This window comes from Streptomyces sp. V4I23, from assembly GCF_030817975.1.
In the GTDB taxonomy this organism is placed as follows: domain Bacteria; phylum Actinomycetota; class Actinomycetes; order Streptomycetales; family Streptomycetaceae; genus Streptomyces.
On record NZ_JAUSZW010000004.1, the window covers coordinates 4616590 to 4731932 of the forward strand.

Below are 115343 nucleotides of genomic sequence, written 5' to 3' on the forward strand. Positions count from 1 at the left end.
TGTGATGGTGGTGAGCGGACCCGTTGTCCGGAGCAGGTGTGGACATCATGGGCAAAGCACAGCAGAACGGTCCGCTCGCTGATGGCCGGACGCGCGCGCCCGCCGATCCGGTCATTCCGTCATCTGTTGAGGCCCCCACTCACCCCCCTGTCCACCAAAACGGGCTCATCTGCGCAAACCGCCCTAGCGTGGCTTCGTGACCGAGCCGCCAGATGCCCCCGCCGTACCGGCGAAGCCGTCGGTGCCCCCGTCCGAGCCGCCGCCCGTGCCGCCGGTGCCTCCCGCACCGCCCTGGCGCGGCGACGGCGCCGGGCAGCCGCGCTCCGCTGCCGGCGGTTCGCCGAGACGTCACCCGAGCGCGCCGCGCTGCTCGACTGCCCCGGGGCGACGACCGCGGGCACGGGGGAGAAGCCATGAGCGAGGCGAATCAGGGAGCAGGCTCGCCGGACCTGAACCATGCGGGAGACTCGCCGCACGCGAATGATCCGCCCGGCGCGGCTGACGGCTCTTCCGGGACCGGTCCCGCCGGCCGGGCCGATGCGTCCGGCCCGTCCAGGCCGCCCGGCCCGCCCGCGCGGCTCGCGCCGGCGAGCACCGTCGTCGTGGGGCAGCTGTGGGGCCTGAGCGTGGTCGTCAACGAGTGGATGAAGAACGAGTGGATGAAGGGGGAGACGGGCACCGCCTGGGGTGTGGGCCTCCTGGCCCTGTCGTACGTCGTGGTCCTCGCGCTCTGGTCGCTGGACCCCGGAGACCGTTGACCGCAGGGGCCCCGGCCGCCTTACCCTGGAGGTATGAGCACCGCCCCCGCCCCCGGACCGCGAGATGCGAAGAAGCCCGGCCGGCAGCACTCCAAGCCGGAGCTGATCTTCGACGATCCGATGGACCAGCAATCCTCGGACGATACGGACCGCGGGTGGGGTGAGCGGCCTCAGGTCAGCGGTGACAGCGCCGCCGATCTCGCGCGCTTCCTCGACGAGAAGCCGCCCCACCACATCTGAGCCCTCGGGGCTCGCGGTTCCTGCCGTGTGGCTCGCGGTTCCCGCGGTGTCTAGCCGCGGTCGCCGGGTGCCGTAGCCCCCGCCGGGCCCCCGGTGTCCCCACCGCGCTGGGCGACAAGAGCGTCGCGGATCTCCATCAGGACCTCCAGCTCCGTCACCTCCAGCGTCTCGTGCACGCCTTCCTTCGCCTTGCGCTGCGCCTCGCGGCGTGCGAGGTACTTCGCCATGGGCAGCACCATCAGGAAGTACACGACGGCCGCGGTGATCAGGAACTGCAGGGTGGCGCCGAGCACCGATCCCCACATGATCTGGATGCCCTGCATCTCGCCGTCGACGACCTGGCAGGGGGCCTTCAGGCAGGAGCTGTAGGAGTCCAGGTTCTTCGTGCCGAACGCTCCGACGAGCGGGTTGATCACGCCCTTCACCACAGCGTTGACGATGTTGGTGAACGCGGCACCGATGACGACGGCGACCGCGAGGTCGATCACATTGCCACGCATCAGGAAGGCCTTGAAGCCTTCGAGCAGGCTCGGCTTCTTCTCGCTCACGAATGAGCCTCTTTTCACATGTGCGGTCGAGGGGGACAGTTGCGCAACTTACGGCAGCCCCCGGCTGTCCTGTCCAATCCGCACTCGCCGACAGGCGACCTGGCGACACGTCGGTACGAGTCGGCGTATCGAGCGTCAGCACACCGTCACCGCCAGTCGGGACGTCGCCCCGGCTCCGGCCAGCGTGGCGGCGGTGGTCCGTGGAACGGACAGTACGATCAACGCGCCGCCGCCGACGGGGTCCTCGCCCGCTCGCGGGATCGCGGCAACCCGGACTCCGGAGGCCACGATCTTCGCCGGCGAGGCCGCACCCGGCGGCGCATCGGCGGCTGCGATCACATCGACCCGGTCTCCCGGCCGCAGCAGCCGGACCGTCGCCGCGTCGGCGATCCGCACGGGAGCCGACACCAGAACGTCACCAGGACGGCTCTCACGCGCCGGAGCAGCGGCCGCCAAGGCCCCCGTGCCCGGGCTCGCTTGGCCATGCGGCCCCGACCCGCCGCCCGGATCGTCCGGGCCACGCGCGCCCGAAGCGGCCAGCGCCGCGGCCGTCACCGCCAGCCCGGCGGCCATCGCACGCCGCTGCCTGCGCAGCGCCCGCCGCAGCCGACGGCTGCCACCGCGCACCCGCAGCGGCGCGAACTGCGGCACACCCAGGGGCTCCGGAGCCGGTGACGACGCCATGGAGAATCCCGCCGGGACGGTGAACCGGTCGGCCGCCGGGAGGATGAACGGAACGGTCGGCGGAGCGGTCACCGGACCCGACGGGCCGGCCGGCGAGTCCGGTGACGCGTCCGGTGAAGGCGGCGCGGACGACACCCGCGCCGAGGCGGCGGAAGTGGCCGACGGCGTCGCGGAGCCGGCGAGGGAGTCGGGACCGGAAGTGTCGTCTGCGTCGGTGAGCGAGCCGGGAGCGGAGGCGGAGCCGGGGGAGGAGGAACCGGGACCGGAAGAGGAGTCCAGGTCGGTGAGCGAGCCGGGACCGGAGGAGGAAGAGGAGCCGGGACCGGAAGAGGAGTACAGCGACATGCCGAGCACCGCCTGTCATGAGGCATGGACCGGGCCTGCTGCCCGTGTCCGACCGCTCCTCACGATCCACTTTCCGGCCCCACCCCGCCGAAGCCTGTGGACAGCCCCCGGCTTGTGGACAACTCGGCAACCCCTGAGGGTGATTACGGCAGTTCGATGCCCGGATCGACCCCCGCCAGCGCGTTCCCGCACGTGCAGTTGCGGTCTTCGTTCGCCGGCAGCGCGGCCACCGCGTCGAACAGCACGGTCCGCAGCCGGTCCACATTGGCGGCGAACACCTTCAGGACCTCTTCGTGGGAGACGCCCTCGCCCGCTTCCGCCCCCGCGTCCAGGTCCGTGACGAGGGTCATCGACGTGTAGCAGAGCTCCAGCTCACGGGCCAGCACCGCCTCGGGGTGCCCGGTCATGCCGACCACCGACCAGCCCATCGCGGCGTGCCAGCGCGATTCGGCACGGGTCGAGAAGCGCGGCCCCTCGACGACCACCAGCGTGCCGCCGTCCACCGGCTCCCAGTCGCGTGCGCGCGCCGCCTCCAGGGCCGCCTTGCGCCCCCGCGGGCAGTACGGGTCGGCGGGCGAGACGTGCACGACGTTCGGCACCTCACCGGACGGCAGGGGCAGCCCGTCGAAGTACGTCTGGGCCCGGGACTTCGTGCGGTCCACGAACTGGTCGGGCACGAGCAGGATGCCCGGGCCGTACTCCGGCCGCAGGCCGCCCACGGCGCACGGTCCGAGCACCTGGCGCACGCCCACCGACCGCAGCGCCCAGAGGTTGGCCCGGTAGTTGATGCGGTGCGGCGGCAGGTGGTGGCCGCGTCCGTGGCGGGGCAGGAAGGCCACCTTGCGGCCGGCGATCTCGCCGAGGAACAGCGAGTCGCTGGGAGCGCCGTAGGGGGTGTCGACCTGGATCTCGGTGACGTCGTCCAGGAAGGAGTAGAAGCCGGAGCCGCCGATCACGCCGATCTCGGCGCGGGCGGAGCCGGAGCCGTCAGGAGAACCGGAACCGCTGTCGGAGCCTGCGTTCGGGTGCGCGTTGGTCGCCATGGCGATCACAGTAGCCGGACGCGGAAACGCCAAGAACCCCACCGTGGCCACTGCCACGGCGGGGTCCGCGCATCGTGAGGATCAGGCGGCGGAGCCGGAGGCGCTCGAGGCGCTCGTCGAGGAGGACGAAGCGGAGCTCGACGACGAGGTCGTGGTCGAGGACGACTTGGACTCGGACGACTTCGACTCGGACGACTTCGAGCTCGACGAGGCAGGCGAGCTGCTCGACGACGAGCCACGGCTGTCGTTGCGGTAGAAGCCGGAGCCCTTGAAGACGATGCCGACCGCCGAGAACACCTTCTTGAGGCGTCCGTCGCAGCTCGGGCATACGGTCAGGGCGTCATCGGTGAACTTCTGCACCGCCTCGAGGCCCTCGCCGCATTCGGTGCACTGGTACTGGTAGGTCGGCACTTGTCTTCCTCCTGGCACTCTCACTCGATGAGTGCTAACGACGATCCATAGTGACGTATTCCGCTGGATCAGTCCACCGTCACCGGCACTCGGTGACCGATCCCACGTGCGGCCACCCGCCCGCCCGCCGTCGGCGCGAGGCGCGACCGCAGTGCCAGCAGGGTGGCCAGCGCCAGTCCCGTGGCCACGAGCGGGACGACGAATCCGGCGCTCGCGCCGTAGCCGTCGGCAAGCCGTCCGGCCACTGTCACGGCCGCCGCCTGCCCGAGCGCCACCGCGCCCGTCAGCCAGGTGAAGGCCTCGGTGCGGGCGGACGCGGGCACCAGCGACTCGACCAGCGTGTAGCCGCTGATCAGGGCCGGTGCGATGAACAGGCCGACGACCAGGCCGAGCGTGCCGAGCAGGGCCACGGAGTGCACCGTCCACAGGAGGGACGCGGCGACCGTGAGCGCCGCGTAGCCGACGACGAGCCGGCGGCGCGGTCCGCTCTTCCAGGCGACGGCTCCCACGGTGATGCCGGCCAGCATGTTGCCCGCGGCGAAGAGACCGTAGAGCAGACCGTTCATGCCCGGCTGCCCGATCTCCTCGGTGAAGGCGGTCAGCGAGACCTGCATGCCGCCGAAGACCGCGCCGATGCCCAGGAACGCGACGGCGAGCACCCGCACGCCGGGTACGGAGAGCGCGGACGTGCGCTCCGCACGTATCTCGGCGCTCTGGTGGCCGTGAGCAGGCTGGGTGCGGCGCTGGGCCGCGAACAGCAGGCCGCCCGCCAGCGTGAGCGCCGCCTCGGCGATCAGGCCGGCGGCGGGGTGCACGCCCGTGCACAGGGCGGTGGCGAGGACCGGGCCGACCACGAAGGTGAACTCGTCCGTCACCGACTCGAAGGCGGCGGCGGTCTGCATCAGGGGCGAGCCCTGGAGCCGGGCGGCCCAGCGGGCCCGCACCATCGGTCCGATCTGCGGCACCGACGCGCCGGTGGGCACCGCGGCGGCGAACAGGGCCCACAGCGGAGCACCCGCGAGGGCCAGTGCCGTCAGCGAGACGACGGAGACGGTGTGCACCAGGACCCCGGGCAGCAGGACCGCGCGCTGGCCGAAGCGGTCGGCGAGCTTTCCGCTCTGCGGGGCGAACAGCGCCATGGAGACGCCGGTGACGGCGGCGACGGCACCGGCGGTGCCGTAGGAACCGGTCGTGTGCTGGACGAGCAGGACGATGCCGATCGTGAGCATCGCGAAGGGCTGCCGTGCAGCGAAACCGGGGAGCAGGAACGTCCAGACTCCGGGGGTGCGGAGCAGCTGTCCGTAACCAGGACGCCTGCCAGAAGCGACCGTGGACGCCACGGCCCCTTGCCTTTCTGCCGCCTGGTAGCGCTCCCCTGGGTGTCGGGAGCCGCCGAGAGCTGTCCTCTTGCGCGGAACTGCGGTAGATACCGGGGTCCGCTCGGGGGACGCCGCGGCCGCCATACGGTCGCGCCAGCTCTGCGTCAGGCAGAGTTGGTCGATCAGTGTGCCTTCATGGTACAGGGATTCCTGCCATGACCACCTGGGAAATGGCAGAGATCACCCTGTCTATTCCTGGGTTTGAACAGCTCCTGGCCGCGAAAGGCTGCGCAGTCGACGGTCCACCGTCACCTGGAGCCGCCTCCGGTGCCCAGCCAGCCGGCCAGCTTTCCGCCCTGGCTGACGGCCCTGAGCCGCCGCTCCGCGGCGTCCCTGACCGGATCGGTGGCCACGACCAGCAGCTCGTCGCCGTGCCGCAGCACGGTCGACGGCAGCGGCACGAAGGTCTTGCCCTCGCGCACGACGAGGGTGACCGCCGAGCCGGAGGGCAGCCGCAGCTCGGCGACCTCCACGCCGTGGATCTTGGAGCTGTCCGGGATGGCCACCGACAGCAGATGCCCGCGCAGCCGCTCCAGCGGGGCCGACTCGACGCCGAGATCGGCGGCCTCGGAGGGGTCGCCGAGCCGCAGTGCCCTCGCCAGCCACGGCAGCGTCGGGCCCTGGACCAGGGTGTAGACGACGACCAGCACGAAGACGATGTTGAAGATCCGGTCGTTGCCCTCGACGCCGGAGACCATGGGGATCGTCGCGAAAATGATGGGCACGGCGCCGCGGAGGCCGGCCCAGGACATCAGCACCTGCTCCTGCCACGGGATGCGGAACGGCATGAGGCTGACGAGGACTCCCACCGGGCGGGCGAGCACCGTCAGCATCAGGCCGACCACCACCGCGGGCCAGAAGTCCCGCAGCAGCTCGTGCGGCGTCACGAGCAGTCCCAGCAGAACGAACATGCCGATCTGCGCGATCCAGCCGAGGCCCTCGGCGAAGCCGCGGTTCGCGGGCGCGTGGGGCAGCTTGGAGTTGCCGAGGATCATGGAAGCGAGATAGACGGCGAGGAAGCCGCTGCCATGCGCCATGGCGCCGGCCGCGTAGGCGACCACGGCGATGGCCATGACGGCGATGGGGTACAGGCCGGACGCGGGCAGTGCGACGTGTCGCAGCCCGAAAGCGCCGAGCCAGCCGACGGCCAGTCCGACGAGCGCGCCGATCGCCAGTTCCAGCGCGATCTTCCCGACGAGGGTGTACCAGTGGTCGATCGGGCCGGCCGAGGAGAAGGCCACGACCAGAATGACGACCGGGGCGTCGTTGAAGCCGGACTCGGCTTCCAGGGCGCCTGTCACCCGGGCCGGAAGCGGCACCTTGCGCAGGACGGAGAAGACCGCCGCCGCGTCCGTGGAGGACACGACCGCTCCGATGATCAGCGCCTGTCGCCATTCCAGGCCGACGAGGTAGTGAGCGGCCGTGGCCGTGATGCCCACGCTCACCGCGACGCCGACCGTCGACAGCGCAGCGGCCGCGGGCAGCGCGGGTTTGATCTCCTTCCACTTGGTGCCGAGGCCACCTTCGGCCAGGATCACCACAAGTGCGGCATAACCGATCACCTGCGTCAGTTCGGCGTCGTCGAAGTGGACGTCGAGCAGGCCGTCCTGGCCAATCGCGATCCCGATCCCGAGATACAGCAACAGGCTGGGCAGCCCGCTGCGGGACGAGATGCGCACCGCCGCGACGGCGATGAGCAGGACGAGCGAGCAGATGAGCAGGAGTTCGTTGAGCTGGTGGACAGTCAGTGGCCGATCCTTCCCCTCGCGCCCTCATGCCGGGATCTTCGTACCGGCGGCGACACTTCGTTACCTTACCTAATCTTTAACGTTTCCTTGATGGCGCGATGATCTGTTTGTCCGACTGCGAGGACGGCCTTGTGGATACCGCGTCTGGGCCGGTGGGGCGCTGCGCCTAGAGTTGCCTCAGCATTCCCAGGACCACCCTGCCCCTCGAAGGACAGCGATGCCCGCCAACACAACCGCCTCTTCCCCCAAGAAGAAGAAGGGGCGACGCGCCCGACTGCTCGTGCTCGTCCTGGTGCTGGCGCTCGTCGCGGGTGTCGGTTACGGGGCCTACTGGAGCGTCAGCACGGTTCGCGCCTCGTTCCCCACCACCAACGGCACGATCGAACTCGCGGGCCTCGGCGGCCAGGTCGAGGTCAAGCGCGACGACAACGGCATTCCGCAGATCTATGCGGACAGCGACGAGGACCTGTTCCGCGCCCAGGGCTTCGTCCAGGCGCAGGACCGCTTCTGGGAGATGGACGTCCGCCGGCACATGACGGCAGGCCGGCTCTCCGAGATGTTCGGTTCGGGGCAGGTCGAGACGGACGCCTTCCTGCGCACGCTCGGCTGGCGCAGGGTGGCACAGCAGGAGTACGACACCAAGCTCTCGCCCGAGACGAAGAAGTACCTCCAGGCGTACGCGGACGGTGTCAACGCGTACCTCAAGGGCCGCTCGGCCGAGGAGCTGTCTGTCGAGTACGCGGCCCTGGCCTTCACCAACGACTACAAGCCCGAGCCGTGGACGCCGGTCGACTCCGTGGCCTGGCTCAAGGCGATGGCCTGGGACCTGCGCGGCAACATGCAGGAGGAGATCGACCGCTCGCTGCTCACCAGCCGGCTCAGCGAGAAGCAGATCCGCGACCTGTACCCGCCGTACCCCTACGACCGCAACGAGCCGATAGTGCGGCGGGGCGGGATCGACCCGGCCACCGGCAAGTACGACCCCGCCGCCAAGCCCTCCGGCTCGGCGGGCGACGCTGCGGCGGGCAGCGGTTCCGACGGGAGCGGTGCAGCGCTCGGCGGCGCGGGCAGCGCGGCCGGAACCGGCCAGGGGCTGAACTCCCAGCTGGGCGCGCTCTCCGACACGCTCGACGCGATCCCCGCACTGCTCGGCCCCAGCGGCAACGGCATCGGCTCCAACTCCTGGGTCGTCTCCGGGGCCTATACGACGACCGGCAAGCCCCTGCTGGCCAATGACCCGCACCTCGCGCCTCAGCTGCCGTCCCTCTGGTACCAGATGGGCCTGCACTGCCGCACGGTCTCCGAGCGGTGTTCCTTCGACGTCGCCGGCTACACCTTCTCCGGCATGCCGGGCGTGATAATCGGCCACAACCAGGACATCGCCTGGGGCTTCACCAACCTCGGCGCCGACGTGACCGACCTCTACCTGGAGAAGCTCAGCGGGGACAACTATCTCGCCGGCGGCCGGGAGAAGAAGCTGACCACCCGCACGGAGGTCATCAAGGTCGCCGGCGGCGCCGACAAGACGATCAGGGTCCGTTCCACGGAGCACGGCCCGCTGGTCTCCGACCGCAGCGACGAACTGGCGAAGGTCGGCGAGCGGGCTCCGGTGTCCAACGCCGCACCCGACCGCGGCACCGGTTACGCGGTCTCCCTGCAGTGGACGGCCCTGCAGCCCGGCAAGTCGATGGACGCCGTCTTCGAGCTCAACCAGGCCAAGGACTTCACGTCCTTCCGCCGCGCCGCCCGCGACTTCGAGGTGCCCTCGCAGAACCTGGTCTACGCCGACACCAAGGGCAACATCGGCTACCAGGCCCCGGGCAAGATCCCGCTGCGCGCCGAGGGCGACGGCACGACGCCCGCGCCCGGCTGGGACCCGAAGTACAAGTGGGACGGCTACATCGCCTTCGACGAGCTGCCCTACGAGTACAACCCGGACCGCGGATACATCGTCACCGCGAACCAGGCGGTCGTCGACGCGAAGAAGTACCCGTACCTGATCACCGAGGACTACGGCTACGGCGCCCGGAGCCAGCGGATCAACGATCTCATCGAGTCGAAGATCCGGGGCGGCGGCAAGGTCTCCACCGAAGACATGCGCACCATGCAGATGGACAACAGCAGCGAGATCGCCAAGCTGCTGACGCCTTACCTGCTGAAGATCGACGTCTCCGACCCGTACGTCCGCGAGGCGCAGAAGCTGCTGGAGGGCTGGGACTACACCCAGGAACCGGACTCCGGTGCCGCCGCGTACTTCAACGCCGTATGGCGCAACGTGCTCAAGCTGGCGTTCGGCAACAAGCTCCCCAAGGAGCTCCGGGTCGAGGGCGAGTGCCTGAACGTGCGGCCCGCCGACAGCACCGCGCCGGACGACGACCTGACCGAGCGGGTGCGCGAATGCGGCCAGCGGGACGGCGACTCCGCGCAGCCCGACGGCGGCGACCGCTGGTACGAGGTGGTGCGCCGGCTGCTCAAGGAGGAGGACAACGAGTGGTGGCGCACGCCGGAGACGCGTACGGACGAGGCGACCGACACCCGTGACGGGCTCCTCGCCCGCGCCATGGAGGACGCCCGCTGGGAGCTGACCGCGGAGCTCGGCAAGGACGCCTCCAGCTGGACCTGGGGCCGACTGCACCAGCTGACGCTGAGGAACCAGACGCTGGGCACCGAGGGACCGGGCTTCCTGCAGTTCGTGCTCAACCGGGGCCCGTGGAACCTGGGCGGCGGCGAGGCCGCGGTCAACGCCACCGGCTGGAACGCGGCAGGCGGCTACGGCGTCGTGTGGGCCCCGTCGATGCGGATGGTCGTCACCGTCGGCGAGTGGGACAAGTCCCGCTGGATCAATCTGACCGGGGCGTCGGGCCACGCGTACAGCGCCCACTACACCGACCAGACCGACAAGTGGGCCGAGGGCGAGCTGCTCGACTGGGTCTACGGCGCCCAGGCGGTGGACGCCGCGACCGTCGACACGCTCAAGCTCGTCCCGCCGGGCGGGCAGGCCCAGTGAAGCGGCGCACCCCCTGAGGCGTGACCACGGCGTGGACGGGGTGGTCGTGCGGTTCCACCGGGACCCGCGCGACCACCTCGTTCGCGTAGAGGAGCACGACGAGGGCGGGGTCGGCGTCGGCCGCGGTGAGCCGGGCCAGTACGCGGTCGTACGAGCCGCCGCCGCGGCCCAGCCGCATGCCCTCGGCGTCGACGGCGAGCCCTGGCAGCAGCACGGCGTCGGCGCCGACGACGGCCGAAGGGCCCAGCCGCTCGCCGTCCGGCTCCAGCAGACCGCGTCCGGCGGGCACCAGGTGTCCGGGGCCGCGGTAGACGCCCCAGTCGAGGTCGTTGTCCGGAAGGAGGACCGGAAGCAGGACCCTCGTGCCGCGCGCGAGCAGGGCGTCGAGCAGCGCACGCGTGCCGGGCTCGCGCCCGACGGAGACGTATGCGGCGACGGTGCCGGCCTGGGCCAGCTCGGGCAGCAGCAGAGCATGCCGGGCGAGAGCGGCCGCCGCCTCGCTCGCGTCGTCGGCGGACAGAAGTCGTCGCGCCCCGAGGAGTTCGGCGCGAAGCACGGTCTTTCCGGACATTTCGTTGCCCATTGGTCGCCTGTAAACCTCTCGTATGCGCCTCTATGAGGATGAAGTTAACCGGAGCATCATCTTCCGCCCATATTCAGCGGATATGGTGCTCCGCATGACTCAGTCGCACTCCAGGATCAGCAAGGCTGTCATCCCCGCCGCAGGCCTCGGCACCCGGTTCCTGCCTGCCACGAAAGCCACTCCCAAAGAGATGCTGCCTGTGGTCGACAAGCCCGCGATCCAGTACGTCGTCGAGGAGGCGGTCTCGGCCGGCCTCTCCGACGTCCTGATGATCACGGGTCGCAACAAGCGTCCCCTCGAGGACCACTTCGACCGCAACTATGAGCTGGAGGAGGCGCTCTCCCGCAAGGGCGACGCCGGACGCCTCGCGCGGGTTCAGGAGTCGAGCGACCTCGCCACCATGCACTACGTGCGCCAGGGCGACCCGCGCGGGCTCGGTCACGCCGTCCTGTGCGCCGAGCCGCACGTCGGGGACCAGGCGTTCGCCGTCCTCCTCGGCGACGACCTGATCGACCCGCGCGACCCGCTGCTCGCGCGCATGATCGAGATCCAGGAGCGCGAGGGCGGCAGCGTCGTCGCGCTGATGGAGGTCGACCCGGCGCAGATCCACATGTACGGCTGCGCCGCGGTGAAGCCCACCGGTGACAGCGACGTCGTGAAGATCACGGACCTGGTCGAGAAGCCCGACCCCGCCGAGGCCCCCAGCAATCTCGCGATCATCGGCCGTTACGTCCTCGACCCCGCGATCTTCGGGATACTGCGTGAGACCGAGCCGGGCCGCGGCGGCGAGATCCAGCTCACCGACGGCATCCAGAAGCTCGCCGAGGCCGAGCTGTCCGTGGACGAGGCGGGACGCTCCGGCGGCCCGGTGCACGGGGTGATCTTCAAGGGCCGCCGCTATGACACAGGCGACCGTGGCGACTATCTGCGTGCCATTGTCAGACTCGCGTGCGAACGTGAAGACCTGGGCCCGGAGTTCCGGGACTGGCTTCGCAGTTTTGTGACCGAGGAGATGTAGGACCGTGAGCAGCACGATCTGGTCGGTTGACGACCACCTGGAGGACATCCTCGCCGCGATCCGGCCGCTCGACCCGATCGAGCTCCAGCTGCCGGACGCGCAGGGCTGTGTCCTGGTCGAGGACGTCACCGTCCCGGTCGCGCTGCCCCCCTTCGACAACAGCTCCATGGACGGCTACGCGGTCCGGGTCGCCGATGTGGCGGGTGCGAGCGAGGAGTTCCCCGCCGTGCTCACCGTCATCGGCGACGTGGCGGCCGGCAGCGGCGAGCTTCCCACCGTCGGCCCCGGCCAGGCCGCGCGCATCATGACCGGCGCGCCCCTGCCGCCCGGAGCCGAGGCCGTCGTCCCCGTCGAGTGGACCGACGGCGGCGCCGGAGGCGGGGCCGCGAGCACAATGCGCCCGGCCGGTGAGGCCCCCGAGGGCGCGAGCGGCGAGGTCCGGGTGCACCGGCCCGCCCAGGAGGGCGCCCATGTGCGGGCCTGCGGCAGCGATGTGCAGGCGGGCGATCTCGCGCTCGCCGCGGGCACGGTGCTCGGCCCGCCGCAGATCGGTCTGCTCGCCGCGATCGGCCGCGGCACGGTGCGGGTGCGGCCCCGCCCGCGCGTGGTCGTCCTGTCGACCGGCAGCGAACTGGTCCAGCCCGGCGAGAAGTTGGCCGAGGGGCAGATCTACGACTCCAACAGCTTCGCCCTGGCGGCCGCCGCCCGTGACGCCGGCGCGATCTCCTACCGGGTCGGCGCGGTCACCGACGACGCCGAGACGCTGCGCGCCACCATCGAGGACCAGCTGATCCGCGCCGACCTGCTGGTGACCACGGGCGGTGTGAGCGTCGGCGCGTACGACGTGGTCAAGGAGGCGCTCGCCTCGGTCGGCGACGAGGACGTGCCCGGCAGCGGGATCGACTTCCGCAAGCTCGCGATGCAGCCGGGCAAGCCGCAGGGCTTCGGTTCCATCGGCCGCGACCACACGCCTCTGCTGGCCCTGCCCGGCAATCCGGTGTCCAGCTACGTGTCCTTCGAGCTGTTCGTCCGGCCCGCGATCCGCACACTGATGGGCATGCCGGACGTGCACCGCCCGAAGGCCAGAGCCGCACTCAAGGCGGACAAGGCGCTGTCGTCCCCGGCCGGCAAGCGACAGTTCCTGCGGGGGACGTACGACGCCGGAGCGGGCAGCGTCACCCCGGTCGGGGGCTCCGGCTCCCACCTGATCGCGGCCCTCGCGCAGGCCGACTGCCTGATCGTCGTCCCGGAGACCGACACCTCCGTGGAGCCCGGCGCCGAGGTCGACGTGGTCCTCCTGGGGTGAGAGGCGCTGCGTGGCGGTAGCGTGTCTGCGCACACAAGGCCCTGAGGGGACCGGACCGGGAGCGCCGCAGCAGATGAGTACGCAAGGCAGGCTGACGCACATCGACGAGGCGGGGGCCGCCCGCATGGTGGACGTCTCCCAGAAGGAAGTGACCGCCCGCACCGCGCGGGCGACCGGGCGCGTCCTCGTATCGCGGCAGGTCGTGGAGCTGCTGCGCGGCGAGGGCGTCCCGAAGGGCGACGCGCTCGCCACGGCCAGGATCGCCGGGATCATGGGCGCGAAGCGCACGCCCGACCTGATTCCGCTCTGTCACCCGCTCGCCGTCTCGGGCGTGAAGCTGGACCTGTCGGTCACCGACGACGCGGTCGAGATCGCGGCCACCGTGAAGACGACGGACCGCACGGGCGTGGAGATGGAGGCCCTCACCGCCGTCTCCGTCGCCGCGCTCACCGTCGTGGACATGGTGAAGGCGGTCGACAAGGCGGCCATGATCACGGACATCCGCGTCGAGGAGAAGACGGGCGGCAAGTCCGGCGACTGGACACGCGAGGGAGCACAGTCATGACCACCGCCGCCCACGCCACCGCGCCGTACCGGGCCCTGGTCGTCACCGCATCCAACCGCGCCTCCGCCGGGGTGTACGAGGACAAGGGCGGCCCGCTGATCGCCGAGAGGCTCACCGTCCTCGGCTTCGCTGTCGACGGCCCCCGCGTGGTGCCCGACGGCGACCCGGTCGGCGAGGTGCTGCGCGCGGGGGTGGAGGACGGCTACGACGTCATCCTCACCACCGGCGGTACCGGCATCTCGCCCACCGACCTCACACCCGACGTGACACGCGCGCTGCTCGACCACGAGGTCCCCGGCATCCCGGAGGCCATCCGGGCGTACGGGCGGGACAAGGTGCCCACCGCCGTGCTCTCGCGCGGTGTCGCCGGTGTCGCCGGCCACACCCTGATCGTCAACCTGCCGGGCTCCACCGGAGGAGTGCGCGACGGGCTGGCGGTGCTGGAGGGGGTCCTGCGCCACGCCGTGGACCAGATCCGCGGCGGGGACCATCCACGTCCGGCGGACCAGTCGTCACCGACGTCATGAACGTGACCTGGCCCGTGGTCCTCGCGGACGGCGATGTCGTCCTGCGCCCCATAAAGATGCGCGACCAGCGGAACTGGCGCGAGGTCAACCGCCGCAACCGCGACTGGCTGCGTCCCTGGGAAGCGACGATCCCGCCGCCTGCCCCGGGCGGCCCGGTCACGCAGCGCCCGACCTACCGTCAGATGGTCCGCCACCTACGGGCGGAGGCGAACGCGGGCCGGATACTGCCGTTCGTCATCGAGTACCGCGGGCGTCTCGTAGGGCAGTTGACCGTCGCCGGGATCACCTGGGGCTCCATGTGCTCGGGCCATGTCGGGTACTGGGTCGACCGGGACGTCGCGGGCCGCGGCGTGATGCCCACGGCGGTGGCTCTCGCCGTGGACCACTGCTTCCGTACGGTCGGGCTGCACCGGATGGAAGTGTGCATCCGGCCCGAGAACGCGCCCAGCCGCCGGGTCGTGGAGAAACTCGGATTCCGCGAGGAGGGGCTGCGGCCCCGCTATCTCCACATCGACGGTGCGTGGCGTGACCATCTTGTCTTCGCGCTGACGGTCGAGGAAGTCCCGGAGGGACTTCTGACCCGCTGGCACCAGGCACGACCTGGATCGGCACCCGGAGCACCCGGAACGGCATCCGGGACGGCACAGGAAATAAAATAAGTGTTCGAAATTGATCGCCGCCCGATGGTCACGGAACGCGAACTGGTCTGAGTAATCACAAAAAAAGTCGGTGATATCAGCCAGATCGTGCGACACACCGGGCCAATTGGCGGATGCCCTTGCGCGAATCCCTCTACGGTGTGATGCGTGAGCAGCAGCGGCCTCATCTACGCAGTCATCGTCGGGGCCTGGGCCGCCTACTTGGTGCCGATGTGGCTCCGCAGGCAGGACGAGCTCAACGAAGCCCGTCCCACGGAACGCTTCTCCACCGCCATCCGGCTGTTGTCCGGCCGGGCGGGGATGGAGCGCCGGTACGCCAAGGAGCTGCGGGAACGCGCCGCAGAGGGGCCCGAGCGCGACGTGGACCCGGATGCCGCCACGGACCGGCTGAGTTCTGTGGACGTCCGGGCCTTCGCCGCGCCCCGAACCGAAGTGCGCCAGGAAGCGTCGTCCGGCACGACCTCGGACGCCGACCCTCCGGGCCGTCCGCCGGCCCGGCGCCCGGCCCCGGGGCAGCGGCAGAGCCGCGCCGCCGTCGAGCGGGCCCGGCGCAGCAAGGTACTGGCCCGCCGCAGACGGACGACGTCGGTCCTGTTCGTCGCCTTCACCGCCGGTGCGGTGGTCGCGGCGGTCGGCGGACTCGGCTTCCTGTGGGCGCCGGGCGTCCCGGCCGTCCTGCTGAGCATCTACATCGTGCATCTGCGGACCCAGGAGCGGCGGCGCTTCGCGTACGTCATGGACCGCAGGCAGGCCGAGGCCGCGGCACAGCGGCTGCGGGAGAACCGGCCGCGCCGCCACCAGCCGCCCGCCGGCGCGCCGGAGCCCGACGAGGAGCCCGCGGCGCACGCCGAGCCGGAGCCGGCGCCGAGGCTCTCCCCGCAGGAGGCCGGGCGCCGGGCGCTGGTCGAGCAGACCGACCACGCCGAGTGGGTGGATCAGCAGCGCCAGCGCGGCCCGGCGACCGGCGACAGCTGGGACCCCGTTCCCGTGCCGCTGCCGACGTACGTCACCGCGCCCGTCGCCCCGCGTGCGTCGAGCGGTGTGGATGTCAGCGATCCGGAGACGTGGAGCGCGGCCCGCTCCTCGGCCGCGGAGCCGACGACCCCGGCCGCGCCGGCACCGACCGCGGAGCCGTCGGCGGGCCGGCGGTCTCCCCAGCCGCGCCGCTCCCGTGACCGCGGCCGCACGCCGCTCTTCGATCAGTACGCGGACGAGGACCGGCCGCGCGCGGCCAACGAGTGACGCCGCCCCGGCGGCATCCGTGACCAGGGCGGAACGGATTTCCAAGCACCCCGATCGGGATGCTAGAGTTTCACTCGTTGCAAGGGCCTGTGGCGCAGTCTGGTAGCGCACCTCGTTCGCATCGAGGGGGTCTGGGGTTCAAATCCCCACAGGTCCACCGCAGGGCCGTTCTTGAGACAGCTCCAGAACGGTTCACGAGATCCCGTCCGATCACTTCGATCGGACGGGATCTCGTCGTTTCGGCGCTTGGCGGGAGGTCTGGGTGCCGATTGCGGGGCGGTGTGGCGAGCGTGCTGCGCGTGCTTGCCTGTCTCTGGGCATGGGGAAGCACGCCGATCGCGGTGATCAGCGTGCTTCGGCGATGTGGGGTTGTTCCGCGTGGGCTCGGTCAACGGGCGGACGGCGGTGGCGGGCGTCCCGTGAGCAGGGCATGCGTCATATCGGGATCGGCGGGTGGTGGGAGGGGGCCGCTGGCGTCGAAGTCGGCGCTGGTGAGTTCGTCGGGGCCGTCGCGTTCTGCGAGCCAGGTTTCCAGGACGGCCACGTTGGCGACCGTGAGCATGCCGGCGAGGAGAAGCGCCTGGGTGACTTGCCCGGGGGCGAGCCGGTGTTGGGGGTTGGCAATGTCGAGTTTCCCGCTCTTGAAGCGCCCGTTGGCGCCTTCGTTGTGGCTGCGGATGGGCCGGTAGGCGTTGATCCAGGACGTGTGCAGGTAGTGGACGTCCTGGCGGTGCTTGGCCAGGCGCCAGTCGGCCGCCTCGGCGTCGGCGGGCACCGTGATGGAGCCCACGCAGCACACCTCGGGCAGCGTGTTCTTCGGTGGCGGTGCGAAGTGTTCGGCGTCGGGGATCTGGATGGTGGGGCGGGCCGCCGTGTGGGTGGTTCGGACCCGGGGTGTGCTGAGGTCGACGATCCGGGTGGGCATCGTGGCGGGGGTGCGGGGCCGCAGCCGGTCGGGGCGGGGACGTACGGTCGGTCAGGGCCCGGAGGAGCCACGCCCGCTGCCACCGAATCGCGCACGGCCCTGAGGCCCGAGGTCACGACGGTCGGCCGGACGTGCGTCTCTCGTACACTGTCACTCTCCGGCCGCGGACCTGCTCGTCGGCCACCGGTCGGAAGTACTCCCGAAGCGTGGAGATCTTGGTCCTGTCCCGCGCCGAACTCGCCGGCTTCGACGCGTCTTCTGCGTCGGTGACGAGAACGATGCGCTGCCGGGCGAGCATCTCGGTTCGGATACGCGCGGCATCCCACTCCACTCCCTTCAGCGTTCCGGAACGTCCCGGCGTCTCCTCCAGGGCGATGTCCTGCAGGCCCGTGAACGCGTGCGGGGAGACCAGCCTGGTGTCCCGCCGCGCTGCCGGGACGAACAGCACGGCGTCCCCGGACTTCTTCAACCGCTCCACCTGCGCCGCAGCTGCGAGAACGTCGTCCACGCGGCTCTGCGGCGAGCGCTTCGCGAGCGCCTGCGGAAGCAGGACGACCGAAGCGACGGCGACCGCGACGGGAAGGACCCAGCGCGCGGCGCTCCACGACCGCCGCTGCACCACTCCCACTAGCGCGCCAAGAAGGACACCGATCATCAGAGCCAAACCCAGCAGGCTGAACAGCACATACCGATCAACGAAAAGCGGCTTGAACAGTGAGAGCCCGACGAGACCGAGCTGCGGGACCGCGAGCAGGGGCAGCCCGACGGCCGCTGCCGAGAGCCGTCCCGCCCGGGGGTGGTCCAGCAGGGTCCCGACGCCGGCGATCGCAAGCAGGACCGCCGGCCCGATCAGCATGTGCCAGGTCAACGGCGGGATCCAGGACACCTGCCCGGACTGGGTACGGCTGAAGAGGATCAGTGGCATGACGCCTGCCGTTGCCGCCACGGATGCCGCGGTCCAACAAACCCACGTCCCACGCGTCGCTCGTGCCCACGCCAGGGTCGCCAGGTGCGCGGGCAGTATCAGCAACGAGAGCCAGTTCAGCAGGCCGCACACGAAGACCGTGCAGCCGTATGCGGTCCAGTACCCCCACCGGTTCCGTCCCCCCTGCAGCATCGCCACGAGCAGCAGCGTCGAGAGCCCGGCGCCCGCCGCCACCAGGGCGTACGGACGGCCCTCCTGAAGGTAGAACTGCACGGAGGGAAGCAGCCCGAACGCCATGCCTCCGCCCAGGCCCACCGGATTCCCGGAAAGCCGCCGACCGAGTTCCGCTACACATGCCGCTCCCGCCGCGACCGCCAGCACGGAGGGCAGTCGTAACACGGTGGTCGAAGGGCCGAAGCACTCGAACAGCGCGTGCATGAACAGGTAGTAGAGGGCGTGGACGACGTCGACGTGCTCCAGCATGTGCGTGATGTCGCCGGTGGACCGGAGGGCGACCTGCCAGGTTGCGGCCTCGTCCCGCCAGACACTGTCCTCCCGCGACAGCCCCCACAGGCCGAGCGCGACGGTCCACAGGAAAGGAATAAGCCAAACGGGAACACTGTGCTGAGAGCGGAGATCGGTGAATCTCGTCAAAGTCGGTCGCCCCCCGGCCAGCCAAATCCACGCAGTCGTTCGCAAGGTGTGGTGCTCGGCGTGAATCCGAATGACGGGCAGGCCGGCAGCGCGGTCGTGATCTTACCGGCAAGGATTGCCAGCCCCGAGCGAGGGGCCTCGCGGAACGGTCCAGCGGCGTCAACTTCCGTGCCTGAACGGGGCGGTGAGGTGGGGGACGGTGGTGGGTGCGGGCCGGGACTCCGCGCGGGGCAAACGATTTCACGCCAAGAGGGATTCGAGCTGGCGTAAGAGCGAGAGGTGCGACGTAAACGGATCCAAGAATTCCGGTGTCGACTTCGTAAGGCCGGACTGGAATGGCCGACTATGGCGTCGCTGTATGGCGGAAATGCGACGGTGATCCAGGTCACTTCAATCGGTGTTGACGACTTGTTGAGTCATTGGCAAAGATCTCATCTCGGCAAATTGATCACCACGTAAGGGGAAGCGTTCATGAAGAAGAGAAGTGCCCTGAAGGCCACGCTCGCCTCCGCGGCGCTGATTATGGGAGCGGCCGCTCCGGCGATGGCGATCACGGTGGACGTCGGCGGCGGCCGGTGGACCTACGACCAGGGCGCGAACAGCGCCTGGTCGAACTACTACCACTCGGCCAACAGGCACGCGTCCTCGGTAAAGATAGGCGCCAACATCTTCCGGAGCGGCTGCACTTCGGCCGGTAGCTGGTCGCTGGCGTCCGGCGGCAAGAACGGTGGTGCAATCAGCTGGTACTACGACCCCAGCTGCTGATTCCGCCCACGCTCAGATCGTGAGGGTGTGCAGCCGGTAGGTTTCGCTGAGTAAGCCGAGACTCCGGTCCGACGCGGCTGCGGGTGTGAGGTTCTGCTGCTCGCCCGCAGCCGCGTCACGCTGCTCTTTGTTCACCTGACATGCAGGACTCCCTGGAACTCCGAAATAAGATGGGCAATGCTGCAGCGAGGTATTAGGTTCGTTCACGTCGTCGTACTGGCTTTCTCCGCCCTCCTTGCCTTCCTCTTCATGCGAGGGCTCGACGAGAGCCGAGTTCTGGGAAGTGCCGCCCTGGTCGACGTGATCGACTCGGATGGCTCGGTGAGCTCCGCGCGCGTCGTGGACGTCGTCAAGTCGGTCGCGGCCGAGAGCCGAGTCGGTGTGGCCCGCGAGGTGCCGGATCTGAGGAACCCCGAGGGGCTCCGGCATCTGTACCTCGCTACGGGAGACCGTGGATCGGCGACGGGGGCGTGGCTGGACGAGGGTTACCCGTCCTTCAGTCGGAACGTCGAGACCCGTGTCCATTCCATATCCGAGATCGAACACCTCGATCCCCGCGGCGCTTACCACGTCTTCGGGCCGCCAGAATCCGTTGACGCCCTGGTCGGCGAGTTCGGCAAGCTCGGGCTCCGTGTGAACGTGGCCTACCCGCTGTCCTACGCGACGCTGGCGACCGACTACTCCGGCGATCCCCTGCCCTGGTCCCTGGGCGTCATGGCCCTTGCCGTTGTGACCCTGACCGGGGCGAGTGTGTTGCTCCGAGCGAAGACGTATGCCGTCCTTCGCCTGCAGGGCATGTCGTACACGGACATCCTGATGCGCGATCTGAGGCAGACAGCGGGCTTCTGGCTCGTCTCCTTCGGTGGCGTGGTGGCGGTGACGCTCAGTGCTCTCGGTCTCTACAACGGCTGCGCCAGACTCGGTCTGTTCGCCTCGATCGCCCTGGGAATCGCTGTCCCGCTGACCCTCCTCGTGCTCGGCTCCCACGCCGCAGTGCTCGCGCTCGTCTTCCGGGTCGGAATCCTTTCGTCCCTGAAGGGTGAACTGCCCTCGCGAGCGGCGACCATCAGCCTCTACGTGGTCCGCGTGCCGGCGCTCCTCCTCGCTCTGAGCATCGCGTTGAGCGTCGCCATGGCCGGCCAGAACGTTCTGAAGCGGCAAGAGAACCGCGACGTCTACCGAAGCGTGGGGGATGCCGTCTCGATTCGTCTCAGCGGTGCGTTCGCCACCCGACTTGACGAATTGGACCGAAAGGTGGGGCCGTGGCTCCGGGCGGCGGATGCGAGAGGCGAGATCGTCCTAGCCGGCCGAGGGGATCTCCAGATGACGGCACCGGATGCGAACCTGCCAGCGGGCGAGATCCTCATCGTCAACGAGACCTACGTCCGGGAGCAGCCGGTTCTCGACCAGGACGGCCGGCGTTACGTCCCCGCAGCAGGCGCCACGAGGACCTCGCAGCCCCGCCCCGTACGCGTGATCATTCCCGCGTCCTACGCCCCGCACACGGAAGCGATCACCAAGGCGGTCTCCAAGAAGCTCGACCCGGGGCTCAGCCGGAACATCCCCGTCGAGACGCTTGGCGCGAGGAATGGACAGCGACTCTTCGGGTACAACACCGGCGCCCTGGTTTACAGCTCGGCACACCCTGCGAACGAGGACAGATCGCTGATGCGCGATCCGATCGTGGTCGTGGTCCCGAACGGGTCGGACTTCCTCACCGATGACGCCTACGCCACCTTCGCAACTCAGGAAGGCGTCATTTTCCCCGACCCCGACGACGTCCTCAACGCCATCGCGTCGGAAGGGCTGCAGGACTATGTGTCGTCCGTCTCCCCGGTCGGGCAGCGGATCGCAACGGAGCTGAGGGACGCGGTCGGCGACTTCCGGCTGCAGATGTTCAACCTGGCCCTCGCGGTGGCGGTGCTCCTGGTCGCTGGGGTCGGAATCTGCATCATCTACACGAGGAAGAACGCCCAGGCCATCTTCGTGCGTCACATCAGTGGCTGGACGTTTGCCGCATCCCATCGCTTCATTCTTGCGGTGGAGGCGGCCATCGCGATCGTCTTCGCGGTACGGATTCCCATCGAGGTGTGGCAGCAGAACCGGGAGATCGCCGAGTTCACCGCGGCAGGCCTGCCGGCCCCCTTCCCTCCGTTGCGCGTCGAATTCGCGGAGCTGACTGTCATCGCTGGCCTTGCCGTGGTCGAACTCGCCGTGATCCTCCTCGCTCTGTCGGCGTTCCACAGCCGGATCGTGAAGGAAGGCGCATCCGAGGCGTGACTTCTCGAGAACCGAAGCAACCCCCATCCAGCCGGAGTGCACTTGTGATTGACGTCGAGGGACTGTCGAAGAGTTTCGGCGAGCGAACGCTGTGGCGCGATGTCAGCCTGACGGTCGGTCGTGGCGAAATGCTCGCCCTCATCGGTCCGAGCGGCTCCGGCAAGTCGACCCTCCTGAACTGCCTGGGGCTGCTCGACAGACCGAACGCCGGGGCCATTCGCCACGAGGGGAAAGACATCACACGTTTCGGCAGGCGCGAGGCCCGCCTGTTTCGCAGGGATGTTCTCGGCTACCTCTTCCAGGGGTACGCCCTCATCGAGAACGCCACCGTCGAGGAGAACTTGGAAGTGGCGGTGAAGCCGCGTCGTGCGCTCCGGGACAAGGCCGGCCCGTCCCTCGCGGAAGCACTGCAGCGCGTCGGGCTGGCTGGGCGGCACAAGGAGAGGGTCCACCGCCTCAGTGGTGGCGAGCAGCAGCGTGTGGCTCTCGCCCGTCTTATCGTCCAGCAGCCGACGCTCGTCCTCGCGGACGAACCGACCGCCGCTCTGGACCGTGACAACACCGGCATGGTTCTGGACTCGCTACGGGAAATGAGCCGAGCCGGGTGTGCAGTAGTGATCGCCACACATGACGAAACCGTCCGTGATGCCTGTGACAACGTGTTCGCCGTGGGAGCGCCGCTCGCGTCCAAGTGAGTCTGACAGTGGGAGAGACGTCGGTTGCCGGCGGGGTGGGAAACGATCTCTGCCGGCTTGGGAAGCGATCTTCGTACGCTTCTGGAATGCCTGGTCAGGGGTACTCGTGAACACCCCACCGCAGCTGAGAGCCCCGATCGGAGAGATCCGATCGGGGCTCTTCGGCGTTCCGGGGGAGCCCTTGGGGCCGTCGGTACGGCGGGTGTGGCGTATGTCTCTTCCGTCGCCGACAGCCCGGGGAGCGCCGCGGACTACCGGGGGTCGAGGCGGGGCGGGACCCAGGCCGCGTGGCGCAGGATCGCGCGGACCGTCGCGCCGGCCGGGGCCAGGCGCAGGGCCGCGTTGCGGGCGGCCACCGCGACGGGATGGGCCAGTTGCTCGCCCATGCGGCCCGCCCGGCGTGCGGCGCGTGCCACCGACTGGGCGCGCGGGCGGCGTTCGGCGTCGTAGCGGTGCAGGGCCGCGTCGATCGAGGGCTCCCCGGCCAGCGCGGCCGCGAGCGTGACCGCGTCCTCCAGCGCCTGGCAGTCGCCCTGGCCGAGATGAGGGGTCATGGCGTGGGCGGCGTCGCCGAGGAGGGCGACGCGGCCGGAGACGAACGACGGGAGCGGGGTGCGCAGTTCGGCGATGTCGTGGTGCAGTACCGCCTTCGGTGCGGTCGCGGCCAGCAGGGCCGGGATCGGGTCGTGCCAGTGCCCGAAGCGGCGGCGGACCTCGGCGAGCGGGTCGGGATAGCGGACGCCGGCAGGGGCGTTGAGGACGGCGTGCCACTCCACGCGGCCGTCCGCGAAGCGCAGGTGGCCGAACTCGGCTCCCCTGCCCCAGGTCAGCTCGAAGTCGCCGCCGACCTCGACGGGCCGTTCGGTGATGGCGCGCAGAACCGTGGAGCCGCTGTGCACGTGGCCGGGCGCCGTGGGGAAGAGCCGGCCGCGCAGCCTGCTGCCCACGCCGTCGGCGGCGACGACCAGGTCGGCCGCCAGTGTGGTGCCGCCGAAGGCGACACGCGGGCGGGCGGGGTCGGCGAGGTCGAGGGCGGTGACCTCGGCGCCGGTGACCAGGGCGCCCGGGGCGAGTGCCGCCCGCAGCACCGCGTGGAGGTCGCTGCGCGGGATGCCCGCGATCGGCGCGCCCAGGGCGCGTTCGAGGGCGGCGCCGTCCATCTCGGCCAGCAGGCCGCCGCGCGGCGTGCGGGTGCCGCCCGTGAGCTGGCGGGCCGATGCCGCGCGGACGGCGTCGCCGACGCCGAGCGCGTCGAGGGCGCGTATGCCGTTGGCCGCCAGCGAGATGCCGGCGCCCGCGTCGTCGAGCACGCGGGCACGCTCGACGACCGTGACGCCGAAGCCGACGCGCCGGAGTCCGATCGCGGCGGCGAGACCGCCGATCCCGCCGCCGACTACGCAGGACGGTCACGCTGCTGGCCTGCGTGGACGGGCTGGTCTTCGACCGGCTCGTGAACAGCGACCAGGAGGGGGGACTGGACCGGGAGGTCGGGGACCTGCTCGCGGTGGCGCTGGGGCGCACGGCCGCCGGAGGGTCGTGAGCCGGGGGCTGCCGGGCCCCGCGCGGCCGGACCGTGAGCCGGTCCGGCCGCGCGGGGCAGGGGCTCAGGAGACCTGTGCCTTGTCGTAGACCGCCTTGGCCTCGTTGCCGAAGTACGGGCCGAACATCCGGTTGGGCAGGAAGGTGTACCCGAAGCTGTTCACCGAGACCTGCAGGCCGGTGCCGGTCGCCTCGCTGAACGAGGTGAACCATGGACCGCCGCTGGAGCCTCCGGTCATGTTGCAGCCCAGGCTGTGGTCCTGCGAGAAGAGGAAGTCCTTCGAGCTGTTGCCGCTGCAGTGGATCAGCTTGCTGCCGTCGTACGGGGCGGCGGCGGGGAAGCCGAAGGCGTACATCGCCTTGTTGTAGCCGCCGTTGAACTGCAGGCCCTGCGCGCCGACGGTCTGCGCGAGCGTCCTGCCGTTCAGCGGGGCGACGACGGCCGCGCCGACGTCGTAGTTGATGTCCTCGCTCGCCGCCCACTGGTCGGTCGCCAGGGTCCTCGTCGCGCTCCATTGCCCGTACGGGGCCTGGCCGTTGTTGTACGCGGGGACGAAGACCCAGTTGGTGTGCCAGGAGCCCTGGTACTTCACGCAGTGGCCGGCGGTGATGACCGTGCTGCCGTTCTGGCTGGTGACCGAGTTGCCGGAACAGGACGCCGTACGGCCCTGGAAGGTGAAGAACACCCGGCCCGACGTCTTCACGACGGCGCCGCCGCCGGTCCAGGGACCACCGGGCTGCGGGAACGCGGTCGGCGCGATCACCGTCTTCTCGCCGCCGGGCTCGGGGGCCTTGAGCGAGCCGGGGACGGTGCGGATCAGGTCGAGCGGGGTGGCGGCGCGCATGCGCTCGGCGGTCCAGAAGCCGGTCGGCGCCTGCTTCGGGGCGAAGGAAGCCGGGGTGGAGGTGGAGGGAGGAGAGGGAACGGGGGCCGCGGCGGCGGAGGCGGCCGACAGGGCCCCGGCGAACAGGGCCGTGACGGCCAGCACGGCGCCGGCGATGGTGCGATGGCGTCTCACGCAGGTCTCCTTCTGCCATGCCCGCCCGGTGGCGCACGAGGGCGGGGTGGGGGACGAGGCGGTGCGGAAGGACGTGCGTGAGGCAGGGTGCCACGAAAGGCGCGGTTATGTCAGGAGCGCGTCAATGGTTTGGCCATGCACACGCTGCTCTCGTAGCAGCGGTAGTGGCCGAATTTCGCGCAGGGTTCGTAGCCGCTGGACCGGTAGAGCGCTATCGCCTCGGGCTGCATGTCGCCGGTCTCCAGGACCATGCGGATCCGGCCGGCGGCGCGGGCGTCCTCTTCCAGGGCGGCGAGGATGCGGCGGGCGAGGCCGAGCCCGCGGGCCTCGGGGACCACGTACATGCGCTTCAGCTCGGCGTCGCCGTCGGAGTACCCCATCGGGTTCTCGTCCTGGGTCCGCCAGCCACCGGTGGCCACGGGGCGCTCGTCGACGTCGTACGCGATGAGATACAGGCCACTCGGCCGCTCGAACATCGAGGCGTCGAGGGGGGTGGCGTCGCCCTCCCCGTCTCCGTAGCGCTCGATGTACTCGAGCTGCACCTGGTCGTTGAGTTTGACGGCGTCGGGGTGGTCGAACGCCATGGCTCTGAGCTGCATGCGGAAAAGCGTACGGGGGTGCGCACCGGAGCGGGTGCGGCGGCGGGATCGGTGCCGGTCCGCCGGCCGGGTCGGTAGGCTGCCGGAATGCTCACCGTGACCTCCGTGAATGTGAACGGGCTGCGCGCCGCCGCGAAGAAGGGCTTCGGCCCGTGGCTGGCGGGCTCCTCCGCCGACGTGGTCTGCCTCCAGGAGGTACGCGCAGAGGCCGGCCAGTTGCCGGCCGAGGTGCGCAGCCCCGAGGGGTGGTTCACGGTGCACGCCCCGGCCGCCGCGAAGGGACGCGCGGGGGTCGCGCTGTACACGCGGCGCGAGCCGGACGGGGTGCGGATCGGCTTCGGGTCGAGCGAGTTCGACGGCGCCGGCCGGTACGTGGAGGCCGACCTCCCCGGCGTCACCGTCGCGAGCCTGTACCTGCCCTCCGGTGAGGTGGGCACGGAGCGGCAGGACGAGAAGACGCGGTTCATGGACGAGTTCCTGCCGTACCTGAAGGAGCTGCGGGAACGGGCGGCCGCGGACGGCCGCGAGGTCGTGGTCTGCGGCGACTGGAACATCGCCCACCAGGAGGCCGACCTCAGGAACTGGAAGGGCAACCGGAAGAACTCGGGCTTCCTCCCAGAGGAGCGCGACTGGCTCACCCGGGTGTACGAGGAGGCCGGCTACGTGGACGTGGTGCGCGCCCTGCACCCCGGCCAGGAGGGCCCCTACTCGTGGTGGTCCTACCGCGGGCGGGCCTTCGACAACGACACGGGCTGGCGCATCGACCTCCAGGTGGCGACGCCCGGTCTCGCGCAGCGGGCCGTGAAGGCGTGGGTGGAGCGGGCCGCGACGCACGGCGAGCGCTGGAGCGACCACGCGCCGGTGAGCGCCGTCTACGAACTCTGAGCGGCGTCCGGGCGGCCGGGCTCGTCGTCCGGGCTGCCGGCGGGTGCCGGGTGCTCGCGGCTCTCGTGCTCCTCGCCCGGTGACGGCGTGCGCAGGCGCCGGTCCATCGCCATCGACAGCTCCGCGTCGACCACGCTCTTGGCCAGCGGGCGCAGGCGCTCCAGCTCGGACTCCGCGCTGTGCGCCGTGAGCATGTCGACGAACAGTTCCGCCAGAGCCTCCGCGTGCGTGCGGACCCGGCGGCCCGTCTCCAGGACCGCCGCGAGCGGCACGCCCTCCCGCACCAGCTCGGCCGAGACGTCCAGGAGCCTGCGGCTGATGTGGACGATCTCGTCGCCGTCGGTCGCCAGGTAGCCCAGCTCCAGCGCCTTGGCGAAGTTCTCCGGGGTGACCTCGCCCTCGAAGTAGTCGGCGAGGGCCTCCGGGGTGAGCCGGACCGGTGTCTCCTCGGTGGGTTCGCCCAGGCCGAGGACCTCGCCGACGTCCCGGCCGCTCTCGAACGCCGTGGCGAGGTCCGCGATGCCGTTGAGCGTGTGGCCGCGTTCCAGCAGTGCGGCGATCGTCCGCAGCCTGGCCAGGTGGTGTTCGTCGTACCAGGCGATGCGGCCCTCGCGGCGAGGCGGCTGGATCAGGCCGCGCTCGCGGTAGAAGCGCAGGGTGCGCACCGTGATGCCGGCCTCCTTGGCCAATTCCTCCATGCGGTACTCGCGTGCCTCAGTCACAGCAGAAGCCTATGTTGTACCGCCAGTAACTTGTGGGCCCCGACCCCTACCGCTCGGTATGCCGCTGCTCTACCCTCCCAACCATGCCAGTGATTGCTGGCAGTTTCTTTGCGGTACGGCGATCCGGGACGTTCAGCGGTTTCAGCGGGAGGCAGCGGCATGACCGAGCAGCACGAGCACGTACAAGTGGCGGTGATCGGATCCGGATTCGGTGGCCTCGGCGCCGCGGTCCGGCTGCGCCGCGAAGGCATCACCGACTTCGTCGTCCTGGAGCGCGCGGACTCGGTCGGCGGCACCTGGCGGGACAACGACTACCCGGGCTGTGCCTGCGACGTGCCCTCCCACCTCTACTCGTTCTCCTTCGCGCCCAACCCCGACTGGCCGCGTACCTTCTCCGGGCAGGAGCACATCCGTGCCTACCTGGAGCACGTCGCCGACACCTTCCGGCTCCGTTCCCATCTGCGCCTGAAGCACGAGGTGCTGATGATGCGCTGGGACGACGACGCCCTCCGGTGGGACATCGAGACCTCGCGGGGCCGGTTCACCGCGGACGTCGTCGTCTCCGCGAGCGGGCCGCTGTCCGACCCGAGGACGCCCGACATCCCCGGCCTGGACGGCTTCCCCGGCAAGGTCTTCCACTCGGCCCGCTGGGACCACGACTACGACCTCACCGGCAAGCGCGTGGCCATGATCGGGACCGGGGCGTCGGCGATCCAGATCGTGCCCGCGATCCAGCCCGAGGTGGGCCGGCTGACCCTGTTCCAGCGCACGCCCCCGTGGGTCATGCCGCGCATCGACCGCAGGATCTCCGGGGCCGAGCGCTGGCTGCACCGTCAGCTGCCGTTCACCGGGGCCGCGCGGCGCGGTCTGCTCTGGGGCATTCGGGAGCTCCAGGTCCAGGCGTTCACCAAGCGGCCGGGCGAGCTCGGGATCGTGGAGCGGCTGGCCAAGGCCAACATGGCCAAGGCGATCAAGGACCCGGCGCTGCGCGCCAAGCTGACGCCCTCGTACCGCATCGGCTGCAAGCGCATCCTGCTCTCCAGCACGTACTACCCGGCACTCGCGCAGCCCAATGTGGACGTCGTCGCGTCCGGGCTGACCGAGGTGCGCGGCTCGACCGTGGTCGCCGCGGACGGGACGGAGACCGAGGTCGACGCGATCATCTTCGGCACCGGGTTCCACGTCACCGACATGCCGATCGCCGAACGCGTCGTCGGCACCGAGGGGATCACGCTGGCGGAGGCGTGGAAGGACGGCATGGAATCGCTGCGCGGCGCCTCCGCGGCGGGCTTCCCCAACTTCATGACGATCATCGGCCCGAACACCGGGCTCGGGAACTCCTCCATGATCCTGATGATCGAGTCGCAGCTGAACTACATGGCCGACTACCTGCGCCAGCTCACCCTGCTCGGCGAGGGCAGCGTCCTCGCCGCCCGGCCCTCCGCCGTGCACGCCTGGAACCGGCGTGTGCAGGAACGGATGAAGCGCACCGTCTGGAACACCGGCGGCTGCACCAGCTGGTACCTCGACGCAGGCGGCCGCAACACCACCATCTGGCCGGGCACGACGACCGAGTTCCGCAGCGCGACGCGGCGGGTGGACCTCGCCGAGTACGAGGTGATCCGCGCCCGCAAGGTCCCGGCTCCCGCCGCTGCCGCTGCCGCGGACGCCCAGGTCGCGAAGGACGCGAAGGACGCGGAGGTCGTCGCATGAGCCGCCTGCTCCGCAACGCTCGGCGCACCGACGCGCCCCCGGTCGCCGACCGCGAACTGACCGCGCACTCCGCCGACGGCTCGCGCATCCACGTCGAGGTCCACGGCCGCGAGGACGCGCCGGCCGTGGTCCTCGCCCACGGCTGGACCTGCTCCACCCTCTTCTGGGCCGCCCAGATACGCGACCTCGCCGCGGACCACCGCGTCGTCGTCTACGACCAGCGCGGCCATGGCCGCACCCCGGCCGGGCCCGTCGGCACCGAGCGGCTCGCCGACGACCTGGAGGCCGTGCTCGCGGCCGCCCTCGCCCCGGGCGAGAGGGCCGTCGTCGCCGGACACTCCATGGGCGGCATGACGATCATGGCCGCGTCCCGGCGTCCCCGCTTCCGCGAGCACGCCGCCGCGGCGCTGCTGTGCAGCACCGGAGCCGCCCGGCTCACCGCCGAGTCGCTGGTCGTGCCGATGCGGCCCGGTCCGCTGCGCACCCGGCTCACGCACCTGATCCTCGGTGCGCGCGCCCCGCTCGGGCCGGTCACGCCGCTGTCCCGGCGCATCCTCAAGTACGCGACCATGGGCCCCGGTTCGTCGCCGGAGCGGGTCGACACGTGTGCCCGCATCGTCCATGCCTGTCCGCGGACGGCCCGCGTGGCGTGGTCGCACGTGCTCGGCGACCTCGACCTCGACGAGGGCGTACGGGCGCTGACCGTGCCGACCGTCGTGGTGGCGGGCACGGTGGACCGGCTCACGCCGCTGGTGCACGCCAAGCGGCTCGCCCTCGACCTGCCGCACTGCGTCGGGCTGGTGGAACTCGCGGGCATGGGGCACATGACACCGGTCGAGGCGCCCGAGGCGGTGACCGGGAAGATCCGCGAGCTGGCCGGCACGTACCTGACCACGAAGGAGGAGGTCGCATGAGCAGGAGCAGCCTGGAAGGGCAGGTCGCGGTCGTCACCGGCGCGGCGCGCGGCGTCGGAGAGCTGCTGGCCCGCAAGCTGTCGGCCCGCGGGGCGAAGGTCGCGCTCGTCGGCCTCGAACCGGACGAGCTGAAGCAGGTCGCGGCCCGCCTCCACACCGAGTGCGACCACTGGTACGCGGACGTCACCGACCACGAGGCCATGGCGCGGGTCGCGCAGGAGGTCAAGGAGCGCTTCGGCAAGGTCGACATCGTCGTCGCCAACGCCGGCGTGGCGGCGGGCGGTCCGTTCGTCGACTCCGACCCGGTGTCCTGGCGGCGCGTGATCGAGGTCAACCTGATCGGCAGCGCGGTGACGGGGCGGGCGTTCCTGCCGGTGCTGGTGGAGAGCCGCGGCTACTTCCTCCAGATCGCGTCGCTGGCGGCGATCACGCCGGCGCCGATGATGTCCGCGTACTGCGCGTCCAAGTCGGGCGTGGAGGCGTTCGCACACTGCCTGCGTGCCGAGGTCGGCCACCGGGGCGTGAAGGTCGGCGTCGGCTACCTGTCCTGGACGGACACGGACATGGTGCGCGGCGCGGACCAGGACGACGTGATGCGCGACCTGCGCAAGCGGCTGCCGTGGCCGGCGAACCGCACGTATCCCCTGGGTCCGGCGGTGGACCGCATCGTGGCCGGGATCGAGCGCCGCTCGGCACACGTGTACGCCCAGTGGTGGCTGCGGGGCATGCAGTCGGTGCGCGGCTACCTGCCGGCGGTCATCGGGACCGTCGGCCAGCGGGAGATGCGGCGGTTCGCGCCCAGGCTCGCCGACGTCTCGAAAGGCCTGGTGGGAGCGGGTGGAGCGGCGGACGAGTCGGCCCGCGCGGCGGGCGCCGTCACGAAGCCGGGGCGCCGCAGCTGATCGAAATGCGCGGTGTGTTCCTGCGTGCGAGGCTGGTCGAGGTCAGGGGGCGGCGGTCCCCTCGGGGGTGTGCCCGCCCCCGACCTCCTCATCCTTCCGGGAGTGACGTCTCATGGGTATGTCGGACCAGTCCAAGGAAAAGGCGCAGGAGAGCGCCGATCGGGCGCAGCAGAAGGCGCAGGGCGGCGGCCGGGGCGAGCGGCCGTCGAAGCGCGTGGGCCAGGACCGTGACAGGGAACCGCAGCGGGGGACGGGTCCCGACGACGCACGGGACGCGCAGGAGGCGATGCAGGAGGCCCTGGACCGGTTCAACCAGGACTACGACGCCTGACACGCCGCGTACACAAGAAGGCGCACCCGCTCCTCGCGGGTGCGCCTTCTTGTGTACGCCGGGGCGGCGGTCACCGCTCCCGCGGGGGCAGCGGCGGGCGGCGCAGGTCGGGTGCCGACGAGTAGTCCGGCGGGAGCGCCGCGGGCGCGGACTTCAGCATGTCCAGGGCCAGTTGGACCGCGTCGTCCATGTCGGTGTGGCGGCCCTCGGCCCAGTCCAGCGGGGTGCGCAGCGAGTTCAGGTCCGGTTCGACACCGTGGTTCTCGATGGACCAGCCGTACGCGTCGAACCACGCGGCGTTCATCGGCACCGTGATCACCGTGCCGTCGCCGAGCCGGTGCCGGCCCGTCATGCCCACCACGCCGCCCCAGGTGCGGCTGCCCACCACCGGCCCCAGGTTGAGGAGCTTGAACGCGGCGGTGATCATGTCACCGTCCGAGGACGTCGCCTCGTCGGCGATCGCGACGACCGGGCCGCGCGGCGCGTTCGAGGCGTACGAGACGGGCTCGGCGTTGCGGGTCAGGTCCCAGCCGAGGATCTTGCGGGTCAGCTTCTCGACCACCAGCTCGCTGATGTGGCCGCCCGCGTTGCCGCGCACGTCCACGATCAGCGCCGGACGCGAGACCTCCATGCGCAGGTCCCGGTTGAACTGCGCCCAGCCCGAGCCGCCCATGTCGGGGATGTGCAGGTAGCCGCACTTGCCGTCGCTCAGCTCGCGTACGACCTCCCGTCGTTTGGCCACCCAGTCCTGGTAGCGCAGCGGGCGTTCGTCGATCAGCGGAACGATCGCGACCCGGCGCGGATGCGCCTCGCCCTCCTCCGCGGCTTCCGCGGGCAGGAAGGTGAGTTCGACCGTGGTGCCGCCCGCCGCCGACAGCATCGGGTAGGGGCCCGCGACCGGGTCCACCGGCCGCCCGTCGACGTGGGTGAGGACCGCGCCCTCGCGGATGCCCGTACCGGCCAGCGGCGAACGGGCCTTGGAGTCGGACGAGTCGCCGGGCAGGATGCGCTTGACCACCCATCTGCCGTCGCGGCACACCAGGTTGGCGCCGAGAAGTCCCATCGCCCGCTGGTAGTGCGGCGGCCCCTCGTTGCGCCGTGCCGGGGTGACATAGGCGTGGGAGGTGCCCAGTTCGCCCAGCACCTCGCGGAGCAGGTCGGCGAACTCGTCGGGGGACGCGACCCGTTCGACCAGGGGGCGGTACTGCTCGAGGACCGCGTCCCAGTCGATGCCGCACATGTCCGGCTCCCAGAAGTAGTCCCGGATCAGCCGGCCCGCCTCCCCGTACGCCTGGCGCCACTCGGACGCCGGGTCCGCCTCGTGCAGGATGCGGCGCATGTCGAGATAGACCGTCGAGTCGCCGTCGCCGGTCTCCGTCGCGGGTACGGCCCGCAGCTCGCCCTCGTCGACGACCACCAGCCGGCTGCCGTCGCCGCTGACCGCGAACCAGTCGAGGTGGTCGACCAGTTCCGTCCTGCGCGCCTTGGACAGGTCGAAGTGCTCCAGCGTCGGACGCCCCGACACGTCGGCCGGGTTGGCGAACGTCTCGCCCAGCGCGCCGGAGATGGGCCAGCGCAGCCACACCAGGCCGCCGCCGCTCACCGGATGCAGCGCCGAGTACTTGGAGGCCGTGACCGGGAACGGCACGACCCGGTTCTCCAGGCCCTCGACCTCGACCATCGCCGTGTGGTCGCCGGAGTCCTCCAGCGGGTCGAGCCCGCCCGCGGCCGGCCGGCCCTCCGGTGTGAGCGCGAAGGGCGAGGGGGTGGCCGACGACAGCGGCACCAGGTAGGGGCGGCAGCCCAGCGGGAACGACAGGTCGCCGGTGTGTACGTCGTACACCGGGTCGAAGCCGCGCCAGGACAGGAAGGCGAGGTAGCGGCCGTCGCGCGTGAAGACCGGGTTCTCGTCCTCGAAGCGGCCGTTGGTGACGTCGACGATCGTGCGGGCCCCGGGTTCGGCGATGCGCGCCATCCTGATCTGGCGCAGCGAGCGGCCGATGCCGGGCTGCGACCAGGTCAGCCAGCCGCCGTCCGGCGAGAACGCCAGGTCCCGCACCGGCCCGTTGTCGGACCTGACCAGTTCGGTGACCTCACCCGTGCCCTCCTCCGACGCGTCGACCAGCAGCAGCCGGCCGTCGTGCGAGGCGACCGCGATCCGCTCCCCGTCCGGGTCCGGCGCCATCTCCAGCACACGCCCCAGCTCGCCCTGCGCCAGCCGCCGCGGCTCGCGGTCGCCGCTCGCGCGCGGCAGGTATGCGATCTCGAGGGCGTCGTCGCCTTCCGCGTCGGTGACGTAGGCGACCTGGCCGTTGCCGAGCATCGCCGGAATCCGCACCCGTACGCCCGGGGTGTCCACGATCGTGCGGGCGGGCCCGTCGCGGTGCGTGAGCCAGTACAGACTGCCGCGGACGCCCACCGCGCTCGCCCGGCCGGTCTCGTCGACGGACAGACCGTCCACGTTGCCCGCGGCCGGGACCTGGTACGTGCGCCGGCCGGCGCGCTGGCCCCCGAGCCGTACCTCCAGCTTGCGGGGGACGGAGTCCGGGGCGAGCGCGTCGACGATCCACAGGTCGCCGGCGCACTGGTAGACGATCCTGCGGCCGTCGCTGGAGGCGTGCCGGGCGTAGAACGCGTCGTGGTCGGTGTGGCGCTGCAGACCGGTCCCGTCGGGCAGGCACGAGTACAGGTTGCCGACGCCCTCGTGGTCCGAGAGGAACGCGATCCGGCCGCCCTCCTCCGGTGACCACCGGTCGGTTCCCGGCCCGCGGATGAACATCGGGCAGTCGAGGTGTCCGTCCAGGTCGGGCAGCAGCCGCTTGCCGTGGAGCCACAGCCGGCCGGTCGCCCCGCCCCGGTACCGCTTCCAGGCGGCGGGCTCGTGCGGGGGCTTGGCGGTGAGCAGCAGCGTGCGCCGCTCGCAGCCGGCGCCGCCGGCGTGGGACGGCCCGTCGGCCACGTCCGTGACGGCGATGTCGGCGACCGGGCCCCAGGGCAGGCGCCCGCCGGGCGCGCCGTCGGTGGGGACGCTGTAGGCCCAGGAGAAGTACGAGAAGGGCTGGCCGTGCGAGGACACGGCGAGGATCTGGCCGTCGGGCGTCCAGCCGCAGACCCGGGTGTCGGTCGAGCCCCAGTAGCTGAGCCGCCGTGCGGGGCCGCCGTCGACCGGCGCGAGATGGATCTCCGGATCGAGACTGCGCCAGTTCGTGTACGCGATGTGGCTGCCGTCGGGGGAGAAGCGGGGATGGCCGACTCTGGTCCGGTCGACGGTCAGCCGCCAGGCGCGGCCCGGCCGTTGACCCTCCGGGACGAGGGGCGCGACCCACAGGTCGTCCTCGGCCGCGAAGCACAGCAAGTCGTCGTGCAGGTGCGGGAAGCGGAGATACGCGGCGTCGTCACTCACCCCACCCATGCTTTCCGTGCCCGGGGGGCGCGGCAACTCGTGGAGCCGGACGATCGCGGTCCGGCGGGCGTGACCCAGCACACAAGCGAAACGGTTTCGTTTCGTTCGGCGCTCGGATATCTTCGATGTGTACGAAACAGTTTCGTTCGGCAGCGATCGAGGGAGGCCGACATGACGCGCAGCCGGCTCACCCCCGAGCGCGAGGCAGAGCTGTACGAAGCGGTGCTCGACCTGTTGCGCGAGGTCGGCTACGACGCCCTGACCATGGACGCCGTGGCCGGACGCACGCGGTCCAGCAAGGCCACGCTCTACCGCCAGTGGCGGAGCAAGCCCGAGCTGGTCGCCAGGGCGCTGAGGCACAGCAAGCCGGTGCACGTCGGCGACATCGACACCGGCACGCTGCGCGGCGACTTCCACGCGATGCTCGCCCGCACCGACGACTGCCGTATGGAGAAGGACTCCGCGCTGATGCGGGGTCTGGCCCAGGCGGTCCACTCCAACCCCGATCTGCACGAGGCCCTGCGCGAGCTGCTCATCGAGCCGGAGATCACCGGACTCGACGTGCTGCTGCGCCGGGCCGTGGACCGGGGCGAGATCAGGGCGGACAACCCCGCCCTGGGATACGTCCCGCACATGTTCCTCGGCGCTGTCGTCGCCCGGCAGCTCATCGAGGACCGCGCACCCGACCGGGCCTTCCTCACCGACTACCTCGACGCCGTGGTCTTCCCCGCCCTCGGCGCCTGACACGGCGGAGCCCCACTCCGCCGGCCTCCCCGGATCACCCGCACGATCCGCTCACCCCGCACCACCTGACGCGCGCCGCTCTCGTCGTCGGGCCGGCTCCCCTGCCCTGTTCACCTCACACACGGGAGTAGCCCTCGTGGCCACGTTCCTCTACACACTCGGACGGACCGCCTTCCGGCGCCGCCGTCTCGTCGCCCTGCTGTGGGTGGCCCTGCTCGTGCTCGCGGGCGCCGGCGCGGCCTCCGCGCCGACCGCCACGTCCTCGTCCTTCTCGATCCCGGGCACGGAGGCCCAGAAGGCCTTCGACCTGCTGGAGGAGCGCTTCCCCGGCGGCAGCGCCGACGGCGCCACCGCCCGGGTCGTCTTCAAGGCGCCCGACGGCGGGAAGATGACCGACGCCGGCCCCAGGGACGAGGTCGCGAAGGCGGTCTCCGAGCTGAAGTCCGGCGCCGACCAGGTCGCCTCGGTCACCGACCCGTACACCGCGCGCGCCGTGTCCAAGGACGGCTCGACCGCGTACGTCTCCGTCACCTACAAGGTCACCTCCATGGAGCTGACCGACGCCACGCGCGAGGCGCTGGAGGAGACCGGCACCGAGGCGCGCGAGGCCGGGCTGACGGTGGAGATCGGCGGCGACGCGCTCCAGACCATGCCGGAGCAGGGAGTCGGCGAGATCATCGGCGTGGTCATCGCCGGGATCGTGCTGGTCATCACCTTCGGATCGCTGGTCGCCGCCGGACTGCCGCTGCTCACCGCGATCATCGGCGTCGGTATCGGCATCTCCACGATCACCGCCCTGGCGAGCGTCCTCGACCTCGGCAGCACCACCTCGACGCTGGCGATGATGATCGGCCTCGCGGTCGGCATCGACTACGCGCTCTTCATCGTCTCCCGCTACCGCGCAGAGCTGGCCGAGGGCCGCGAGCGCGAGGAGGCGGCCGGGCGCGCCGTCGGCACCGCGGGCTCCGCGGTCGTCTTCGCCGGTCTGACCGTGGTCATCGCCCTGGTCGGCCTCGCCGTCGTCAACATCCCGATGCTCAGCAAGATGGGCTTCGCCGCGGCGGGCACCGTCGTCATCGCCGTCCTCATCGCCCTCACGCTGATACCGGCGCTGCTCGGTTTCGCGGGCAAGCGGGTCCTCGGCCGCAAGGTCCGCAAGGGCAAGCCGGTCTCCGACAAGCCGAACGCGGGCACCCGCTGGGCGCGTTTCGTGATCCGCCGCCCGGTCGCCGTCCTGCTCGCCGGCGTCGTCGGCCTCGGCGCCGTGGCCGTGCCGGCCGCCTCGCTGGAGGTCGGTCTGCCCGACGACGGCTCGCAGCCGGTCAGCACCACGCAGCGCAAGGCGTACGACCTGCTGTCCGAGGGCTTCGGCCCCGGCTTCAACGGTCCGCTGATGGTCGTCGTCGACGGCGACAAGAGCGCCGCCGACCGCACGGTCGAGATCGTCAGGGGCCTCGAAGGCACCGCCGCCGTGACACCGCCGACGCTCAACAAGACCGGTGACACCGCGGTGATCACCGTCGTCCCGAAGGACCGTCCGTCCTCGGTCGCCACCGAGGAACTGGTCCAGGAAATCCGCGACAAGAGCGGCGACGAGGTCCTGGTCACCGGCGCCACCGCGATGAACATCGACTTCTCGCAGAAGATGAACGACGCGCTGCTGCCCTACCTGGCGCTCGTCGTCGGCCTCGCGTTCCTGCTGCTGATGGTCGTCTTCCGGTCGGTGCTGGTGCCGCTCAAGGCCGCTCTCGGCTTCCTGCTCTCCGTCGTTGCGGCGCTCGGCGCGGTCGTGGCGGTCTTCCAGTGGGGCTGGCTGGGCTCGCTGTTCGGCGTCGAGCAGACCGGCCCGATCATGTCGATGATGCCGATCTTCATGATCGGCGTGGTCTTCGGTCTCGCGATGGACTACGAGGTCTTCCTGGTCACGCGCATGCGGGAGGCGTACGTCCACGGCGAGCGACCCGGCGAGGCCATCGTCACGGGCTTCCGGCACGGGGCCCGGGTGGTGACCGCGGCGGCCGTCATCATGATCGCGGTCTTCTCCGGCTTCATCGGCTCCAGCGAGCAGATGGTCAAGATGATCGGCTTCGGTCTCGCGATCGCGGTGTTCTTCGACGCCTTCGTGGTCCGTATGGCGATCGTGCCGGCGGTGCTGGCCCTGCTCGGGCACAAGGCCTGGTGGCTGCCGCGCGGGCTGGACCGGGTGCTGCCCAACGTGGACGTGGAGGGCGAGAAGCTCCACAAGGAGCTGGGTGACACGCCGGGCGATCCGGACGAGGACCGGGAACTGGTCCGCGTCTGATCCCCGATTGCTCCGGGGGGCCGTGCGGCGGTGATGGGCATCGCACCGCAGGAGCGGCCCCCCGGGTACGCGACGGCGCCGTGGGGACGGGAGCCGTCGTGACAGGTGGCCGTATCCGCCGGACCGGGCGGGTACGGCCACCTCGCGTCGCGCGCCGCTGTCGGGATGTCGCGGTCGCGGGCCGTCAGGCAGGGGTCGGGGGTGCCGAAGGCGCAGCCGCGGGGGCCTGTGCGGACGCCCCAGGCGCCGCGGGCGCCTGGGGGGCCGGGGACGTCGTGGCCACCGCGTACGTGTGGCGCAGGAAGCGGTTCAGCGTCTTGGCGTCGAACTGGACCACCGCGACCCCGTCGCGCGTGTGGAACTCGACCACTGCCTGCACCCGGCCGCACGGCCAGATCTCGATGTCCCCCCGCCTGACCGGTGCGTTCAGCCCGCTCTCCAGCACCTCGCGCGGGAAGGTCCACTCCTTGCCGCTGGGGAACGAGAAGCACACGGCCTGTGGGTCCGCCGCGGGGTCGTAACTGAGCGAGACGCGTACGGCGCGGTACTGAGGAGCGTCGGTGACGATCCGGCCTCGTGCGTGTTCCATGACGGCGGGGGACATGGCCTGCTCCTCACACTCGTCCTCTTTGTTGTCCAATGTCCCATATTCGCCTTAGGGTGCTCGCTTCGCTTGTCGGCCGCACTGTTCATCTGTGACCTGTGCGCTCTTGCATATCGTTCGCAAGAGGGACCTATCATGGGACGCTTATTCATCTGTCCGAAGCGGAGCCCGCCATGCATGTCCCTGACGGATTCATCAACGCGCCGGTCTCGGTGGCCGCCGGAGTCGCCGCCGCCGGCGCGGTCGCCGTCAGCCTCCGCGGCGCCCGCCGCGAGCTGGGTGGATCGGCCGTCGCGCTGCCCGGCGCCGACCGCACCGCACCGCTCGCCGGCCTCGTCGCCGCGTTCGTCTTCGCCGTGCAGATGCTGAACTTCCCGGTCGCCGCAGGCACCAGCGGGCATCTGCTGGGCGGCGCGCTCGCGGCCATCCTCGTCGGGCCGTTCACCGGCGTCCTGTGCATAGCCGTCGTGCTGCTGATGCAGGGCATCCTCTTCGCCGACGGCGGCCTCACGGCCCTCGGCGTCAACATCACCGTCATGGGCGTCGTCACCGTCCTGGTCGCGTACGGGCTGTTCCGCGGGCTCGTCACGGTCCTGCCGCGCAGCCGGCGCTCGGTGACCGTCGCCTCCTTCGTCGCCGCGCTGGTCTCGGTGCCGGCCGCCGCCGCCGCGTTCAGCCTGCTCTACGCGGTCGGCGGGCTGACCGACGTGCCGATCGGCTCGGTCCTCACCGCGATGGTCGGCGTCCACGTCCTGATCGGCATCGGCGAGGCGGCGATCACCGCCCTCACGGTCGGCGCCGTGCTCGCCGTGCGCCCGGACCTCGTGTACGGCGCGCGCGGCCTGACGGCCCCGCTCAAGCTCCGCGTCGGCGGCGAGCTCGTCGACGCCCCGGCCGAGCCGGCCCCCGTGGCCGCCCGGTCGCCGCGCAAGGTGTGGCTGACGGGCCTCGTGACCGCGTTCGTCCTCGCCGGGTTCGTCTCCTTCTACGCCTCGGCCAGCCCCGACGGCCTGGAGAAGGTCGCCGCCGACAAGGGCATCGACAAGACCGTCGAGGAGCACGCCGTGGCCGGCTCGCCGCTCGCCGACTACGGCGTCGAGGACGTCGAGGACGACCGGCTCTCCGGCGGCCTCGCCGGTGTCATCGGCGTCGGCGCGACGGTCGCCGTCGGCACCGGGGTCTTCTGCGTCGTGCGCCGCCGCCGTGCGGACAGCGAGCAGGACACCCGCGTGCGGAGCTCCGTCTGACATGGGAGCGGGGCACGCCCACAAGCTCTACCGGCACGGGCACTCGCCGGTCCATGTCCTGCCCGCCCACTGCAAGCTGGTCGCCGTGCTGTGCTTCGTGCTCGTCGTCGTCTCGACGCCGCGCGAGGCCGTGTGGGCCTTCGGGGGGTACGCGCTGCTGCTGGCGGGGGTCGCCGCGGTGGCGCGCGTCCCGGCGGGCTTCGTACTCAAGCGGCTGCTGATCGAGGTCCCGTTCGTGGCCTTCGCCCTGCTCATGCCGTTCGTCGTCCCGGGCGAGCGGACCGAGGTGCTCGGGGTGGCGCTGAGCGTCCCGGGCCTGTGGGGCGCGTGGAACATCCTCGCCAAGGGCACGCTCGGTGTCGCCGCCTCCGTGCTCCTCGCCTCGACGACCGAACTGCGCTCGGTCCTGCTCGGTCTCCAGCGGCTCCGGCTGCCGTCGCTGCTGGTCCAGATCGCCTCGTTCATGGTCCGCTACGGCGACGTGATCGCCGACGAGATGCGGCGCATGTCGATCGCCCGCCGCTCGCGCGGCTTCGAGGCGAGGGGCGTGCGCCACTGGGGTGTGCTGGCCAAGTCGGCGGGCGCCCTGTTCATCCGCTCCTACGAGCGCGGTGAGCGGGTGCACCTCGCCATGGTGAGCCGGGGCTACACCGGGACCATGCCGGTCCTGGACGACGTGCGCGCCACGCCTGCCCAGTGGTCGTACGCCGCCGTACTGCCCGTGACCGCGCTCGCGGTCTGTCTGCTGGGATGGATGCTGTGACGACCCTTTCGCCGGAGACGATCCCCTCGCTGGAGGTGCGCGGGCTCGCGTACGCGTACCCCGACGGACACCAGGCCCTCTTCGGCGTCGACCTGACGGTCGGGCGCGGTGAGCGGGTCGCCCTCCTCGGCCCCAACGGCGCCGGCAAGACGACCCTCGTCCTGCATCTCAACGGCATCCTGGCCGGCGGGGTCGGCACGGTCGCCGTCGCCGGACTGCCGGTGGCCAAGGAGAACCTGGCGGAGATCCGCCGCCGGGTCGGCATCGTCTTCCAGGACCCGGACGACCAGCTGTTCATGCCCACCGTCCGTGAGGACGTCGCCTTCGGGCCGGCCGCCTCCGGCCTGCGCGGCGCCGCGCTGGAGCAGCGGGTCACGGACGCGCTGGAACGGGTCGGCATGGCGGATTTCGCTGACCGGCCGCCGCACCACCTGTCGTTCGGACAGCGCCGCCGGGTCGCCGTCGCGACCGTGCTCGCGATGGAGCCGGAGATCCTCGTCCTGGACGAGCCCTCGTCCAACCTCGACCCCGCGTCCCGCCGTGAACTGGCCGACATCCTGCGCTCGTTGGACGTCACGGTCCTGATGGTCACGCACGACCTGCCGTACGCGCTGGAGCTGTGCCCCCGCTCGGTGGTCCTCAGCGACGGCGTGATCGCCGCGGACGGCGCCACGCAGGACCTGCTGGGCGACGAGGACCTGATGCGCAGGCACCGGCTGGAGCTGCCCTTCGGCTTCGCCCCGAAGTCCGTGACAATGGGCGCGTGAACCGCACCGAGGAGACCCGCACCGACGAGACCCGCACCGACGAGACCCGGGCCGCCACGGCCACCGCATCGCTGCTGCTCGACGACCAGCTGTGCTTCGCGCTGTACGCGGCGCAGCGCGCGGTGACGGCCGCCTACCGGCCGCTGCTGGCGGAGCTTGGCCTGACGTATCCGCAGTACCTGGCGATGCTGGTCCTCTGGGAGCGCGGCGAGGTCCCGGTCAAGGAGCTGGCCGCCGCACTGCGGCTGGACTACGGCACCGTCTCGCCGCTGCTGAAGCGGCTGGAGTCGGCGGGACTCGTGCACCGCGAGCGTTCGGCGGCCGACGAGCGCTCGGTGCTGCTGGTGCTCACCGACGAGGGCCGGGCGCTGCGCGAGCGGGCCGAACGGGTGCCGGAGCAGCTGATGCGCAGCACCGGTCTGGGGAGGCCCGAGATCGCGCGGCTGCGTGCCGAACTGCACCGGCTGGCCGAGGCTGCGGACCCCGGCTGATCCGAGCTACCCCGGAGTAACAACTGGCCCCGGATTCCGATACATTGTGCGCGATGTAAATGCAGCGGCGCACTGACCACGGGGACGCACCATGAGCGAGCAGGCCACCACAGCCGACACCTCCGCCACCGCCGACACCCGGCCCACGAAGATCATGTACGTGGCGGAGGCCACCGCCCACGGCGGCCGGGACGGCTATGTGACGAGCCACGACGGCCGGATCGATCTGCGCGTGGCCATGCCGCCCGCGCTCGGCGGCGACGGCAACGGCACCAACCCGGAACAGCTCTTCGCGGCCGGCTACAGCGCCTGCTTCCACAACGCCCTGGTGCTCGTCGGCCGCCGCGCCGGTCTCGACCTCACGGGCTCCACGGTCGCCGCCAAGGTCGGCATCGGGCCCAACCGGGCCAGGGGATACGGACTCGCGGTCGCCCTCAACGTCTCCCTCCCGCTCGTCGACCAGGACCTCGCCGCACGGCTCGTGGGCGCCGCGCACCAGGTCTGCCCGTACTCCAACGCCACCCGCGACAACATCGACGTCTCCGTCGTCCTCAGCTGACGGCGCCGTCCGAGCTGACGCCCCGACAGGTTCCGCCCCGGAATCCGGCCGGTCTGGACCACGTTGCACCATGGGGGGATGGACGGCAGCGAAGGAGCACATGTGGTGGACGTCCGGGGCACGGTGGCGGACGGCTTCGAAGCGGTCGCGGACGCCTTCGTACGCAACTTCGAGCAGCGCGGCGAGCGCGGGGCCGCGGTCGCCGTCTACCGCGACGGCCGCAAGGTCGTCGACCTGTGGGCGGGCGCCCGCGACGTGGACGGCCGCGAACCGTGGGCCGTCGACACCGCCCAGGTCGTCCGCTCGGCCACCAAGGGCGTCGCCGCGGCCGTGGTCCTCCTGCTCCACCAGCGCGGCCAGATCGACCTGGACGCGCCGGTCGGCACGTACTGGCCGGAGTTCAAGGCGGCGGGCAAGGAGCGGGTCCTCGTCCGCCACCTGCTCGCGCACCGTGCCGGCCTGCCGGTGCTGGACCGGCCGCTCACCCCGGCCGAGGCCGGGGACGGCACGAGCGGCCCCGCCGCGCTCGCCGCCCAGGCCCCCGCCTGGGAGCCCGGCACCGCGCACGGCTACCACGCGCAGACCTACAGCTGGCTCCTGGGCGAACTGGTGCGCCGCGTCACCGGCCGGACCATGGGCCGCTGGGTCGCCGAGGAGATAGCCCGCCCGCTCGGCCTCGACTTCTGGATCGGCCTGCCCGCCGACGAGGCCCACCGCGTCGGCCGCCTCGGGCCCGTGGCCGAGCCGGAGACCGCCCAGGGCGGCGGCCTGAGGCTCCGCCCCAAGCGCTCCGTCTCCGAGGCCTACCGGGACCCCGCCTCCCTGACCCGCCGCGCCTTCGGCGCCATCGACCCGGCGCCCGACGAGAACGACCCCGCCTTCCGCGCCGCCGAACTCCCCGCGTCCAACGGCATCTCCACCGCCCGCGCCCTCGCCCGCTTCTACGCCGCCACCATCGGCGAGGTCGACGGCGGGCCCCGGCTGTTCGCCCCGGCCACCCTGACCCTCGCTCGTACCGAGGAGTCCGCCGGACCCGACCGCGTGCTCGTCGTCCCCACCCGCTTCGGCCTCGGCTACATGCTCCACGGGCCCGCCTCGCCGCTGCTGGGCCCCGGCTCCTTCGGCCACCCGGGCCGCGGCGGCTCCCTCGGCTTCGCCGACCCGGAGTCGGGTATCGCGCTGGGCTACGCGACGAACGGCATGCGCAAGGGCGTGACGGCCGATCCTCGTGCGCAGGCGCTGATCAGGGCGGTACGTTCGGCCCTGTGAATCGCTTCGAGGGACACGGCGTACTGATCACCGGAGCCGCCCGCGGCATCGGGGCGGCGACCGCCCGGCGCCTCGCCTCGGAGGGCGCGCGGGTGCTCGTCACCGACATCGACACGGACGCCGCCGAGGAGACCGCCGCGTCCATCGACGGCACGGAGCCCTTCCCGTGCGACGTGGGCGACCGCGGCTCGGTCGAGGAGGCCGTCGCGCACGCCGTGGAACGCTTCGGCACCCTCGACGTGCTGGTCAACAACGCGCTCTCGGCGACCCGGGACACCGAGCGGTTCGAGGACCTGCCCGACGACGACTGGGCCCGTGACCTCGACATCTGCCTGACCGGGGCGTTCCGGTGCTGCCGCGCCGCACTGCCGCATCTGGAGGCGGGCGGCCGCGGGGCGATCGTCAACATCGGCTCCGTCAACGCCGAGCAGTCCTTCGGCGGTCACGCCTACAGCGCCGCCAAGGCCGGTCTCGCCTCCCTCACCCGCACCCTCGCCGCCGACGCGGCGGCGCGCGGCGTCCGCGTCAACCAGATCAACCCGGGCACCGTCCGCACCCGGGCCTGGCAGGACCGCGCGTCCGAACTGGAGGCCCTGCGCGAGGTGTACCCTCTCGGCCGCGTCGGCGAGCCCGAGGACATCGCGGCGGCCGTGGCCTTCCTCGCCTCGCGCGACGCGGCCTGGATCACCGGCACGACGCTCCGTGTCGACGGCGGCCTGCTCGCCGTCAACTCCGGTTTCGAGCGACTGCACGCGAGCCGGGCAGCGAACGGCCGGCCGACCCCGCCGTCAGCACGAACGTGACCGTGATGAGCAGCGCCCACGCCCCGAACTTGGCCACCGACACCGGCTGCCAGCCCGCCAGTTGGTCCGGATAGCTCCAGGCCCCCGCGTACGTCGCGATGTTCTCGGCGACCCACAGGAAGAAGCCGATCAGCACGAACGCCAGGGCCAGCGGCATCCGGTGGTCGCGCTCGCCCACCCGGAACCGCACCCACGTCCCCGCGGTCGCGCACAGCAGCAGCGCCGCGAGCACCCAGCGTGCGTCGGGCAGCCAGTGGTGGCTGAAGAAGTTCACGTAGACGGCGGCCGCGAGCACCGCCATGACCCGGGGCCGGTAGCCGGTCAGCCGCAGGTCGAACAGGTGCCAGGCCCGGCAGAGGTAGCTGCCCACGGCCGCGTACATGAACCCGCCGTACAGCGGTACGCCGCCGATCTTCGTGAGCGCCTCCTCCGGGTAGCTCCAGGAGCCCATCCGCACCTTGACCAACTCGAAGAGGAGTCCCACGAGATGGCAGCAGGCGATCACGGCGGTGTCGCGGGCGCTGTCCCAGCCGATCTTCCTCGCGACCACGGCCAGGGCGATGCCGTAGAGCAGCAGCAGGTCGTAGCGGGCGACGGGCAGGTCGGGCAGCTGCCCCGAAACGGCGATGCCGCCGACGAGAGCGACGGCGAAGGCGCAACAGCGCGCCTCCAGCAGGCCGAAACGGAGCAGCTGGCGTATCCCGTGTGTGATCGTCCCCATGGCGGCAGGGACGCCTGCGAGGCGCCGCACGGTTCGCCGGCACCGCGCATCAGTCGCACCGCGCATCAGCCGGCTCTGCGTGTCAGCCCGCCGTGAGCATCAGCCCGCCTTGAGCATCAGGCCGATGCCCAGCACCATCAGGCACGCCGCCGCGATCCGCGGCGCCCCGAACCGCTCCTTGAACAGCAGCGCGCCGATCGCCGCGCCGACGATGATCGACGACTCCCGCAGCGCCGCGATCGGCGCGAGCGGGGCGCGGGTCTGGGCCCACAGCACCAGTCCGTACGCGGTGATCGACATCGCCGCGCCGAGCAGTCCGCGCCCCACATGAGGCCGCAGCTGGGCGATCAGCGCGCCCCGGCGGGCGTACACCGCGTAGGCCGGGACCAGGAGGCCTTCGAGGACCATCAGCCAGGCGATGTAGCCGACCGGCGTGCCGGACGCGCGCACGCCCAGGCCGTCGACCACCGTGTACGCGGCGATCGACAGCCCGGTCGCGAGCGCGGCCGCGATCGCCGGCCAGTGCGGGCGTGTGCCGGAGCCCTTGATGCCCCACAGCGCGACACCGACGAGGCCCGCCGACGCGACGCCGACACCGGCCGCCTGCCAGGCGCCCAGGTGCTCACCGACGAACACCACGGCCGCGACCGTCACCACCAGCGGGGCCGTGCCGCGCGCGATCGGATACATCTGGCCGAAGTCGCCGAGGCTGAACGACCGCATGAGCAGGGCCTGGTAGCCGACGTGCAGAAGCGCGGACGCGACGAGCCAGGGCCAGGCACCCGCCGCGGGCACCGGGGCGAAGCACGCCATGACCGCGCCCATGACGGCGGCACCGCCCGCGATCAGGGTGAAGGCGACGAGCTGGTCCTTGATCCCGTGCGCCAGGGCGTTCCAGCCGGCATGCGTGACCGCCGCGGCGAGCACCGCGGCGGCGACGAGCACCGTCACGCCGTGCGCTCGCGGACGTCCACGACCGTGCCGCCCGCGTGGGCGATCAGCGTCTTGGGGTCGAGCGGGAACACCGTGTGCGGGGTCCCGGCCGCGGCCCACACCACGGCGTGGTCGAGCAGCCCCCGGTCCGCGAGCACCCGCGTGCGGGTGCGGTGACCGAACGGCGGTACGCCCCCGATGGCGTATCCCGTCGTCTCGCGCACCAGGTCCGCGTTCGCCCGCCGCACGGACTCGGCGCCCAGTTCCGCACGGACCCGCTCGACGTCCACCCGCGACGATCCGTCCATCAGCACCAGTACCGGCCGGCCGTCCGCCTCGAAGACCAGCGACTTCACGATCTCGCTGACGTCGCAGCCGATGGCCTCGGCGGCCTGCGCCGCGGTGCGTGTCGCGTGCGGGAAACGGCGTACGGGGACCTCGAGTCCGAGCTCGCGCAGAGCCTCGGCGAATCGAGGGTGGGCGTCGGCGGTGTCGTGAGTGCTCATGGCCCGCACGCTAGCGGTGGTTGTACGGGCCATGCGACCGTGTTTCACCTCATGGTCAGCGCGCGTTCAGCACCTGCGCGACGACCTCGCCGGCGGCGTCGCCGCCGTGCCCGCCGGAGTCGACGACGGCGGCCGCGGCGAGGTCGTCGGCGTATCCGGCGAACCAGGCGTTGGAGTCGCCCTGGCCGTCGACCTCGGCGGATCCGGTCTTGGCACCCTTGTTCCCGCCCACGGAGGCCATGGCGCGGGCTCCGGTGCCTTCGCCGGAGGCTCCGGCGCTCATCAACTGACGCAGGGTCTGCGCCATGCCCGCGGGGAGCGGCTGTGCGGTGGCCAGTTCACGGTCGTCGAGGTCCTGCGGGACGATCAACGGCTGCCGGAAGGCCCCGCCCTTGACGGTCGCGGCGATGGACGCGACGTTGAGGACGTTCATCTGGATCTTCCCCTGGCCGATGTACGAGGCCGCCGTCTCGGCGCCCGTCGACGCGGGGACCGCACCGTCCCAGGTCTTCACTCCGGTCTGCCACTCCGCACCGATGCCGAAGTACGTCAGGGCCGTCTCGCCCAGTGCCGAACCGGCGCTCTGTCCCAGTGGCTTGACCGGCTTGATGAAGGTGGTGTTGCAGGAGCGGGCGAAGGCGCGCTGCAGCGTCGTGGTCCCGAGCGAGAAGTCCTTGAGGTTGTGGAACTCGCGCTCCCAGGTGACCGTCGCCGGGCACTCGACCGACGAGCCCGGACCGCTGACCAGCCCCTTGTCCAGCATCATCGCCGCCGTCACGATCTTCATCGTCGAGCCCGGCGCCTGCGCGCCCCCGAACGCCGTGTTGAAGCCCTGCGCCGGGCTGTTGGCGACGGCCCTGATCCGGCCGGTGCTCGGCTCGACCGCCACGACGGATGCCCTGCCGAATTGTTTGACCGCCTTCTCGGCGGCCGCCTGCACGCCCGCGTCCAGGTAGGTCCGGAGCGTGCCCTCCTCGCCCTTGGTGAGCATGAGCAGCGTCTTGTCGGGCACGCTGCCGTCCGCCGATGTGACGACCAACTCGACGCCCGGCTTGCCGCCCGCCTTCGCGCCGTACTTCTCGCGCAGCTGGTCCAGGACCGTGCCGAGCGAGGGGTACTTCTCCTTCGTCAGCTCGACGCCGTCCTTGCCGACCGCCTTGATCGGCGGGGCGGACGCGGTGTCCGTGGCGAGCGAGGTGCCCTCGGTGAGCTGCGGGTGCACGACGGACGGCTGCCAGTCGACCAGCGGCCTGCCGGTGGTCAGCCCGCGGACCACGGTCAGCTCGGAGGAGTACGACCAGGACTTGGACGTCCCCTCGTACTCCACCGTCGCCTCGACCGTGAACGGCACCTTCGCGCCGACGGCCGAGCCGGGCGCGATCACGGCCTTGGTGACATGGGCGTCCTCGCGGTAGCCGGTGAGCAACGGCTCCGCCTCCGCCGCGTTGTCGGTGAGCTGGGCGGCGGCCGGCCCTTCGCCCGCGGCCCACGCGGTGAGGAAGTCCTTCGCGGTCCTCTCGACCTCGTCCGCGCTCGGTGGCCCGGTCTCCTTGGCCGCGGACCGGGTCGTGACGCCGCCCTCCCCGCCGTTTCCGGTGAGCCCGTTGTACAGGTTCCATCCCCCGTAGCCGACACCCGTCGCCACGACGGCGAACACGCCGCCGACGACGGCGACCTTCGCTCCACTGCGCATGACCGCAGCCCCCTCCCCAGAGTGCGCATCCTGAACACGTTCAAGATCGCGAGTCAGGTGCACTCTACGGGACGGGGATGACGGGGGAGGGGTCGTTATGGGACTGCGACCTCAGCACCCGAACCGACTGTCGCCGTCGTCCGCGGCACGGTGCCTTCGCGTTGCGAGACGCGCCGAATGAGGGAAGAGTGGTTTGGGTACCGCCTGTGCACCGTTGAGCTGTGGATCTCCGTGACCACAGGCCGCCGCCCTCAGGGTCGCGTTTCGCAGGGTCAGAAAAGCACCTGGAAAGCACGGTTGGGACAACCATGTCCAGAACTGCTCAGCATAAAATCTTTCGTTTCGTTGGTTCCTCCTGCCTGGCTGCGGCGCTTGCGCTCTCGCCGGGCATGGCGAGTGCTGCGGCAGCGCCCCAAGCGCTCGCTGAAGCCACGGCCGCAGTACCCGTTCAACCATCTCCGCCTACTCCGCCTCCTGAGGAGGAGCAGCCCCCGCCTGCTGAGGAGGAGCAGCCTCCGCCTCCTCCGCCTCCTGAGGAGGAGCAGCCCCCGCCTGCTGAGGAGGAGCAGCCTCCGCCTCCTCCGCCGGCCGAGGAGCAGCCTCCGCCTGCTGAGGAGGAGCAGCCCCCGCCGGCCGAGGAGGAGCAGCCCCCGCCGGCGCAGCAGGAGGAGCCCCAGCCACCGCCTGCGCAGCTGAGGGCGGAGCTGCAGCAGCAGACGCCCGAGCTCAAGCAGGATGTCCAGGAACTGATGGCCCAGCAGGACGTCTCCCAAGAGCTCAAGGAGACTGCGGGCAAGCTGAACAACACGCTGAAGGCGATCGAGGACCCGACGACACCGCTGGCGGAGCGGGTCGCGCTCGCGGACGTCGTGAAGCAGTCGACGGATGTCCTGGCGAACGTGGACAAGGCGGCTGCGCCGTCAGAGGTGAAGGCGTCCGTGACGAACACCGTGGAGACGTCGACGGAGGTCCTGGCGGACATCCAGCAGTCGAACGCTCCGTCTGAGGTGAAGGTGGCGGTGGCGAACACCGTGGAGACGACCACGAACGTTCTGGTGAACGTTCTGAAGTCGAATGCGCCGTCTGAGGTGAAGGTGGCGGTGGCGAACACCGTGGAGACGTCGACGAATGTCCTGGTGGATCTTCAGAAGTCGAATGCGCCGTCTGAGGTGAAGATCGCGGTGGCGAACACCATAGAGACGACGACTACTGTTCTGGTGGACGTTCTGAAGTCGAATGCGTCGTCGGCCGTGAAGGTGGCGGTGACGAACACCGTGAAGACGACGACGACCGTACTGGTGGACGTTCTGAAGTCGAATGCGTCGTCGGCGGTGAAGATCGCGGTGACGAACACCATTGAGACGACGACTACTGTTCTGGTGGACGTTCTGAAGTCGAATGCGTCGTCGGCCGTGAAGGTGGCGGTGACGAACACCGTGAAGACGACGACGAATGTTCTGGTGGAGGTTGTGAAGTCGAATGCTCCGTCCGCGGTGAAGGTGGCGGTGACGAACACCGTGAAGACGACGACGAATGTTCTGGTGGACGTTCTGAAGTCGAATGCGCCCCCGGCGGTCAAGGTGGCGGTCACGAACACCGTGAAGTCGACGACGAATGTCCTGGTGGGCTGTTTGAAGTCGAAGGCGCCGCAAGCGGTGAAGATAGCGGTGACGAACACCGTGAAGACGACGACGGATGTCCTGGTGGACGTTGTGAATTCGAATGCGCCGACGAGCGTGAAGGTGACCGCGACGAATGTCGTGAAGACAACGGCGGATGTCCTGGTGTCTGCTCTGCAGTCCGGTACGAAGCCGACGGATCAGAAGGCGGCGACGGACTTCGCGAAGAAGGTGAACACCAAGCTGAAGGGGGCCCAGAGTTCGGACGCTGCACAGCGGACCGAGGCAACCAAGCAGCTGAACCAGTGGAACGCCTCGCTCCCCAAGTGCCTCCAGCAGAACACGTTCCAGGAGTGCGTGGGCGCTGCTGCGAACACAGGTGGATGACACCAAGGACGACCCGGGACGACTGCCAACGACCGGCAACGACCCGGACGGGCCCGGCACCGAGAGGTGCCGGGCCCGTCGTCGTCACAGCTACACCCAGGTGTCGAGCCACATCCGGCCGCGCCAGTCATCCATCGGGATCGGCGTGCCCGTGTAGATGGGCCAGAAGTAGATGAAGTTCCACACGATCAGCAGCACCAGCACGCCCGCCCCGATCGCGCCCACCGTCCGGCGGCGTTCGTCGGATCCCGGCGGGCCCAGCATCGCGCCGATCATCATCGCCACCGCCAGGCACAGGAACGGCACGAAGACGACCGCGTAGAACAGGAAGATCGTCCGCTCCTGGTACAGCAGCCAGGGGGCCCAGCCCGCCAGGAACGCGCACAGGATCGCGCCCGCGCGCCAGTCGCGGCGGAAGAACCAGCGCCACAGGACGTAGCAGAGGGCGAAGCACGCCACCCACCACAGCAGCGGCGTGCCCAGGGCCAGGACCTCGCTCGCGCACTTGTCGGCGGTGCCCTTGGGGCAGCCGCCCGTGCCCGCGGCCGGGTCCTCGTAGTAGTACGAGACCGGGCGGCCCAGCACCAGCCAGCTCCACGGGTTCGACTGGTAGGTGTGGCCGGAGGTGAGGTTGATGTGGAACTCGTAGACCTGCGTCTCGTAGTGCCAGAAGCTGCGCACCGGGGCGGGAATCCAGGACACGTCGAACTGCGGGAGCGGCACCGACCAACCGGTGAACGGGATCGGCATGCTGTCCGGAGTCATCCCGGCGCGGTTGTCCGCCCAGTTGCGGTAGTAGCCGCCGCGGGTGGCGAACCACCCGGTCCAGGAGGCGAGGTACGTCGCCACCGCGACCGGCACCGTCGAGAAGAACGCGGGGACCAGGTCCTTCTTCAGCACCGCCACGTACGGGCGCACCGCGCCGGCCGTGCGCCGCGAGCCCACGTCCCACAGCACGCTCATCACACAGAACGCGGCCATGATGTACAGGCCGTTCCACTTGGTGCCCGCCGCCAGGCCGAGCATCACGCCCGCCGTCAGCCGCCAGGGCCGCCACCCCAGCCGCAGCGTCTCGGCGACCTCGGCGTCCGGGCGCAGCACGCCGTCGGCGTCCGTCGGGAGCGCGGCGGCGAGCCTGCGCCGTGAGCGGTCGCGGTCGGCGAGCAGCGCGCCGAAGGCCGCGAGCACGAAGAACATCAGCACCAGGTCGAGCAGCGCCGTACGGCTCATGACGAAGTGCAGGCCGTCCACGGCGAGGAGCAGACCCGCCAGGCAGCCCAGGAACGTCGAGCGGAAGAGCCTGCGCCCGATCCGGCACAGCATCAGCACCGACAGCGTGCCGAGCACGGCGACCATGAAGCGCCAGCCGAAGGGTGTGAAGTCGAACATCTTCTCGCCGAGCCCGATGACCCACTTGCCGACGGGTGGATGCACCACATAGCCGGGGTCGTCGGGGATCGGGACGGACGAGCCGTCCCTGAGGATCGTCTTGTCGACATCCTTCGGCCAGCTCGCCTCGTAGCCCTGGTTGATCAGGGCCCAGGCGTCCTTGGCGTAGTACGTCTCGTCGAATATCACCGCGTGCGGCTTGCCGAGGTTCCAGAACCGCAGCACTCCGGCGAGCAGCGCCACCAGGACCGGCCCGCCCCAGCCGGCGATCCTCAGCAGCGGCTCCACGTCGCCCGGCCGGAGGCCGAGCACCGCCCACAGCCGTCCCGAGGGGCGGGTGTACGGCGGCACCAGGCGTTCGCGCAGGCCGATCACGGGCCGGGGCGTGTAGCCGAATCGGCGCAGCCGCTGCTGCCAGCCGGGCGGCGGCTGGCCTGCGTCCTTGCCCTCGATGGTGTGCGGCGCGGTACTGGTCACCGCGCCATCGTAGGGAACACGGCTGTGCGAGTGGTGTCTCCCGTCCTGGGAGGATGGCTTTGTGACTGGAACGCTCGTACTCGCAGGGACACCCATCGGCGACGTCGCGGACGCGCCGCCGCGGCTCGCCGCCGAGCTGGCGGGCGCCGATATCGTCGCCGCCGAGGACACGCGGCGGCTGCGCCGGCTCACCCAGGCCCTCGGCGTGCACACGCAGGGGCGGGTCGTGTCGTACTTCGAGGGCAACGAGTCGGCGCGCACCCCCGAGCTCGTCGAGGCGCTCGTCGGCGGCGCGCGGGTGCTGCTGGTCACGGACGCGGGAATGCCCTCCGTCTCCGACCCCGGCTACCGGCTCGTCGCCGCCGCGGTGGAGCAGGACATCAAGGTCACCGCCGTTCCGGGGCCCTCGGCGGTGCTGACCGCGCTCGCCCTGTCGGGACTGCCCGTCGACCGCTTCTGCTTCGAGGGCTTCCTGCCCCGCAAGGCGGGCGAGCGCCGCGGCCGGCTGCGCGAGGTCGCGGACGAGCGGCGCACCCTCGTCTACTTCGAGGCGCCGCACCGCCTCGACGACACGCTCGCCGCGATGGCCGAGGTCTTCGGCGCCGACCGGCGCGCGGCGGTGTGCCGGGAGCTGACCAAGACGTACGAGGAGGTCAAGCGCGGCGGCCTCGGCGAGCTGGCGGCCTGGGCGGCCGAGGGCGTGCGCGGCGAGATCACCGTCGTCGTCGAGGGCGCCTCCGAGACCGGACCCGCCGAACTCGACGCCGACGAACTGGTGCGCAGGGTGCGGGTGCGAGAGGAGGCGGGGGAGCGGCGCAAGGAGGCGATCGCCGCGGTGGCCGCCGAAGCGGGCCTGCCCAAGCGCGAGGTGTTCGATGCCGTCGTCGCGGCAAAGAACGCGACTCGATCGGCCCAGTGACAGGGAAAGGGCTATGGTGAAAGGCAAAGCCCAGAGCCTGCAGTGGCCCTTTCTGCAAGGGAAGTCAAAGAGCTTTCCATTGTTCGACCGCTGCTGATGCGCTCCCGCCGGAACAGGCGTCCACTGGATCAGTGGAGAGGAGCTGGCATGAGTGAGATCACCGGCACCGGCACCGCCGCCGGCCATGAAGAGTACTCCTTCGCCTGCATGTACTGCGGGCATGGCTGGGAGCAGTCGTACGACATCGAGCACCACACCGACGGGGCGGGCCGGGCCTTCGTCGTCTACAAGACCGGCGGCGTGCGGGTGCCTTCCCCGCTCAAGGCCCCGACCTGCGTGAACTGCGGAAGGCACCGGGTCCGGATCATGCGGGCGGGGCAGGTCTCCTCGGTCAGGGACATGATGGCGGAGATGTACGGCCAGCCGCGGGCGCACCCTGTGCCCACGGCCTCGCCCGCCGAAGCGCAGGGCCCGGCCGCGGAAGCCGCCGAGCCCCCGGCCGGGGGCGCCCACGTGAAGGGCGAGCCGCCGGGCCCGGTGCGTGCGCGTCACTGGCATCTCTCCGACCTGCTCCACCCTTTCCACCACCGCAAGTGAGCCGTACGCGAGCGGCAGGTGAGCCGCGGGTGAGCCGCCACCGCGCGTGAGGCCGAGGGGCGGGCGCCTCGTAGGATCGCGCCCATGAGTTCGAAGTCCGCACCGCCGCCGCTGCCCGAACCGCTCGGGGTGCCGGTCGCCGATTCGCACACCCACCTGGACATGCAGGACGGCACCGTCGAGGAGGCCCTGGCCAGGGCCGCGGCGGTGGGCGTGACGACCGTCGTCCAGGTGGGCTGCGACATCAAGGGCTCCCGGTGGGCCGCCGAGACCGCCGCCGCGCACCGGGAGGTCCACGCCGCGGTCGCGCTGCACCCCAACGAGGCGCCGCGCATCGTGCTGGGCGATCCCGAAGGATGGTCGCGGCAGGGGGCGAGGGAGGCGGGCGGGAACGCCGCGCTCGACGACGCGCTCGCCGAGATCGACCGTCTCGCGGCACTCGACGAGGTGAAGGCCGTCGGTGAAACGGGTCTGGACTATTTCCGTACGGGGCCCGAGGGAATGGCCGCCCAGGAGCGCTCCTTCCGCGCGCATATCGAGATCGCCAAACGGCACGGCAAGGCCCTCGTCATTCACGACCGCGAGGCCCACGCGGACGTGCTGCGCATTCTCGCGGAGGAAGGAGCGCCCGAGCGCACCGTCTTCCACTGCTATTCGGGCGACGCGGAAATGGCGGAAGCCTGCGCGGCCGCGGGCTACTTCATGTCCTTCGCCGGCAACGTGACCTTCAAGAACGCCCAGCCGCTGCGCGACGCGCTCGCCGTGGCCCCCGCCGAACTCGTCCTGGTGGAGACGGACGCGCCGTTCCTCACCCCGGCCCCGTACCGCGGACGGCCCAACGCGCCCTATCTCGTGCCGGTCACCCTGCGGGCCATGGCGAAGGTCAAGGGGCTGGACGAGGACACGCTGGCCTCGGCGATCGCGGCGAACACCGCGCGCGCATTCGACTACTGACCCGATCGGGCGCACCAGCCTCTCGAAACGCTGCGTGTTCGCGCCGCTTTGGAGAGTGACGAACGCTCCGATACTGTCCGGTGCCACGTCTCGGGCCGGACATCCTCTGGAGCGTCGTGAGCAATGCGCAGGGCAGTCACCGTGCCGCACGCGGCGGTCGCCGCCAGGCGCCCTGGGCCGCGCTCGCCGCCGGGCGGGACGACCCGGCCGCCCCGCAGGCCGAAGCGGCGGGTGCGTACTCTCCGCCGGAGCCGACGATCGCGGACGCGCGTCTCGCCGCCGCGGACGCGCCGACCATGCCGAACGTGGACCTGCGCGGCAGCGGCCTTCCCGCCCCTTCGGCACCGGCGCACGGCGGGCCGGGCGGGGCCGGGCCGCAGCTGCCACGCCAGATGCCGCCCCCGTACGAGGACGCCACGCGCGGCACGGGGGCGTCCGGCACGAGCGGACGGGCGCGCGGGCGGCGCCGCCGCGCGGCGGCGCGGCCCGACACCCTGCGCCGGCTCGTCCCGCAGGCCCTCGTCGTCGCCTTCCTCGCCGGTGGAACCTCCGCCTTCGTCGCGGCCGACAAGTCCGTGCGGCTCACCGTCGACGGCGCCCCCCGCACCCTGCACACCTTCGCCGACGACGTGCGGGACCTGCTGCACGAGGAAGGTCTCGCCGTCAGCCCGCACGACATCGTCGCGCCCGGAGCGGGCGCCGACCTCGACAGCGGCGACGAGGTCGTCGTCCGCTACGGCCGCCCCCTCGCCCTCACCCTCGACGGCCACCGCCGCACCGTGTGGACCACCGCCCGCACGGTCGAGGAGGCGCTGCGGCAGCTCGGCGTCCGCGCCGAGGGAGCGTTCGTGTCCGTCTCCCGCTCGTCGGCGGTCCCGCGCTCCGGGCTCGCGCTCGACGTGCGCACCGAGCGGTCCGTCACGTTCATGGCCGACGGGCGAGAGCGCACCATCCGCACCAACGCGCCGACCGTGGGCGAGGCGCTCGCCGAGGCCGGCATCACGCTGCGCGGCCAGGACACCACCTCCGCGCCGCCCGAGAGCTTCCCGCGCGACGGCCAGACCGTCACCGTCCTGCGCATCACCGGCACCCGCGAGGTCCACGACGAACCCGTCCCGTACGCCGTCGAGAGGACCCGTGACCCGCAGCTGTTCGCCGGCACCGAGATCGTCGTGCGGCAGGGCGCGCCGGGCGTGCGCCGGGTCACGTACGCGCTGCGCACGGTCAACGGCGTACGCCAGAAGCCGCGCAAGCTCTCCGAGGAGATCGTGCGCGAGCCGGTCACCGAGCAGGTGCGGGCCGGCACCCGGCAGCTGCCGTCGTCCGTGGGCGGGGCCGACGACCTGAACTGGGACGCCCTCGCCGACTGCGAGTCGGGCGGCCGGCCCGGCGCGGTCGACCCTTCGGGGAACTACGGCGGGCTGTACCAGTTCGACATCGGGACCTGGCGCTCCCTGGGCGGCAGCGGACGCCCGCAGGACGCGTCGCCCGCGGAACAGACGTACCGGGCGAAGAAGCTCTACATGCAGCGGGGGGCGACTCCGTGGCCGCACTGCGGCCGTAGGCTGTATCGGTGAGCACCACTGATCCCGACGCACTCCTCGGCCCCGCCGACATCCGCGAACTGGCCGCCGCGCTGGGCGTACGCCCCACCAAGCAGCGCGGCCAGAACTTCGTCATCGACGCCAACACGGTCCGCCGGATCGTGCGCACGGCCGAGGTCGAGCCCGACGACGTGGTCGTCGAGGTGGGCCCCGGGCTCGGATCGCTGACCCTCGCGCTGCTGGAGGCGGCGGACCGGGTCGTCGCCGTCGAGATCGACGACGTGCTCGCCGCGGCCCTGCCGACGACGATCGCCGCCCGCCTGCCCGAGAAGGCGTCGCGCTTCTCGCTCGTCCACTCCGACGCCATGCAGGTGCGGGAGCTGCCGGGTCCTGCGCCGACCGCGCTCGTCGCGAACCTGCCGTACAACGTCGCCGTCCCGGTCCTGCTGCACATGCTGGAACGCTTCCCGACGATCGAGCGCACCCTCGTCATGGTGCAGGCGGAGGTCGCCGACCGGCTCGCCGCCCAGCCGGGGAACAAGGTGTACGGGGTCCCGTCCGTCAAGGCCAACTGGTACGCCGAGGTCAAGCGGGCCGGCGCGATCGGGCGCAACGTCTTCTGGCCCGCCCCCAACGTGGACTCCGGCCTCGTGTCACTGGTGCGCCGCAAGGAGCCGCTCGCCACGACGGCCTCCCGCCAGGAGGTCTTCGCCGTCGTCGACGCGGCCTTCGCGCAGCGCCGGAAGACCCTGCGGGCCGCGCTCGCGGGCTGGGCCGGATCACCCGCCGCCGCGGAGGCGGCGCTGGTGGCGGCCGGTGTCTCGCCGCAGGCGCGCGGTGAGGCGCTGACGGTGGAGGAGTTCGCGCGGATCGCGGAGGCGAAGCAGTGAGTGTGACCGTACGGGTGCCGGCGAAGGTCAACGCGCAGCTGGCGGTCGGCGGGGTGCGTCCCGACGGCTTCCACGACCTGGCCAACGTGTTCCTCGCGGTGGGGCTGTACGACGAGGTGACGGTGAGCCCGGCCCCGTCGCTGACCCTCACCTGCGCCGGACCCGGCGCGGACCAGGTCCCCCTGGACCGTACGAACCTGGCGGCCCGCGCGGCCGAGCTCCTCGCGGCCCGCCACGGGATCTCGCCCGACGTGCACATCCACATCGACAAGGACATTCCGGTCGCCGGCGGCATGGCGGGCGGCAGCGCGGACGGCGCGGGCGCGCTGCTGGCGTGCGACGCGCTGTGGGGCCTCGGCTCGTCGCGGGACGAACTGCTCTCCCTCTGCGCCGAGTTGGGCTCCGACGTGCCGTTCAGTCTGGTGGGCGGCGCGGCGCTGGGCACCGGCCGCGGCGAGCGGCTCACGGAGCTCGAGGTCCGCGGGACGTTCCACTGGGTGTTCGCGATGGCGGACGGCGGGCTGTCGACGCCGGTGGTGTTCGGCGAGTTCGACCGGCTGAACTCGGGTGTCGCCGTGCCCGAGCCCGTCGCCTCGCCCGCGCTGCTCGACGCCCTGCGCACGGGCGACGCGGCGGCGCTCGCGGGCGCGCTCGTGAACGACCTCCAGCCCGCGGCGCTCTCGCTGCGCCCGTCGCTGGCCGAGACGCTCGCGACGGGCACGGCCGCCGGGGCGCTCGCCTGCCTCGTCTCGGGCTCGGGCCCGACGACGGCGTTCCTGACGAAGGACGAGGACGCGGCGGAGGCGGTGGCGTCGGCGCTGACGGCCTCCGGCACGTGCCGCGCGGCGCGGGTGGCGACGGGGCCGGCGCGGGGCGCGACGATCGTGTCGGCCTGAGGGGTCGGGGGCCGCGGGGCCCACGGCGAGTGCGAGGCCGCTGCGCGGGGCGTCTTCCCCACCCCGCCCTTTCTCGAACCGGGGGCTCCGCCCCCGGGGCCCCCACGCCTCAATCTCCCCCTACGGCCTGGCGGCCGTGGGAGGTGCCCCCCGGTGGGCTGAATTTCGCTGCGCGAAATCAGCCCGTCCGGCGATTGAGGACACCGCGCGAAGCGCGGTCCGGGGTCCGGGGCTTGCCCCGGTTTCGGGAAGGGGCGGGTAGGGGAACAAGCCCGCCGCAGGCGACCCCGTACTCACGCCGCACCTGAGTACCTGCGCCCTCCCGCGACGCGCCGCCCCGCGCGAGCGTAAGCGCATGGCCACCGTCACCGAGCTCGCCGCCGCCACCCCCGTCACCCGCGACCGCTACGTCGACCTCCTTCGCGTCGCCTCCCTCGGCGTCGTCGTCGGCGGGCACTGGCTCATGGCCGTCGTGACCGACGACGGGGTCGGGAACGTGCTCGCCGTCGTGCCGGAGTTGCAGGTCCTCACCTGGGTCCTCCAGGTGATGCCCGTCTTCTTCTTCGTCGGCGGGTTCTCGCACGCCCTCTCGTACCGGTCGCTGCGGCGCCGCCACCCGGACCGGGCCGTGTACTCCGTCTTCCTGCGCGGACGCCTCCAGCGGCTGCTGCGGCCGACCATGGCCTTCGTTCTCGTCTGGGGCGCCGCCGCGCTCGCGGTGCAGCTGCTCGGCGGGGGCGGCGGGACGACGGGGGTCGCGCTGCGGCTCGTCGCCCAGCCGCTGTGGTTCATCGGCATCTACCTCGCGATGGTCGCGTTCACCCCGCCGCTGCTGAGGCTGCACGAGCGTTTCGGCTGGGGCGCCTTCGGAGCGCTCGCCGCGGCCGCGGCCGCCGTCGACGTGCTGCGGCTCGCCGCGGACGTCCCCTTCGTCGAGTTCCTGAACTTCGCCTTCGTCTGGCTCGCCGTCCACCAGCTCGGCTTCCTGCGGGCGGACGGCCGCATCCGCAGGCCCGCCCTGCTCGCGGCCGCCGGTCTCGCCGGAGCCGCCGCGCTCGTCGCCCTCGGGCCGTATCCGCTCTCCATGGTCGGCATGCCCGGCGAGAAGATCTCGAACATGGCTCCGCCCACCCTCGCCCTGCTCTGCCACGGGCTGTGGCTGGTCGGCGCCGTCGAGCTGCTCAAGGGGCCGGGCACCCGCCTGCTGCGCCGCCCCCGCGTCTGGCGAGGCGTCGTCGCCGCGAACGGGATCGCCATGACCGCGTTCCTGTGGCACCTGACCGCCATGCTCGGCGTGTACGGGGCGATGCTCGCCACGGGCCTGGAACTGCCGGAGCCCGCGGGCGCCGCCTGGTGGGCGGGGGTCCCGTTCCGGATCGCCGCGGCCGCCCTGGCGACCGCCGGCCTCGTCGCCGTCTTCCGCCGCTTCGAGCGGCCCGCGCACGGCGCCGGTGCGCCCGTTCCGGGCACCGGGCCCGTCGCCGCCACGGGGATCACCCTGTGCCTGTTCGGCGTCCTCGGACTGTCCATGGCCGGCTTCGGGGGGCTGCTGGAGGGCAGGACCGCGACGCTCGTCGCCGTGCCGATCAGCGCACCCGCGGCGGTCGCCATGGCGCTCGGCGGCTGGCTGCTGGTGGAAAGGGCCGGAACACGTGCCAAGTAGGCTGGGAGGTCGATCGTTCCCCCTGGCAGGAGAAAAATGGCCGTCAATCTGGTCAATGTCGAGGCAGTCAGCAAGGTGTACGGCACACGCGCCCTGCTCGACTCCGTCTCCCTCGGCGTGTCCGAGGGGGACCGCATCGGCGTCGTCGGCCGCAACGGCGACGGCAAGACCACCCTCATCCGCTTGCTCGCCAAGCTGGAGGAGCCCGACACTGGCCGGGTCACCCAGAGCGGCGGGCTGCGGCTCGGCGTGCTCACCCAGCACGACTCGCTCGACCCCGAGGCCACCATCCGCCACGAGGTCATCGGCGACCTGGCCGACCACGAGTGGGCCGGGAACGCCAAGATCCGCGACGTGCTGACCGGGCTGTTCGACGGGCTCGACCTGTCGGGCTTCCCGCAGGGACTCGACACCGTGATCGGGCCGCTGTCCGGAGGCGAGCGCCGCCGTATCGCGCTCGCCAAGCTGCTCATCGCCGACCAGGACCTGATCGTCCTCGACGAGCCCACCAACCACCTCGACGTGGAGGGCATCGCCTGGCTCGCGAAGCATCTGCAGGCCCGCCGCTCGGCGCTCGTCTGCGTCACGCACGACCGGTGGTTCCTCGACCAGGTCTGCACCCGCATGTGGGACGTGCAGCGCGGGGCCGTGTACGAGTACGAGGGCGGCTACAGCGACTACGTCTTCGCCCGGGCCGAGCGCGAGCGCATCGCGGCGACCGAGGAGGCCAAGCGGCAGAACCTGATGCGCAAGGAGCTGGCCTGGCTGCGGCGCGGAGCCCCCGCCCGTACCTCCAAGCCCCGCTACCGCATCGAGGCCGCGAACGAGCTCATCGCCGACGTGCCGCCGCCGCGCGACACGTCCGAGCTGATGAAGTTCGCCGGCGCCCGGCTCGGCAAGACGGTCTTCGACCTGGAGGACGTGACCGTCCAGGCCGGCCCCAAGGTGCTGGTGCAGCACCTCACCTGGCAGCTCGGGCCCGGCGACCGCATCGGTCTGGTCGGCGTCAACGGCGCGGGCAAGACCTCGCTGTTGCGCACCCTCGCCGACGCCGCCCGCACCGCGGGCGAGAAGCAGCCCGTGGCCGGCCGCGTCGTCGTCGGCAAGACGGTCAGGCTCGCGTACCTCTCGCAGGACGTCGCCGAACTGCCCCCGGCACTGCGGGTGCTGGAGGCGGTGCAGCAGGTACGCGACCGCGTCGACCTCGGCAAGGGCCGCGAGATGACCGCGGGCCAGCTGTGCGAGCAGTTCGGCTTCGGCAAGGAGAAGCAGTGGACGCCGGTCGGCGATCTGTCGGGTGGTGAGCGGCGCCGCCTCCAGCTGCTGCGCCTGCTGATGGACGAGCCGAACGTCCTCTTCCTCGACGAGCCCACGAACGACCTCGACATCGAGACGCTGACGCAGCTGGAGGACGTGCTCGACGGCTGGCCCGGTTCGATGGTGGTCATCTCCCACGACCGGTTCTTCCTCGAGCGGACCACGGACCGCACGTTCGCGCTGCTCGGCGACGGCGCGCTGCGGATGCTGCCGCGCGGCATCGACGAGTACCTGGAGCGCCGGGCACGCATGGTCGAGGCGTCCGCGCCCACACCGCCGCCCGCCCCTGCGGCCGCCGGGGGCAAGGAGAAGTCGGCCGCGGACGCGCGTGCGGCGAAGAAGGAACTGCAGCGGATCGAGCGACAGCTCGACAAGATCTCCGAGAAGGAGAGCAAGCTGCACGATTACATCGCCGACAACGCGACCGACTTCGAGCGCGTCGCGAAGCTGGACGCCGAGCTGCGCGAACTGGCGGGCGAACGCGATGAGTTGGAAATGCGCTGGCTCGAACTGGCGGAAGACGCCTAGAGGCCGCTCGTAGAGAAGCCGTGGAAACCGCGTAACAACAGCATCACGGGCCGGTCCTCCCTTGGGAACAGGGGTGGACCGAGCCCGTTCCGCATTCGTCGTGGGTGATACAAAGAAGCGCGTCCGGTGCGCTTTCCGGCCGCCCGCCGGGGGGCCACGGGGGCCGGGGCACCGCCGACCACGCCGAAAGCCGTGGGGGTGCCCGCCGGGCAGCGGACCGCAGGAGAAGGGGGAGGCGCTGATGACTCAGCCGCCTGATCGACAGGGGCCTGAGGGGGGCTTCGGCGCCGCGCACCATCAATGGCAGGGGGGCGCGTATCCCCCTCCGCCCGCGCAGGCGCCGCAGACGCCTGCATCGCAGCCCGGGTACGGCCATCCGCAGACGGGGCCCTACGCCTCGCCGGCGTACGGCTATCCGCAGACGGGGCCGTACGCCACACCTGCGTACGGGCCCTACTCGACGCAGCCCCAGGTCCCGCCTCAGCCGCGTGGACCACGCCGCTTCCTGGCGAGCCGGACGGGCCGCGTCGTCGCCGCGGCGGTGGCCGGACTGCTCGTCGCGGGCGGCGTCACCTACGCGGCACTGAGCGGCGACGACAAGAAGACGCCGCCCGTCGCCGGCGCCCCGGGCGACGCCCCGCAGCCCGCCGGCTCACCCACCGCCTCCGGCGGGCAGGACGACGCGACGAAGGACCCGAACTCCCAGCGCAGGGCCGGTGACGCCCGCGTCCTGTTCGTGACGAAGAACGAGACCGACCTGCCCGGCGGCGGCACCTTCGCCCAGGGGCCCTGGGTGGTCGGCGACACCGTCGTCAAGGCCATGTACCGCGAGGTGACCGGTTATTCGGTGACGGACGGCGCCAAGAAGTGGACCGTCGAGCTCGACTCCGACCTCTGCATGGCCGCCCCGCAGGACTCGCCCGACGGCAAGATCGTCATCGGGGTGCTCGACGGCCATACGGCGAAGTCCGACTGCAGCGTCCTGCGGATGATCGACGCGAAGACGGGCACGGCGGGCTGGCGCACGACCGTGCCCAAGCCCAAGGGCATGACCGGCTTCTCCGACCTGGTGCTCGCGCTCAGCGGGAACACGGTCACCGCCGTCGGCACCGGCACCTCCTTCGGGTTCTCCGTCACCGACGGCCGGCAGCTCTTCGCCATGCCGTCGTCCGGCTGCCTGCCGTACGCCTTCGCGGGCGGGTCCCGGCTGATCGCAGCGGCCGAGTGCCCCACCGCCGCCGACGAGGTCGCCAAGCAGGAGATCCAGGGGATCGACCCGGCCACCGGCAGGCCCGCGTGGCGGTACACGCTGGACGCCGACTGGAAGGTGGACAAGGTCTTCTCGGTCGCCCCGGTCGCCTTCTTCGCCCACAAGGAGGACATGGCGGGCGAGGTCACCGACAAGAAGGTGTTCGTGCTCACGGACACCGGCCGGCTGCGCTCGCGGATCGCCTTCGGCGACGACGAGTTCGAGCCCCGCTGCGGGAGCGGAGCCATCCAGCTCCGCGGCGAGATCCAGGGCTGGTGCGCGGGCGCCGCGGCCGACGGGGCCGCCGTGTACCTCGCCACCAAGGGCGGCCACGAGGTCGTGACGTTCGGCCTCGACACGGGCCGGCGCACGGGCGTCTCGTCGGCAGGCGACGACCGCACCATCACGCCCATGACCGCCGAGGACGGCACGGTGGTGCACCACGTCGGGCCCTCGCTCTACTCCGGCGGCGCGGTCTCGACGGTCGCCCCGTCCGGCGGGGAGCGCAAGGTCCTGCTCAGGCTCCCGAAGACGGACGCCGAAGGCTTCTCCGAGATACGGGCGGTCTTCGCGGACGGCAGGCTCTTCCTCGTCGCCCCCATGGTCCAGGCACTGAACGACGCGGCGGAGCGGGAGACGAACACCATGATGGCTTTCGGCAAGTGAACGCGGTCTGGGTCATCCGGACATCCCCCACCCTTACTCGCACCGAACACTCCAGAGGTAGTACGCCATGACACAGCCGCCGAACCAGCCGCCGCAGCCGGGCTTCGGAGCCCCCCAGGACCCGCAGGGCGTCCCGCAGCCGCCCGCCCAGCCGCCCCAGATGCCGCCCGCCCCGCCGACGCCCCCCGCGGGCGCACCGCAGGCCCCGGGCTACGGCTATCCGCAGCAGCCCGCGCCGCAGCCCGGCTACGGATACCCGCAGGCGGGCCAGCCCGGCCCGTACGCCCAGCAGCCCGGCCCGTACAACCAGCAGCCGGGCCCGTACAACCAGCCCGGCCCGTACGGGGGTTACCCGACGCAGCCGCAGTACCCGGGTGCGCCGACCCCGCCGTCCGGCGGTTCGGGGAACTTCTTCAAGGGGAAGACCGGCATCGTCGTGGCCGCCTCGGCCGCCGCGCTGCTCCTCATCGGCGGTGGCACGTACTTCGCCGTCGCCGGGGACGACAAGCAGGACAAGCCGAACGTCAGCAAGTCCAGCGACGACCCGAAGCCGACGGGCTCGCCGACCGTCGACCAGGGCGACGGCAACGGCGACGGCGGGGCGCGCGACGGTGAGGACGACCTCAACGCGGGGCGCCAGGCAGGCGAGGCCAAGGTCCTCTTCCTGACCAAGAACGACGTCGACCTGCCGCGCAACGGCTCCGACGTGTTCGGCCCGTGGGTGGTCGGCGACACCGTCGTCAAGGCCATGTACCGCGAGATCGCCGGGTATTCGGTGACCGACGGCACGAAGAAGTGGAGCGTGCCGGTGAGCACCAAGGTGTGCTCCGCGCCCGCCAACGCCTCCGACGACGGGAAGATCGTCTTCGGTGTCGAGGACGGCCTGACCGACAAGGCCAAGTGCAACGACCTGCAGATGGTCGACCTCAAGACCGGCAAGGCAGGCTGGAAGAAGTCCATCCCCAAGGTCTCCGGCTTCGCCGGCCTGTCCGACTTCACGCTCGCCATCAGCGGCGACACACTGGCGGTCGGCGGCAGCGGCAACTCGTACGGCTACTCCCTCGCCGACGGCAAGCAGCTGTTCGGCAAGCCGTCGGGCGACTGCAAGCCGTTCGCCTTCGCCGGCGGACCCCGCCTGCTGGCCGGCGCGAGCTGCCCCACGTCGGACTACGACAAGCCCAAGCAGCAGCTCCAGGAGGTCGACCCGGTCACCGGCAAGGCCAAGTGGACCTACAACACGCCCGAGGGCTGGGAGATCGACAAGGTCTACTCGGCGAGCCCGCTGGTCGTCTCCCTCACCCAGCGCGAGCCCAAGAAGTGGTCGATCATCGCGCTGACCGACAACGGCAAGCCGCGCTCGCAGATCGACGGCGGCAAGGACAAGTACCAGCCCCGCTGCGGCGGCGCCTTCGTGGTCTTCGGCCAGAACCTCGAGGGCTGCACCGGCGTGGCCGCCGACGCGAACACCTTCTACATGGCGACCGAGACGGGCTACGGCACCGCCAACGAGGTCGTCGCCTTCAACCTCGACACGGGCAAGGCCAAGTGGCGCTCCAAGGCCCCGGCCGAGCGTCGGATGACTCCGCTGCGTATGGAGGGCGGCAACGTCCTCGTCTACATGGGCGCCTCCTACGACAAGGGCGGCACGGTCGCCACGATCGCCCCCACCGGCGGTGCGCCGAAGACGCTGCTGCAGCACCCGGCGTCCACCGCGCAGATCGAGAACACCTTCTACTCGCCCAAGACGGTCTACGCCGACGGCCGCTTCTTCATCGCCGCCGGGCGGGTGAGCGCGAGCAACGACAAGGAGGAGAAGGAGACGAAGACCATGATGGCCTTCGGCCAGTGACCGTGACCGTCGTCCCGGAACCCTTGTCCGCTCTTCAGCCGTACCGTCCCCAGAGGTAAGCACCCCATGACGCAGCCGCCGCCCCCGCCGAACCAGCCGCCCGGCCCGCCGCCGGGCCAGCCGCCGCACCAGCCACCGGCCGGCCCGCCCCATCAGCCCCCGCAGGGCGGGTTCGGTGCTCCGCAGCAGCCGCCGGCGGGCGGGTTCGGCGCGCCGACGCCGCCGCAGGACGGCGCGTACGGCTACCCGCAGACCCCCCCGCCTGCCCAGCCGCCGTACGGGCAGCCGCCCCAGACCCCGCCGCCCGGGGCGGGCCAGCCGCCCTACGGCTACCCGCAGCAGGGCGCTCCGGGCCATCCGCAGCAGGGCTACGGCTACCCGACGCAGCCCATGCAGCCGCAGTACATGCCGCCGCAGAACAGCGGCAGTGGCGGCGGCCGGAAGCTCAGCACGCAGATGCAGATCATCATCGCCGCGTGCGTGGCCATCGTCCTGATCGTCGTCGGCGGCATCGTGTACGCGAACACCGGTGACGACGGCAAGAAGGACGAGGCCAAGAACTCCTCGGGCGGCGCGTCCGGCGGCGGTGGCGGCGGCGACACCAAGCCCGCCCCGGACGGGGCCGGCAAGGAGAAGGCGGGGGCGAACACCAAGGCCAAGGTCGCCTTCCAGCTTCCCGAACCGGCGCGCGAGGACCTGACGGCCGTCCCCGGCTCCTGGGTCACCGACAAGGCGTACGTGAAGCCGGGCGTCAACTCGGTCGTCGCGTACGACGTCGCCAAGGGCAGCGTCCTGTGGACCATCCCGCTCGCCGGCCAGGTGTGCGCGGCCTCGCGCCACATGACCGAGGACCACAAGACGGCGATCCTCTTCGAGGCGAAGAAGCGCACCGCCCCCAAGTTCTACGAGAAGTGCACCGAGGTCGGGGTCCTCGACCTCAACACCGGCAAGCTGCTGTGGAGCAAGTCGGTCCCCGGCGACGGCGACGCGAAGAGCCAGTTCGACCAGGTCACCCAGAGCGGCAACACGGTCGCCGCGGGCGGGCTCTACGGCGGTGCCGCGTTCGACCTGACCACCGGAGAGGTCCGCTGGAAGCCCAAGGTCGACGCCCAGCAGTGCCGTGACATCGGCTACGGCGGCGGCAAGGCGCTCGTCGCGGTCCGCACCTGCGGCGACTACGACAACCGCACGGCCACCGTCCAGACGCTCAACGCGGACAACGGCACTCCGCTGTCGTCGTACAAGATGCCGGCGGGTGTCGAGGACGCCCGTGTCGTCTCCAGCGACCCGCTGGTCGTCGCCGCCGACGTCGGTGACACGGGCACGTTCGGCATCTCGGACTTCTTCTCCATCGACGGCAAGACCGGCAAGCTGCGGGCGAAGATCGCGGCTCCGGGCGACCAGTACCTGGCCCGCTGCTCGGCCAGCGACGGCGTCGAGGGCTGCCAGTTCGTGCTCGTCGGCAACGACAGGCTCTACCTGCCGACCACCGAGCACGACGGCGGCGGTGCGCTCGGCCGCACCAACGAGATCGTCGCCTTCGACCTCGCGACCGGCAAGGGCACGCCCGAGCGCGCCGACGCCGGCGAGGGCTACCACTCGCTGCCGCTGCGCATGGACGGCGGCAACCTCATCGTCTACAAGTGGCCCCCCTACAACAAGGGCGGTCAGGTCGTGAGCATCGACGGCGCCACCTTCAAGCAGACGGTGCTGCTGGAGAACCCGTCCGACCGCGCCGTGCGCGACGCCGAGACGAGCTTCCCGGAGAACGGCGCCGAGTACGACTACGCGGCGGGCCGGTTCTTCGTCTCGCAGGACCTGATGAGCAAGCCGCGCGAGAACGACTCGCAGTTCGGCAAGAAGTACCTGGCGGTCGCCTTCAGCGTGGCCGACTGACCCGTACGAGAACGCCGTCCGGCCCGGCCCGTCGCTTCGACGGGCCGGGCCGCGGTGTTTGTCGCCCAGGGCCGGTACAAGTGGCCCTGTTTACCGACGAATTCGGCATTCCGGGGCGCTTCTGCCGAGTTGGGGGCGCGCTCGTGGGTACGAGCGTGTAGCTTGCCGGGTCAGGAGGCCGGGGGGCCTGCTCCAACGGGGAGGGTTGCTCGATGGGCGTGCGGCTCATCGTGGTCGACGACCACAGACTGCTCGCGGAGGCGCTCGCCTCGGCGCTGAAACTGCGCGGGCACCGGGTGCTGGCGGCGGCCGCGCCCGCCGCCGGGGCGGCCGAACTCGTCGTCGCCAGGGCGCCCGAGGTCTGTCTGCTGGGGACCCAGGCGCCTGCCGCGCCGGGCGCCTTCGACCCGGTCGTACGGATCAAGCGGGAACGCCCTCAGGTGGCCGTCCTGGTCCTCGGCCCGGTGCCCAGCCCGCGGGGCATCGCCGCGGCGTTCGCGGCGGGGGCGTCCGGCTACGTGCGCCACGACGAGCGCATCGAAGGGGTGGAGCGCGCGCTGGTGAAGGCCCGCTCGGGCGAGGCGGTGGTGGCGCCCCAGCTCCTCCAGGGCGCGTTCGCCGACCTCCTCAACCCGGCCGCGCAGCCCGACGACGAGGGCCAGCGGCTCCTCTCGCTGCTCACCGCACGCGAGGTCGAGGTGCTCGTGAGGGTCGCGGAGGGCGAGGACACCCGGCTGATCGCGGCCGGGATGGGCATCGCGCCGAGCACCGCGCGCACGCATGTGCAGCGCGTGCTGATGAAGCTGGGCGTCGGCTCCCGTCTGGAGGCGGCGGCCCTGGCCGCCCGGACGGGCCTGCTGGACCGGGCGGCGCACGGCGATGTGCCGTGCGGCCTCGAACGGGACTGACAGTCGCGTTGAGGCCCTTTGTTTGATTGTGATGGTTCTGGTGGGTGGTTCGCCGGGCTGGACTTGATCTTCTGGCAGGGCTTCCTGGGTTGGGCGGCCGTTGACGACGGCTGTTGGGTCGTGATTAGTTGTGTTTGGTTCTGTTGGGAGAAAGTGGTGAGGAGCTCCGTGTGAAGAAGACGTCGACCCGGCTCGCCGACGGTCGTGAGCTGCTCTACTACGACGCCCGGGACGACGTCGTACGCGACGCCGTCGACCCGCGGCCCCTCGACGCCGTCTCCACCACCGCCGAGATCCGCCACGACGTCCTCCTCGGCGACGCCGTCGCCATCGCCTCGCACCGGCAGGGCCGCACCTACCACCCTCCGGCCGACGAATGTCCCCTCTGCCCCTCGCGCGAAGGGCGTCACAGCGAAATACCCGCCGCCGACTACGACGTCGCCGTCTTCGAGAACCGCTTCCCCTCCCTCGCGGGCGACCTCGGCCGCTGCGAGGTCGTCTGCTTCACCTCCGACCACGACGCCGCGTTCGCCGATCTCACCGCCGAGCAGGCCGGACTCGTCCTTCAGGCATGGACCGACCGCACCGCCGATCTCGCCGAAGTGCCCGGTGTCGAGCAGGTCTTCTGCTTCGAGAACCGCGGCGCCGAGATCGGCGTGACCCTCCAGCACCCCCACGGCCAGATCTACGGCTATCCCTTCGTCACCCCGCGCACCGGCCTCATGCTGCGCTCCGCGGCCGGGCACCGCGCGGCGACCGGGAGCAACCTGTTCGACGACGTCGTAGCGCGCGAGCTGGCCGAGGAGGTCCGTGTGGTGCTGGAGGGTGCGCACTGGGTCGCCTTCGTGCCGTACGCGGCGCACTGGCCCTACGAGGTGCACCTCTATCCGAAGCGCCGGGTGCCCGACCTGCGTGCCCTCGACGAGGCCGCGCGCACAGAGTTCCCACAGATCTATCTGGAACTCCTGAGGCGCTTCGACCGGATCTTCGGCCCGGGCGAACCGCCGACCCCGTACATCTCCGCCTGGCACCAGGCGCCGTTCACCGCGGACGGGCGGGACGACTTCGCCCTGCATCTCGAGCTTTTCACCATCCGCCGCACTTCCGGCAAGCTGAAGTTTCTCGCGGGTTCCGAGTCCGGTATGAGCGTGTTCATCAACGACGTGCCGCCGGAAGCCGCGGCCGAGCGACTGCGAGAGGTAGCGAGCTAAGTGAGCAAGAAATACCTGGTCACAGGCGGTGCGGGATATGTCGGCAGTGTGGTGGCCCAGCACCTCCTGGAGGCCGGCCACCAGGTGACCGTGCTCGACGACCTCTCCACCGGGTTCCGCGAGGGCGTCCCGGCGGGTGCGCAGTTCGTCGAGGGCCGCATCCAGGACGCGACGCGCCATCTGGACGCCTCGTACGACGGCGTGCTGCACTTCGCCGCGTTCTCGCAGGTCGGCGAGTCGGTCGTCAAGCCGGAGAAGTACTGGGAGAACAACGTCGGCGGCACGATGGCGCTGCTGTCCGCGATGCGCTCCGCCGGCGTGCGCACCCTCGTCTTCTCCTCCACCGCCGCGACGTACGGCGAGCCGGTCTCGACCCCCATCACCGAGTCCGACCCGACCGCGCCCACGAGCCCCTACGGCGCCTCCAAGCTCGCCGTCGACCACATGATCAGCGGCGAGGCCGCGGCGCACGGGCTGGCCGCGGTGTCCCTGCGGTACTTCAACGTCGCGGGCGCGTACGGCGACTGCGGCGAGCGCCACGACCCCGAGTCGCACCTCATCCCGCTGGTCCTCCAGGTCGCCCTGGGCAGGCGCCCGTCCATCTCCGTCTTCGGCGACGACTACCCGACGCCGGACGGCACCTGCGTCCGCGACTACATCCATGTCGCCGACCTCGCCGAGGCCCATCTGCTCGCGCTCGACGCGGCGAAGCCCGGCGAGCACCTGATCTGCAACCTCGGCAACGGCAACGGCTTCTCCGTGCGCGAGGTGATCGAGACGGTGCGCAAGGTCACCGGCCACCCGGTGCCCGAGGTCATGGCCGAGCGCCGAGGCGGTGACCCCGCCGTCCTCGTCGCCTCCGCAGCAGCCGCCCAGGAACGCCTGGGCTGGCAACCGAGCCGCGCCGACCTGGCCGGCATCGTGTCCGACGCCTGGGCATTCGCCCGCAGGAGGGAAAACGCGTCATGAGCGACGGTGTGTGGGCAGCCCCCGGCAGGGTGAATCTGATCGGTGAACACACCGACTACAACGACGGTTTCGTCATGCCCTTCGCGCTGCCGCACACCACGGTGGCGACCGTGGCGCGCCGCGACGACGGTGTGCTGCGGCTCCACTCCGCCGACGTGGCCGGCGATCCTGTGGAACTGCGCGTCGACGACCTGGCCCCGGCCGCGCGCTCGGGCGACTGGACCGACTACCCGGCGGGCGTCGTGTGGGCGCTGCGCTGGGGGGGCCTCGCGGTCGGCGGCGCGGACATCCACTACGAGTCCACCGTGCCGACCGGCGCCGGACTGTCCTCGTCCGCCGCGATCGAGGTCGTCACCGCGCTCGCCCTGAACGACCTGTACGCACTGGGCATGGACTCCCGGGACATCGCCCGGATGTGCCGGCGGGCGGAGAACGTCTACGTCGGCGCCCCCACCGGGATCATGGACCAGATGGCCTCGGCCTGCTGCGCCTGGGGCCACGCCCTGCACCTGGACACCCGTGACCTCGCGATGCGCCAGATCCCCTTCGACCTGACGGCCCACGGCCTCGAACTCCTCGTCGTGGACACCCGGGTCAAGCACGCCCACAGCGAGGGCGCGTACGGAAAGCGCCGCGCCGGCTGCGAGGCGGGCGCGGCGGCGCTCGGCGTCGACGCGCTGCGGGACGTCCCGTTCGACGGGCTGGACGACGCCCTGGCCCGCCTCGACGACCCGGAGGTGCGCGCCCTGGTCCGTCACATCGTCACGGAGAACCACCGGGTGGAGCGCGTGATCGCACACCTGGAGGCGGGCGAGGTCCGCGCGATCGGCCCGGTCCTGACGGAGGGCCACGCCTCGTTGCGCGACGACTTCAGGGTCTCGTGCCCCGAACTGGACCTGGTGGTCGACACGGCACTCACCGCCGGGGCGCTCGGCGCGCGGATGACGGGCGGCGGCTTCGGCGGTTCGGCGATCGTGCTGGTCGAGTCGTCCTCGGAGCACCTGGTGACGAAGGCGGTCCAGGAGGCGTTCGCGGCCCGGACCCTGGACGAGCCCCGCGTCTTCACGGCGGTCCCGTCGGCGGGGGCGCGGCGCGTGTCCTGAAGCGCTCGAGCCGAACGTGCCCCCGGCCCGGGGGTGCAGGCGGCACGGACGGGCAGCGGGTCGCGATGCGGGGCGGGCTCGGGAGTCATTTCCGCAAAGAGGCTTCCGTCGCAGCCGCCCGTCCGTACCCTGATGCTCAGCACCGGTGGGGGCCGGTGTCGATCAGGGGGCGAGACCGTTGGGTACGGTGCCCGGGGCGGGGTATCAGTCTGAGCACGGCGGCGGCCGGGCGATTTCCTGTACCTCCTTCTCCGGGCGTCGTATCCGCGCCGATCCGTCCTCCGGCACTGGGGGTGCTTGTGGTCCGTATCCGGGTCCTGGTGGTGGACGACCACCGAATCTTCGCCGAGTCGCTCGCCGCGGCTCTCGCCGCCGAGCCCGACGTCGAGGTCACCGCGGCGGGCAGCGGGCCTGCCGCGCTGCGCTGCCTGGAGCGGGCCGCAGCCGAGGGACGGCGCTTCGACGTCATGCTCGTCGACGCGGATCTCGGCATCTCCCCGGTGCCCGCGCCGCGCGCGGTGGCGGGCGCCGACGACGGGCTGGTGGACGGGATCTCGCTGGTCGCCGGCGTCCGTGTCCGTCAGATCGCCGTGCGGTCCGTGGTACTCGCCGAGAAGGACGACGCCGCCCGCGCGGCGCTCGCGCTCCAGGCGGGGGCGTCGGGCTGGGTCGCCAAGGACTGCTCGCTGCAACGGCTGCTGGGCGTGGTCCGCGGGGTGCTGCGGGACGAGACGCATGTGTCGCCCGCACTGCTCACCGGCGTGCTGCGCGAGCTGACCGCGGCCCGCAAGCACCGCACCGAGAGCGAGCAGCTGGTCGAGTCGCTGACCCCGCGCGAACAGGAGGTGCTGCGCTGCATGGTGGCGGGCCTGGGGCGCAAAGCGGTCGCCGAGCGCCTCTTCCTGTCACCGCACACCGTCCGGACCCACATGCAGAACGTGCTCGGCAAGCTCGGCGTGCACTCCACCCTCGCCGCGGTCGCCCTGGCGCGCAGGGCGGGTGTCGGTCCGGTGGACCTAGCCGGGGATGTTGTCGAACGGGGCGGTCAACTGGCGTAGCAGTGCGGCCAGTTCCGCGCGCTGGGCGTGGGAGAGCTGGGCCAGGATCGCCCGTTCCTGGGCGAGCAGTCCGGCCAGTGCCTGGTCGGCCCGGTCGCGGCCCTCGGGGGTGAGCCGCACCAGGACGCCGCGCCGGTCGCTGGGGTCGGGCAGCCGCTCGACCAGATTCTTCTTGGCGAGCCGGTCGATGCGGTTGGTCATCGTGCCGGACGTGACCAGTGTCTGGGTGAGCAACTGGCCGGGGGAGAGCTGGTACGGCGCGCCCGCCCGGCGCAGTGAGGTGAGCACGTCGAACTCCCACGGCTCCAGCTGGTGCTCGGCGAAGGCGAGCCGGCGGGCCCGGTCGAGATGGCGGGCGAGTCTGGAGACGCGGCTGAGCACCTCGAGCGGTTCCACGTCGAGGTCCGGGCGCTCTCGGCGCCATGCTGCGACCAGTCGATCGACCTCGTCCTCCATGTCGATCAGTGTAGTTGGTCTGTCGACGTGAAGTCTCTTGACGTCAAGATATATTTTGCTTGACTATTGGGCAGGGTCGGCCCGGAACCGTTCCGTTTTTGGCTGCCCGTTCCTGCAAGGGGGACTCGAACATGCATTCCGCACCCACCTGGGATCCACATCAGTACCTGCGCCATGCCGGGCACCGCACACGCCCCTTCCTGGACATGCTCGCCCGCATACCCCAGCTGCCCTCCGGCAGCCGCCCCGCCCGGATCGCCGACATCGGCTGCGGCCCCGGCAACGTCACCGCGCTCCTCGCCGACCGCTGGCCCGATGCCCACATCACCGGCTTCGACCTCTCCCGCGAGATGCTCGCCCAGGCCGAGAAGGACCACGCCGGCACCACACCCGGCGGCGGCTGGCTGGACTTCCGTCTCGCCGACGCCGCGCACTGGACCCCCGACGAGCCGTACGACCTGATCGTCTCGAACGCGGCGCTCCAGTGGGTACCCAACCACCCCGAGTCCTTCGCCGTCTGGATCGACGGACTCACGCCCGGCGGCACCTTCGCCTTCCAGGTGCCCGGCAACTTCACCTCGCCCAGCCACGCCCTGCTCGGCGAGCTGTGCGCGTCCCCGCAGTGGCGCGAGCGTCTCGGCGACCACGGGCGGCGCTACGTGCACATCCTGGAGCCCGCCGAGTACCTGCTGCGGCTGGCCGACCTGGGCTGCGACACGGACACCTGGGAGACCACCTACCTCCAGCTGCTCGGCGGCGAGGACCCGGTGCTCGACTGGGTGAAGGGCACCGCGCTGCGTCCCGTCCTCACCGAGCTCGCCGACGACCCGGAGGCCGAGCGCGAGTTCCTGGGCCAGTACCGGGACCTGCTGCGCAAGGCGTATCCGCAGGGGCCGCACGGCACCGTGTTCCCGTTCCGCCGCATCTTCGCCGTCGCCCGGAAGGTGTCGTGATGCTCGCCGGGGACGAGAACCTTCCGGGACGCAAGCGGTTCTGCTCCGAGGCCCCGGTGGGCAACCGCCCGGAGTTCCCGGAGCCGGCCGGCTGAGGGGGCCGGGCGCACGACGGCGCCCCGCCGCGGGAGAACCGCGGCGGGGCGCCGTGCTGCCGGGGCAGCGGGATCAGTGCAGGGTGCGGTACGTGTTCCAGCCCGAGCCGACCCTCGCCTTGGCCTTGAAGCCGCCCTTGCCGTCGGCGTCGTAGCGGTACAGCACACCGTCCGACGCGCGGACCAGCAGGTCGGCGCGGCCGTCACCGGTCAGGTCGCCGGGCGTCACGAACTTGTTGAACTGGTTCCAGCCCGTGCCGATGAGCTTCTTCGCCTTGAACGGCGCCGTGGCCGTGCCCGTACCCGCGTACAGGTACAGGCTGCCGTCCTTGGCGCGCGCGAGGATGTCCGCGCGGCCGTCGCCGTCGATGTCACCGGCGCCGGCGAGCACGGAGAACTGGCCCCAGCCGGTGCCGATCTTCTGGCGGGCGGCGAACGCCGAACCGTTTCCGTTGCCCCGGTACAGGTACAGGGCACCGGCGCTGTCGCGGGCCAGCAGGTCGCCCTTGCCGTCGCCGGAGAGGTCGCCGGGGCCGACCAGGGTGTTGTAGATGCCCCAGCCGCTGCCGATCTCGCTGTCGCCGACGTAGTCGTCGTAGTTCCACAGCGTGCCGTCCTCGAAGATCTCGAGCAGGTCGCCGTAGCCGTCGTCGTTGAACGAGGAGGTGAGCGTGAGCTTCGCGCCGCCCCAGCCGGGGCCGAACTCTTCGCGGGCGCTGAGCTGGCCGTTGTTCATGCCGTAGTACGCGTACAGGACACCGGACGTGTTGACGCCGAGGACCTCGTTCTTGCCCCAGTGCGGGTTGTTGCCCGCGCCGGAGAACTGCGAGACGTGGTTCCAGCCGGTGCTGAGCTGCGTCCTCGCCTGGAAGGCGCCCGTGCCGGTGGAGATGTACCGGTAGAGCGTGCCGGACACGGTACGGGCCAGCAGGTCGCCGAAGCCGTCGCCGTTCATGTCGTCCACGCTGAACAGCTGGTTGTAGATGCCCCAGCCGGTGCCGATCTTCACGCGCGGCTTGAACGGCTGCGCGGCCGTGGTGCCGCCGTAGAAGAACAGCTCACCGGCGGGGTTGCGCGCGAACAGGTCCGCGATCGCGTCGCCGTCGGCGTCGTTGACGCCCACGAGCTGGTCGAACTGGCCCCACCCGGAGCCGACGCGCACCTTCGCCGCGAACGGCTCGGCCGCGCCGGGCTGGGCCCGGTACAGGAACAGCTCGCCCGCGAAGTTGCGTGCGAGGACGTCGCCGACTCCGTCGCCGGTCAGGTCGCCGGGCGAGAAGATCTTGTTGAACTGCTGCCAGCCCGTGCCGGACCACTGCAGGTCGGCGTAGGTGTCGTGGCTGAGGTACGACGAGAGGCGGCCGTCGGCGGACAGCGTGAAGACCGTGGGCCGGGTGGGGTCGGCCGTGTCCATGCCCGCGACCGTGAACGCGTCCTTGAACGTCTCGCCGCTCTCGCCCAGCAGGTAGGGGTAGGTCTCCTCGCTGCCGGTCGGCGTCACCCAGTACTGGCCGTCGACGGTGCGCTGGAGCAGATCGCTGAAGCCGTCGCGGTCGAGGTCACTGCGCGGCACGGCCGGCGCCGCGGCCTCGGCGACGCCGGCCACGGAGGCCGACGGCGCCTTCGCCGCGCCGGACTGCCTGATCGGAGACTTCGGCATGCTCTCGACGGTCGGAGCAGTGCGCTCCACCGGCGTGCGCGACGCCGGGGCGTCGTCCGCGTGCGCCGGAACGGCGAGCAGCATGCCCGCCGAGACGACCAGCGCGGTGCAGGCCGCGACGCGGCGCGCCGCCGTACGGCGCGCGACGGCGGGGCGGCCGGATTCCACTGAAGTCAAAGTCCCCCCTCGGGGAAAAGTCGGTTCATGCCTCGTCATCGGGACGAGGCACCGATATAGACAGTCCAGGGGGATCAAGGGATGTACGGAAAACGGCTCGATTTCCACGCTGTTTCCGGCGCGATGCCTCCCGGCACGAGCAGCGGCCGGCCCCCTCTCGCAGGAGGGGGCCGGCCGCTGCTCGTGCCGAGGCGATTTCGAAGAGGGACGCCACCGCGTCAGTTCTTGCGGTGACCTATCAGGCGCGGCTTCTGCTCCAGGCCGTCCAGGCCGTGCCACGCCAGGTTCACCAGATGCGCCGCGACCTCCGCCTTCTTCGGGCGGCGGGCGTCCACCCACCACTGACCCGTCAGCGCCACCATGCCCACCAGCGCCTGCGCGTACAGCGGGGCGAGCTTCGGGTCGAAACCGCGGTTCTTGAACTCCAGGCCGAGAATGTCCTCGACCTGCGTGGCGATGTCGCTGATCAGGGACGCGAACGTACCCGTCGACTGGGCCACCGGCGAATCGCGGACCAGGATGCGGAAACCGTCCGTGTACGTCTCGATGTAGTCCAGCAGCGCGAACGCCGCCTGCTCCAGCAGCTCCCGGGGATGGCCGGCCGTCAGCGCGCCCGTCACCATGTCCAGCAGCTGGCGCATCTCACGGTCCACGACGACCGCGTACAGGCCCTCCTTGCCCCCGAAGTGCTCGTACACGACCGGCTTGGAGACACCCGCCTTGGCCGCGATCTCCTCGACCGACGTGCCCTCGAAGCCCTTCTCGGCGAACAGGGTGCGCCCGATGTCCAGCAACTGCTCGCGGCGCTCGGCGCCGGTCATCCGCACCCGGCGGGCTCGCCTGCCGCCGGGCGACCGGTTCTTGTCCGCGCTGCTCGTACTGCCGTCACTCGCCACGCCGTCCATCATGCCGCGTCGGCGGTGGCGCTCTTGCCGCGGGCGTCCTCATCGTCCGCGTCCGCGCGACGGGCGTCGATACGGGACTGCTGCGGCCAGCGCACGTCGTACGCCCAGCCCGCCAGCTCGAACCAGCGGATCAGCCGGGCGCTGGAGTCCACCTGGCCCCGCAGCACCCCGTGCCGCGCGCTCGTCGGGTCCGCGTGGTGCAGGTTGTGCCACGACTCACCGCACGACAGCACCGCCAGCCACCACACGTTGCCCGAGCGGTCGCGCGACTTGAACGGGCGCTTGCCCACCGCGTGGCAGATCGAGTTGATCGACCACGTCACGTGGTGCAGCAGCGCGACGCGGACCAGCGAGCCCCAGAAGAACGCCGTGAACGCGCCCCACCACGACATCGTCACCAGACCGCCCACCAGCGGCGGGATCGTCAGCGACAGCACCGTCCACCAGATGAAGTCCCGCGAGATGCGGCGCAGCGCCGGGTCCTTGATCAGGTCGGGGGCGTACTTGTGCTGAGGCGTCCGCTCCTCGTCGAACATCCAGCCGATGTGCGCCCACCACAGGCCCTTCATCAGCGCGGGGACCGTCTCGCCGAACCGCCACGGCGAATGCGGGTCGCCGTCGGCGTCGGAGAACTTGTGGTGCTTGCGGTGGTCGGCCACCCAGCGCACCAGCGGGCCCTCGACCGCCAGCGACCCCATGATCGCCAGTGCGATCCGCAGCGGGCGCCTGGCCTTGAAGGAGCCGTGCGTGAAGTACCGGTGGAAGCCGATCGTGATGCCGTGGCAGCCGATGAAGTACATCGCCACCAGCAGGCCGAGATCGAGCCAGCTCACGCCCCAGCCCCAGGCCAGGGGGACCGCGGCGAGCAGGGCGAGGAAGGGGACCGTGATGAACAGCAGCAGGGTGATCTGCTCGATCGACCGCTTGCTGTCTCCGCCGAGCGTGGCGGACGGTGCGTCGGCGGACGGCTGAGCGGTGCCGTCCAGCAGATCGGGGCTTGTGGTCATGAGGGTTCCCTGGGGGTGGGGAGAGGGGGATGAAAGACTGCCGTTGCTACGGTTCCGTAACCTACGGCAACGTAAGTATGGCAGTGCCCGGCGGCCGGGCAAGAGACCTGCGGACAACGTCAGGGAAAGGGACACCTATCCTGGGTGTCGTCGGACAGCGCGGTCCGCAAGCCTCCAGTACCCCTCCAGACGTGCTCAAACACTGCAAGGAGCCGCACCTGTGAGCAGTGCCGACCAGTCCCCCACCGCCAGCGCCGAGCTTCGTGCCGACATCCGCCGACTGGGCGATCTTCTGGGCGAGACCCTCGTCCGCCAGGAGGGTCCCGAGCTCCTGGAGCTCGTCGAGCGGGTCCGCGCCCTGACGCGCACCGACGGTGAGGCAGCCGCCGAGCTGCTGGGCGACACCGACCTGGAGACCGCGGCCAAGCTGGTCCGCGCCTTCTCCACGTACTTCCACCTTGCCAACGTCACCGAGCAGGTGCACCGCGGCCACGAGATGCGCGAACGCCGCGCGGCCGAGGGCGGGCTGCTGTCCCGCACCGCCGACCGGCTCAAGGACGCCGACCCCGAGCACCTGCGGGAGACCGTCCGCAACCTCAACGTGCGCCCCGTCTTCACCGCGCACCCCACAGAGGCCGCCCGGCGCTCCGTGCTCAACAAGCTCCGCCGCATCGCCGAGCTGCTGGAGAACCCCGGCCTCGCCGCCGACCGGCGCCGCCACGACCTGCGCCTGGCCGAGCACATCGACCTCATCTGGCAGACCGACGAGCTGCGCGTCGTACGCCCCGAGCCGGCCGACGAGGCGCGCAACGCGATCTACTACCTCGACGAGCTGCACGCCGGAGCCGTCGGCGACGTCCTGGAGGACCTCGCCGCCGAGCTGGAGCGCGTCGGCGTCGAGCTGCCGCCCGGCACCCGCCCGCTCACCTTCGGCACCTGGATCGGCGGCGACCGCGACGGCAACCCCAACGTCACCCCCGCCGTCACCTGGGACGTGCTGATCCTCCAGCACGAGCACGGCATCACCGATGCCATCGAGGTCATCGACTACCTGCGCAGCCTGCTGTCCAACTCCATCCGCTACGCCGGGGCCACCGAGGAGCTGCTCGCCTCCCTGCGCGAGGACCTGGAGCGGCTGCCCGAGATCAGCCCCCGCTACAAGCGGCTGAACGCCGAGGAGCCCTACCGGCTCAAGGCCACCTGCATCCGCCAGAAGCTCCTCAACACCCGCGAGCGCCTGGCCAAGGGCACCCCGCACGAGGAGGGCCGCGACTACCTCGGCACCGCCGAGCTGATCGACGACCTCAGCCTCATCCAGACCTCGCTGCGCGAGCACCGCGGCGGGCTGTTCGCCGACGGCCGCATGGACCGGGTCATCCGCACCCTGTCCGCGTTCGGCCTCCAGCTCGCCACCATGGACGTGCGCGAGCACGCGGACGCCCACCACCACGCCCTCGGGCAGCTCTTCGACCGGCTGGGCGAGGAGTCCTGGCGCTACGCCGACATGCCGCGCGAGTACCGGCAGAAGCTGCTCGCCAAGGAGCTCCGCTCCCGGCGCCCGCTCGCGCCCACGCCCGCGCCGCTGGACGCCGCCGGGCAGAAGACCCTCGGCGTCTTCCACACGGTCAAGGAAGCCTTCGAACGCTTCGGGCCCGAGGTCATCGAGTCGTACATCATCTCGATGTGCCAGGGCGCCGACGACGTCTTCGCCGCCGCCGTCCTCGCCCGCGAGGCCGGACTCATCGACCTGCACGCCGGCTGGGCCAAGATCGGCATCGTGCCGCTGCTGGAGACCACCGACGAGCTCAAGGCCGCCGACGTCATCCTCGAAGGCATGCTCGCCGACCCCTCCTACCGGCGACTCGTCTCGCTCCGCGGCGACGTCCAGGAGGTCATGCTCGGCTACTCCGACTCCTCCAAGTTCGGCGGCATCACCACCAGCCAGTGGGAGATCCACCGCGCCCAGCGCAGGCTGCGCGACGTCGCCCACCGCCACGGCGTCCGGCTCAGGCTCTTCCACGGCCGCGGCGGCACCGTCGGCCGCGGCGGCGGCCCCTCGCACGACGCGATCCTCGCCCAGCCCTGGGGCACCCTCGAGGGCGAGATCAAGGTGACCGAGCAGGGCGAGGTCATCTCCGACAAGTACCTGATCCCCTCGCTGGCCAGGGAGAACCTGGAGCTGACGGTCGCCGCCACCCTCCAGGCCTCCGCGCTGCACACCGCCCCCCGCCAGTCCGACGAGGCGCTCGCCCGCTGGGACGCGGCCATGGACACCGTCTCCGACGCCGCCCATGACGCGTACCGCAGGCTGGTCGAGGACCCGGACCTGCCCGCGTACTTCTTCGCCTCCACTCCCGTCGACCAGCTCGCCGAGCTCCACCTCGGCTCGCGGCCCTCGCGCCGCCCCGACTCCGGTGCCGGTCTCGACGGTCTGCGCGCCATTCCGTGGGTCTTCGGCTGGACGCAGTCGCGGCAGATCGTGCCCGGCTGGTTCGGCGTCGGCTCCGGCCTCAAGGCGCTGCGCGAGGCGGGTCTCGACACCGTGCTCGACGAGATGCACGAGCAGTGGCACTTCTTCCAGAACTTCATCGCCAACGTGGAGATGACGCTCGCGAAGACCGACCTGCGGATCGCCCGCCACTACGTCGACACGCTCGTGCCCGACCACCTCAAGCACGTCTTCGACGTCATCGAGGCCGAGCACGCACTCACCGTCAGCGAGGTGCTGAAGGTGACCGGCAACGACGAACTGGTCGGCTCCAACCCGGTGCTGCGCCAGACGTTCGCGATCCGTGACGCGTACCTGGACCCGATCTCCTACCTCCAGGTCGCGCTCCTCAAGCGGCAGCGCGACGCGGCCGAGCGCGGCGAGGAACCGGACCCGCTGCTGGCCCGCGCCCTGCTGCTGACCGTCAACGGCGTCGCGGCCGGCCTGCGCAACACGGGCTGACGCCGGACGACATGAGGATGCCCCTCGCCTGAGTTCAGGCGAGGGGCATCCTCATGTCAGGTGTCAGTGCTGACGGGCCGTACGGCGACGGGCCAGCAGGTAGCCGCCACCGGCGACCAGCGCGGCAGCGACGCCCGCGAGCACACCGAGGGGCGCGCCGTTGCCGGTCTCGGCGAGGTCGCCGGACGTGCCGTCGGCGCTCGGCGCGGCGGGGGCCGAGGTGTCGGGCGTGCTCGACGGCTCGCTGCCCGGCTTGTCCTCGCCCGGCTTGTCCTCGCCCGGCTTGTCCTCACCCGGCTTGTCCTCACCGGGCTTGTCCTCGCCCGGCTTGTCCTCACCGGGCTTGTCCTCGCCCGGCTTGTCCTCGTCGGCGCAATCGACCTTGAAGACCTTGTGCTTGGCGGCGTTGCTCTTCTGGCCCTCGAAGGTCCAGAACAGCTTGTACTGGCCGTCGGCGAGCGTCATCTCGCCGGTGCGCTCGTGGCCGGAGCCGTCGAGCGTCAGCGAACCGGACTTGACGACCTCGCCCTTGACGAGGTCGTTGTTCGCCCACGCCTGGATCTCCCAGTCGACCTTCTGGGCACCGTCGAACTTGAAGCCGTCGACGTAGAAGGTGCAGACCTTGGGGTTGTTGCGGGGGTCGAACTCACCCGTCGCGATGTCGTGGATCTTGACGTTGCCGTTGTCGCCGTTCGTGGCGAACGCGGCGGGTGCGGCCGACAGCGAGAGCGCCGCGGCAGCCACCAGAGCGCCGGTGGGACGAAGGATGCGCATATGGGTGTCCATCGTGAGAGAGGGAAGATGGCGTGGGGGGGGCGGCTCAGCGTCCTGTGAACCCACCCGCCAGTCAAGGAGTCTTGTTCCGCATCTGCACCAGAGGTGCTGATTCGCCCTCGATAGTCCTGATAACGATCAGGTGAACTCGTGATGATTCAACGACTCCTGACGGCCCTACAGCACCAGGAACGACGCCACCAGCAACGCCCCGCCCGCAGACGCCGACAGCCACGCCAGCCGCGTCAGCCGCAGTCCGCCGCCGATCACCAGCGCCGCCAGCAGCAGTGCACCGCCCAGGGGCAACCAGGCATGGAGCCCGCCCGCGGGCCCCGTCCGCACCGCCTCGCCCGTACCCGGCTTCAGTACGACGGCGAGCGTCACGCCCTTCTTCACCGCGACGGAACGGTCGATCGTCACCCGGTCGCGCTCCGGCGCCGGGGCCTTGGGCACGTACGGCCCCGTGCACACCTCGTCGTCGCAGCGGGCGACCGTCAGCGTGCCGTGCTCGCGGCCCTTGGAGAGCAGGATGTGCTGCGCATTGCCCCAGGACGACGAGAAGCCGGCGACCAGGAGGAGCAGGGCGACGAGCACCATCGCCGCCTTACGGGCGTGGGTCAGCATCCGGCCGGGGGAGTTCCGCTTCATGGCCCGCGATCCTTGGCCATAGGGCTGCCGCGGGTCAACCTCGGACCGGCAGGAGGAGACCCAGGTCTCAGGAGTTGTACGTCCCCTGCGCCCGCTCCAGGCCGTCGATCACCAGACACTCCACCGCGTCCGCCGCGCGGTCCACGAAGTAGTCCAGCTCCTTGCGTTCGGCCGACGAGAAGTCCTTCAGCACGAAGTCCGCGACCTGCATCCGGCCCGGCGGCCGGCCGATACCGAACCGCACCCGGTGGTAGTCCGGGCCCATCGCCTTCGTCATCGACTTCAGCCCGTTGTGGCCGTTGTCCCCGCCGCCCAGCTTCAGCCGCAGCGTGCCGTAGTCGATGTCCAACTCGTCATGGACGGCCACGACATGCGCGGTCGGCACCTTGTAGAAATCCCGCAGCGCCGTCACCGGACCGCCGGACAGGTTCATGTACGACATGGGCTTCGCCAGGATCACCCGCCGGTTCGACGGACCCGGAGCGCCGATACGGCCCTCCAGCACCTGCGCCTGCGCCTTCTGCGCACGCTTGAACGAGCCGCCGATCCGCTCGGCCAGCAGGTCGGCGACCATGAAACCCACGTTGTGCCGGTTGGCGGCGTAACCGGGCCCCGGATTGCCGAGGCCCACGATCAGCCAGGGTGCGTTCACGTCGGACATCTGCGCTGCGTCTCCTCGTCACCGGCCCGAACAGGAAGAACGGGGTGGCAGGCCGCAGCCCGCCACCCCGTGAAAAGCCTCAAGCAGAGCTTACGGCTCAGGCCTCGGCGGCCTCTTCGCCCTCGCCCTCGCCCTCCGCGGCCGGCTCCTCGGCCTGCGCGGCCAGAACCTGCAGGACGACGGTGTCGTCCTCGACCGTCAGCGTGGTGCCCTTGGGCAGGGTGATGTCCTTGGCCAGGACGGAGTCACCGGCGGACAGGCCCTCGATGGAGACCGAGACGGACTCGGGGATGTGGGTGGCCTCGGCCTCGACCGGCAGGGCGTTCAGCACGTGCTCGACCAGGAAGGCGCCCGGCGCCAGGTCACCCTCGGTGTGGACCGGGATGTCGACGCTGACCTTCTCGCCGCGCTTCACGAGCAGCAGGTCGACGTGCTCCAGGAAGCCCTTCAGCGGGTCGCGCTGCACGGCCTTCGGGATGGCCAGCTCGTTCTTGCCCTCGATGTCCAGGGAGATCAGGACGTTCGGGGTACGCAGGGCGAGCAGCAGGTCGTGGCCCGGCAGCGTGACGTGGACCGGGTCGGAGCCGTGGCCGTACAGAACGCCCGGGACCTTGTTGTCACGGCGGATGCGGCGGGCGGCGCCCTTGCCGAACTCGGAACGGAGCTCTGCGGCGAGCTTCACCTCGGACATGTGCACTCCTCGTATTGAACAGAAATCTGGTGGCGGTCACCCGGCCACGACAGGCCTGCTACGAAGAGCGCGTCGATAACGGACCGCCGCACCAGAAGTGCGGCCTCCCTCGCCGAGCAACTACGACAGTCTACGCGGCACCCGCCGGGCTCCCAAATGGATCACACGAAGGGCCGCCCACGGACCACCCCGGACCACGCCGACAGGCGGAAGGGCCGCCCCGCGCAGTGCGGAACGGCCCCTCCTCGGCTCTGCCGTGTCCTACTTCTCCTCCTCGAACAGGCTCGTCACCGAACCGTCCTCGAAGACCTCGCGCACGGCACGCGCGATCGTCGGCGCCATCGACAGCACCGTGATCTTGTCCAGCTCCAGCTCACCCGGCGTCGGCAGCGTGTTCGTCAGCACGAACTCGCTCACCTTGGAGTTCTTCAGGCGATCGGCGGCAGGGCCCGACAGGATGCCGTGCGTCGCCGTCACGATCACGTCCTCGGCGCCGTTCGCGAACAGGGCGTCCGCCGCGGCGCAGATCGTGCCCGCCGTGTCGATCATGTCGTCGACCAGCACACACACCCGGCCCTTGACCTCGCCCACGACCTCGTGGACCGTCACCTGGTTGGCGACGTCCTTGTCACGGCGCTTGTGCACGATCGCCAGCGGCGCGTCCAGGCGGTCGCACCAGCGGTCCGCGACACGCACCCGGCCCGCGTCCGGGGACACGATCGTCAGCTTGTCCCGGTCCACCTTCGCGCCCACGTAGTCCGCGAGGACCGGCAGCGCCGACAGGTGGTCCACCGGGCCGTCGAAGAAGCCCTGGATCTGGTCCGTGTGCAGATCCACCGTGAGGATGCGGTCCGCGCCGGCGGTCTTCAGCAGATCGGCGATCAGACGGGCCGAGATCGGCTCACGGCCGCGGTGCTTCTTGTCCTGACGGGCGTAGCCGTACGACGGGATGATCACGGTGATGCTCCGGGCCGAAGCCCGCTTCAGAGCATCGATCATGATCAGCTGCTCCATGATCCACTTGTTGATGGGAGCCGTGTGGCTCTGCATCAGGAAGCAGTCGGCACCACGGGCCGACTCCTGGAAGCGGACGTAGATCTCGCCGTTGGCGAAATCGAAAGCCTTCGTCGGGACGAGGCCGACACCGAGCTGGTATGCAACCTCCTCGGCCAGCTCGGGGTGGGCGCGGCCGGAGAAGAGCATCAGCTTCTTCTCGCCGGTCGTCTTGATCCCGGTCACAGCACTGTCTCCTCAGACGTGTTCTCTGGCCGCGAAGGTCCTGGGCGCGAGCCAGCCGAATTTGTGTGCACGTATCACGGTACGCCGAGTTCGACGCAGCCGTTTCCGGTCAGTTCTCCTCGGCGACGCCTTCCGTTGCCGCCGTGGCGGCCTGCGCGGCAGCGCTGCCCGGGCGCTTGCGAGCCACCCAGCCCTCGATATTCCGCTGCTGGCCACGGGCGACGGCCAGCGAACCCGGCGGCACGTCCTTCGTGATCACCGACCCGGCGGCGGTGTACGCGCCGTCCCCGACCGTGACAGGAGCCACAAACATGTTGTCCGAGCCCGTACGGCAGTGGGACCCGATCGTCGTGTGGTGCTTCTTCTCGCCGTCGTAGTTCACGAAGACGCTCGCCGCACCGATGTTGGAGTGGTCCCCGATCGTCGCGTCACCGACATAGGAGAGGTGCGGCACCTTCGTGCCCTCGCCGATCACGGCGTTCTTCGTCTCGACGTACGTACCGATCTTGCCCTTGGCGCCCAGCTTCGTCCCCGGGCGCAGATACGCGAACGGACCGACGGTCGCCGCGGCGCCGATCTCCGCGCCGTCCGCCACCGTGTTGTCCACCCGGGCGCCCGCGCCCACCACGGTGTCCTTCAGCCGCGAGTTCGGGCCGACCTCGGCGTCCTCCGCCAGATGCGTGGCGCCCAGCAGCTGCGTGCCGGGATGCACGACGACGTCCTGGCCGAAAGTCACCGTCACATCCAGGAGCACCGACGCCGGCTCCACGACCGTGACACCCGCCAGCATCGCCCGCTCCAGCAGCCGCTCGTTCAGCAGCCGGCGCGCCTCGGCGAGCTGCACGCGGTTGTTGATGCCCAGGATCTCCCGGTGGTCGGCGGCGACGGAGGCGCCGACCCGGTGCCCCGCCTCGCGCAGGATCCCGAGCACGTCGGTCAGGTACTCCTCGCCCTGGCTGTTGTCCGTCCGCACCTTCTTCAACGCGTCGGCCAGCAGGACCCCGTCGAACGCGAACACACCGGAGTTGATCTCGCGGATCGCGCGCTGCGCGTCGGTCGCGTCCTTGTGCTCGACGATCGCCGTCACGGCGCCGGTCGCGTCGTCGCGCACGATGCGCCCGTATCCGGTGGAGTCCGGCACCTCGGCGGTCAGCACGGTCACCGCGTTGCCGTCGGCGGCGTGCGTGGCGGCCAGGGCGGTCAGCGTGTCCCCGGACAGCAGCGGGGTGTCGCCGCAGACGACGATCACGGTGCCGCGCGGCTCCCCGCCGAGCTCCTCGAGACCCATGCGTACGGCGTGGCCGGTGCCGTTCTGCTCGGCCTGGAAGGCGGTACGGGTCCCCGCGTAGTGCTCCGCGAGGTGCCCCTCGACCTGCTCACGCGCGTGGCCGACGACCACGACGAGCTGCTCGGGCTCGAGCTCGCGGGCGGCGCAGACGACGTGTCCGACGAGCGAACGCCCGGCGATTTCGTGCAGGACCTTGGGAGTCTTCGACTTCATGCGGGTGCCCTCACCCGCTGCAAGAACGACGACGGCTGCCGGGCGATTGGCGCTCACGGGTATGCCCTTCGGCTTCGGGTGGTGGACATCCGAAGGATACCGGGGGGTTTCAGGCGAGAAACGAGCGCGGGTCCTGACCGGGGAGGTCAGGACCCGAACCATGCATGCAGCTCCCGGGGGAGGACTCGAACCCCCATGATCAGAACCAAAATCTGACGTCTTGCCCTTAGACGACCCGGGATTACCGCTATGTCCGATTTCGTTGATCGGCTGCGGATGCAGCCCCTACTATGCCGCACCACCAGCCCTCGATGCGACGGTACAAGTCGGCACTCCCCTGAACGTGGATCACCAGACAGCCTCGGTACTCCTCGCCGGTGTTCTTCCGTACGGTCGTGGGGTTGTGGCGTTTGAGGGTCGTCTTGCCGAACGCGGCCGGGTCGGCGTCGACGAGGTTCGCCCAGTACTGCTCGGCGGCGGTGATGTCGGCCGACTCGTGGATCATGACGTGGAACCTGAGGCGTTCTCGCTCGATTCCGACGAGGTCCAGCCATGCGATGAACACCTGAATCATTCCTGGGTCACTGTTGACGAAGGTCACTCGCTCCCGACGGGCGTACGGCTTGTCCTTCGTCCCCTCTGCCCAGTACAGGGCCGCGCCCACGAGGAGCAGTTCCCGTTCCGTCAGCGCGCCGATGTCGAGCGCTGCTCCGGACTTCGTCTCCCTGCGCTCTGCCTCGCGCCGTCGTAAGGTCACCTCCCACCCGCGGCGGGCGATCGCCGAGGCCTCCTCGCGGGAGCGCTTGCGCTCAGGCTTCGGCAGGTCCCGTACCCACAGGGAGATCGAGCTCTTCGAGCAGCCCAGCTCCACCTGGATCTGGTCGTAGGTCATGCCCTGGAGCCGGAGTTCGCGGGCCCTGGCGCGCAGGTCGTCCTTGGCGTTCGGGCGCTTCGTCCATTCCGGCGGGGGCTCGCCCTTGACCAGGCGGTTGAGGAGGTCGTTGTTGTCGATGCGGAGGCGGTCGCGGATCTGGCGGAGGCTGAGGCCCTCGCGGCGCAGGGCTATGGCCTGTGTGCGGAGGGCCTCGAAGTCGGCGTACTCGCCGGCGGTGCGTGTCATGGGGTGATCGTCGTCCGGAATGCGGACGTCAGGGTCGAAACTTTGGTCGATTCATCAGTTCGAGCGTTTCTGGTGCATTTGGCCAGGAAGTGCGCACGCTTTGTGCTCCCGCACTCCCGCGAAAATGACTCGCGCCCGCCCGTAGTCTGGGAGCCATGACCGCAACGGGGGCAGAGCAGGACGCCACGGGTTCGACCGCCCGGGCGTGGCTGTGGTGGGGGCGGCGGCGCAGTGCCGTGCTCGACGTGGGGCTGGCGGCCGTGTCCGCCGTGGAATGCGCGCTGCAGGGGGTCGTGTTCGCCGAGCACGCAGCGCTGCCGGTGCCGTTCGGGGTGCTGTTCGGACTGGCCGTCGGTTCGGTGCTGGTGCTCAGGCGGCGGTGGCCCATCGCCGTGGTGCTGGTGTCGGTGGCGACGACGCCGGCGGAGATGGGCTATCTGATGGCCGTCGTCGGCCTGTACACGCTGGCCGCCTCGGAGGTGCCGCGGCGGATCACGGCGACGCTGGCCGGGATGTCGCTGGCGGCGACGTTCATCGTGACGTTCGTGCGGGTGCGCCAGGACGTGCAGGGCGGGGACTTCGGCGCCTGGTACGTGCCGTTGATGGCCGGCTTCATGTCGCTGGGGCTGACGGCTCCGCCGGTGCTCTTCGGTCTCTACATAGGGGCCCGGCGTCGGCTGATGGAGAGCTTGCGGGAGCGGGCGGACTCGCTGGAGCAGGAGTTGTCGCTGCTGGCGGACCGTGCGGAGCAGCAGGCGCAGTGGGCGCGTCAGGAGGAGCGGACGCGGATCGCGCGCGAGATGCACGACGTGGTGGCCCACCGGGTGAGCCTGATGGTGGTGCACGCGGCGGCGTTGCAGGCGGTGGCGCTGAAGGATCCGCAGAAGGCGGTGAGGAACGCCGCGCTGGTGGGCGACATGGGCCGGCAGGCGCTGACCGAGCTGCGGGAGATGCTCGGGGTGCTGCGTGCTGGTGAGGGTGGGCGGCGTGCGGCCGACAAGCCCGTGCCGTTGGCGGCGGTCGGGGCGGCGGCCGCGGCGGCCGCGGCTGCGGCGGCGGCGGACGGTCCGTGTCTGGCGGACATCGAGGTGCTGGTGGGGCAGTCCCGGCAGGCGGGCATGGTGGTGGAGTTCGCGGTGCAGGGGGAGGCGCGGGGCTACGCGCCGGAGGTGGAGCAGACGGCGTACCGCGTGGTGCAGGAGGCGCTGACCAATGTGCACAAGCATGCGGCGGGCGCGAAGGTGAGGGTGCGGCTGGCGCACCGTGAGGCCGAGGTCGCCATGCAGGTGGAGAACGGTGCTCCGGATGCGGCGGGCGCCGCGTCGGCGCCGGGTCTGCCGAGTGGGGGGAACGGACTGGTGGGGATGCGCGAGCGGGTCTCGGCGCTGGGAGGGGTGTTCGTCTCGGGCCCGACGGATGTCGGCGGTTTCCGGGTCTCGGCGGTTCTCCCGTACCGCGCCGAGGCGGTCTGACCGAGACGCGGAGGTGCCGCGCGGCCGGCGCTACCCGGTCGTGAGGCGGGCGGGCTGGATGCCGGTGATCAGCGTGGTGAGCGCCTGGTCGATGTCCGGGCCCAGGTACCAGTCGCCGGTGTGGTCGATGCTGTAGACGCGGCCCTCGGTGTCCATGGCGAGCACCGCCTGGTGGTCTGCTTCCCTCCCGAGCGGTGAGATCTCGGTGTCCAGGGCGCGTCCCAGGTCGGAGAGGGTGCGGGCGAGGTGGAGGCCGGCGAGGGGGTCGAAGTGCAACGGGGCGGGGGCGTGCTGCCGGCCGGGTCCGGGGGCGGTGACGGTCAGCCCGCCGAATTCGGCCCAGGCCTCGACGACGGCGGGGAAGACGCTGTGCCGGTGGCCGGCGGGGGAGGCGTGCGCGCGCAGGGTGTCGGCCCAGTGCTCGGCCTGCTTGATGTCCCACCGGCCGGGCTGCCAGCCCGCCTCGCGCAGTGCTGCGTCGACGGCGACGGGGAACCGGGTCGTGCTCAGGTGGTCGGGCATCGGTGTGGGTGTCAGCCGTTCTTGGGTGCGGTCGGGTCGACGGGGCGTACGCCGAAGTGGTCCAGCATCGCGGTGCACGACCGGCAGGGCGGCGCGTAGCTGCCGTGGAGCGGGTCGCCGTCCTCGCGGATGCGTCGTGCGGTGAGCTTGGAGTGCTTGAGCGCGCGGCGGGCCTCACTGTGGGTGAGGGGCTTGCGCTGGGCGCGTTTGGAGCGCTGGCTCTCGGCGGAGGCGAGGTGCCGGGAGAGCAGGATGGCCTCGGGGCACCGGCCGGTGAAGCGTTCGCGCTGGCCGCTGGTGAGGGTGTCGAGGAAGTCCTGTACGAGTGGGTGGAGTGTGGGTGGCTGGTCGCCTTTGCCCGCGGTGCAGGTCAGGGTCTCGCCGCGTACGGAGAGTGCGGCGGCGACGGCGGGCAGGATGCCGTCGCGGCGGTGGCGGAGGGCGGGCGGGCGTGTGGTGTCGTCGCTGCTCCAGTTGAGGCGTGGATCACCGGTCGTGCGTGGTCGCGCTGTGTGCATGGCGCTTCGGTCCCTCCCGTGCACTCCCCCGAGTGGCGAGGGAACAGCCTGCCAAATGGGGCGGGGGGTGTGGAAGCTGGGTCGCTGAAACGTGTCGCCGATGGGCTCTGGGTCACTCGAAAGTGACTGTTCGTTACGGAAGCGGAGCGTCGGCAGCCCGTCTTGCCGTACCGCATAGGCTGTGCTGAACCAGCCAGACGCCACAGGGGGCAAATCGCCATGACGACAGGTCGGCAGGGCCTGGGGGCAGCAATGGGCCCCGGGGCCGGCGCGCGTACCGCGCCACCGAATGCGGCCTACGCCGGGCAGGTCGTGCACTTCCCGGATCCGGTCCGGGCGGCGCGTCATCCGCGCGGGGTGCGCATCGACGACAACGGCTTCCCGGACTTCTCGCCGTACGCGCGGGCGGCCGCGGAGATTGCCGAGCCTCCGGAGGGCTTCGGCGTGGACGAGCTGCGGCTGACCGACTTCGTGTCGGCGAACGCGGCGCTGCACGCGGACGGGCACGCGCTGTGGGACACGGTTCCCGCGGTGGCGACGCCGCACGGCTGGACCTGGCACCACGTGCCGGGGACGCGCCGGCTCGAGCTGGTTCCGGTCGAGGTGAAGGCGCTGCTGCGGCATCACGGCGGTCTGGCGACGGCTCCGGTGGACCAGGGCAAGCGCGGCACGCGCCCGCTCCAGGAGACGCGGCCCGCGCACTTCGGTCTGCCGAGGAACGCGGTGTCGGTGACCGAGCAGCAGTTGCAGGGGGTGGAGGAGGACCTGGGCTACCGGCTGCCCGGCCCGTACCGTTCCTTCCTCAAGGCGGCGGGCGGTTGTGCGCCGGTGGGCGCGGCGCTCGACGCGGAGCTGGGGCTGCTGGTGGACCAGCCGTTCTTCACGGTGCGCGACGAGGCCGCGGTGAACGACCTGGTGTACGTCAACAAGTGTCTTCGTGACCATCTGACGAAGGATTACCTGGGCGTCGCCTTCGTCCAGGGCGGGATCCTCGCGGTGAAGGTGAGGGGTTCGGACGTCGGGTCGGTGTGGTTCTGCGCGTACGACGACGCGCGGGACGTCAGCGAAGCGGCCGGCTGGAACGTGCAGGAGCGGGTGGATCGCCTGCTGCTGCCGTGCGGCGAGGACTTCGACGCGTTCCTGCGGCGGCTCGCCGGCAATCCGCCGGAGCTGGAGACCGTGGCGAATCTGATGGTGGACGGCGGCTTCGCGCGGGCCGTTCCGGTTCCGGGCGAGGGGTGACGGTCCGATGGTGACGTTTGCGCAGGCGCAGGAGCGCGCCGAGGAGTGGGTGAACGGTGATGTGCCCGCGTACCAGCACCGCGAGGTGCGGGTGCGGGAGTTCGAGCTGGGCTTCGTGGTGTGGGCGGAGGACCGCGAGGGGGGTGCGCGTTCGGACGGCGGGGAGCAGCGGCTGGTGATCGCCCGGGACAGCGGTGAGGTGACGCTGTGGCCGGGGCTGCCGGTGGGTGAGGTGATCCGCCGGTACGAGGAGGAGTACGGGGCGCAGGTGGCCGCGGCGGCCCCGTCCGCGGCGGAGCCGCCGCAGCGTATCGATCTGAACCAGACGTCGTTCCTGCTGAGCCCGCCGGAGTGGTTGCAGGAGGCGGCGGACAAGCTGGGCATCCCGGACCGGCGTGCGGCGGTGTCCGGCGCGGACGCCGACGCGTCGCCCGCGCCCGCGGGTGTGCCGTCCTCTCCGGGTGTCTCCGGCCCGGGAGGGACGCCCGCCACGGGCGACGACGACTTCGCTTCGTCCGGCGGCAACTCCTCGCAGGCGACGGGGAGTTCCTCGTCGGCTCCTGCGGCCGCCGCGCCGTGGCCGGATGCCGGCGCTGCTGCGGACGACGGGGACGCCCCGCGCGGCGGCGGCCCTGAGTGGCCGAGCGCGGGCGGCGCCGACCACGAGCCGACGGCGTCCGACGGTGTGCCCGCACGTCCGGCCGGGAGCACCGGCTGGACGGACACAAGCGCGGACGGCGGCGACGACGTGTCCGTGCCGCTGCCCGCGACGGTGTTCGCGCCGCCGGTGACGGTGGACGGCGACGCCACCCCGCCGCCGGTCGCCCCCGATGCTCCGACGGCGCTCATGTCGGGCGGGAGTCAGCTGCCGCGTACGGCGGTCGCTCCGGCGCTCGACCCGCAGGCCGGGCCGGGCGCGCGGCCGCCCGCTCCCTCGGCCCCCTCCTCGGCGACGCCGCCGCCCGCCGGCCCGCCGGCCGCCCCGCAGGGCCCGAGCGCGGCCGACATCGCGGACGCGGCGACGAGCAAGGCGGTCCTTCCGCCGCGCGGTGCGCGCGGCGGGGCTGCCGGGGGCGCGACGCCTCCGCCGCCGCCCGGTGCTCCGGGCACGCCCGGCGCACGGCCGGGTGCCACGCCGCCGCCGACGGGCCCGGGGACTCCCGGCGCGCCCGCGGGCGGCTATCTGCCGACGCAACTCGTCTCGCAGCTCGGCCCGGAGGGGCCGCAGCCCCCCGAGCCGTCCGGTTCGACGCCGCCGCCTCCTGGTCCGCCTGCGCCTCCTGGTGCGACGCCGCCTCCGGGTGGCGGGGTGCATCATGCGGCGACGATGCTGGCCGGTCCCGCGCAGATGGGTCCGGGTGCGCCGCAGCCTCCGGGGCCTCCTGGTCCGCCGCGTCCTGCGGGTTCGACGCCGCCGCCTCCTGGTCCGCCTGCGCCTCCTGGTGCGACGCCGCCTCCGGGTGGCGGGGTGCATCATGCGGCGACGATGCTGGCCGGTCCCGCGCAGATGGGTCCGGGTGCGCCGCAGCCTCCGGGGCCTCCTGGTCCGCCGCGTCCTGCGGGTGCGACGCCGCCGCCTCCTGGTCCGCCTGCGCCTCCTGGTGCGACGCCGCCTCCGGGTGGCGGGGTGCATCATGCGGCGACGATGCTGGCCGGTCCCGCGCAGATGGGTCCGGGCGCCCCGCAGCCTCCGGGGCCTCCCGGCGCCCCCGGTCCGGTGCCGCACGTGCCGCGGCCCGGGCAGCCGGCGGGCGGCCCGCCCGCGTACGGCTACCCGCAGCAGCCCTCCGGTGTGCCGACGGTCGGCCCCGGCTACCAGGCGGTGCTGCGCTACCGCGCGCCCGACGGCTCCGAGGCCCAGCTGATCCGCCGTTCGGCGCCGGGCACCCCGCATCCGGAGTGGCAGATCCTGCACGAGCTGCGCGCCATGAACGTGCCGCCGCAGCAGGTGCTGGAGCTGCACACCGAGCTGGAGTCGTGCGAGCTGCCGGGGGCGTACTGCGCGCGCATGATCCGTGAGACGTGGCCGCAGGCGCGGATCACCTCGATTGCCCCGTACGGCAGGGACCACGCGTCCCGTCAGCAGGGCATGGCGCAACTGATCGCCCACCAGGGCGAGTTGCACCAGGTCGCGGACGGGCCCGCCCGGCCCGCGCCGGTGCGTGCCCCGCTGCCGCAGGTTCCGCCCGCTCCGCCGATCCCTCCGGAGGGTGTCGCGCAGGAGCTGGCGGCGGCGTTCGGCCCGCAGGGGCTGTGCCGGTTCGACCAGCGGGCGGTGTCGCGCCAGGGTGTGCCGGAGATCGTGGCGGCGACCCTGGTGTGGGCGGGCCTGCCGGGCGACTTCAACCCGTTCTTCTGGGCTCAGCCGGCCCAGCCGGTGGTGCCGACGCTCGCGGAGCTCGCCGCGCAGCGGCAGGTGCAGCCCGCGTCGGACGCGGGCTCGTACCTGGTGCTCGGCAGCGACTTCGGCCGTGCGATCTGTGTCCAGTACGGCACGGCGCACATCGTCGCGGTCCCGGTCGAGGGCGGTCCGGGCGGTGCGCCGGTGGCGCCGCAGTTCGTGAACACGGGCCTGCCCGAGTTCGTGCGCTGCATGGCGCTGCTCGGCCGCATGTGGCGGCTGCGCTTCGGGCTGAACCCGGAGCAGGCGGGCCGCTGGACGGTCGACTTCCAGGCGCAGTTGGCCGCCCTGGACCCGGCGGCGCTGGCGTCGCCGGAGAGCTGGTGGTCGGTGCTGCTGGAGCAGATGTGGGACGGGCTGCTCTGACCCGTTGAGCAACAGGCCGGGCGCCGTGGTCCGCGAGGGCGGACACGGCGCCCGGCCGTGTGTTCCGGACTCGGGATCACCCGTCCTCGGGGCGCTGCCGACGGTTACGACCCGGGGGTGGATTCCACGGCGCCGGCCAGGATCGCCGGTTCCAGCTCCTCGTAGCGCTGTCGTTCCCCGGCCCGGTCGCGTTCGGACAGGACCGTGCCGAGCCGGCCCGCGAGGAAGCCCAGCGGGACGGACACGAGGCCCGTCGTCGTGAACGGGAACCAGTTGAAGTCCGCGTCCGGGAAGACGGAATGCGGTGCCCCGGACACGAGGTTGCTGCCGGTCATCAGGATCAGCGAGGCGACGGTGCCCGTCACGAGGGTGGCGAGCAGACCCGTGCGGGAGAAGCGGCGCCAGAAGAGGCTGTAGACGAGCGCCGGGGCGACCGCGGAGGCGCCGATGCAGAACGACAGGGTCAGCAGCGCCTGGAGGTTGAGGTGCCGGGCCCCGGCGGCGATGACGAGGGCGACCAGGCCGACTCCGGCCGCGGCGCCCCGGGCGATGGCCGTCTCCGTGCGGGGCGGCAGCGTCGCCCGGCGCAGCCCGTGCGCGACGAGGTCGTGCGCCAGGGTGTTGGCGCAGGCGAGCGTGATTCCGGCGACGGAGGCGAGCAGCGTGAGGAAGATCGCCGTGGCGACCGCCGTGAACAGCAGTGTTTCGAGCGTCGTCGGATCGGAGCCGAGAACGGCCTGCGTGACCATCAGGAAGGCGGTCTTGCCCTGCGGGTCTCCGGCGACGAGCGTCTCGTGCCCGACGACGGCCGCCGCGCCGAAGCCGATGACGACGCTCAGCAGGCAGGTCACGACGACGATGGAGACGGCCCACGACATCGAACGCCGCACGGCGGTGGCGCTGCGCGCGGTGAACATGCGCATCGTGATCTGCGGCAGGACGGCGGCGCCGAGCACGACCGTCAACTGCGTGCTGATCATGTCGATTTCGTCGCCGGCGAACTGGAGCCCGGAGGCGAGGTAGGCGTCGCCCGCCCCGCTGCCCCGCGCGGCGGCGTCCAGCAGTACGGGCAGGCTGAAGTCGAAGCGTTCGAGGACGAGCAGCGTGACGGCGGTGGCCGCCACCAGCAGCACGACGGTCTTGACGATCTGGATGAAGGCGGTGCCCTTCATTCCGCCGATCGCCGCGTACGCGATCATCAGCAGGCCGAGGAACACGATGGCCCCGGTCTTGAACCCGTCGGCGTGGAAACCGAGGACGACGGCGAGCAGGTCGCCCGCGCCCGCGAGCTGGAAGACGACCAGCGGCAGCAGCGCGGTGAGGGTGACCGCGGCCGTGACGATGCGTACGGCGGGGCCGGGGGCGCGGCGGCTGAAGACGTCGCCCATGGTGAACCGGCCCGCTGTTGCGCAGGGGTTCGGCCAGCAGGAACATCATCAGCACCAGGGAGAGCACGGTGCTCAGGGCGAGCGTCACCCCGTCGAAGCCGAGGAGCGCGATGATGCCGATGGTGCCGAGCACGGTGCCGGCGGAGATGTAGTCGCCGGCGATGGCGAGGCCGCTCTGCACGGGCGTCAGGGAGCGGTAGCCGGTGTAGAACTCGCCCAGGTCGTCGCGGTCGGGGCCGGTCATCACGCACAGCAGCAGCGTGACCGTGATGACGGTCATGAAGGCGATCAGCGACATGGTCTGCGCCTCGGAGCTGAAGCCGGTCATGCGTGCGCACCTCCCGGGGGCTGCTGCCACGCGGGGCGGCCAGGACGGCTCGGATCTTCGGTCCGGTCGGCGGCGGCCGTCTCGGCCCGCTCCCGTATGGCGTGCGCGAGCGGGTCGACCCGTCTGCGCGCGATCCGTTCGTAGACCGCGATCGCGGCGAGCGCCACGGGCAGTTGGAGCAGCCCGAGCACGAGTCCGGTGGTGAGTCCGCCGGTGATCCGGTCCGTCATCGTCCCGGGGGCGTAGCCGGACAGGATCAGGAAGAGGACGAAGTAGCCGAGCGCGGTCAGCGTCGCGACGCGGCGCAGCCGGCGGTAGGCCGAGCCGAGTGCGCGCATGTCGCCGCGGTCGGCGGGGGCGGGGGCCGGCTCCGGCTGTTGCCGGGGGGCGTCCCAGCGCTGCTGCGGCCGCCGGCGCGCGGTGTCCCAGGGATCCTGCGGCTGCCCGGCGCCGGCCCAGGGCTGTGGGCCGTCGTCCCAGCCGTGGGACGCCGCGTCGTGGCGGTGGCGGCCGGCCGCTCTGGGCTGCGGGGGTGGTTCGGGGAAGAGCTGGTGGTACGACATCGTTCTCGCTCCTTGCCGCCTCGAGGGACGGGGCGGGTGGCGCTGGTGGTTTGCGTACGTTACTCACCGGTAAAGCCCTTGCGTAAGGGGTTACTGACCGTTCGGTATGTCGTTTCGGTGACGATTCGGCGCGACGGTCCCGCTGCGGTCGACGGCGTCTCAGGCGTCGGGCTTGTCGGCGATGACCGGGAACCTGCGCGGCGCCACGAACACCAGCGCCAGCAGCGCCAGTCCGGCGGCGGCCGCCGCTCCCACGTAGACGTGGTCCACCGCCGCGTCCACCGCCCTGCGGAGCGTGTCGGTCGCCGCGCCCGAGGCGGGGTGCTCCAGCGCCCGCGAGACGGAGTCGAGGTCGCCGCGGCCCAGGCGGGAGACGAGCACGGCGTTGGCGACCGCGCCGAACAGGGCCGCGCCCACCGACTGGCCCACCTGGCGGCAGAAGAGGACCGACGCGGTCGTCGTGCCGCGCTCGGACCAGCCGACCGTGGACTGGACGCCGACGATCAGAGGGAGCTGGAAGAGCCCGAGCGCGGCGCCGAGCAGCAGCATGATGAGCGCCGGATGCCAGGGCGCGCCGGGGAACGGCAGCAGGGGGAACGCGAGCAGGATCAGCATGGCCAGGCCGATGCCGATGATCGCGGTCAGGCGGAAGCCGATGCGTGTGTAGACGTGGTTGGACAGCGCGGCGCTGACCGGCCAGCTCAGCGTCATCACCGAGAGCACGAAGCCCGCCGCGATGGGCCCGAGGCCGAGGACGGACTGCGCGTACGTCGGCAGGAACACCGTGGGCGCCACCATCAACAGGCCGAGCGCCCCCAGGGCGAGGTTCACCGCCGCGATGGTGCGGCGGCGCCAGACCCAGCCGGGGATGATCGGCTCGGCGGCACGGCGCTCGACGACGACCGTGGCGGCGATCAGGACGGCGCTGCCGCCGAACAGCGCGAGGGAGGGCGCCGACAGCCAGGTCCAGGCGATGCCGCCCTGGACCAGGGCGGTGAGGAGCAGGCTGCCCGCCGCGAAGACGAGCAGCGCTCCGGCCCAGTCGACGCGGGGACGGGCCGCGGGCGCGGGGCGGGACGGCTCGACCAGGTGGCGGACGACCAGCCACAGCGCGACGGCACCGACCGGCAGGTTGAGCAGGAAGATCCAGCGCCAGTCGGCGTACGCGGCGAGCAGCCCGCCGATCGCCGGGCCCGCCACCGCCGACGTCGCCCACACCGTCGACAGCCTCGCCTGGATCCGGGGCCGTTCCTTCAGCGGATACAGGTCGGCGGCGATCGTCTGCACCGTGCCCTGGAGCGCGCCGCCGCCCAGCCCCTGGACGACGCGGAACGCGATGAGTGCGGCCATGTTCCAGGCGACGGCGCACAGCAGGGAGCCGATCAGGAACAGCACGATGCCGGCGACGAGGACGGGCTTGCGGCCGAAGGTGTCCGACAGCTTGCCGTAGACGGGCAGGGTGACGGTGACGGCGAGCAGGTAGCCGGAGAACAGCCAGGAGAAGACGGAGAACCCGCCGAGATCGCCCACGATCTGCGGTACGGCGGTGGACACGATGGTCCCGTCGAGCGCGGCGAGCGCCATCCCGAGCATGAGCGCCGCGACCACTGGTCCGCGGCGCCCCGTGGCCGGGTCCGCCTCCCCGCCGCCCTGCGCCGCCGAGGTGCCGGCCGCCGGGGAGGCCGCGCGGCCCCGGGGTGTCTCCTCCACGCTCACGTCAGATCCTTTCCCCCTGCATCTATTTCCGGGGGACACCCTCTCACTTGAACCTGACGCAGGGGGAGGGTGCACGCTCGTCGTACCGCGCCTCCACCTGAGGGTGGAGGGCCCCTAGGGGGTTGTCCTTACTTCCGCTCAGGGAGCGGTCGTCCCGGCGGACGACGAGAACGGCCGGGACCGTTCCTTACCTTGGTCCTACAGCCGCGGTCGGGGCCGCGCACCGGCGGGGGGTGGGCAAAACCCCCGGCCAGGACTGCGCTGCGCACCAGCGCGCATGACCGCTTCTGTCGCAAGACTCGACTCGTACCCGTGGCGATCGGACGTCGTCACTTCCCACAGCTAGGAGACCTACCGTGACTACGGCTGTAACCACCCCCGCCCACGGGGAGACCGGAGGGCGCACGGCCGTCGCCGCACGGGGGCGGCAGGTCGTCAAGGCTTACGGCGCCGGGGAGACCCGGGTCGTCGCGCTCGACCACGTCGATGTGGACATCGCCCGCGGGCAGTTCACCGCCATCATGGGCCCGTCCGGCTCGGGCAAGTCGACGCTCATGCACTGCCTGGCCGGCCTCGACACCGTCACCTCCGGGCAGATCTTCCTCGACGACACCGAGATCACCGGGCTCAAGGACAAGAAGCTGACGCAGCTGCGCCGGGACCGGATCGGGTTCATCTTCCAGGCGTTCAACCTGCTGCCGACGCTGAACGCTCTGGAGAACATCACGCTTCCCATGGACATCGCCGGCCGTAAGCCGGACGCCGCCTGGCTGAACAGGGTCGTCGAGACCGTCGGCCTGGCGGAGCGGCTGAAGCACCGGCCGACCCAGCTGTCCGGCGGCCAGCAGCAGCGCGTCGCCGTCGCCCGTGCGCTGGCCGCCCGGCCCGAGATCATCTTCGGTGACGAGCCGACCGGAAACCTCGACTCGCGGGCGGGCGCCGAAGTCCTCGGCTTCCTGCGCCGCTCCGTCGACGAACTCGGCCAGACGATCGTGATGGTCACGCACGACCCGGTCGCCGCCTCCTACGCGGACCGCGTGCTCTACCTCGCCGACGGCCGGATCGTCGACGAGATGCTCCGGCCCACCGCCGACGCCGTCCTCGACCGCATGAAGGACTTCGACGCCCGGGGGCGTACGTCATGAGCGTCCTCAAGACCTCTCTGCGCAACTTCTTCGCGCACAAGGGCCGCATGGCCCTGTCCGCGGTGGCGGTGCTGCTGTCCGTGGCCTTCGTGTCGGGCACGCTGGTGTTCACCGACACCATGAACACCACGTTCGACAAGCTCTTCGCCGTGACCGCCTCGGACGTCACCGTCAGCCCCAAGGGCTCCGGCGACGACGAGAGCCCGGCCGCCGGCAGGCCCGAGGCCCTGCCGGCCTCCCTCGTCGACGAGATCGCCTCCGCGGAGGGTGTCGCCTCCGCCGAGGGCGCGGTCATGAGCATGAGCGTGACCGTCGTCGACTCGGCGAACAAGAACATGGGGTCCGACGGCGGAGCCCCGACGATCGCCGCCAACTGGACGAAGAACGAGCTCAAGTCCATGGAGATCACCTCGGGCCACGCGCCCCGTGGCCCCACCGAGGTGATGGTCGACGCCGACACCGCCGACAAGCACGGCCTCAAGCTCGGCGACGAGCTGCGCACGATCGCCGTCACCGGCGACCTCACCGCGAAGATCTCCGGTATCGCCTCCTTCAAGGTCACCAACCCGGGTGCGGCCGTCGTCTACTTCGACACCGCGACCGCCCAGCGCGGACTCCTCGGCAAGGAGGGCCAGTTCACGCAGATCCTGGTCACCGCCGCGCCCGGCGTGGCGGACGAGCAGCTCAAGAAGAACGTGGCCGCCGCCCTGGACGCCCCGTACAGGCTGCAGACCGCGAAGGAAGCGGCGGACGCGGGCCGCGAGGAGGTCGGTTCCTTCCTCGACGTGATGAAGTACGCGATGCTCGGCTTCGCCGGGATCGCGCTCCTCGTCGGCATCTTCCTGATCGTCAACACCTTCTCGATGCTGGTCGCCCAGCGCACCCGTGAGATCGGCCTGATGCGGGCGATCGGCTCCAGCCGCAGGCAGGTCAACCGTTCCGTGCTCGTCGAGGCGGTGCTGCTCGGCGTGGTCGGCTCCGTCGCCGGCGTCGCGGCCGGTGTGGGCCTGGCCGTCGGGCTGATGAAGCTCATGGGCGCGGTCGGCATGAACCTCTCGACCGACGACCTGACCGTGAAGTGGACGACCCCCGCGGTCGGCCTGGCGCTCGGCATCGTCGTGACCGTGCTCGCCGCCTACGTCCCGGCCCGCCGGGCTGGCAAAGTTTCCCCGATGGCCGCCCTGCGCGACGCCGGAACCCCGGCGGACGGCCGGGCCGGACGGGTCCGCGCCGTCATCGGCCTCGTCCTCACGGGCGTCGGCGCGGCCGCGCTCGTCGTCGCCACCCGGGCCGACAAGGCGAGCGAGGGATCGATGTTCCTCGGCCTGGGCGTCGTGCTGTCCCTGATCGGCTTCATCGTCATCGGCCCGCTGCTCGCGGGCGTCGTGGTCCGGGTGATCAGCGCCCTGGTGCTGCGGATGTTCGGCCCGGTGGGGCGCATGGCGGAGCGCAACGCGCTGCGCAACCCGCGCCGGACCGGAGCGACCGGCGCCGCCCTGATGATCGGCCTCGCGCTGGTGGCCTGCCTGTCCGTGGTCGGCTCCTCGATGGTCGCCTCGGCGACACAGGAGCTGGACAAGTCCGTCGGCGCGGACTTCATCGTGCAGTCCTCGGCCAACGACGGCCGGGCGATCGTGCCGAAGGCCCAGCAGGCGCTGGAGAAGGCGCCGGACATCGCGCACATCACCGAGTACCGGTCCGTGCGGGCGAAGATCACCGGCCCCGACGGCGCCTTTGAGGACCTGAACCTGGTCGCCGCCGACCCGACGTACGCCGACGACCTGCGCCGCGAGACCGTGGCGGGAGAGCTGAAGGCCGCGTACGGCAAGGATGCGATGTCCGTCGGCGACGACTACGCGAAGAAGCACGGCGTGAAGGTCGGCGACTCGATCCAGGTGGCGTTCAGGAACGGGCGGCGCGCCGACTTGAAGGTCGCCGCGATCACCTCCGACGACACGAACGTCGACAAGGGCGCGATGTACCTGAACCTCACGACCGCCGCCCGGTACGTCCCGGCCGACAGGATGCCCCAGAACATGATCATGTTCGCCAAGGCGGTGGACGGCAAGGAGAAGGAGGCCTACGCCGCCCTGAAGAAGTCGCTGGCCGACTACCCGCAGTACAAGGTGCAGAACCAGACCGACTTCAAGCAGGACCTCAAGGACCAGGTCGGCCAGCTGCTGAACATCGTCTACGGCCTGCTGGCGCTCGCGATCATCGTCGCGGTCCTCGGTGTGGTGAACACCCTCGCCCTGTCGGTGGTCGAGCGGACCCGGGAGATCGGCCTGATGCGCGCGATCGGCCTCTCGCGCCGCCAGCTGCGCCGCATGATCCGCCTGGAGTCGGTCGTCATCGCCCTCTTCGGCGCGCTGCTCGGACTCGGCCTGGGCATGGGCTGGGGCGCCTCGGCGCAGAAGCTGCTGGCGCTGGAGGGCCTGGGCGTCCTCGAGATCCCGTGGCCGACGATCATCACGGTCTTCGTGGCCTCGGCGTTCGTGGGCCTGTTCGCGGCGCTGGTGCCGGCGTTCCGCGCGGGCCGGATGAACGTACTGAACGCCATCGCCACGGAGTAGCGCGGCGGCGGGCCCGGTACGGGGGTACGGGCGCGGCACGAAGGCGGCGGCCCCGGGAGTCCACGACGGACGCTCGGGGCCGCCGCCGTGCGCGGGTGAGTCGGGGCGGGCGGCCGGGGTGTCAGGCGCGGCGCTCCAGCACGACGTAGCCGCCTGCCGCACCGGCCTGCCGGTAGCGCGCCTCGGGATGGAGCCGCCGTGCGTACGCCAGCGGGTCACCGGCCCAGCCGGAGCGGTTGTCCAGGGCGATGAAGTCCGGGGTCGTCCCTCGTGCGTTGCCCACCCACAGGACTCGGCAGCGGCCGGTGAGCCTGCTGATCGGTCCGACGTTCGCCTCGACCGTCGCACCGTCGGGGATGCGGGCGAGCAGGTCCTCGACGGCCGTCACCGCCGCGCTCTTGCGGTAGGCGGCGGGGTCGGTCAGGGCCGACAGCGGCAGTGCGGTGGTGAGCGCGAGTGCCGCGCCGGCCGCACAGGCGGGCAGCCGGTGCGCGTACGCCCGTAGCCACGGGCGGCGACTGCGGTCCGCCCTGCGGACCGCGTCGGCGAGCGCGAGGGCGAGAACCGGCATCAGCACGGCGCTGTAGTGCCAGTCCGTGGACCAGTAGTGGTCGTCGGCGGACAGGAAGCGCCAGCCGACCGTGGGCAGGGCCACGAGAAGCAGGGGCGAACGGAGGGCGAACAGGCCGGTGGGCAGGAGCAGCCAGGCCAGCGTGCGGAGTTTGACGTCGGCACCGGCCAACGGGGACAGACCGCCGTCGATCTTGTCCCAGTAGTCGTAGCCACCCGTGGTGTTGAAGGCCGGTATGACGACGGTGAGCGTCAGCAGGGTGGCCGCCGTGCCGAAGGCGGCGAGCCCGAGCCCGCACAGGGCGCTGCGCGGCGCCGCCCGGCGGGCGCGCCAGGCCACGACGAGCCCGATCGCCGCGGCGGTCAGGCCCAGGTCCTCCTTGACCAGCACCAGGGGCGCCGCCCACATCAGGGCGGCGTGCCACCGTCCGCGCAGGAGGGCCTCCAGCGAGAACGCGACGAGGGGGACCGCGAAGCAGATCTCGTGGAAGTCGAAGTCGACCGCGCGCTGGATGCCCCACGACAGTCCGTAGGCGACGGCGACCGCGAGCCCGGACGCGCGTCCGAGCAGACGGCCGGCCGCGCGGGCGACGGGAACGGCGGAGAGCGCGAAGAGCGCCGACTGGGCGACGAGCAGGGTGACGGGGGAGGGGAAGAGCCGGTACGCGGGGGCCAGCAGAGCGGTCACGGGGCTGAAGTGGTCGCCCAGTATGTGGGTGCCCGGTCCCTTCAGGTCGGCGATGGGCGCCTGGAGGCGGGAGTAGGCGCGGATCGCCTGCTCGAAGATGCCCAGATCCCAGGAGAGGGTCTCCATACGCCGGTACCGCAGCACGGAGACGGCCGTGTAGGCGACGAAGAGCGCGAGCGCGAGGGCGTACGGCGAGCGGTCCCGGCGCCGCGCGGGCACGGCGGGCGAGGTGCCGGGACCGGGCATCGCGTTCTCGGGCGTGGCGAGGAGAGCTCCGTGCATGGCGGGTGAACCTCTTCGGGTCAGGAGGGCATCGACGAGGACGCGCCGGGCGGAACAGTGGGCGTGGGGGAGAGACTGCCGGGCAGGTCCGGCCCGATCGGTGAAGGCAGCTCCGACGAGGGCGGCGCCGCCGGCGGCGCGGGGCCGTCCGACGCGAGCCGCAGCCCGGCGAACGCCCCCGCCCCCGCCAGCACGCACACGGCGCAGGCCGCGACCAGGGCATGGCGACGGCGGCGGCGCCGCGTCCCGCGCTCGGCGATCACGGCGACCGGTTCGGGCACGACCCCGCCCGCCCCGGCCGCGGCCGCCCGTTTGAGCGCGTCGCCGAGGGCCTCGTCGTCCCGGAAACCCCTGGGGAACTCAGACACCGTGGTCCTCCTCGGCGGTGAGCCGGGGCCGCAGTGCGGCCCGTGCGCGGGAGAGGTGCGTCTTGACCGTCCCGGAGGACAGGCCGGTCTCGGCCGCCACCTGCTCGACAGTGAGATCGCAGACGTAGTGCAGGACGGCGACCCGCCGCTGCCGGTCCGACAGCCCGCGCAGCGCGTCCACCAGGACGACCGTCCCCGGTTCCGGTTCGGGAGCCGTCGGCGGCGCGCCGCCGTGCCGCCTGCGCCACGCCTCGTCGGACCGCCCGCGCCTGCGCCACCGGCTGACCGCGAGCCTCCAGGCGACCGTACGGATCCACGCCTCGGGCCCCGCGTCGCGGGAGAGCCGGGAACGCCGCGCCCAGGCCCGTACGAACGCCTCCTGGACCACGTCCTGGGCCTCGTGCAGGTCCCCCGTCATCAGGTAGAGCTGTCCCACCAGCGGTTTGAGGGAGTGAGCGTAGAACTCCTCGAACTCCTCGACGGTCAATGCGGCTCCCGGTCGGTCGGACGCGTCCGGGTTCGGACAGGTCTCACTGCCTGTACGCCCGGCGGACCGCATCCGGTTGACACCGGGACCGGAGAAATTCCGGCTCCCGGCCGGCGGCGCGGGATCGGGACGCGGGTGTCGTACCGCCGTCGTACGCTGGAGACCCCCGGCACGCCCCTGGTCTTCGACATGGGGAACCCAGACGTGTCGGGCGCATCGCGTTGCCCACCCCCGGGGATCCTCCCGGATCCTCCTGGACGGAAAGCCCTTCATGAGCCTGCACGGTCTGCTGGATGCCGTCGTACGTGACCCGGCGCTCGCCGAAGCGGTCAAGGCGGCCGGGGACGGTCGCCGGATGCACGTCGATCTGGTGGGGCCGCCCGCCGCGCGGCCCTTCGCCGTGGCCGCCCTCGCCCGCGAGGCGGGCAGGCCCGTGCTGGCCGTCACCGCGACCGGCCGCGAGGCCGAGGACCTGGCCGCTGCGCTGCGCTCGCTGCTGCCCGGCGAGGGCGTCGTCGAGTACCCCTCCTGGGAGACGCTGCCGCACGAGCGGCTGTCGCCCCGTTCCGACACGGTCGGCCGCCGCCTCGCCGTGCTGCGCCGCCTCGCGCACCCCTCGCCCGACGACCCGGCGGCAGGCCCCGTCCAGGTCGTCGTCGCGCCCGTGCGCTCCGTGCTGCAGCCGCAGGTCAAGGGCCTCGGCGACCTGGAGCCCGTGGAGCTGCGCACCGGTTGGCAGGCCGATCTGAACCAGGTAGTGGAGGGCCTCGCCGCCGCGGCGTACTCCCGGGTCGAACTGGTCGAAAAGCGCGGCGAGTTCGCGGTGCGCGGCGGCATCCTGGACGTCTTCCCGCCGACCGAGGAGCACCCCCTGCGGGTGGAGTTCTGGGGCGACGACGTCGAGGAGATCCGTTACTTCAAGGTCGCCGACCAGCGCTCGCTGGAGGTCGCCGAGCACGGGCTGTGGGCGCCGCCGTGCCGCGAGCTGCTGCTGACCGACGACGTACGGCGGCGGGCCGCGGCGCTCGCCGAGGCGCACCCGGAGCTCGGGGAGCTGCTCGGCAAGATCGCCGAGGGCATCGCGGTCGAGGGCATGGAGTCCCTGGCCCCCGTGCTCGTCGACGACATGGAGCTGCTGCTGGACGTCCTGCCGAAGGGCGCCATGGCCGTGGTGTGCGACCCGGAGCGGGTGCGGACGAGGGCCGCCGATCTCGTCGCGACGAGTCAGGAGTTCCTCCAGGCGTCGTGGGCGGCGACCGCGGGTGGCGGGGAGGCCCCCATCGACCTCGGCGCGGCCTCGCTGTGGGGCATCGCGGACGTACGGGACCGGGCCCGCGAGCTCGGCATGATGTGGTGGTCGGTGTCCCCGTTCGCCGCCGCTCCGACATCAGCCGACGAGTCGGCGGGCTCCCTCGACGAGGACACGCTCAAGCTGGGCATGCGCGCCCCGGAGACGTACCGCGGCGACACCGCCCGGGCGCTCGCCGACACCAAGGGCTGGCTGGCCGACGGCTGGCGCACGGTCTACGTCACCGAGGCGCACGGGCCGGCCTCCCGCACGGTCGAGGTGCTGGGCGGCGAGGGCATCGCGGCCCGCCTCGAAGCGGACCTCGCCGAGATCTCGCCGTCCGTCGTCCATGTCGCCTGCGGCTCCATCGACCACGGTTTCGTCGACCCGGCGCTCAGGATCGCCGTCCTCACCGAGACCGACCTGTCCGGCCAGAAGGCGGCCGGCAAGGACGGCCAGCGGATGCCGACCCGGCGCCGCAAGACCATCGACCCGCTCACGCTGGAGACCGGGGACTACATCGTCCACGAACAGCACGGCGTCGGCCGCTACATCGAGATGGTGCAGCGCACCGTGCAGGGCGCGACCCGCGAGTACCTGCTCGTCGAGTACGCCCCGGCCAAGCGCGGCCAGCCCGGCGACCGGCTCTACATCCCCACCGACCAGCTGGAACAGGTCACCAAGTACGTGGGCGGCGAGGCGCCGACGCTGCACCGGCTCGGCGGCGCCGACTGGACCAAGACCAAGGCGCGCGCCAAGAAGGCGGTCAAGGAGATCGCCGCCGACCTCATCAAGCTGTACTCGGCCCGGATGGCCGCCCCCGGCCACGCCTTCGGCCCCGACACGCCCTGGCAGCGGGAGCTGGAGGACGCCTTCGCGTACGTGGAGACGCCCGACCAGCTGTCGACGATCGCCGAGGTCAAGGAGGACATGGAGAAGACGGTCCCGATGGACCGCCTGATCTGCGGCGACGTCGGCTACGGAAAGACGGAGATCGCGGTGCGGGCCGCCTTCAAGGCGGTGCAGGACGGCAAGCAGGTCGCCGTCCTCGTCCCGACGACGCTGCTGGTGCAGCAGCACTTCGGCACGTTCTCCGAGCGCTACTCCCAATTCCCGGTCGTCACCCGCGCGTTGTCCCGCTTCCAGTCCGACGGGGAGGCCAGGGCGACGCTGGAGGGCCTGCGGGACGGTTCCGTCGACATCGTCATCGGCACGCACCGGCTCTTCTCGTCCGAGACGAAGTTCAAGGACCTGGGGCTGGTCATCGTCGACGAGGAGCAGCGCTTCGGCGTCGAGCACAAGGAGCAGCTGAAGAAGCTCCGTGCCAACGTGGACGTGCTGACCATGTCCGCCACGCCCATTCCGCGGACCCTGGAGATGGCGGTCACGGGCATCCGCGAGATGTCGACCATCACGACGCCTCCGGAGGAGCGGCACCCGGTGCTGACCTTCGTCGGCCCGTACGAGGAGAAGCAGATCGGCGCCGCCGTGCGGCGCGAACTGCTGCGCGAGGGACAGGTCTTCTACATCCACAACCGCGTCGAGTCGATCGACCGGGCGGCCGCGCGGCTGCGGGAGATCGTGCCCGAGGCCCGGATCGCCACGGCCCACGGCCAGATGGGCGAGAGCGCCCTGGAGCAGGTGGTCGTGGACTTCTGGGAGAAGAAGTTCGACGTGCTCGTCTCGACGACCATCGTCGAGTCCGGCATCGACATCTCCAACGCCAACACCCTCATCGTGGAGCGCGGCGACAACTTCGGCCTCTCCCAGCTGCACCAGCTGCGCGGCCGCGTCGGCCGCGGCCGCGAGCGGGGTTACGCGTACTTCCTCTACCCGCCGGAGAAGCCGCTCACGGAGACGGCGCACGAGCGCCTCGCGACGATCGCCCAGCACACCGAGATGGGCGCCGGCATGTACGTCGCCATGAAGGACCTGGAGATCCGCGGCGCGGGCAACCTGCTCGGCGGCGAGCAGTCCGGCCATATCGCGGGCGTCGGCTTCGACCTGTACGTGCGGATGGTCGGCGAGGCGGTCGCGGACTACCGGGCCTCGCTGGAGGGCGGTGTGGAGGAGGAGCCGCCGCTGGAGGTCAAGATCGAGCTGCCGGTCGACGCGCACGTCCCGCACGACTACGCGCCGGGCGAGCGGCTGCGGCTCCAGGCGTACCGCGCGGTCGCCTCCGCCAACTCGGAGGAGGACATCAAGGCGGTCCGCGAGGAGCTCACCGACCGCTACGGCAAGCTGCCGGAGCCCGTCGAGAACCTGCTGCTGGTGGCCGGCCTGCGGATGCTGGCGCGGGCGTGCGGTGTCGGCGAGATCGTGCTCCAGGGGCCCAACATCCGTTTCGCGCCCGTGGAATTGCGCGAGTCGCAGGAGCTGAGGCTGAAGCGGCTGTACCCGCGCACGGTGATCAAGCCGGCCGTCCACCAGATCCTGGTCCCGCGCCCGACGACGGGCAAGATCGGCGGCAAGCCGGTGGTGGGCCGCGAACTGCTGGCGTGGACGGGCGAGTTCCTCACCACGATCCTGGGGTCGTAGCGCTCGTAGCGCTCGTAGCGCTCATGGCGCTCGGCGGCCGGGGCCGGCCCCCGGTGCACCCGCGGGGGTCGGAGCTCGTCCAGCTCCAGTAGCGTACGGGCGTGACAAGACACGGGACGTTCGCGGGAGGGGCCGCGCTGCTGGCCGTCGTCGTGCTCGCGGGCTGCGACGGCACCGGTGCCCGGCCAGGCGCCGGCGCAAAGCCTGCACAGGGCTCGTCCTCGGGCACCAGCCCCCTCGACAACCCCGGCGGGACCCGCCCCGGTCTCGGCGCACTCACCACCGACCGCGAGCGGGCGGACGCCCGCGAGATCATCGAGGCGCTGGCCACCAAGGGGCGCGGGCCCAGGACCGGTTACGACCGGGACGAGTTCGGCTACGCGTGGCTGGACACGGCGGACGGCGTGCCGTTCGCCCGGAACGGCTGCGACACCCGCATTATCTCTACGGTTCGCCGGGCGACTGAGGCATTTGCGCAGCTCATGCAGGGGGTGGCGAGTTGTGCTTACTGAGAGGCACGTGAGTTACAAGGGGGCAGAGAACGTGCACTCCTTCCGTGCGGCGGCGGTAGCAGCGGCAGCCGTGCTTCTCGTCTCTGGATGCGAGGGTTTCGGCGAAGACGGCTCCTCCGCGGGATCCGGTCCGGCTGCGTCGGACGGGCGGGCGGTCAGCCCGCTCAAGAACCCGGAAGGCACGAAGCCAGGGCTTGCGCCGGTGACGACGGACGCGGACAGGGCTGCGGCTCGCAGCCTCATCGCGCGCCTGACCGCGAAGGGGCGGGGCCCGAAGACGGGCTACGACCGCGACAAGTTCGGCTACGCGTGGATGGACACGGCCGACGGGGTGCCGCTCGCGAGGAACGGGTGTGACACTCGAAATGATCTCATTCGTCGCGATGGTCAGAACCTTCGTTTCCGCAGCGGCTCCGACTGTGTGGTCATCGCCATGACACTGCACGACCCGTACACCGGGACGGCCATCGAGTGGCGCAAGCAGCAGGCCTCCGAAGTGCAGATAGACCACGTGGTGCCGCTGTCGTACAGCTGGCAGATGGGTTCGTCGCGCTGGGCGAAGAGCAAGCGTGAGCAGCTCGCCAACGACGTGCTCAATCTGATCCCGGTCCAGGGCCGGGCCAACTCTGCCAAGGGCGACTCCGGACCTGCGTCCTGGCTACCGCCCGACAAGCGGATCAGGTGCGCTTACGCGGTCCGCTTCGCGCAGGTGTCCCTCAAGTACGGCCTCCCAGTGACGACGGCGGACGAGGCGATGATGCTGAAGCAATGCGAAGGCTGACAGCATCTGGCCCGAGGCCGATGTCGGAGGCGGTGGCTAGAGTGCGCTGTCATGGACGCTGCCGATCTTGACCGCCAAGCCCGGACGTTGTCCGGCTGCATTCCTCCGCGGCTGGTCTCGCGGCTTCTTGAGCTCGGCCACAGTGAAGAGGTGGAGTTCCAGGCCAGTCGGGGGGAGTGGTTCTGCGCGCGGGAGTGGGCGCGGCTGCTCGGTGACCAAGGTCGACAGGCCGAGGCGTTGGACGTGCTTGCGCCCTACGTCGCCACGGGCTGGTGGCCGGCCGCCCGGACCCAGGCGGAACTGCTCGAGAGGTGGGGGCGGGCAGAGGAAGCGATCGCGCTGGCCCGGCCGTACGCGAGCACGGGCGGACTCCCGCTGGAGTTCTTGGCGCGCATCCTGGCCCGGCATGGACGTACGGACGAGGCGGTCACTCGGCTGAGCACCGGAATCGAGGACTGGCTCCTCGCCACCGCTCTGGTCGACATCGCCGAGGGAGCAGGCCAGGACGAAGACATCGCCGCGTTGCTGGCTGCCCAGATCCCGGATCGGCACCGGTGCGACGGCCCGTGGTGCTGCCGAGGCCTCGACCCCGATACGGCAATCGGGCTTCTTGCGGTGATCCGTGAACGTCAGGGCCGCGTCGACGAAGCGATCGCTCTGCTGCACAGCCGGCAGCACATCACCTCCGTCAACAACCACGATCAGTTGGCCGACCTGCTGGCGAGACACGATCGGATCGAGGAACTGCGGGCCTACGCGGCGTCCGAGTACCTCGGACACGCCGCGCGCCGCCTGGCCGAGGTGCTGGAGGAACGCGACGACGTGGAAGGCGCGATCGCCGTGTACCGGCAGCCGGGCGACTCACCAGTCCGTGAGTGCCACGGTGCGGTCCGACTGTCGCAGCTCCTGGCCCGGCATGGCCGGGGTGACGAGGCGATCGAGGTGATGCGCACGCTTGTGGACGCACCCGGTGGCGCGGAGGACTGGCTCGTCGACACGCTGTGCACGCTGTACTCCGACCACGGCCGCCCCCGGGACGGCCTGGCCTGTCTCGACGCTCTCAAGGCGCGCCGCGATGGCGAAGAGGAGTGGGACTTCTCCAGGTTGCGGCTTCGTCTCATGGCCGACGATGGCCTACTTGATGAGGCAATCGAACAGGCGCGGGCGCACCCGGAGGGTGACACCTGGTACGCGGCCTGGACCATCTCCGACCTTCTCGCCGAGACCGGTCGGATCGAGGAGGCCGTCGCCGTTCTCGAACCGCACGCACCCGCCAACAGCAGTCTGCTGGCGGGCCACCTCATTGACCTGGGCCGCATCAAAGACGCTGTCGCACTCCTTCAGCAACGCAAGAACGAGCCGGTTACACCCGTCTCGACCGGCTTGTTCTCCACCGAGCCTCCCTTCTGACTCCGACAATTCGGCCGCGCCCCGCTGCTGTCCAGGCAGGCGACACACAGGCCGCCGGACAGCAGCGGGGGTAGAGCGCGGGGCTACGGGGTCGGAACGGCCCGCATGGCACGGCGGAGACTGGCCCGTGCGGCGGTGAGATCGTCTTCCGTCTCACGCAGCCGGCCCTCCAGGGCGGCGATCCGCTCCCTGGCCTCTGACAGTTCCTCGTTCAAGGCGGTGTTCCGCTGCTCCAGGTGCTGCACCCGCTGGATCAGCTCGTTCTGGTCCACTCCGTCCAACTCGGCACCGAGAGACAGCCGGACCCGGTTCAGGAGCCGGTCGCGTTCCCTCTTGAGGTCCTTGATCTCTTCGCGCGCCAGGGCGAGGTCCGTATGCAGTCCGGCAGGCGACACCTGTCGCGCCGCCGGAACGGGGGAGCCCTGACTTACCTGCTCTCGCTGGGCGGTGACGCCGTCCTGAACGGCCTGGTACACCTGGGGCTGGTTGTAGACGAACCACGTGGACACCGCCGCGTCCCGAGCCACCTGGCTGACGGTGATGCGCCGTCCCGAGCGGAGAAGGCCGGCCACTGCATCGAGCGCCCGCCTGGTCTTCTCCTCGCTGTCCTTGGCGCGGCTGGCGCGCAGGCGCTCGACCCGTGAGTTCCGGTCATTGCCGCCTGAAGCGGCGGGACTCTTCATTCGGGGCTCCGTGTTGTCAGTGCCTGCAAGGGGACGAAGGCCGCTGCGGAGCGGGCCTTGCGCAGCTCGCGCGAGGCGGATTCGACGACCGCGCGCTCCTCGGCGGGCAGCGCGTCGAGCTTCCTCCGCATCTCGTCGGCCGACTTCGAGTACGCGCGGATCTGGTCGTCGAGATTGCGAACAACCCAGTCCGCGGCCTCCATCGCCAGAGCGGCCTCCTTGTCTGCCCGCAGGTCCGCGATCTGCTGTTCCAGGGCCGGTAGGTAGGAGGGGTCGGGCCGGTAGAAGTCGCAGCCGGCGCACTGGAAGCGGATGCGGCAGTGCCCGCCTCCGGCCTTGACGTTGCTCGGTTCGGTACAGCCGCCGTATGGGACCCCGACGCTCTCCACTTCGTAGGCCAGTGGGTCGCTGAAGCCACGGGATTCCCCATGCCGGTCGACGGCGAGCGCCGCGACCGTTCGCACGGCTTCCTGTTTCCGGCTGAGGGAGACCTTGTAGTACCCCATGGTGACGTCCAGCGACCGGTGGTCCATGAGTTCCCGGAGGACGTCCGGCCGGGTTCCGGCGTCCGCGTGACGCTGGGCGTAGGCGTGGCGGAAGCCGTAGGGGACGATCTTGGTGCGGTCGTATGCCAGTGGTTCGCCGTTGTCGTCCAGGCGCTCGTCCCAGATGCCGGGGATGAGCTCGTCGACCCAGATGCGGAAGATGCGGCTGCAGAACTGCGCCGAGGTGAGGTGGCGACGGCGGGGGCGGTTGCGTTGACCGGGGGAGGGGAACAGCCACTGGGTGCAGGCCGGCACCGGAGGGAGAGTCTCCAGCTCCCTCTGCCAGGCCTCGATCTCCCGGGCGGTGCTCTCGGAGATCGGCAGGCGGCGGCCGTGGCGGCGCCGTTTGTGATTGTCGTAGATCAGCGTCGGTTTGCCGTCGATCCACTCCAGGCAGTCCCGCCGCAGGCTGGTGACCTCGCCCGGTCGGCGACCTGTGTCCCTCAGGACTGTGTAGACCACCTGGTACATACGGGCGAAGTCAGCAGTGGTCCAACCGCCGCTCTCGTAGGCCGTGGAACTGCCCAGCAGGTCGATGTGCGCATCGAGTTGGGCGATGACATGCTCGGGAACTGCTCGGCCGATGTCGTCCTCGGTCACCTCGATCGCCGCGATGGTGTGAAAGCGGGGATTGACGGCGAACCCGCCGGGGATGTGGTCCATCATCCCGGCTTGCCGGGCGAACTCCAGGAACGCACGCCAGCGCCGCAGCAGTGCTCGCCTGTGGCTTGTCGAGTGGTCGTGCCCGTCCTCGGGGCGTTTGGTGACGCGGAAGTGGTCCACTACGGCGTTCATGTCCGCCATCGACAGCCGCTCAGGGGTGTCTCCCTCGGAGCGGTGAGCCAGCGCGGCCGACGCGATGGTCGCGGCGTACACGGTCTGCCTCAGCTCCAGAACATCGGGACGCGCAGCGCGCCCGTACTCCTTGACGAGATCCCGCAGCCACGTCTGTCGCACGGGTCGGAAATCGATCACGCCGTGAACGGCTTTGTACTTCCTTCCCCGCCCCGCCGTGAGGCCTACCAGCGCGCATTCCCAGACGTCGCCCGAGGTGGGGTCGGCGCCTTCGAATTCCGCCCGGGCACGTCGGATGTGAAGGAGGACGTCGTTGAGAACGCCTCTGGCGGCAGCGGGGAGTTCGGAGGAGAAGCCGGAGTCAAGGCTCAGGAGGGAGTCGAGCTCCTGCGGGAGGCCGGCCACAATGCGGCGCATGCGTTGGGGGACGAGGCTGATTCCAGCGTCGTCGCGTTGCTGAAGCCCATACAGAATCTCGTGTCGCACGGCTGGGGGAACTTGCGCCAAAGAGAACTGGGAGACCCCTGGCTTCACTCCGTCCGTGACGTTCGGCCGTCGACGAGCCACCACCGGGGTGTACGTCGTGTCGAAGTCCGCAGGATTTCCTCTGAGGAGACGGGCTTTGCGGCAGGCGTCGCAGCGACTGCCGTTGTTTCCGACGTGCGTGGAGCAAGCCGCGACTACGCAGGTGAATACGTGGGTCGTCGGATTGTCTGGATCAGCTGTGAACAGTGCCTTGGTCGGATCCCATTCGGTCGCTCGCCAACCGGAAGCGAGGCGTTCTGCGAGCCAGGCGGACCAGTCGGTGAGCGCGGTTGACTGCGAGGGAAGCGAGGCGAGCACGGTGCTCGATGTCATCGCGCGATCTCCAGGGTGAGGCTGTCGACGGCCGATCGAAGGTCCTCGTCCTGAGCGTGGAGATAGACAGCCGTGCTGGCCGACGACGCATGCCCCAGCAAGGTCTGTACGACATCGGGCGCCACGCCACTGCGGATCCAGCGGGTTGCCGCTGTGTGCCGCATCATGTGCGGCCGGGCGCGCAGGCCGCAACGGTCACCGATGCGCTCGATGACCTGCTTCGCGTTCGAGTACGACATCGGACGGCCCGCCCAGCAGCCGACGAGATTCACGAATACGTAGTCACAGCCTGCCGCTCCGTAAACGTCTTCCCGCTCGGCCAGATACTCGCGGTACCGGTGAACGGCGTTCTGAGCGAGGGGCACCGCACGGTGCCGGCCGGCCTTGGCGCGTGCCCCGTTCTCGTTGTCCTGGCGGGGGCGGACGTGCAGGTGGGCGCCACCGGTCCGGCAGCCGAGATGTGTCGAGTCCGGGAGTAGGTGCATGTCCTCACGCCGCAGCCCGAGGGCTTCGCCGATGCGGAGGCCCGCCTCCACCAGGACGGTCAGCAGCAGCCGGTCACGCGCGGTGCGAGCGGCATCGAGAATCTGATCCATCTGGGCACCGGTGAGAGTCTGTGGTGCCCGCTCGATCTCCGGCGTTTTGAGGACACGGGCTTTGACCATCAGATGCTGGCCACCCTCGCCGGGGCCGAAGCCGGACGGGGCATGGGTGAGGAAGCGCGGTTCGCTGAGACGCGCCGCGACCTCGTGATCCACATGGCCCTGGACCGCGCAGAAGCGGAGAAACTCGCACACCGCGGTGAGTGTGGCGTTGACCGTCTTGCCGGACGGAGGCCGCCCATGGCGTGTCGGTGTCCGTTCGACGTGGAACTTGAACAGGCTCATGTCCCCGAGCCGGACGGTCTTCCAGTCGGTGCCTCGCTCCGCGCACCAGTTGAGGAAGCGACCGATTCTGGGGATGTACGCGCGCTGTGTCTGTGGCGATCGACCGGCTCCGCGCAGATACAGGGAGAACTCGCGGGCCTCGGGATGAGGCGCGTACGTCTCCTCGCCGACCAAAAGCCAGGTGATCTCTCCGGTGGTGGGCGATACGGCCTTCTCTGTGCGTAACGTCACGGGATCTGCTCCCTGTCTCCAATGTCACTCATGTGCCTCATGGCGTGACTGATAACGGCGATGGACAGGAATGAGTTACGGCTGTGCCTCATGTGCATCACATGGACGAGGGAGATAGAGATAACCCGCAACGACCTGCTCGCCCGCGACGGTCACGACCTCGCCCACCGCTCGGGCTCCGACTGCGTGGTGGTGCGCATGACGCTGGACGACCCGTACACCGGCAGGACCATCGAGTGGCGCAAGCGCCGGGCGGCCGAGGTGCAGATAGACCACGTCGTGCCGCTGTCGTACAGCTGGCAGATGGGGGCGGCCCGCTGGGACGACGCCAAGCGGCGGCGCCTCGCGAACGACCCGCTGAATCTGCTGCCGGTCGAGGGCCGCGCCAACAGCGCCAAGGGCGACTCGGGGCCGGCCTCCTGGCTGCCGCCCCACAAGCGCGTCCGCTGCTCCTACGCCGTGCGCTTCGCCCAGGTGGCGACGGCGTACGAGCTGCCGGTGACGGCGGCCGACAAGAGGGCGATGCTGCGTCAGTGCGGCGGCTGACGCCAGGCACGGCTGCGGGGAGGCGACCGTGGGGGGGGCGGCGGCAGCCGGACGCCGGAACAAACCGGTGGGGCGGGGACACGGCGGTCGTTAGCCTGCGGGCATGAATCCCGTGATCACGACCCTCGCCGAACGCCCCGAACTCCAGGGCCCCATGTGGCAGATGATCGACACCTGGGACGAGTTCGTCACCCATGACCCGGTGGGCTGGGCCAACATCGGGCGGATCGTCGCGGAGCTGCCGGACTACGTGCTGGTCGCGACCGACCCCGAAGGCCGGGTCGTGGCACGGGCGTTCAGCGTGCCGCTGGCCCTGGACACCGACGGACGGCGCGAGTTGCCCGAGCGGGGCTGGGACCAGGTCATGCTCTGGGCGTTCTCCGATCTGCGGCACGGCCGCAAGCCGGACGTCGTCAGCGCGATCGAGATCACGGTGGCCACCGACCGGCAGGGGCAGGGCATATCCGGGCAGATGCTGGCCGCGCTGCGGGACCACGTGCGCCGGCTCGGCTTCGCCGAGCTGATCGCGCCGGTGCGGCCGAGCGCGAAGAGCGCCGAACCGGCCGCGTCCATCGACGAGTACGCCTTCCGCACCCGCCCGTCGGACGGCCTTCCGCACGACCCCTGGCTGCGCGTCCACGTCCGCGCGGGCGGTGTGGTCGAGAAGGTGGCGCACGCGTCGATGACGGTGTCCGGTTCGACCGCGGAGTGGCGGAAGTGGACGGGACTGCCCTTCGACACCACCGGCGAGGTCGAGGTCCCGGGTGCGCTGGTCCCGGTGCACGTCCAGGCCGAGCGCGGCTACGCGGTGTACGTGGAGCCGAACGTCTGGGTGCGCCACGGCCTGTGACACCCGCGCGGCGGTGCTCGTGCCCCCCTCGCCCGCCCCCGCTCGCCCGTCCCCTCCTCCGCCCCCGCTCGCCCGGGCCCCGCGTTGCCGGTGACGACGCCCGTCCCGGCAGCCGGACCGGACTGCCG

General features: G+C 71.3%; 97 protein-coding genes, 2 tRNA genes and 3 pseudogenes (1 of these 102 running past the window's edge). 57 read left to right on the forward strand and 45 right to left on the reverse strand.

The window, feature by feature from the left end; genetic code table 11:
- Positions 1-46, reverse strand: partial view of a low temperature requirement protein A gene (locus QFZ82_RS23340; protein WP_307717814.1) — the 5' end (the start) only. Its footprint begins 1169 nt before the window's first position; the window shows 46 of its 1215 coding nt (coding positions 1-46); the start codon lies at positions 44-46; the stop codon falls past the left edge of the window.
- Positions 47-413: 367 nt separating this feature from the next.
- On the opposite strand from QFZ82_RS23340, the gene QFZ82_RS23345 reads away from it, so the two are divergent.
- Both QFZ82_RS23345 and QFZ82_RS23350 read left to right on the forward strand, forming a co-directional pair.
- Entirely contained in the window at positions 414-758 is a 345-nt protein-coding gene (locus tag QFZ82_RS23345) for a hypothetical protein (RefSeq protein WP_307715007.1), read from the forward strand.
- Positions 759-791: 33 nt separating this feature from the next.
- On the forward strand, positions 792-998 hold the full coding sequence (locus QFZ82_RS23350; RefSeq protein WP_307715008.1) for a hypothetical protein: 207 nt from the start codon (positions 792-794) through the stop codon (positions 996-998).
- A gap of 50 nt (positions 999-1048) precedes the next feature.
- Here the strand turns inward: QFZ82_RS23350 and QFZ82_RS23355 are convergent, their stop codons facing one another.
- The 6 genes from QFZ82_RS23355 to QFZ82_RS23380 all read right to left on the reverse strand — a co-directional run bounded on the left by QFZ82_RS23355 (position 1049) and on the right by QFZ82_RS23380 (position 7156).
- Positions 1049-1546, reverse strand: a complete 498-nt coding sequence (locus QFZ82_RS23355) for an MscL family protein (protein ID WP_307715009.1) — start codon at positions 1544-1546, stop codon at positions 1049-1051.
- Positions 1547-1681: 135 nt separating this feature from the next.
- On the reverse strand, positions 1682-2575 hold the full coding sequence (locus QFZ82_RS23360) for a hypothetical protein (RefSeq protein ID WP_307715010.1): 894 nt from the start codon (positions 2573-2575) through the stop codon (positions 1682-1684).
- Between the two features lie 143 nt (positions 2576-2718).
- Positions 2719-3618 carry an S-methyl-5'-thioadenosine phosphorylase gene (locus QFZ82_RS23365; RefSeq protein ID WP_307715011.1) on the reverse strand — a complete coding sequence of 300 codons (900 nt, stop codon included), beginning with the start codon at positions 3616-3618 and terminating at the stop codon, positions 2719-2721.
- 81 nt (positions 3619-3699) lie between these two features.
- Positions 3700-4029: an FmdB family zinc ribbon protein gene (locus QFZ82_RS23370; RefSeq protein ID WP_307715012.1), complete on the reverse strand. Its 330-nt coding sequence runs from the start codon at positions 4027-4029 to the stop codon at positions 3700-3702.
- Between the two features lie 68 nt (positions 4030-4097).
- Positions 4098-5369 carry an MFS transporter gene (locus QFZ82_RS23375; RefSeq protein ID WP_307715013.1) on the reverse strand — a complete coding sequence of 424 codons (1272 nt, stop codon included), beginning with the start codon at positions 5367-5369 and terminating at the stop codon, positions 4098-4100.
- 287 nt (positions 5370-5656) lie between these two features.
- On the reverse strand, positions 5657-7156 hold the full coding sequence (locus QFZ82_RS23380; RefSeq protein ID WP_307717815.1) for a potassium/proton antiporter: 1500 nt from the start codon (positions 7154-7156) through the stop codon (positions 5657-5659).
- Positions 7157-7373: 217 nt separating this feature from the next.
- Between QFZ82_RS23380 and QFZ82_RS23385 the strand changes: the two genes are divergently transcribed.
- A complete protein-coding gene (locus QFZ82_RS23385) occupies positions 7374-10163 on the forward strand; it encodes a penicillin acylase family protein (RefSeq protein WP_307715014.1) in 2790 nt (929 codons plus the stop codon).
- Here the strand turns inward: QFZ82_RS23385 and QFZ82_RS23390 are convergent.
- Positions 10129-10746 (reverse strand): 5-formyltetrahydrofolate cyclo-ligase, encoded by a 618-nt coding sequence (locus QFZ82_RS23390; RefSeq protein ID WP_307715015.1) that lies wholly within the window; start codon positions 10744-10746, stop codon positions 10129-10131. The genes QFZ82_RS23385 and QFZ82_RS23390 overlap by 35 nt on opposite strands.
- A 94-nt stretch (positions 10747-10840) precedes the next feature.
- Between QFZ82_RS23390 and galU the strand changes: the two genes are divergently transcribed.
- The 7 genes from galU to QFZ82_RS23425 all read left to right on the forward strand — a co-directional run bounded on the left by galU (position 10841) and on the right by QFZ82_RS23425 (position 16220).
- Positions 10841-11764, forward strand: a complete 924-nt coding sequence (gene galU, locus QFZ82_RS23395; protein WP_307715017.1) for a UTP--glucose-1-phosphate uridylyltransferase GalU — start codon at positions 10841-10843, stop codon at positions 11762-11764.
- A gap of 4 nt (positions 11765-11768) precedes the next feature.
- On the forward strand, positions 11769-13070 hold the full coding sequence (gene glp, locus QFZ82_RS23400; protein ID WP_307715018.1) for a gephyrin-like molybdotransferase Glp: 1302 nt from the start codon (positions 11769-11771) through the stop codon (positions 13068-13070).
- A gap of 73 nt (positions 13071-13143) precedes the next feature.
- Positions 13144-13635: a cyclic pyranopterin monophosphate synthase MoaC gene (gene moaC / locus QFZ82_RS23405; RefSeq protein ID WP_307715019.1), complete on the forward strand. Its 492-nt coding sequence runs from the start codon at positions 13144-13146 to the stop codon at positions 13633-13635.
- Entirely contained in the window at positions 13632-14162 is a 531-nt protein-coding gene (locus QFZ82_RS23410) for a molybdenum cofactor biosynthesis protein B (protein ID WP_307715020.1), read from the forward strand. The genes moaC and QFZ82_RS23410 overlap by 4 nt, the downstream gene beginning before the upstream one ends.
- Complete coding sequence (locus tag QFZ82_RS23415; protein WP_307715021.1) at positions 14159-14821, forward strand: GNAT family N-acetyltransferase; 663 nt, start codon at positions 14159-14161, stop codon at positions 14819-14821. Before QFZ82_RS23410 ends, QFZ82_RS23415 begins: the two co-directional genes overlap by 4 nt.
- A gap of 147 nt (positions 14822-14968) precedes the next feature.
- Positions 14969-16063, forward strand: coding sequence for a gephyrin-like molybdotransferase receptor GlpR (gene glpR, locus QFZ82_RS23420; protein WP_307715022.1), 1095 nt, complete (start codon positions 14969-14971; stop codon positions 16061-16063).
- Positions 16064-16146: 83 nt separating this feature from the next.
- Positions 16147-16220: transfer RNA gene (locus tag QFZ82_RS23425), tRNA-Ala, on the forward strand.
- A 231-nt stretch (positions 16221-16451) separates the two neighbouring features.
- On the opposite strand, the gene QFZ82_RS23430 is transcribed toward QFZ82_RS23425, so the two are convergent.
- Together QFZ82_RS23430 and QFZ82_RS23435 are read right to left on the reverse strand one after the other, a co-directional pair.
- Positions 16452-16988, reverse strand: a complete 537-nt coding sequence (locus tag QFZ82_RS23430) for a hypothetical protein (RefSeq protein WP_307715023.1) — start codon at positions 16986-16988, stop codon at positions 16452-16454.
- A 112-nt stretch (positions 16989-17100) separates the two neighbouring features.
- Positions 17101-18567 (reverse strand): glycosyltransferase family 39 protein, encoded by a 1467-nt coding sequence (locus tag QFZ82_RS23435; RefSeq protein ID WP_307715024.1) that lies wholly within the window; start codon positions 18565-18567, stop codon positions 17101-17103.
- 471 nt (positions 18568-19038) lie between these two features.
- Here QFZ82_RS23435 and QFZ82_RS23440 point away from each other — a divergent pair, with 471 nt between their 5' ends.
- Positions 19039-19332 carry a lactococcin 972 family bacteriocin gene (locus QFZ82_RS23440; RefSeq protein WP_307715025.1) on the forward strand — a complete coding sequence of 98 codons (294 nt, stop codon included), beginning with the start codon at positions 19039-19041 and terminating at the stop codon, positions 19330-19332.
- Between the two features lie 12 nt (positions 19333-19344).
- On the opposite strand, the gene QFZ82_RS23445 is transcribed toward QFZ82_RS23440, so the two are convergent.
- The gene (locus tag QFZ82_RS23445) at positions 19345-19467 is read right to left on the reverse strand and encodes a hypothetical protein (protein ID WP_307715026.1); all 123 of its coding nucleotides are present in this window, start codon (positions 19465-19467) and stop codon (positions 19345-19347) included.
- Between the two features lie 42 nt (positions 19468-19509).
- On the opposite strand from QFZ82_RS23445, the gene QFZ82_RS23450 reads away from it, so the two are divergent.
- Both QFZ82_RS23450 and QFZ82_RS23455 read left to right on the forward strand, forming a co-directional pair.
- Complete coding sequence (locus QFZ82_RS23450) at positions 19510-21612, forward strand: bacteriocin-associated integral membrane family protein (protein ID WP_307715027.1); 2103 nt, start codon at positions 19510-19512, stop codon at positions 21610-21612.
- 44 nt (positions 21613-21656) lie between these two features.
- Positions 21657-22307, forward strand: coding sequence for an ABC transporter ATP-binding protein (locus QFZ82_RS23455; protein ID WP_307715028.1), 651 nt, complete (start codon positions 21657-21659; stop codon positions 22305-22307).
- Positions 22308-22558: 251 nt separating this feature from the next.
- Here QFZ82_RS23455 and QFZ82_RS23460 read toward each other — a convergent pair whose 3' ends face one another.
- The 3 genes from QFZ82_RS23460 to QFZ82_RS23470 form a co-directional block, all read right to left on the reverse strand.
- Complete coding sequence (locus QFZ82_RS23460; protein WP_307717816.1) at positions 22559-23689, reverse strand: FAD-dependent monooxygenase; 1131 nt, start codon at positions 23687-23689, stop codon at positions 22559-22561.
- A gap of 222 nt (positions 23690-23911) precedes the next feature.
- Positions 23912-24865, reverse strand: a complete 954-nt coding sequence (locus QFZ82_RS23465) for a serine protease (RefSeq protein WP_307715029.1) — start codon at positions 24863-24865, stop codon at positions 23912-23914.
- 110 nt (positions 24866-24975) lie between these two features.
- Positions 24976-25464: a GNAT family N-acetyltransferase gene (locus QFZ82_RS23470; protein ID WP_307715030.1), complete on the reverse strand. Its 489-nt coding sequence runs from the start codon at positions 25462-25464 to the stop codon at positions 24976-24978.
- 87 nt (positions 25465-25551) lie between these two features.
- On the opposite strand from QFZ82_RS23470, the gene QFZ82_RS23475 reads away from it, so the two are divergent.
- Positions 25552-26349, forward strand: coding sequence for an exodeoxyribonuclease III (locus QFZ82_RS23475; protein ID WP_307715031.1), 798 nt, complete (start codon positions 25552-25554; stop codon positions 26347-26349).
- On the opposite strand, the gene QFZ82_RS23480 is transcribed toward QFZ82_RS23475, so the two are convergent.
- Positions 26337-27047 carry a MerR family transcriptional regulator gene (locus tag QFZ82_RS23480; RefSeq protein ID WP_307717817.1) on the reverse strand — a complete coding sequence of 237 codons (711 nt, stop codon included), beginning with the start codon at positions 27045-27047 and terminating at the stop codon, positions 26337-26339. The two genes, QFZ82_RS23475 and QFZ82_RS23480, sit on opposite strands and share 13 nt — an antisense overlap.
- Before the next feature lie 183 nt (positions 27048-27230).
- Here QFZ82_RS23480 and QFZ82_RS23485 point away from each other — a divergent pair, with 183 nt between their 5' ends.
- From QFZ82_RS23485 to QFZ82_RS23500, 4 genes are all read left to right on the forward strand, one after another.
- Positions 27231-28784 (forward strand): NAD(P)/FAD-dependent oxidoreductase, encoded by a 1554-nt coding sequence (locus QFZ82_RS23485; RefSeq protein WP_307715032.1) that lies wholly within the window; start codon positions 27231-27233, stop codon positions 28782-28784.
- Entirely contained in the window at positions 28781-29698 is a 918-nt protein-coding gene (locus QFZ82_RS23490; protein ID WP_307715033.1) for an alpha/beta fold hydrolase, read from the forward strand. Before QFZ82_RS23485 ends, QFZ82_RS23490 begins: the two co-directional genes overlap by 4 nt.
- Entirely contained in the window at positions 29695-30600 is a 906-nt protein-coding gene (locus tag QFZ82_RS23495) for an SDR family oxidoreductase (RefSeq protein ID WP_307715034.1), read from the forward strand. The genes QFZ82_RS23490 and QFZ82_RS23495 overlap by 4 nt, the downstream gene beginning before the upstream one ends.
- Positions 30601-30712: 112 nt before the next feature.
- Positions 30713-30931, forward strand: a complete 219-nt coding sequence (locus QFZ82_RS23500; RefSeq protein WP_307715035.1) for a hypothetical protein — start codon at positions 30713-30715, stop codon at positions 30929-30931.
- 70 nt (positions 30932-31001) lie between these two features.
- Here QFZ82_RS23500 and QFZ82_RS23505 read toward each other — a convergent pair whose 3' ends face one another.
- On the reverse strand, positions 31002-34334 hold the full coding sequence (locus QFZ82_RS23505) for a S41 family peptidase (RefSeq protein WP_307715036.1): 3333 nt from the start codon (positions 34332-34334) through the stop codon (positions 31002-31004).
- 171 nt (positions 34335-34505) lie between these two features.
- Between QFZ82_RS23505 and QFZ82_RS23510 the strand changes: the two genes are divergently transcribed.
- A complete protein-coding gene (locus tag QFZ82_RS23510; protein ID WP_177150537.1) occupies positions 34506-35078 on the forward strand; it encodes a TetR/AcrR family transcriptional regulator in 573 nt (190 codons plus the stop codon).
- A gap of 136 nt (positions 35079-35214) precedes the next feature.
- Positions 35215-37380, forward strand: a complete 2166-nt coding sequence (locus QFZ82_RS23515) for an MMPL family transporter (protein WP_307715037.1) — start codon at positions 35215-35217, stop codon at positions 37378-37380.
- A gap of 184 nt (positions 37381-37564) precedes the next feature.
- Here QFZ82_RS23515 and QFZ82_RS23520 read toward each other — a convergent pair whose 3' ends face one another.
- Positions 37565-37984 (reverse strand): SsgA family sporulation/cell division regulator, encoded by a 420-nt coding sequence (locus QFZ82_RS23520; protein ID WP_307715038.1) that lies wholly within the window; start codon positions 37982-37984, stop codon positions 37565-37567.
- A gap of 173 nt (positions 37985-38157) precedes the next feature.
- On the opposite strand from QFZ82_RS23520, the gene QFZ82_RS23525 reads away from it, so the two are divergent.
- The 7 genes from QFZ82_RS23525 (at position 38158) to QFZ82_RS23555 (ending at position 43883) form a co-directional block, all read left to right on the forward strand.
- Positions 38158-39231: an energy-coupling factor ABC transporter permease gene (locus QFZ82_RS23525; protein ID WP_307715039.1), complete on the forward strand. Its 1074-nt coding sequence runs from the start codon at positions 38158-38160 to the stop codon at positions 39229-39231.
- A 1-nt stretch (position 39232) separates the two neighbouring features.
- Positions 39233-39994, forward strand: a complete 762-nt coding sequence (cbiQ, locus tag QFZ82_RS23530) for a cobalt ECF transporter T component CbiQ (protein ID WP_307715040.1) — start codon at positions 39233-39235, stop codon at positions 39992-39994.
- On the forward strand, positions 39982-40761 hold the full coding sequence (locus QFZ82_RS23535; RefSeq protein ID WP_307715041.1) for an energy-coupling factor ABC transporter ATP-binding protein: 780 nt from the start codon (positions 39982-39984) through the stop codon (positions 40759-40761). The genes cbiQ and QFZ82_RS23535 overlap by 13 nt, the downstream gene beginning before the upstream one ends.
- Before the next feature lie 71 nt (positions 40762-40832).
- Complete coding sequence (locus QFZ82_RS23540; protein WP_307717818.1) at positions 40833-41252, forward strand: MarR family winged helix-turn-helix transcriptional regulator; 420 nt, start codon at positions 40833-40835, stop codon at positions 41250-41252.
- A 91-nt stretch (positions 41253-41343) separates the two neighbouring features.
- Positions 41344-41811, forward strand: a complete 468-nt coding sequence (locus tag QFZ82_RS23545) for an organic hydroperoxide resistance protein (RefSeq protein ID WP_307715042.1) — start codon at positions 41344-41346, stop codon at positions 41809-41811.
- Positions 41812-41889: 78 nt separating this feature from the next.
- Positions 41890-43080, forward strand: coding sequence for a serine hydrolase domain-containing protein (locus QFZ82_RS23550; RefSeq protein WP_307715043.1), 1191 nt, complete (start codon positions 41890-41892; stop codon positions 43078-43080).
- Entirely contained in the window at positions 43077-43883 is an 807-nt protein-coding gene (locus QFZ82_RS23555; RefSeq protein ID WP_307715044.1) for an SDR family NAD(P)-dependent oxidoreductase, read from the forward strand. Before QFZ82_RS23550 ends, QFZ82_RS23555 begins: the two co-directional genes overlap by 4 nt.
- Here the strand turns inward: QFZ82_RS23555 and QFZ82_RS23560 are convergent.
- The 4 genes from QFZ82_RS23560 to QFZ82_RS23575 form a co-directional block, all read right to left on the reverse strand.
- Positions 43807-44604 (reverse strand): DUF817 domain-containing protein, encoded by a 798-nt coding sequence (locus tag QFZ82_RS23560; protein ID WP_307715045.1) that lies wholly within the window; start codon positions 44602-44604, stop codon positions 43807-43809. The genes QFZ82_RS23555 and QFZ82_RS23560 overlap by 77 nt on opposite strands.
- A 99-nt stretch (positions 44605-44703) precedes the next feature.
- Positions 44704-45555 carry an EamA family transporter gene (locus tag QFZ82_RS23565; protein ID WP_307715046.1) on the reverse strand — a complete coding sequence of 284 codons (852 nt, stop codon included), beginning with the start codon at positions 45553-45555 and terminating at the stop codon, positions 44704-44706.
- Entirely contained in the window at positions 45552-46043 is a 492-nt protein-coding gene (locus QFZ82_RS23570) for a YbaK/EbsC family protein (RefSeq protein ID WP_307715047.1), read from the reverse strand. The genes QFZ82_RS23565 and QFZ82_RS23570 overlap by 4 nt, the downstream gene beginning before the upstream one ends.
- A gap of 55 nt (positions 46044-46098) precedes the next feature.
- Positions 46099-47736, reverse strand: coding sequence for a penicillin-binding transpeptidase domain-containing protein (locus tag QFZ82_RS23575; RefSeq protein WP_307715048.1), 1638 nt, complete (start codon positions 47734-47736; stop codon positions 46099-46101).
- Between the two features lie 389 nt (positions 47737-48125).
- Here QFZ82_RS23575 and QFZ82_RS23580 point away from each other — a divergent pair, with 389 nt between their 5' ends.
- Positions 48126-49742, forward strand: a complete 1617-nt coding sequence (locus tag QFZ82_RS23580) for a hypothetical protein (RefSeq protein ID WP_307715049.1) — start codon at positions 48126-48128, stop codon at positions 49740-49742.
- 90 nt (positions 49743-49832) lie between these two features.
- Here QFZ82_RS23580 and QFZ82_RS23585 read toward each other — a convergent pair whose 3' ends face one another.
- Positions 49833-51608, reverse strand: a complete 1776-nt coding sequence (locus QFZ82_RS23585) for a dolichyl-phosphate-mannose--protein mannosyltransferase (protein WP_307715050.1) — start codon at positions 51606-51608, stop codon at positions 49833-49835.
- A gap of 61 nt (positions 51609-51669) precedes the next feature.
- Between QFZ82_RS23585 and rsmI the strand changes: the two genes are divergently transcribed.
- From rsmI to QFZ82_RS23665, 16 genes are all read left to right on the forward strand, one after another.
- On the forward strand, positions 51670-52527 hold the full coding sequence (gene rsmI, locus QFZ82_RS23590) for a 16S rRNA (cytidine(1402)-2'-O)-methyltransferase (protein ID WP_307715051.1): 858 nt from the start codon (positions 51670-51672) through the stop codon (positions 52525-52527).
- A 147-nt stretch (positions 52528-52674) separates the two neighbouring features.
- Positions 52675-53124, forward strand: coding sequence for a hypothetical protein (locus QFZ82_RS23595; protein WP_307715052.1), 450 nt, complete (start codon positions 52675-52677; stop codon positions 53122-53124).
- An 84-nt stretch (positions 53125-53208) separates the two neighbouring features.
- Complete coding sequence (locus tag QFZ82_RS23600; RefSeq protein ID WP_307715053.1) at positions 53209-54078, forward strand: TatD family hydrolase; 870 nt, start codon at positions 53209-53211, stop codon at positions 54076-54078.
- Between the two features lie 392 nt (positions 54079-54470).
- The gene (locus tag QFZ82_RS23605; RefSeq protein WP_307717819.1) at positions 54471-55655 is read left to right on the forward strand and encodes a resuscitation-promoting factor; all 1185 of its coding nucleotides are present in this window, start codon (positions 54471-54473) and stop codon (positions 55653-55655) included.
- The gene (rsmA, locus tag QFZ82_RS23610; RefSeq protein ID WP_307715054.1) at positions 55652-56512 is read left to right on the forward strand and encodes a 16S rRNA (adenine(1518)-N(6)/adenine(1519)-N(6))-dimethyltransferase RsmA; all 861 of its coding nucleotides are present in this window, start codon (positions 55652-55654) and stop codon (positions 56510-56512) included. Before QFZ82_RS23605 ends, rsmA begins: the two co-directional genes overlap by 4 nt.
- On the forward strand, positions 56509-57408 hold the full coding sequence (locus QFZ82_RS23615) for a 4-(cytidine 5'-diphospho)-2-C-methyl-D-erythritol kinase (RefSeq protein ID WP_307715055.1): 900 nt from the start codon (positions 56509-56511) through the stop codon (positions 57406-57408). Before rsmA ends, QFZ82_RS23615 begins: the two co-directional genes overlap by 4 nt.
- Before the next feature lie 355 nt (positions 57409-57763).
- A complete protein-coding gene (locus QFZ82_RS23620; protein ID WP_307715056.1) occupies positions 57764-59071 on the forward strand; it encodes an acyltransferase in 1308 nt (435 codons plus the stop codon).
- Positions 59072-59107: 36 nt separating this feature from the next.
- Entirely contained in the window at positions 59108-60916 is a 1809-nt protein-coding gene (locus QFZ82_RS23625) for an ABC-F family ATP-binding cassette domain-containing protein (protein WP_307715057.1), read from the forward strand.
- A gap of 241 nt (positions 60917-61157) precedes the next feature.
- Positions 61158-62831, forward strand: coding sequence for a PQQ-binding-like beta-propeller repeat protein (locus tag QFZ82_RS23630; protein WP_307715058.1), 1674 nt, complete (start codon positions 61158-61160; stop codon positions 62829-62831).
- A gap of 67 nt (positions 62832-62898) precedes the next feature.
- Complete coding sequence (locus tag QFZ82_RS23635; RefSeq protein WP_307715059.1) at positions 62899-64680, forward strand: PQQ-binding-like beta-propeller repeat protein; 1782 nt, start codon at positions 62899-62901, stop codon at positions 64678-64680.
- 66 nt (positions 64681-64746) lie between these two features.
- Entirely contained in the window at positions 64747-66576 is a 1830-nt protein-coding gene (locus QFZ82_RS23640; RefSeq protein WP_307715060.1) for a PQQ-binding-like beta-propeller repeat protein, read from the forward strand.
- Positions 66577-66788: 212 nt separating this feature from the next.
- Positions 66789-67484 carry a LuxR C-terminal-related transcriptional regulator gene (locus QFZ82_RS23645; protein WP_307715061.1) on the forward strand — a complete coding sequence of 232 codons (696 nt, stop codon included), beginning with the start codon at positions 66789-66791 and terminating at the stop codon, positions 67482-67484.
- Positions 67485-67654: 170 nt separating this feature from the next.
- Complete coding sequence (gene galT / locus QFZ82_RS23650) at positions 67655-68695, forward strand: galactose-1-phosphate uridylyltransferase (protein ID WP_307715062.1); 1041 nt, start codon at positions 67655-67657, stop codon at positions 68693-68695.
- Positions 68696-69664, forward strand: coding sequence for a UDP-glucose 4-epimerase GalE (galE, locus tag QFZ82_RS23655; protein WP_307715063.1), 969 nt, complete (start codon positions 68696-68698; stop codon positions 69662-69664).
- Positions 69661-70767 (forward strand): galactokinase, encoded by a 1107-nt coding sequence (galK, locus tag QFZ82_RS23660; RefSeq protein ID WP_307715064.1) that lies wholly within the window; start codon positions 69661-69663, stop codon positions 70765-70767. Before galE ends, galK begins: the two co-directional genes overlap by 4 nt.
- A 299-nt stretch (positions 70768-71066) precedes the next feature.
- Positions 71067-71825 (forward strand): response regulator transcription factor, encoded by a 759-nt coding sequence (locus QFZ82_RS23665; protein WP_307717820.1) that lies wholly within the window; start codon positions 71067-71069, stop codon positions 71823-71825.
- Here QFZ82_RS23665 and QFZ82_RS23670 read toward each other — a convergent pair.
- Positions 71784-72281, reverse strand: coding sequence for a MarR family winged helix-turn-helix transcriptional regulator (locus QFZ82_RS23670; RefSeq protein ID WP_307715065.1), 498 nt, complete (start codon positions 72279-72281; stop codon positions 71784-71786). The genes QFZ82_RS23665 and QFZ82_RS23670 overlap by 42 nt on opposite strands.
- A gap of 131 nt (positions 72282-72412) precedes the next feature.
- Here QFZ82_RS23670 and QFZ82_RS23675 point away from each other — a divergent pair, with 131 nt between their 5' ends.
- On the forward strand, positions 72413-73234 hold the full coding sequence (locus QFZ82_RS23675; protein ID WP_307715066.1) for a trans-aconitate 2-methyltransferase: 822 nt from the start codon (positions 72413-72415) through the stop codon (positions 73232-73234).
- A 168-nt stretch (positions 73235-73402) separates the two neighbouring features.
- On the opposite strand, the gene QFZ82_RS23680 is transcribed toward QFZ82_RS23675, so the two are convergent.
- The 3 genes from QFZ82_RS23680 to QFZ82_RS23690 form a co-directional block, all read right to left on the reverse strand.
- The gene (locus QFZ82_RS23680) at positions 73403-75157 is read right to left on the reverse strand and encodes a VCBS repeat-containing protein (RefSeq protein WP_307717821.1); all 1755 of its coding nucleotides are present in this window, start codon (positions 75155-75157) and stop codon (positions 73403-73405) included.
- 227 nt (positions 75158-75384) lie between these two features.
- Positions 75385-76074: a TetR/AcrR family transcriptional regulator gene (locus tag QFZ82_RS23685; RefSeq protein ID WP_307715067.1), complete on the reverse strand. Its 690-nt coding sequence runs from the start codon at positions 76072-76074 to the stop codon at positions 75385-75387.
- A complete protein-coding gene (locus QFZ82_RS23690; protein ID WP_307715068.1) occupies positions 76071-77078 on the reverse strand; it encodes a fatty acid desaturase in 1008 nt (335 codons plus the stop codon). Before QFZ82_RS23690 ends, QFZ82_RS23685 begins: the two co-directional genes overlap by 4 nt.
- Positions 77079-77298: 220 nt before the next feature.
- Between QFZ82_RS23690 and ppc the strand changes: the two genes are divergently transcribed.
- The gene (gene ppc, locus QFZ82_RS23695; RefSeq protein ID WP_307715069.1) at positions 77299-80028 is read left to right on the forward strand and encodes a phosphoenolpyruvate carboxylase; all 2730 of its coding nucleotides are present in this window, start codon (positions 77299-77301) and stop codon (positions 80026-80028) included.
- Positions 80029-80091: 63 nt separating this feature from the next.
- Here the strand turns inward: ppc and QFZ82_RS23700 are convergent, their stop codons facing one another.
- From QFZ82_RS23700 to QFZ82_RS23735, 8 genes are all read right to left on the reverse strand, one after another.
- The gene (locus QFZ82_RS23700) at positions 80092-80802 is read right to left on the reverse strand and encodes an LPXTG cell wall anchor domain-containing protein (RefSeq protein WP_307715071.1); all 711 of its coding nucleotides are present in this window, start codon (positions 80800-80802) and stop codon (positions 80092-80094) included.
- A 177-nt stretch (positions 80803-80979) separates the two neighbouring features.
- Positions 80980-81450, reverse strand: coding sequence for a hypothetical protein (locus QFZ82_RS23705; protein ID WP_307715072.1), 471 nt, complete (start codon positions 81448-81450; stop codon positions 80980-80982).
- Between the two features lie 67 nt (positions 81451-81517).
- Positions 81518-82111, reverse strand: a complete 594-nt coding sequence (pth, locus tag QFZ82_RS23710) for an aminoacyl-tRNA hydrolase (RefSeq protein ID WP_177150596.1) — start codon at positions 82109-82111, stop codon at positions 81518-81520.
- Between the two features lie 97 nt (positions 82112-82208).
- Positions 82209-82802, reverse strand: coding sequence for a 50S ribosomal protein L25/general stress protein Ctc (locus QFZ82_RS23715; protein ID WP_307715073.1), 594 nt, complete (start codon positions 82800-82802; stop codon positions 82209-82211).
- Between the two features lie 261 nt (positions 82803-83063).
- Positions 83064-84041 carry a ribose-phosphate diphosphokinase gene (locus tag QFZ82_RS23720; protein ID WP_307715074.1) on the reverse strand — a complete coding sequence of 326 codons (978 nt, stop codon included), beginning with the start codon at positions 84039-84041 and terminating at the stop codon, positions 83064-83066.
- A 109-nt stretch (positions 84042-84150) separates the two neighbouring features.
- Positions 84151-85599 (reverse strand): bifunctional UDP-N-acetylglucosamine diphosphorylase/glucosamine-1-phosphate N-acetyltransferase GlmU, encoded by a 1449-nt coding sequence (gene glmU / locus QFZ82_RS23725; RefSeq protein WP_307715075.1) that lies wholly within the window; start codon positions 85597-85599, stop codon positions 84151-84153.
- 113 nt (positions 85600-85712) lie between these two features.
- A tRNA-Gln gene (locus QFZ82_RS23730) sits at positions 85713-85783 on the reverse strand.
- 6 nt (positions 85784-85789) lie between these two features.
- Entirely contained in the window at positions 85790-86662 is an 873-nt protein-coding gene (locus QFZ82_RS23735; RefSeq protein WP_307715076.1) for a hypothetical protein, read from the reverse strand.
- Between the two features lie 155 nt (positions 86663-86817).
- On the opposite strand from QFZ82_RS23735, the gene QFZ82_RS23740 reads away from it, so the two are divergent.
- Positions 86818-88134 (forward strand): sensor histidine kinase, encoded by a 1317-nt coding sequence (locus QFZ82_RS23740; protein WP_307715077.1) that lies wholly within the window; start codon positions 86818-86820, stop codon positions 88132-88134.
- A 30-nt stretch (positions 88135-88164) separates the two neighbouring features.
- Here QFZ82_RS23740 and QFZ82_RS23745 read toward each other — a convergent pair whose 3' ends face one another.
- Both QFZ82_RS23745 and QFZ82_RS23750 read right to left on the reverse strand, forming a co-directional pair.
- A complete protein-coding gene (locus QFZ82_RS23745; RefSeq protein ID WP_307715078.1) occupies positions 88165-88656 on the reverse strand; it encodes an SUKH-3 domain-containing protein in 492 nt (163 codons plus the stop codon).
- An 11-nt stretch (positions 88657-88667) separates the two neighbouring features.
- Positions 88668-89174: a YwqJ-related putative deaminase gene (locus tag QFZ82_RS23750; RefSeq protein ID WP_307715079.1), complete on the reverse strand. Its 507-nt coding sequence runs from the start codon at positions 89172-89174 to the stop codon at positions 88668-88670.
- Positions 89175-89393: 219 nt separating this feature from the next.
- Here QFZ82_RS23750 and QFZ82_RS23755 point away from each other — a divergent pair, with 219 nt between their 5' ends.
- Positions 89394-90416 carry an SMI1/KNR4 family protein gene (locus tag QFZ82_RS23755; RefSeq protein WP_307715080.1) on the forward strand — a complete coding sequence of 341 codons (1023 nt, stop codon included), beginning with the start codon at positions 89394-89396 and terminating at the stop codon, positions 90414-90416.
- Positions 90417-90423: 7 nt separating this feature from the next.
- Positions 90424-93183, forward strand: a complete 2760-nt coding sequence (locus QFZ82_RS23760) for an SUKH-4 family immunity protein (RefSeq protein WP_307715081.1) — start codon at positions 90424-90426, stop codon at positions 93181-93183.
- Between the two features lie 104 nt (positions 93184-93287).
- On the opposite strand, the pseudogene QFZ82_RS23765 reads toward QFZ82_RS23760, so the two are convergent.
- The 3 genes and pseudogenes from QFZ82_RS23765 to QFZ82_RS23775 all read right to left on the reverse strand — a co-directional run bounded on the left by QFZ82_RS23765 (position 93288) and on the right by QFZ82_RS23775 (position 97172).
- Positions 93288-94899 (reverse strand): annotated as a pseudogene (locus QFZ82_RS23765) (cation acetate symporter).
- On the reverse strand, positions 94896-95462 hold the full coding sequence (locus tag QFZ82_RS23770) for a DUF485 domain-containing protein (RefSeq protein WP_307715082.1): 567 nt from the start codon (positions 95460-95462) through the stop codon (positions 94896-94898). The pseudogene QFZ82_RS23765 and the gene QFZ82_RS23770 overlap by 4 nt, the downstream one beginning before the upstream one ends.
- Positions 95463-95621: 159 nt before the next feature.
- Positions 95622-97172, reverse strand: a complete 1551-nt coding sequence (locus QFZ82_RS23775; protein ID WP_373429438.1) for an MFS transporter — start codon at positions 97170-97172, stop codon at positions 95622-95624.
- A 362-nt stretch (positions 97173-97534) separates the two neighbouring features.
- Here QFZ82_RS23775 and QFZ82_RS23780 point away from each other — a divergent pair, with 362 nt between their 5' ends.
- Positions 97535-98323: an ABC transporter ATP-binding protein gene (locus QFZ82_RS23780; RefSeq protein ID WP_177152391.1), complete on the forward strand. Its 789-nt coding sequence runs from the start codon at positions 97535-97537 to the stop codon at positions 98321-98323.
- Complete coding sequence (locus QFZ82_RS23785; RefSeq protein WP_307715084.1) at positions 98320-100896, forward strand: ABC transporter permease; 2577 nt, start codon at positions 98320-98322, stop codon at positions 100894-100896. Before QFZ82_RS23780 ends, QFZ82_RS23785 begins: the two co-directional genes overlap by 4 nt.
- Before the next feature lie 121 nt (positions 100897-101017).
- On the opposite strand, the gene QFZ82_RS23790 is transcribed toward QFZ82_RS23785, so the two are convergent.
- From QFZ82_RS23790 to QFZ82_RS23800, 3 genes are read right to left on the reverse strand one after another with little or no spacing between them, the layout of a single operon-like run.
- A complete protein-coding gene (locus QFZ82_RS23790; RefSeq protein WP_307715085.1) occupies positions 101018-102436 on the reverse strand; it encodes a DUF2079 domain-containing protein in 1419 nt (472 codons plus the stop codon).
- Positions 102437-102456: 20 nt separating this feature from the next.
- Positions 102457-102804: a cell wall synthesis protein CwsA gene (cwsA, locus tag QFZ82_RS23795; RefSeq protein ID WP_307715086.1), complete on the reverse strand. Its 348-nt coding sequence runs from the start codon at positions 102802-102804 to the stop codon at positions 102457-102459.
- The gene (locus QFZ82_RS23800; RefSeq protein ID WP_177152388.1) at positions 102797-103291 is read right to left on the reverse strand and encodes a SigE family RNA polymerase sigma factor; all 495 of its coding nucleotides are present in this window, start codon (positions 103289-103291) and stop codon (positions 102797-102799) included. Before QFZ82_RS23800 ends, cwsA begins: the two co-directional genes overlap by 8 nt.
- A 271-nt stretch (positions 103292-103562) precedes the next feature.
- On the opposite strand from QFZ82_RS23800, the gene mfd reads away from it, so the two are divergent.
- From mfd to QFZ82_RS23820, 4 genes and pseudogenes are all read left to right on the forward strand, one after another.
- A complete protein-coding gene (mfd, locus tag QFZ82_RS23805) occupies positions 103563-107117 on the forward strand; it encodes a transcription-repair coupling factor (RefSeq protein WP_307715087.1) in 3555 nt (1184 codons plus the stop codon).
- A gap of 101 nt (positions 107118-107218) precedes the next feature.
- Positions 107219-107554: pseudogene (locus tag QFZ82_RS23810) on the forward strand (HNH endonuclease); the annotation flags it as partial.
- 106 nt (positions 107555-107660) lie between these two features.
- Complete coding sequence (locus tag QFZ82_RS23815; RefSeq protein WP_307717822.1) at positions 107661-108410, forward strand: HNH endonuclease family protein; 750 nt, start codon at positions 107661-107663, stop codon at positions 108408-108410.
- A 51-nt stretch (positions 108411-108461) separates the two neighbouring features.
- The gene (locus QFZ82_RS23820; RefSeq protein WP_307715088.1) at positions 108462-109820 is read left to right on the forward strand and encodes a lipopolysaccharide assembly protein LapB; all 1359 of its coding nucleotides are present in this window, start codon (positions 108462-108464) and stop codon (positions 109818-109820) included.
- Positions 109821-109903: 83 nt separating this feature from the next.
- Here QFZ82_RS23820 and QFZ82_RS23825 read toward each other — a convergent pair whose 3' ends face one another.
- From QFZ82_RS23825 to QFZ82_RS23835, 3 genes are all read right to left on the reverse strand, one after another.
- The gene (locus QFZ82_RS23825; RefSeq protein WP_307715089.1) at positions 109904-110503 is read right to left on the reverse strand and encodes a DUF6262 family protein; all 600 of its coding nucleotides are present in this window, start codon (positions 110501-110503) and stop codon (positions 109904-109906) included.
- Complete coding sequence (locus QFZ82_RS23830; RefSeq protein WP_307715090.1) at positions 110500-112260, reverse strand: site-specific integrase; 1761 nt, start codon at positions 112258-112260, stop codon at positions 110500-110502. Before QFZ82_RS23830 ends, QFZ82_RS23825 begins: the two co-directional genes overlap by 4 nt.
- 437 nt (positions 112261-112697) lie before the next feature.
- Complete coding sequence (locus tag QFZ82_RS23835; RefSeq protein WP_307715091.1) at positions 112698-113819, reverse strand: tyrosine-type recombinase/integrase; 1122 nt, start codon at positions 113817-113819, stop codon at positions 112698-112700.
- A gap of 123 nt (positions 113820-113942) precedes the next feature.
- Here QFZ82_RS23835 and QFZ82_RS23840 point away from each other — a divergent pair.
- A pseudogene (locus QFZ82_RS23840) lies at positions 113943-114365 on the forward strand (HNH endonuclease family protein); the annotation flags it as partial.
- A 103-nt stretch (positions 114366-114468) separates the two neighbouring features.
- Positions 114469-115215 carry an N-acetyltransferase gene (locus tag QFZ82_RS23845; protein ID WP_307715092.1) on the forward strand — a complete coding sequence of 249 codons (747 nt, stop codon included), beginning with the start codon at positions 114469-114471 and terminating at the stop codon, positions 115213-115215.
- Positions 115216-115343: the final 128 nt, after the last annotated feature.

Excerpts from the sequence above, each read along its gene's own strand:
- QFZ82_RS23345 (WP_307715007.1), top strand. The coding sequence starts at position 414 with ATGAGCGAGGCGAATCAGGGAGCAGGCTCGCCGGACCTGAACCATGCG.
- QFZ82_RS23350 (WP_307715008.1), top strand. The coding sequence starts at position 792 with ATGAGCACCGCCCCCGCCCCCGGACCGCGAGATGCGAAGAAGCCCGGC.
- QFZ82_RS23360 (WP_307715010.1), bottom strand. The coding sequence starts at position 2,575 with ATGTCGCTGTACTCCTCTTCCGGTCCCGGCTCCTCTTCCTCCTCCGGT.
- QFZ82_RS23365 (WP_307715011.1), bottom strand. The coding sequence starts at position 3,618 with ATGGCGACCAACGCGCACCCGAACGCAGGCTCCGACAGCGGTTCCGGT.
- QFZ82_RS23385 (WP_307715014.1), top strand. The coding sequence starts at position 7,374 with ATGCCCGCCAACACAACCGCCTCTTCCCCCAAGAAGAAGAAGGGGCGA.
- QFZ82_RS23390 (WP_307715015.1), bottom strand. The coding sequence starts at position 10,746 with ATGGGCAACGAAATGTCCGGAAAGACCGTGCTTCGCGCCGAACTCCTC.
- galU (WP_307715017.1), top strand. The coding sequence starts at position 10,841 with ATGACTCAGTCGCACTCCAGGATCAGCAAGGCTGTCATCCCCGCCGCA.
- moaC (WP_307715019.1), top strand. The coding sequence starts at position 13,144 with ATGAGTACGCAAGGCAGGCTGACGCACATCGACGAGGCGGGGGCCGCC.
- QFZ82_RS23410 (WP_307715020.1), top strand. The coding sequence starts at position 13,632 with ATGACCACCGCCGCCCACGCCACCGCGCCGTACCGGGCCCTGGTCGTC.
- QFZ82_RS23415 (WP_307715021.1), top strand. The coding sequence starts at position 14,159 with ATGAACGTGACCTGGCCCGTGGTCCTCGCGGACGGCGATGTCGTCCTG.
- QFZ82_RS23430 (WP_307715023.1), bottom strand. The coding sequence starts at position 16,988 with ATGCCCACCCGGATCGTCGACCTCAGCACACCCCGGGTCCGAACCACC.
- QFZ82_RS23440 (WP_307715025.1), top strand. The coding sequence starts at position 19,039 with ATGAAGAAGAGAAGTGCCCTGAAGGCCACGCTCGCCTCCGCGGCGCTG.
- QFZ82_RS23450 (WP_307715027.1), top strand. The coding sequence starts at position 19,510 with ATGCTGCAGCGAGGTATTAGGTTCGTTCACGTCGTCGTACTGGCTTTC.
- QFZ82_RS23470 (WP_307715030.1), bottom strand. The coding sequence starts at position 25,464 with ATGCAGCTCAGAGCCATGGCGTTCGACCACCCCGACGCCGTCAAACTC.
- QFZ82_RS23475 (WP_307715031.1), top strand. The coding sequence starts at position 25,552 with ATGCTCACCGTGACCTCCGTGAATGTGAACGGGCTGCGCGCCGCCGCG.
- QFZ82_RS23480 (WP_307717817.1), bottom strand. The coding sequence starts at position 27,047 with ATGGAGGAATTGGCCAAGGAGGCCGGCATCACGGTGCGCACCCTGCGC.
- QFZ82_RS23485 (WP_307715032.1), top strand. The coding sequence starts at position 27,231 with ATGACCGAGCAGCACGAGCACGTACAAGTGGCGGTGATCGGATCCGGA.
- QFZ82_RS23490 (WP_307715033.1), top strand. The coding sequence starts at position 28,781 with ATGAGCCGCCTGCTCCGCAACGCTCGGCGCACCGACGCGCCCCCGGTC.
- QFZ82_RS23495 (WP_307715034.1), top strand. The coding sequence starts at position 29,695 with ATGAGCAGGAGCAGCCTGGAAGGGCAGGTCGCGGTCGTCACCGGCGCG.
- QFZ82_RS23500 (WP_307715035.1), top strand. The coding sequence starts at position 30,713 with ATGGGTATGTCGGACCAGTCCAAGGAAAAGGCGCAGGAGAGCGCCGAT.
- QFZ82_RS23510 (WP_177150537.1), top strand. The coding sequence starts at position 34,506 with ATGACGCGCAGCCGGCTCACCCCCGAGCGCGAGGCAGAGCTGTACGAA.
- QFZ82_RS23520 (WP_307715038.1), bottom strand. The coding sequence starts at position 37,984 with ATGTCCCCCGCCGTCATGGAACACGCACGAGGCCGGATCGTCACCGAC.
- QFZ82_RS23525 (WP_307715039.1), top strand. The coding sequence starts at position 38,158 with ATGCATGTCCCTGACGGATTCATCAACGCGCCGGTCTCGGTGGCCGCC.
- cbiQ (WP_307715040.1), top strand. The coding sequence starts at position 39,233 with ATGGGAGCGGGGCACGCCCACAAGCTCTACCGGCACGGGCACTCGCCG.
- QFZ82_RS23535 (WP_307715041.1), top strand. The coding sequence starts at position 39,982 with ATGGATGCTGTGACGACCCTTTCGCCGGAGACGATCCCCTCGCTGGAG.
- QFZ82_RS23545 (WP_307715042.1), top strand. The coding sequence starts at position 41,344 with ATGAGCGAGCAGGCCACCACAGCCGACACCTCCGCCACCGCCGACACC.
- QFZ82_RS23550 (WP_307715043.1), top strand. The coding sequence starts at position 41,890 with ATGGACGGCAGCGAAGGAGCACATGTGGTGGACGTCCGGGGCACGGTG.
- QFZ82_RS23560 (WP_307715045.1), bottom strand. The coding sequence starts at position 44,604 with ATGGGGACGATCACACACGGGATACGCCAGCTGCTCCGTTTCGGCCTG.
- QFZ82_RS23570 (WP_307715047.1), bottom strand. The coding sequence starts at position 46,043 with ATGAGCACTCACGACACCGCCGACGCCCACCCTCGATTCGCCGAGGCT.
- QFZ82_RS23575 (WP_307715048.1), bottom strand. The coding sequence starts at position 47,736 with ATGCGCAGTGGAGCGAAGGTCGCCGTCGTCGGCGGCGTGTTCGCCGTC.
- QFZ82_RS23580 (WP_307715049.1), top strand. The coding sequence starts at position 48,126 with ATGGCGAGTGCTGCGGCAGCGCCCCAAGCGCTCGCTGAAGCCACGGCC.
- QFZ82_RS23595 (WP_307715052.1), top strand. The coding sequence starts at position 52,675 with ATGAGTGAGATCACCGGCACCGGCACCGCCGCCGGCCATGAAGAGTAC.
- QFZ82_RS23600 (WP_307715053.1), top strand. The coding sequence starts at position 53,209 with ATGAGTTCGAAGTCCGCACCGCCGCCGCTGCCCGAACCGCTCGGGGTG.
- QFZ82_RS23605 (WP_307717819.1), top strand. The coding sequence starts at position 54,471 with ATGCCGCCCCCGTACGAGGACGCCACGCGCGGCACGGGGGCGTCCGGC.
- QFZ82_RS23620 (WP_307715056.1), top strand. The coding sequence starts at position 57,764 with ATGGCCACCGTCACCGAGCTCGCCGCCGCCACCCCCGTCACCCGCGAC.
- QFZ82_RS23625 (WP_307715057.1), top strand. The coding sequence starts at position 59,108 with ATGGCCGTCAATCTGGTCAATGTCGAGGCAGTCAGCAAGGTGTACGGC.
- QFZ82_RS23630 (WP_307715058.1), top strand. The coding sequence starts at position 61,158 with ATGACTCAGCCGCCTGATCGACAGGGGCCTGAGGGGGGCTTCGGCGCC.
- QFZ82_RS23635 (WP_307715059.1), top strand. The coding sequence starts at position 62,899 with ATGACACAGCCGCCGAACCAGCCGCCGCAGCCGGGCTTCGGAGCCCCC.
- QFZ82_RS23640 (WP_307715060.1), top strand. The coding sequence starts at position 64,747 with ATGACGCAGCCGCCGCCCCCGCCGAACCAGCCGCCCGGCCCGCCGCCG.
- QFZ82_RS23645 (WP_307715061.1), top strand. The coding sequence starts at position 66,789 with ATGGGCGTGCGGCTCATCGTGGTCGACGACCACAGACTGCTCGCGGAG.
- galK (WP_307715064.1), top strand. The coding sequence starts at position 69,661 with ATGAGCGACGGTGTGTGGGCAGCCCCCGGCAGGGTGAATCTGATCGGT.
- QFZ82_RS23670 (WP_307715065.1), bottom strand. The coding sequence starts at position 72,281 with ATGGAGGACGAGGTCGATCGACTGGTCGCAGCATGGCGCCGAGAGCGC.
- QFZ82_RS23675 (WP_307715066.1), top strand. The coding sequence starts at position 72,413 with ATGCATTCCGCACCCACCTGGGATCCACATCAGTACCTGCGCCATGCC.
- QFZ82_RS23685 (WP_307715067.1), bottom strand. The coding sequence starts at position 76,074 with ATGATGGACGGCGTGGCGAGTGACGGCAGTACGAGCAGCGCGGACAAG.
- QFZ82_RS23690 (WP_307715068.1), bottom strand. The coding sequence starts at position 77,078 with ATGACCACAAGCCCCGATCTGCTGGACGGCACCGCTCAGCCGTCCGCC.
- QFZ82_RS23700 (WP_307715071.1), bottom strand. The coding sequence starts at position 80,802 with ATGCGCATCCTTCGTCCCACCGGCGCTCTGGTGGCTGCCGCGGCGCTC.
- QFZ82_RS23705 (WP_307715072.1), bottom strand. The coding sequence starts at position 81,450 with ATGAAGCGGAACTCCCCCGGCCGGATGCTGACCCACGCCCGTAAGGCG.
- pth (WP_177150596.1), bottom strand. The coding sequence starts at position 82,111 with ATGTCCGACGTGAACGCACCCTGGCTGATCGTGGGCCTCGGCAATCCG.
- QFZ82_RS23715 (WP_307715073.1), bottom strand. The coding sequence starts at position 82,802 with ATGTCCGAGGTGAAGCTCGCCGCAGAGCTCCGTTCCGAGTTCGGCAAG.
- QFZ82_RS23735 (WP_307715076.1), bottom strand. The coding sequence starts at position 86,662 with ATGACACGCACCGCCGGCGAGTACGCCGACTTCGAGGCCCTCCGCACA.
- QFZ82_RS23740 (WP_307715077.1), top strand. The coding sequence starts at position 86,818 with ATGACCGCAACGGGGGCAGAGCAGGACGCCACGGGTTCGACCGCCCGG.
- QFZ82_RS23745 (WP_307715078.1), bottom strand. The coding sequence starts at position 88,656 with ATGCCCGACCACCTGAGCACGACCCGGTTCCCCGTCGCCGTCGACGCA.
- QFZ82_RS23750 (WP_307715079.1), bottom strand. The coding sequence starts at position 89,174 with ATGCACACAGCGCGACCACGCACGACCGGTGATCCACGCCTCAACTGG.
- QFZ82_RS23755 (WP_307715080.1), top strand. The coding sequence starts at position 89,394 with ATGACGACAGGTCGGCAGGGCCTGGGGGCAGCAATGGGCCCCGGGGCC.
- QFZ82_RS23760 (WP_307715081.1), top strand. The coding sequence starts at position 90,424 with ATGGTGACGTTTGCGCAGGCGCAGGAGCGCGCCGAGGAGTGGGTGAAC.
- QFZ82_RS23770 (WP_307715082.1), bottom strand. The coding sequence starts at position 95,462 with ATGTCGTACCACCAGCTCTTCCCCGAACCACCCCCGCAGCCCAGAGCG.
- QFZ82_RS23785 (WP_307715084.1), top strand. The coding sequence starts at position 98,320 with ATGAGCGTCCTCAAGACCTCTCTGCGCAACTTCTTCGCGCACAAGGGC.
- QFZ82_RS23790 (WP_307715085.1), bottom strand. The coding sequence starts at position 102,436 with ATGCACGGAGCTCTCCTCGCCACGCCCGAGAACGCGATGCCCGGTCCC.
- mfd (WP_307715087.1), top strand. The coding sequence starts at position 103,563 with ATGAGCCTGCACGGTCTGCTGGATGCCGTCGTACGTGACCCGGCGCTC.
- QFZ82_RS23820 (WP_307715088.1), top strand. The coding sequence starts at position 108,462 with ATGGACGCTGCCGATCTTGACCGCCAAGCCCGGACGTTGTCCGGCTGC.
- QFZ82_RS23825 (WP_307715089.1), bottom strand. The coding sequence starts at position 110,503 with ATGAAGAGTCCCGCCGCTTCAGGCGGCAATGACCGGAACTCACGGGTC.
- QFZ82_RS23830 (WP_307715090.1), bottom strand. The coding sequence starts at position 112,260 with ATGCGCCGCATTGTGGCCGGCCTCCCGCAGGAGCTCGACTCCCTCCTG.
- QFZ82_RS23845 (WP_307715092.1), top strand. The coding sequence starts at position 114,469 with ATGAATCCCGTGATCACGACCCTCGCCGAACGCCCCGAACTCCAGGGC.